General features: G+C 60.8%; 103 protein-coding genes, 3 tRNA genes and 1 pseudogene. 71 read left to right on the top strand and 36 right to left on the bottom strand.

The window, feature by feature from the left end; genetic code table 11:
- Positions 1-91: 91 nt before the first annotated feature.
- The 12 genes from ACFQND_RS15125 (at position 92) to ACFQND_RS15070 (ending at position 12,268) form a co-directional block, all read left to right on the top strand.
- Entirely contained in the window at positions 92-769 is a 678-nt protein-coding gene (locus ACFQND_RS15125; protein WP_377414041.1) for a tripartite tricarboxylate transporter substrate-binding protein, read from the top strand.
- Positions 766-1,611, top strand: coding sequence for an isocitrate lyase/PEP mutase family protein (locus ACFQND_RS15120; protein WP_371436727.1), 846 nt, complete (start codon positions 766-768; stop codon positions 1,609-1,611). Before ACFQND_RS15125 ends, ACFQND_RS15120 begins: the two co-directional genes overlap by 4 nt.
- 169 nt (positions 1,612-1,780) lie before the next feature.
- Complete coding sequence (locus ACFQND_RS15115) at positions 1,781-2,704, top strand: NAD(P)-dependent oxidoreductase (protein WP_371436726.1); 924 nt, start codon at positions 1,781-1,783, stop codon at positions 2,702-2,704.
- 116 nt (positions 2,705-2,820) lie between these two features.
- A complete protein-coding gene (locus ACFQND_RS15110; protein WP_371436725.1) occupies positions 2,821-4,164 on the top strand; it encodes an amidohydrolase family protein in 1,344 nt (447 codons plus the stop codon).
- A gap of 65 nt (positions 4,165-4,229) precedes the next feature.
- Positions 4,230-5,195: a tripartite tricarboxylate transporter substrate binding protein gene (locus tag ACFQND_RS15105; RefSeq protein WP_371436724.1), complete on the top strand. Its 966-nt coding sequence runs from the start codon at positions 4,230-4,232 to the stop codon at positions 5,193-5,195.
- Between the two features lie 229 nt (positions 5,196-5,424).
- Positions 5,425-5,904, top strand: a complete 480-nt coding sequence (locus ACFQND_RS15100; protein WP_371436723.1) for a (2Fe-2S)-binding protein — start codon at positions 5,425-5,427, stop codon at positions 5,902-5,904.
- Positions 5,901-8,051 carry a xanthine dehydrogenase family protein molybdopterin-binding subunit gene (locus ACFQND_RS15095; protein WP_371436722.1) on the top strand — a complete coding sequence of 717 codons (2,151 nt, stop codon included), beginning with the start codon at positions 5,901-5,903 and terminating at the stop codon, positions 8,049-8,051. The genes ACFQND_RS15100 and ACFQND_RS15095 overlap by 4 nt, the downstream gene beginning before the upstream one ends.
- Positions 8,052-8,078: 27 nt before the next feature.
- Positions 8,079-8,993, top strand: coding sequence for an ABC transporter substrate-binding protein (locus ACFQND_RS15090; RefSeq protein WP_371436721.1), 915 nt, complete (start codon positions 8,079-8,081; stop codon positions 8,991-8,993).
- A gap of 20 nt (positions 8,994-9,013) precedes the next feature.
- Positions 9,014-9,607, top strand: a complete 594-nt coding sequence (locus tag ACFQND_RS15085; RefSeq protein ID WP_371436720.1) for a carboxymuconolactone decarboxylase family protein — start codon at positions 9,014-9,016, stop codon at positions 9,605-9,607.
- The gene (locus ACFQND_RS15080; protein ID WP_371436719.1) at positions 9,604-10,488 is read left to right on the top strand and encodes an NAD(P)-dependent oxidoreductase; all 885 of its coding nucleotides are present in this window, start codon (positions 9,604-9,606) and stop codon (positions 10,486-10,488) included. Before ACFQND_RS15085 ends, ACFQND_RS15080 begins: the two co-directional genes overlap by 4 nt.
- Before the next feature lie 4 nt (positions 10,489-10,492).
- A complete protein-coding gene (locus ACFQND_RS15075) occupies positions 10,493-11,554 on the top strand; it encodes a maleylacetate reductase (RefSeq protein WP_371436718.1) in 1,062 nt (353 codons plus the stop codon).
- Between the two features lie 108 nt (positions 11,555-11,662).
- Complete coding sequence (locus tag ACFQND_RS15070) at positions 11,663-12,268, top strand: hypothetical protein (protein WP_371436717.1); 606 nt, start codon at positions 11,663-11,665, stop codon at positions 12,266-12,268.
- A gap of 142 nt (positions 12,269-12,410) precedes the next feature.
- On the opposite strand, the gene ACFQND_RS15065 is transcribed toward ACFQND_RS15070, so the two are convergent.
- Positions 12,411-13,439: an AraC family transcriptional regulator gene (locus tag ACFQND_RS15065; RefSeq protein WP_371436716.1), complete on the bottom strand. Its 1,029-nt coding sequence runs from the start codon at positions 13,437-13,439 to the stop codon at positions 12,411-12,413.
- Between the two features lie 133 nt (positions 13,440-13,572).
- On the opposite strand from ACFQND_RS15065, the gene ACFQND_RS15060 reads away from it, so the two are divergent.
- The 4 genes from ACFQND_RS15060 (at position 13,573) to ACFQND_RS15045 (ending at position 17,585) form a co-directional block, all read left to right on the top strand.
- Complete coding sequence (locus ACFQND_RS15060) at positions 13,573-14,550, top strand: Bug family tripartite tricarboxylate transporter substrate binding protein (protein WP_371436715.1); 978 nt, start codon at positions 13,573-13,575, stop codon at positions 14,548-14,550.
- Positions 14,551-14,606: 56 nt separating this feature from the next.
- Positions 14,607-15,455 (top strand): TauD/TfdA dioxygenase family protein, encoded by an 849-nt coding sequence (locus ACFQND_RS15055; RefSeq protein WP_371436740.1) that lies wholly within the window; start codon positions 14,607-14,609, stop codon positions 15,453-15,455.
- A gap of 96 nt (positions 15,456-15,551) precedes the next feature.
- A complete protein-coding gene (locus ACFQND_RS15050; RefSeq protein ID WP_371436714.1) occupies positions 15,552-16,610 on the top strand; it encodes a BKACE family enzyme in 1,059 nt (352 codons plus the stop codon).
- A 3-nt stretch (positions 16,611-16,613) separates the two neighbouring features.
- Positions 16,614-17,585, top strand: coding sequence for a quinone oxidoreductase family protein (locus ACFQND_RS15045; protein WP_371436713.1), 972 nt, complete (start codon positions 16,614-16,616; stop codon positions 17,583-17,585).
- 28 nt (positions 17,586-17,613) lie between these two features.
- Here ACFQND_RS15045 and ACFQND_RS15040 read toward each other — a convergent pair whose 3' ends face one another.
- From ACFQND_RS15040 to ACFQND_RS15030, 3 genes are read right to left on the bottom strand one after another with little or no spacing between them, the layout of a single operon-like run.
- Complete coding sequence (locus ACFQND_RS15040; protein WP_371436712.1) at positions 17,614-18,795, bottom strand: ABC transporter substrate-binding protein; 1,182 nt, start codon at positions 18,793-18,795, stop codon at positions 17,614-17,616.
- A gap of 37 nt (positions 18,796-18,832) precedes the next feature.
- Complete coding sequence (locus ACFQND_RS15035; RefSeq protein ID WP_371436711.1) at positions 18,833-19,945, bottom strand: Rieske 2Fe-2S domain-containing protein; 1,113 nt, start codon at positions 19,943-19,945, stop codon at positions 18,833-18,835.
- A 30-nt stretch (positions 19,946-19,975) separates the two neighbouring features.
- The gene (locus tag ACFQND_RS15030) at positions 19,976-20,956 is read right to left on the bottom strand and encodes a PDR/VanB family oxidoreductase (RefSeq protein WP_371436710.1); all 981 of its coding nucleotides are present in this window, start codon (positions 20,954-20,956) and stop codon (positions 19,976-19,978) included.
- Positions 20,957-21,112: 156 nt separating this feature from the next.
- Between ACFQND_RS15030 and ACFQND_RS15025 the strand changes: the two genes are divergently transcribed.
- The gene (locus tag ACFQND_RS15025) at positions 21,113-22,042 is read left to right on the top strand and encodes a LysR family transcriptional regulator (protein WP_371436709.1); all 930 of its coding nucleotides are present in this window, start codon (positions 21,113-21,115) and stop codon (positions 22,040-22,042) included.
- 34 nt (positions 22,043-22,076) lie between these two features.
- Here the strand turns inward: ACFQND_RS15025 and ACFQND_RS15020 are convergent, their stop codons facing one another.
- The 6 genes from ACFQND_RS15020 to ACFQND_RS14995 form a co-directional block, all read right to left on the bottom strand.
- On the bottom strand, positions 22,077-23,060 hold the full coding sequence (locus ACFQND_RS15020) for an ABC transporter substrate-binding protein (protein ID WP_371436708.1): 984 nt from the start codon (positions 23,058-23,060) through the stop codon (positions 22,077-22,079).
- A gap of 44 nt (positions 23,061-23,104) precedes the next feature.
- Positions 23,105-24,124: an aromatic ring-hydroxylating dioxygenase subunit alpha gene (locus ACFQND_RS15015; RefSeq protein ID WP_371436707.1), complete on the bottom strand. Its 1,020-nt coding sequence runs from the start codon at positions 24,122-24,124 to the stop codon at positions 23,105-23,107.
- Positions 24,125-24,278: 154 nt separating this feature from the next.
- Positions 24,279-24,869 carry a TetR family transcriptional regulator gene (locus ACFQND_RS15010; RefSeq protein WP_377414030.1) on the bottom strand — a complete coding sequence of 197 codons (591 nt, stop codon included), beginning with the start codon at positions 24,867-24,869 and terminating at the stop codon, positions 24,279-24,281.
- Positions 24,870-25,092: 223 nt separating this feature from the next.
- Positions 25,093-27,867: a magnesium-translocating P-type ATPase gene (gene mgtA, locus ACFQND_RS15005; RefSeq protein WP_371436705.1), complete on the bottom strand. Its 2,775-nt coding sequence runs from the start codon at positions 27,865-27,867 to the stop codon at positions 25,093-25,095.
- Positions 27,868-28,219: 352 nt separating this feature from the next.
- Positions 28,220-28,444: a hypothetical protein gene (locus ACFQND_RS15000; protein ID WP_371436704.1), complete on the bottom strand. Its 225-nt coding sequence runs from the start codon at positions 28,442-28,444 to the stop codon at positions 28,220-28,222.
- Between the two features lie 411 nt (positions 28,445-28,855).
- The gene (locus ACFQND_RS14995) at positions 28,856-29,785 is read right to left on the bottom strand and encodes a LysR family transcriptional regulator (protein ID WP_371436703.1); all 930 of its coding nucleotides are present in this window, start codon (positions 29,783-29,785) and stop codon (positions 28,856-28,858) included.
- A gap of 202 nt (positions 29,786-29,987) precedes the next feature.
- On the opposite strand from ACFQND_RS14995, the gene ACFQND_RS14990 reads away from it, so the two are divergent.
- Genes ACFQND_RS14990 through ACFQND_RS14980 form a run of 3 tightly spaced genes read left to right on the top strand, consistent with a single transcriptional unit; the run spans position 29,988 to position 31,451 of the window.
- The gene (locus ACFQND_RS14990; protein WP_371436702.1) at positions 29,988-30,824 is read left to right on the top strand and encodes an intradiol ring-cleavage dioxygenase; all 837 of its coding nucleotides are present in this window, start codon (positions 29,988-29,990) and stop codon (positions 30,822-30,824) included.
- On the top strand, positions 30,821-31,126 hold the full coding sequence (locus ACFQND_RS14985) for a YciI family protein (RefSeq protein ID WP_371436701.1): 306 nt from the start codon (positions 30,821-30,823) through the stop codon (positions 31,124-31,126). Before ACFQND_RS14990 ends, ACFQND_RS14985 begins: the two co-directional genes overlap by 4 nt.
- A gap of 19 nt (positions 31,127-31,145) precedes the next feature.
- The gene (locus ACFQND_RS14980) at positions 31,146-31,451 is read left to right on the top strand and encodes a Dabb family protein (protein WP_371436700.1); all 306 of its coding nucleotides are present in this window, start codon (positions 31,146-31,148) and stop codon (positions 31,449-31,451) included.
- A 100-nt stretch (positions 31,452-31,551) separates the two neighbouring features.
- Here ACFQND_RS14980 and ACFQND_RS14975 read toward each other — a convergent pair whose 3' ends face one another.
- Complete coding sequence (locus ACFQND_RS14975) at positions 31,552-32,331, bottom strand: IclR family transcriptional regulator (RefSeq protein WP_371436699.1); 780 nt, start codon at positions 32,329-32,331, stop codon at positions 31,552-31,554.
- Between the two features lie 167 nt (positions 32,332-32,498).
- Between ACFQND_RS14975 and ACFQND_RS14970 the strand changes: the two genes are divergently transcribed.
- The 5 genes from ACFQND_RS14970 to ACFQND_RS14950 are packed head-to-tail and all read left to right on the top strand — an operon-like array spanning position 32,499 to position 36,541.
- Positions 32,499-33,515, top strand: a complete 1,017-nt coding sequence (locus ACFQND_RS14970) for a TRAP transporter substrate-binding protein (RefSeq protein WP_371436698.1) — start codon at positions 32,499-32,501, stop codon at positions 33,513-33,515.
- Between the two features lie 18 nt (positions 33,516-33,533).
- Positions 33,534-33,992, top strand: coding sequence for a type II 3-dehydroquinate dehydratase (locus ACFQND_RS14965; protein WP_371436697.1), 459 nt, complete (start codon positions 33,534-33,536; stop codon positions 33,990-33,992).
- 1 nt (position 33,993) lies between these two features.
- A complete protein-coding gene (locus ACFQND_RS14960; RefSeq protein ID WP_371436696.1) occupies positions 33,994-34,566 on the top strand; it encodes a TRAP transporter small permease in 573 nt (190 codons plus the stop codon).
- Complete coding sequence (locus ACFQND_RS14955; RefSeq protein ID WP_371436695.1) at positions 34,563-35,840, top strand: TRAP transporter large permease; 1,278 nt, start codon at positions 34,563-34,565, stop codon at positions 35,838-35,840. Before ACFQND_RS14960 ends, ACFQND_RS14955 begins: the two co-directional genes overlap by 4 nt.
- Before the next feature lie 11 nt (positions 35,841-35,851).
- Positions 35,852-36,541, top strand: a complete 690-nt coding sequence (locus ACFQND_RS14950; RefSeq protein WP_371436694.1) for a hypothetical protein — start codon at positions 35,852-35,854, stop codon at positions 36,539-36,541.
- A 131-nt stretch (positions 36,542-36,672) separates the two neighbouring features.
- Here the strand turns inward: ACFQND_RS14950 and ACFQND_RS14945 are convergent, their stop codons facing one another.
- The gene (locus tag ACFQND_RS14945) at positions 36,673-37,449 is read right to left on the bottom strand and encodes an IclR family transcriptional regulator (RefSeq protein ID WP_371436693.1); all 777 of its coding nucleotides are present in this window, start codon (positions 37,447-37,449) and stop codon (positions 36,673-36,675) included.
- A gap of 233 nt (positions 37,450-37,682) precedes the next feature.
- Between ACFQND_RS14945 and ACFQND_RS14940 the strand changes: the two genes are divergently transcribed.
- The 4 genes from ACFQND_RS14940 (at position 37,683) to ACFQND_RS14925 (ending at position 40,789) form a co-directional block, all read left to right on the top strand.
- Positions 37,683-38,300 carry a nuclear transport factor 2 family protein gene (locus tag ACFQND_RS14940; protein WP_371436692.1) on the top strand — a complete coding sequence of 206 codons (618 nt, stop codon included), beginning with the start codon at positions 37,683-37,685 and terminating at the stop codon, positions 38,298-38,300.
- A 40-nt stretch (positions 38,301-38,340) separates the two neighbouring features.
- On the top strand, positions 38,341-39,318 hold the full coding sequence (locus ACFQND_RS14935; protein ID WP_371436691.1) for a Bug family tripartite tricarboxylate transporter substrate binding protein: 978 nt from the start codon (positions 38,341-38,343) through the stop codon (positions 39,316-39,318).
- 48 nt (positions 39,319-39,366) lie between these two features.
- Positions 39,367-39,951, top strand: coding sequence for a malonic semialdehyde reductase (locus ACFQND_RS14930; RefSeq protein WP_371436690.1), 585 nt, complete (start codon positions 39,367-39,369; stop codon positions 39,949-39,951).
- Between the two features lie 82 nt (positions 39,952-40,033).
- Positions 40,034-40,789 carry a sulfite exporter TauE/SafE family protein gene (locus tag ACFQND_RS14925; protein ID WP_371436689.1) on the top strand — a complete coding sequence of 252 codons (756 nt, stop codon included), beginning with the start codon at positions 40,034-40,036 and terminating at the stop codon, positions 40,787-40,789.
- A 122-nt stretch (positions 40,790-40,911) separates the two neighbouring features.
- Here the strand turns inward: ACFQND_RS14925 and ACFQND_RS14920 are convergent, their stop codons facing one another.
- Positions 40,912-41,361 carry a MarR family winged helix-turn-helix transcriptional regulator gene (locus ACFQND_RS14920; RefSeq protein ID WP_371436688.1) on the bottom strand — a complete coding sequence of 150 codons (450 nt, stop codon included), beginning with the start codon at positions 41,359-41,361 and terminating at the stop codon, positions 40,912-40,914.
- Between the two features lie 131 nt (positions 41,362-41,492).
- Between ACFQND_RS14920 and ACFQND_RS14915 the strand changes: the two genes are divergently transcribed.
- Genes ACFQND_RS14915 through ACFQND_RS14905 form a run of 3 tightly spaced genes read left to right on the top strand, consistent with a single transcriptional unit; the run spans position 41,493 to position 44,699 of the window.
- The gene (locus ACFQND_RS14915) at positions 41,493-42,494 is read left to right on the top strand and encodes a Bug family tripartite tricarboxylate transporter substrate binding protein (protein ID WP_371436687.1); all 1,002 of its coding nucleotides are present in this window, start codon (positions 41,493-41,495) and stop codon (positions 42,492-42,494) included.
- Between the two features lie 2 nt (positions 42,495-42,496).
- A complete protein-coding gene (locus tag ACFQND_RS14910) occupies positions 42,497-43,468 on the top strand; it encodes an amidohydrolase family protein (protein ID WP_371436686.1) in 972 nt (323 codons plus the stop codon).
- Between the two features lie 22 nt (positions 43,469-43,490).
- Positions 43,491-44,699, top strand: a complete 1,209-nt coding sequence (locus ACFQND_RS14905; RefSeq protein ID WP_371436685.1) for a 3-hydroxybenzoate 6-monooxygenase — start codon at positions 43,491-43,493, stop codon at positions 44,697-44,699.
- Between the two features lie 81 nt (positions 44,700-44,780).
- Here the strand turns inward: ACFQND_RS14905 and ACFQND_RS14900 are convergent, their stop codons facing one another.
- Together ACFQND_RS14900 and ACFQND_RS14895 are read right to left on the bottom strand one after the other, a co-directional pair.
- Entirely contained in the window at positions 44,781-48,077 is a 3,297-nt protein-coding gene (locus ACFQND_RS14900; protein WP_371436684.1) for a PAS domain-containing hybrid sensor histidine kinase/response regulator, read from the bottom strand.
- Entirely contained in the window at positions 48,049-49,296 is a 1,248-nt protein-coding gene (locus ACFQND_RS14895; protein WP_371436683.1) for an adenylate/guanylate cyclase domain-containing protein, read from the bottom strand. The genes ACFQND_RS14900 and ACFQND_RS14895 overlap by 29 nt, the downstream gene beginning before the upstream one ends.
- 341 nt (positions 49,297-49,637) lie before the next feature.
- On the opposite strand from ACFQND_RS14895, the gene ACFQND_RS14890 reads away from it, so the two are divergent.
- Positions 49,638-50,528: an adenylate/guanylate cyclase domain-containing protein gene (locus ACFQND_RS14890; protein WP_371436682.1), complete on the top strand. Its 891-nt coding sequence runs from the start codon at positions 49,638-49,640 to the stop codon at positions 50,526-50,528.
- Positions 50,529-50,707: 179 nt separating this feature from the next.
- Entirely contained in the window at positions 50,708-52,636 is a 1,929-nt protein-coding gene (locus ACFQND_RS14885) for a serine/threonine-protein kinase (RefSeq protein ID WP_371436681.1), read from the top strand.
- Positions 52,637-52,681: 45 nt separating this feature from the next.
- Here the strand turns inward: ACFQND_RS14885 and kefC are convergent, their stop codons facing one another.
- Positions 52,682-54,532, bottom strand: a complete 1,851-nt coding sequence (gene kefC / locus ACFQND_RS14880; protein WP_371436680.1) for a glutathione-regulated potassium-efflux system protein KefC — start codon at positions 54,530-54,532, stop codon at positions 52,682-52,684.
- A complete protein-coding gene (kefF, locus tag ACFQND_RS14875) occupies positions 54,529-55,287 on the bottom strand; it encodes a glutathione-regulated potassium-efflux system oxidoreductase KefF (RefSeq protein WP_371436679.1) in 759 nt (252 codons plus the stop codon). Before kefF ends, kefC begins: the two co-directional genes overlap by 4 nt.
- Before the next feature lie 49 nt (positions 55,288-55,336).
- On the opposite strand from kefF, the gene ACFQND_RS14870 reads away from it, so the two are divergent.
- Both ACFQND_RS14870 and ACFQND_RS14865 read left to right on the top strand, forming a co-directional pair.
- Complete coding sequence (locus tag ACFQND_RS14870) at positions 55,337-55,954, top strand: ParA family protein (protein WP_371436678.1); 618 nt, start codon at positions 55,337-55,339, stop codon at positions 55,952-55,954.
- A 72-nt stretch (positions 55,955-56,026) separates the two neighbouring features.
- The gene (locus ACFQND_RS14865) at positions 56,027-56,482 is read left to right on the top strand and encodes a MaoC family dehydratase (protein WP_371436677.1); all 456 of its coding nucleotides are present in this window, start codon (positions 56,027-56,029) and stop codon (positions 56,480-56,482) included.
- A 25-nt stretch (positions 56,483-56,507) separates the two neighbouring features.
- On the opposite strand, the gene ACFQND_RS14860 is transcribed toward ACFQND_RS14865, so the two are convergent.
- The 3 genes from ACFQND_RS14860 to ACFQND_RS14850 all read right to left on the bottom strand — a co-directional run bounded on the left by ACFQND_RS14860 (position 56,508) and on the right by ACFQND_RS14850 (position 58,316).
- Positions 56,508-56,825 (bottom strand): hypothetical protein, encoded by a 318-nt coding sequence (locus tag ACFQND_RS14860; RefSeq protein ID WP_371436676.1) that lies wholly within the window; start codon positions 56,823-56,825, stop codon positions 56,508-56,510.
- Between the two features lie 193 nt (positions 56,826-57,018).
- A complete protein-coding gene (locus ACFQND_RS14855) occupies positions 57,019-57,504 on the bottom strand; it encodes a tRNA (cytidine(34)-2'-O)-methyltransferase (RefSeq protein ID WP_371436675.1) in 486 nt (161 codons plus the stop codon).
- Between the two features lie 44 nt (positions 57,505-57,548).
- Positions 57,549-58,316: a ComF family protein gene (locus ACFQND_RS14850; RefSeq protein WP_371436674.1), complete on the bottom strand. Its 768-nt coding sequence runs from the start codon at positions 58,314-58,316 to the stop codon at positions 57,549-57,551.
- A 74-nt stretch (positions 58,317-58,390) separates the two neighbouring features.
- On the opposite strand from ACFQND_RS14850, the gene ACFQND_RS14845 reads away from it, so the two are divergent.
- The 15 genes from ACFQND_RS14845 (at position 58,391) to ACFQND_RS14775 (ending at position 70,854) form a co-directional block, all read left to right on the top strand.
- Entirely contained in the window at positions 58,391-59,293 is a 903-nt protein-coding gene (locus ACFQND_RS14845; RefSeq protein WP_371436673.1) for a biotin synthase, read from the top strand.
- Between the two features lie 130 nt (positions 59,294-59,423).
- A complete protein-coding gene (locus tag ACFQND_RS14840; RefSeq protein ID WP_371436672.1) occupies positions 59,424-59,939 on the top strand; it encodes a DUF1269 domain-containing protein in 516 nt (171 codons plus the stop codon).
- A gap of 74 nt (positions 59,940-60,013) precedes the next feature.
- Complete coding sequence (locus ACFQND_RS14835) at positions 60,014-60,520, top strand: hypothetical protein (protein WP_371436671.1); 507 nt, start codon at positions 60,014-60,016, stop codon at positions 60,518-60,520.
- Positions 60,521-60,535: 15 nt separating this feature from the next.
- Positions 60,536-61,693, top strand: a complete 1,158-nt coding sequence (locus ACFQND_RS14830) for a c-type cytochrome (protein ID WP_371436670.1) — start codon at positions 60,536-60,538, stop codon at positions 61,691-61,693.
- Positions 61,694-61,717: 24 nt separating this feature from the next.
- Positions 61,718-63,484, top strand: a complete 1,767-nt coding sequence (gene ctaD, locus ACFQND_RS14825; RefSeq protein WP_371436669.1) for a cytochrome c oxidase subunit I — start codon at positions 61,718-61,720, stop codon at positions 63,482-63,484.
- Positions 63,481-64,095 carry a bb3-type cytochrome oxidase subunit III gene (locus ACFQND_RS14820; protein WP_371436668.1) on the top strand — a complete coding sequence of 205 codons (615 nt, stop codon included), beginning with the start codon at positions 63,481-63,483 and terminating at the stop codon, positions 64,093-64,095. The genes ctaD (ACFQND_RS14825) and ACFQND_RS14820 overlap by 4 nt, the downstream gene beginning before the upstream one ends.
- Before the next feature lie 27 nt (positions 64,096-64,122).
- Positions 64,123-64,824, top strand: coding sequence for a heme-copper oxidase subunit III family protein (locus ACFQND_RS14815; protein WP_371436667.1), 702 nt, complete (start codon positions 64,123-64,125; stop codon positions 64,822-64,824).
- 9 nt (positions 64,825-64,833) lie between these two features.
- The gene (locus ACFQND_RS14810; RefSeq protein ID WP_371436666.1) at positions 64,834-65,145 is read left to right on the top strand and encodes a cytochrome C oxidase subunit IV family protein; all 312 of its coding nucleotides are present in this window, start codon (positions 64,834-64,836) and stop codon (positions 65,143-65,145) included.
- A gap of 173 nt (positions 65,146-65,318) precedes the next feature.
- Entirely contained in the window at positions 65,319-65,819 is a 501-nt protein-coding gene (locus ACFQND_RS14805; protein WP_371436665.1) for a DUF2244 domain-containing protein, read from the top strand.
- Between the two features lie 145 nt (positions 65,820-65,964).
- Positions 65,965-67,140, top strand: a complete 1,176-nt coding sequence (gene coxB, locus ACFQND_RS14800; protein WP_371436739.1) for a cytochrome c oxidase subunit II — start codon at positions 65,965-65,967, stop codon at positions 67,138-67,140.
- 112 nt (positions 67,141-67,252) lie between these two features.
- The gene (gene ctaD / locus ACFQND_RS14795; protein ID WP_377414017.1) at positions 67,253-68,887 is read left to right on the top strand and encodes a cytochrome c oxidase subunit I; all 1,635 of its coding nucleotides are present in this window, start codon (positions 67,253-67,255) and stop codon (positions 68,885-68,887) included.
- Positions 68,888-68,919: 32 nt separating this feature from the next.
- The gene (locus ACFQND_RS14790) at positions 68,920-69,033 is read left to right on the top strand and encodes a cytochrome oxidase small assembly protein (protein ID WP_371438382.1); all 114 of its coding nucleotides are present in this window, start codon (positions 68,920-68,922) and stop codon (positions 69,031-69,033) included.
- A gap of 16 nt (positions 69,034-69,049) precedes the next feature.
- Positions 69,050-69,670, top strand: a complete 621-nt coding sequence (locus ACFQND_RS14785; RefSeq protein ID WP_371438381.1) for a cytochrome c oxidase assembly protein — start codon at positions 69,050-69,052, stop codon at positions 69,668-69,670.
- A 2-nt stretch (positions 69,671-69,672) separates the two neighbouring features.
- The gene (locus ACFQND_RS14780) at positions 69,673-69,891 is read left to right on the top strand and encodes a DUF2970 domain-containing protein (protein WP_371438380.1); all 219 of its coding nucleotides are present in this window, start codon (positions 69,673-69,675) and stop codon (positions 69,889-69,891) included.
- Positions 69,892-69,960: 69 nt separating this feature from the next.
- Positions 69,961-70,854, top strand: coding sequence for a cytochrome c oxidase subunit 3 (locus ACFQND_RS14775; RefSeq protein ID WP_371438379.1), 894 nt, complete (start codon positions 69,961-69,963; stop codon positions 70,852-70,854).
- A 100-nt stretch (positions 70,855-70,954) separates the two neighbouring features.
- Here ACFQND_RS14775 and ACFQND_RS14770 read toward each other — a convergent pair whose 3' ends face one another.
- Entirely contained in the window at positions 70,955-71,176 is a 222-nt protein-coding gene (locus tag ACFQND_RS14770) for a twin transmembrane helix small protein (protein ID WP_371438378.1), read from the bottom strand.
- A gap of 18 nt (positions 71,177-71,194) precedes the next feature.
- On the opposite strand from ACFQND_RS14770, the gene ACFQND_RS14765 reads away from it, so the two are divergent.
- The 6 genes from ACFQND_RS14765 (at position 71,195) to ACFQND_RS14740 (ending at position 76,294) form a co-directional block, all read left to right on the top strand.
- Complete coding sequence (locus ACFQND_RS14765) at positions 71,195-71,950, top strand: SURF1 family protein (RefSeq protein WP_371438377.1); 756 nt, start codon at positions 71,195-71,197, stop codon at positions 71,948-71,950.
- Positions 71,951-71,973: 23 nt separating this feature from the next.
- Complete coding sequence (locus ACFQND_RS14760; RefSeq protein WP_371438376.1) at positions 71,974-72,648, top strand: hypothetical protein; 675 nt, start codon at positions 71,974-71,976, stop codon at positions 72,646-72,648.
- A 136-nt stretch (positions 72,649-72,784) separates the two neighbouring features.
- The gene (locus ACFQND_RS14755) at positions 72,785-73,945 is read left to right on the top strand and encodes a COX15/CtaA family protein (protein ID WP_371438375.1); all 1,161 of its coding nucleotides are present in this window, start codon (positions 72,785-72,787) and stop codon (positions 73,943-73,945) included.
- Positions 73,942-74,865 (top strand): heme o synthase, encoded by a 924-nt coding sequence (gene cyoE, locus ACFQND_RS14750; protein WP_371438374.1) that lies wholly within the window; start codon positions 73,942-73,944, stop codon positions 74,863-74,865. The genes ACFQND_RS14755 and cyoE overlap by 4 nt, the downstream gene beginning before the upstream one ends.
- Positions 74,866-74,882: 17 nt before the next feature.
- Complete coding sequence (locus ACFQND_RS14745) at positions 74,883-75,527, top strand: SCO family protein (RefSeq protein WP_371438373.1); 645 nt, start codon at positions 74,883-74,885, stop codon at positions 75,525-75,527.
- A 29-nt stretch (positions 75,528-75,556) separates the two neighbouring features.
- Positions 75,557-76,294, top strand: coding sequence for a phytanoyl-CoA dioxygenase family protein (locus tag ACFQND_RS14740; protein WP_371438372.1), 738 nt, complete (start codon positions 75,557-75,559; stop codon positions 76,292-76,294).
- Positions 76,295-76,348: 54 nt separating this feature from the next.
- Here the strand turns inward: ACFQND_RS14740 and rpoH are convergent, their stop codons facing one another.
- The 4 genes from rpoH to ftsY all read right to left on the bottom strand — a co-directional run bounded on the left by rpoH (position 76,349) and on the right by ftsY (position 79,858).
- Complete coding sequence (gene rpoH / locus ACFQND_RS14735; RefSeq protein ID WP_371438385.1) at positions 76,349-77,290, bottom strand: RNA polymerase sigma factor RpoH; 942 nt, start codon at positions 77,288-77,290, stop codon at positions 76,349-76,351.
- Positions 77,291-77,764: 474 nt separating this feature from the next.
- Positions 77,765-78,064 (bottom strand): hypothetical protein, encoded by a 300-nt coding sequence (locus ACFQND_RS14730; RefSeq protein ID WP_371438371.1) that lies wholly within the window; start codon positions 78,062-78,064, stop codon positions 77,765-77,767.
- A gap of 64 nt (positions 78,065-78,128) precedes the next feature.
- On the bottom strand, positions 78,129-78,596 hold the full coding sequence (locus ACFQND_RS14725) for an Mpo1 family 2-hydroxy fatty acid dioxygenase (RefSeq protein WP_371438370.1): 468 nt from the start codon (positions 78,594-78,596) through the stop codon (positions 78,129-78,131).
- Between the two features lie 101 nt (positions 78,597-78,697).
- Positions 78,698-79,858: a signal recognition particle-docking protein FtsY gene (gene ftsY, locus ACFQND_RS14720; RefSeq protein WP_371438369.1), complete on the bottom strand. Its 1,161-nt coding sequence runs from the start codon at positions 79,856-79,858 to the stop codon at positions 78,698-78,700.
- A gap of 28 nt (positions 79,859-79,886) precedes the next feature.
- Between ftsY and ACFQND_RS14715 the strand changes: the two genes are divergently transcribed.
- Genes ACFQND_RS14715 through ACFQND_RS14695 form a run of 5 tightly spaced genes read left to right on the top strand, consistent with a single transcriptional unit; the run spans position 79,887 to position 84,216 of the window.
- Complete coding sequence (locus tag ACFQND_RS14715; RefSeq protein WP_371438368.1) at positions 79,887-81,350, top strand: M16 family metallopeptidase; 1,464 nt, start codon at positions 79,887-79,889, stop codon at positions 81,348-81,350.
- 20 nt (positions 81,351-81,370) lie between these two features.
- Positions 81,371-82,732: a M16 family metallopeptidase gene (locus ACFQND_RS14710; protein WP_371438367.1), complete on the top strand. Its 1,362-nt coding sequence runs from the start codon at positions 81,371-81,373 to the stop codon at positions 82,730-82,732.
- Positions 82,729-83,394: a 16S rRNA (guanine(966)-N(2))-methyltransferase RsmD gene (gene rsmD, locus ACFQND_RS14705; protein ID WP_371438366.1), complete on the top strand. Its 666-nt coding sequence runs from the start codon at positions 82,729-82,731 to the stop codon at positions 83,392-83,394. The genes ACFQND_RS14710 and rsmD overlap by 4 nt, the downstream gene beginning before the upstream one ends.
- Positions 83,395-83,401: 7 nt before the next feature.
- Positions 83,402-83,932: a pantetheine-phosphate adenylyltransferase gene (gene coaD / locus ACFQND_RS14700; RefSeq protein WP_371438365.1), complete on the top strand. Its 531-nt coding sequence runs from the start codon at positions 83,402-83,404 to the stop codon at positions 83,930-83,932.
- A gap of 2 nt (positions 83,933-83,934) precedes the next feature.
- The gene (locus ACFQND_RS14695) at positions 83,935-84,216 is read left to right on the top strand and encodes a YfhL family 4Fe-4S dicluster ferredoxin (RefSeq protein WP_371438364.1); all 282 of its coding nucleotides are present in this window, start codon (positions 83,935-83,937) and stop codon (positions 84,214-84,216) included.
- Between the two features lie 81 nt (positions 84,217-84,297).
- On the opposite strand, the gene pth is transcribed toward ACFQND_RS14695, so the two are convergent.
- The 7 genes from pth to ACFQND_RS14660 all read right to left on the bottom strand — a co-directional run bounded on the left by pth (position 84,298) and on the right by ACFQND_RS14660 (position 90,536).
- Positions 84,298-84,936, bottom strand: coding sequence for an aminoacyl-tRNA hydrolase (gene pth, locus ACFQND_RS14690; protein ID WP_371438363.1), 639 nt, complete (start codon positions 84,934-84,936; stop codon positions 84,298-84,300).
- Positions 84,937-85,160: 224 nt separating this feature from the next.
- Complete coding sequence (locus tag ACFQND_RS14685) at positions 85,161-85,856, bottom strand: 50S ribosomal protein L25/general stress protein Ctc (protein WP_371438362.1); 696 nt, start codon at positions 85,854-85,856, stop codon at positions 85,161-85,163.
- A 95-nt stretch (positions 85,857-85,951) separates the two neighbouring features.
- Positions 85,952-86,932, bottom strand: coding sequence for a ribose-phosphate pyrophosphokinase (locus tag ACFQND_RS14680; RefSeq protein WP_371438361.1), 981 nt, complete (start codon positions 86,930-86,932; stop codon positions 85,952-85,954).
- 200 nt (positions 86,933-87,132) lie between these two features.
- Positions 87,133-87,209 (bottom strand) — tRNA-Gln (locus ACFQND_RS14675).
- Between the two features lie 86 nt (positions 87,210-87,295).
- Entirely contained in the window at positions 87,296-88,189 is an 894-nt protein-coding gene (gene ispE / locus ACFQND_RS14670; RefSeq protein WP_371438360.1) for a 4-(cytidine 5'-diphospho)-2-C-methyl-D-erythritol kinase, read from the bottom strand.
- Between the two features lie 36 nt (positions 88,190-88,225).
- Complete coding sequence (locus ACFQND_RS14665; RefSeq protein ID WP_371438359.1) at positions 88,226-88,735, bottom strand: lipoprotein insertase outer membrane protein LolB; 510 nt, start codon at positions 88,733-88,735, stop codon at positions 88,226-88,228.
- A 22-nt stretch (positions 88,736-88,757) separates the two neighbouring features.
- Positions 88,758-90,536 (bottom strand): tetratricopeptide repeat protein, encoded by a 1,779-nt coding sequence (locus ACFQND_RS14660; RefSeq protein ID WP_371438358.1) that lies wholly within the window; start codon positions 90,534-90,536, stop codon positions 88,758-88,760.
- Between the two features lie 113 nt (positions 90,537-90,649).
- Here ACFQND_RS14660 and mutM point away from each other — a divergent pair, with 113 nt between their 5' ends.
- From mutM to mutY, 3 genes are all read left to right on the top strand, one after another.
- The gene (mutM, locus tag ACFQND_RS14655; protein WP_371438357.1) at positions 90,650-91,465 is read left to right on the top strand and encodes a bifunctional DNA-formamidopyrimidine glycosylase/DNA-(apurinic or apyrimidinic site) lyase; all 816 of its coding nucleotides are present in this window, start codon (positions 90,650-90,652) and stop codon (positions 91,463-91,465) included.
- 98 nt (positions 91,466-91,563) lie between these two features.
- Entirely contained in the window at positions 91,564-93,543 is a 1,980-nt protein-coding gene (locus ACFQND_RS14650) for a dynamin family protein (RefSeq protein ID WP_371438356.1), read from the top strand.
- Positions 93,544-93,568: 25 nt separating this feature from the next.
- The gene (mutY, locus tag ACFQND_RS14645; RefSeq protein WP_371438384.1) at positions 93,569-94,660 is read left to right on the top strand and encodes an A/G-specific adenine glycosylase; all 1,092 of its coding nucleotides are present in this window, start codon (positions 93,569-93,571) and stop codon (positions 94,658-94,660) included.
- A gap of 272 nt (positions 94,661-94,932) precedes the next feature.
- Here mutY and rapZ read toward each other — a convergent pair whose 3' ends face one another.
- The 3 genes from rapZ to ACFQND_RS14630 are packed head-to-tail and all read right to left on the bottom strand — an operon-like array spanning position 94,933 to position 98,327.
- On the bottom strand, positions 94,933-95,808 hold the full coding sequence (rapZ, locus tag ACFQND_RS14640) for an RNase adapter RapZ (RefSeq protein WP_371438355.1): 876 nt from the start codon (positions 95,806-95,808) through the stop codon (positions 94,933-94,935).
- Positions 95,805-97,448 (bottom strand): DNA repair protein RecN, encoded by a 1,644-nt coding sequence (gene recN / locus ACFQND_RS14635; RefSeq protein WP_371438354.1) that lies wholly within the window; start codon positions 97,446-97,448, stop codon positions 95,805-95,807. Before recN ends, rapZ begins: the two co-directional genes overlap by 4 nt.
- Before the next feature lie 3 nt (positions 97,449-97,451).
- Positions 97,452-98,327 carry an NAD kinase gene (locus ACFQND_RS14630; protein ID WP_371438353.1) on the bottom strand — a complete coding sequence of 292 codons (876 nt, stop codon included), beginning with the start codon at positions 98,325-98,327 and terminating at the stop codon, positions 97,452-97,454.
- 48 nt (positions 98,328-98,375) lie between these two features.
- On the opposite strand from ACFQND_RS14630, the gene hrcA reads away from it, so the two are divergent.
- From hrcA to ACFQND_RS14605, 5 genes and pseudogenes are all read left to right on the top strand, one after another.
- Positions 98,376-99,395 (top strand): heat-inducible transcriptional repressor HrcA, encoded by a 1,020-nt coding sequence (gene hrcA / locus ACFQND_RS14625; RefSeq protein ID WP_371438352.1) that lies wholly within the window; start codon positions 98,376-98,378, stop codon positions 99,393-99,395.
- Positions 99,396-99,427: 32 nt separating this feature from the next.
- Positions 99,428-99,504: transfer RNA gene (locus ACFQND_RS14620), tRNA-Ile, on the top strand.
- A gap of 26 nt (positions 99,505-99,530) precedes the next feature.
- A tRNA-Arg gene (locus tag ACFQND_RS14615) sits at positions 99,531-99,607 on the top strand.
- Positions 99,608-99,707: 100 nt separating this feature from the next.
- A pseudogene (locus ACFQND_RS14610) lies at positions 99,708-99,875 on the top strand (DUF6538 domain-containing protein); the annotation flags it as partial.
- Between the two features lie 36 nt (positions 99,876-99,911).
- Positions 99,912-101,681, top strand: a complete 1,770-nt coding sequence (locus ACFQND_RS14605; protein ID WP_371438386.1) for a site-specific integrase — start codon at positions 99,912-99,914, stop codon at positions 101,679-101,681.
- A gap of 35 nt (positions 101,682-101,716) precedes the next feature.
- Here the strand turns inward: ACFQND_RS14605 and ACFQND_RS14600 are convergent, their stop codons facing one another.
- Entirely contained in the window at positions 101,717-102,187 is a 471-nt protein-coding gene (locus ACFQND_RS14600; protein ID WP_371438351.1) for a helix-turn-helix domain-containing protein, read from the bottom strand.
- A 139-nt stretch (positions 102,188-102,326) separates the two neighbouring features.
- Here ACFQND_RS14600 and ACFQND_RS14595 point away from each other — a divergent pair, with 139 nt between their 5' ends.
- Positions 102,327-102,728 carry a hypothetical protein gene (locus ACFQND_RS14595; protein ID WP_371438350.1) on the top strand — a complete coding sequence of 134 codons (402 nt, stop codon included), beginning with the start codon at positions 102,327-102,329 and terminating at the stop codon, positions 102,726-102,728.
- Positions 102,729-102,789: the final 61 nt, after the last annotated feature.

Here is a 102,789-nt window from a genome sequence, read left to right as displayed (position 1 = left end):
GTAAAACCTAGGCTCTACAGAGGTAAATGCAACTCCTGGCTTACTGAAATGAAGCTAACTACAGGCGACTTCGAATCGCACCACGCATGCAATCCTGCCCGTGGCAAACCCGAAGCTGCCCTATGACCCGGTCAGGGACTTTGCGTCCATAGGCCTGGTGGCGCGTGCGCCCAATGTGCTGGTGGTCAGCCCGGCCCTGCAGGTCAACACGGTGAAGGAACTGGTTGCGCTGGCCAAAAGCAGGCCCGGGCAGCTGAGCTTTGCCTCAAGCGGCAACGGAACCATCACCCACCTGGTAGCTGAACTGTTCAACAGCAGCGCCGGTGTGCAGGCCGTGCACGTGCCCTACAAGACAGGCGTGCAGGCGTTGACGGACGTGGTGTCGGGGCAGGTGGCATTCCAGTTCGACTCCATCGTCTGGACCTTGCCGCAGGTGCGTGCCGGCAAGCTCAAGGGCCTTGCCGTGACCGGCCTCACGCGTTCTGCGCTGGCACCCGACCTGCCCACCATGGCCGAGTCGGGCTTGCCTGGTTTTGAGGGCGTGACCTGGTTCGGCTTTGCCGTGCCCGCCGCCACGCCGAAGAACGTGGTGGCCAGGCTCAATGCCGAACTGAACCGGGCCTTGCAGTCCAGGGATGTACAGGACAGGATGGCCGCACAGGGTGCCGAGGCAGCGCCTGGAAGGCCGGAGGACATGACAAAACTGGTGCGGGAAGACACCGCCAAATGGGGGAAAGTGATTCGTGATGCAGGAGTCAAATTCGAATGAAAACATTTCGTGAACTGGTTGCAGGCGAGCGGCCACTGGTCTTGCCGGGCGCGCATGACGCGCTGTCGGCGCTGTTGATCAAACAGGCCGGTTTCAAGGCCTATTTCATAGGGGGTTTCCCGGTTGCCGGTGTGCGCTACGGCCTGCCCGACATCGGCCTGCTGGGCCTGCGCGAATTTGCGGATGCCTACCGCGACATCCTCAATGTGAGCGACCTGCCGGTACTGGTTGACGCCGACAACGGCTACGGAGACCACAAGAATGTGGTGCATGTGGTGCATTCGCTGGAACGCCTTGGCGCGCAGGCCCTGTTTTTTGAAGACCAGGTCAGTCCCAAACGCTGCGGTCATATTGCTGGCAAAACACTGGTGTCCACCGAAGAAATGGAAACCAAGCTGCGTGCGGCGGCCGGCGAGCGTTTGAACCGGGACACCTTCATCATTGCACGCACGGATGCCCGCGAGGTGGTGGGCATGGATGAAGCCCTGAGGCGCGGCGAGCGTTACCTGCGCGCGGGGGCCGACGGCCTGTTTATAGAAGCGCCGGTGTCCGTGGAGGAAATGGAACGGATTGGCCGGGCCTTCGACGTGCCCTTGCTGGCCAATATGCTGGAAGGCGGGCGTACGCCCATCCTCAAGCCTGCCGAACTGGAACAACTGGGCTTTCGCATCGTGATATATGGAACCTCGCTGTTGATGCGGATTGCCCGCAACATGCAGGAAACGCTGGAGGACATCCGCAGCGGGGAGATACGCCTGTCCGGGACGGGGGTGTCGTTTGAGGCATACAAAACCATCGTCGGAATGCCGGAGTGGTCGCGTATCGAAGACCAGTACCGCTAAATCGCTGCTTCTGCCATGGTTCGCGGCGTGGAACTGGCAGCCGCTGGCGCGCCGGCAGGCGGCGTGCCGGGTTTTTGCGCCAGCGGAAAAACTGATTTCCCCTGTCGAACTTGCTAGCCGGGGTCAAGGTGCGCACACTTGCGTCACCGAGACTTTACGGAAGAAACAAATGGCAAGCACGATTGGATGGATTGGCCTGGGTCGCATGGGCGAGGCAATGGTGAAACGGCTGCTCAAGGCCGGCCACAAGGTAAGCGTCTGGAACCGCACGGCCGCCAAGGCCGCGCCGCTGCTGGAATACGGCGCGACGATTGCGGGCAGCAAGCAGGAACTGGCGGCTTGCGATGTGGTTTTCACCATGGTCTCCACCACGGATGACCTTAAAGAGGTTCTGTTCGGCGAAGGCGGTCTGGTGGCCGGCAATACGCGGCCCAAGGTTGTGGTGGACAGTTCGTCGATTTCGCAGGAAGGTTCAGCAGAAATCCGTGCCCGCCTGGAGTCGCTGGGTGTGGACTACCTCTGCACGCCGGTGTCGGGCAATGCCAAGGTCGCCAAGGCCGGCAAGCTGCTGACGGTATCGTCCGGCCCGCGCGCCCTGTACGACAAGGTCGAGCCTTACCTGCAGGCCATGGCCCGCAAGGTCATGTGGGTGGGCGAGGGTGAACTGGCGCGTGTCTGGAAGATTGCGCACAACACCATGTTCGGCGTGATCATCCAGAACCTGTGCGAGATCACCGTGCTGGCTGAAAAAGCCGGTATCCCGCGCCATGTGTTCCTGGAAAGCATCAACGATTCGGTGCTGGGTTCCATGTACACAAAATACAAGACGCCCATGCTGACCAACCTGAGCTTTGACCAGGTCACCTTCACGCCCAAGCTCCTGCTCAAGGACATGGACCTTGGCATGGCGGCGGCCAAGGCTTACGGTGTGGCCATGCCATCGGCAGCGGCGACCCGTGAATCGGTTTCTCGCCTGGTGGGGCGCGGCCATGACAACATTGACTTTGCCGTGCTGCTGACGGAAACCGCCAAAGACGCGGGCCTTGAGATGAAGCCCGAGAACGTCAAGATGAGCGACGGACTGGAGAGCTAGGATATGGCCCCCACGTTCCCCACTGCGTGTGGTTCGCTGCCCCCCGGGGGGGCTGGCCTTGCTTGGGGCGGCCCGGCGCTGCGGCCGCATGCCGCGCATTTTTCGTAGCGATGAATATGCCACGCACCCTGATCAAAGGCGCGACCATCATCACGATGGACGCGCAGGGCGACTTGCCGCAAGGCGATATCCTGGTGACGGGCGACACGCTCACCGACATCGCGCCGTCCATCCATGCCGATGACGCGCAGGTGGTGGATGCCCGCGGCTGCATCATCATTCCGGGCCTCATCAATGCCCACATGCATACCTGGCAAACCGCCTTGCGCGGCCTGGCTGCCAACTGGACGCTGCTGGAGTATTTCCAGAAAATGCATGCGGGGCTGGCCACGGTGTTCGAGCCGCAGGACCTGCATGTCGCCACCCTGGTTGGCGCGCTGAACCAGCTCAATTGCGGCACAACCACGCTGGCCGACTGGTGCCACAACAACCCGACACCTGAACACAACGACGCGGCCATCAGCGGACTGCTGGAGTCGGGCATACGCGCAGCGTTTTTTCACGGTACGGCCAAGCCTGACCCGAAGCCAGGGCAGACGCCTTTCTGGGAAGTCCCGCATCCGCGCGCCGAAATTGAACGCCTGCTCAGGGCCTATCAGGGGCAGCCGCTGCTCAGCGTGCAGGCCGCCGTGCTGGGCCCGCACTACTCGACACTCGATGTGGCGCTGCACGACTTCGCCATGGCCAAAGACCTGGGGCTGATCGCCTCCCTGCACCAGGGTGGCGGGCCGGCCCGCACGCCTGACGGCTGGGAACAGCTTGAAGCCGCGGGCCTGCTGGGCGAACACATCAACATTGTTCATGGCCACGCACTGAGCGATGCGCAGCTCAAGCGCTTTTGCGACCTGGGCATGAGCTTTTCGGCTGCGGCTGAAAACGAAATGACCCAGGGCCATGGCCACCCGATTACCGGCCGCCTGCGGGCTTTTGGCAAGGCGCCTTCGCTGGGCGTGGACCTGGAAAGTGTCATCAGCGGCGACATGCTGACCCAGGCGCGTGTGGCGCTTGGCATGCAGCGCAGCCTGGACAACTTTGCCTTTCGCGAGGCGCACGGCGGCATCCCGCCCACATCGACCATCACGACGCGTGAAGCGCTCTCATGGGTGACGGTGGAGGGCGCGCGCATGCTCAAGCAGTCGCACCGCATAGGCTCGCTGGCGGCCGGCAAACAGGCCGACCTGGTTTTGATCCGTGCGACCGATCTCAACATGCAGCCGGTACACGATCCCATCAACAGCGTGGTCATGCAGACCTCGCTGGCCAACATCGACAGTGTGATGGTGGCGGGTCAGTGGAAAAAACGCCAGGGCCAACTGCTGGGCGTGGACCTGAAGCCTCATCTGGACGCGCTGCAGGCTTCGGGGAGAAAAATTACGAAAGCGATGATGCTATCAAAATAATAGCTGACTGCGCGCGTATTCAGGCGGCCAAGACCGGTTTTTATATTAAATACAGGAGACAAACCATGAAGCGCTTTCTTTTTGTTGCAGTCACCGCACTTGTTGCGGCCACAGCGTGGGCGCAGGCGCCTGCCGCCGGTCAGGACTACCCGAACAAGATCATCAAGATCATCGTGCCGTTTACGGCCGGCAGTGCCACCGACATCATGGCGCGCATCGTGGGCGAGCGGCTGGGCGCCAGCATGGGGCAGTCCATCGTTGTTGAAAATCGCCCGGGCGCAGGCGGCACTTTGGGCGCAGCGCAGGTTGCCAAGAGCGACCCCGATGGTTACACGCTGCTGGTGGTGTCCACCGGGCACGTGGTCAATCCCGCCTTGTACGGCAGCCTGCCTTACGACACCGTGGGCGACTTCGCCGGCATTTCCCCGCTGGCAGCCCTGCCGAGCGTGCTGGTGGTGGGCGCCGGCAGCCCGATCAAGTCGGTCAACGAGCTGATAGCTGCGGCCAAGGCCAAGCCGTCGCAACTGAACTATGCCTCGGCGGGTGTCGGCAGCGCGACCCATGTCAATGCCGAGAAGTTCCGTGCGGTGTCCGGCATACAGGTGACGCACATACCGTTCAAGGGCACGCCAGAGACAATTGTTGAAGTCAGCTCGGGCCGGGTGGACTTCATGTTCACCCCGGTGCTGGCCTCGATTCCCTCGATTCGCGACAACCGCATGCGCGCGCTTGCCGTCAGCACTGCCAAACGCTCCACGGCCCTGCCTGATGTGCCCACGGTAGCCGAGGCTGGTGTCCCGGGTTTTGTGTTTGATTTCTGGATAGGCCTGCTGGCACCTGCCAAAACACCGCGTCCCATCATCAACAAGCTGAACGCCGAAGTGCGCAAGGTCATGGCCCAGCCCGAAGTGATTGAAAGAATGGTCAAGCTGGGCGCCGAGCCCATGCCCATGACGCCTGAACGCTTTGATGCCTACATCAAGGAGGAATACACCACACTGGGCGCCATCATGAAGGCTGCACCGAAGTAATGGCCCCCACGCTCGTCACTTCGTGTACTTCGCTGCCCCCCGAGGGGGCTGGCCTTGCTTGGGGCGGCCCGGCGCTGCGGCCGATGACCCCCACGCTTGTCACTTCGTATACTGCGCTGCCCTCCGAGGGGGCCGCTGCGCCTGCGGCCTGGCAAAGCAAGTTCCGCGGCCCCGGCTTGAAGGGGTACAAGCTGCTCCACAGTCTTTTTACGATGGCTAAGGTGACTTGATGGCGGCTCGCAGAATTGACCTGAACTTGAATGGCCGTGCTTGTACCGTGCACGCCGAAGAAAACACGCCATTGCTTTATGTGCTGCGCAATGACTGCGACCTGAAAGGCACGCGCTTTGGCTGCGGTGCCAGCCAGTGCGGTTCTTGTCATGTGCTGCTCGATGGCGCATCTGTTCCTGCCTGCGACACGCCCTTGTGGGCGGCGGAAGGCAAGGTCGTGTGCACGGTGGAAGGCCTGGGCGATGGTGGTGCACTGCATCCCTTGCAGCAAGCCTTTATTGACGAGCAGGCCGCGCAGTGTGGTTATTGCCTGTCGGGCATCCTCATCAGCGCGGCTGCGCTATTGCAGCAGAACCCCAACCCCTCGGAAACCGAAGTGCGCCAGGCGCTGGACAAACACCTGTGCCGCTGCGGCTCGCATAACCGCATCGTGCGCGCCGTGCTGCGTGCTGCCGCCGTGATGGGAGTTGCCGCATGAGCCATGCGCCCGTCCTTCCAATGCCGCCAGTGCTGCCGGGCAGCCTGAACGCCAACCGCCGCCTGTCGCAATGGCTATCCATCCATGCCGACGGCACAGTGTCCGTGCGCACCGGCAAGGTCGAACTGGGCCAGGGCATCATCACTGCGCTGGCGCAAATTGTTTCCAGCGAGCTGGATGTTCCCGTGGCTCGCATACGCATGCAGGCGGCCAGTACCGCCGCCGGCCCGAACGAGGGCGTGACGGCGGGCAGCCTGTCGGTGCAGGATTCCGGCAGTGCCTTGCGTCAGGTCTGTGCCGAAGCGCGTGCGATTTACCTGCAGGCTGCGGCGGCGCGGCTGCAGCTTGCGTCTCGTGATCTGTCTGTTCTTGATGTGGTGGACGGCAGCATCCGTATCGCCGGCAAGGGTGAAGAAATTGCAAGTTACTGGGCTTTGGCGGACGATGCGTTGCTTGAGCGCGAAGCGACGGGGCTGGTAGCGCCAAAGGCCGCTGCCGGCCAGGTGCAGGCTGTGTTGCGGCTTGACATTCCCGACAAGGTCAGCGGTCGTCCACGTTTTATCCATGACATGACGCTGCCCGGCATGGTGTACGGCCGCGCCGTGCACCCGCCTTCACCCGGCGCGGTGCTGGTGGGTGTCGACCTGGCCGCCGTGCAGGCGCTTCCGGGTGTGCTTGCCGTGCTGCGTGACGGAAGTTTTCTGGGGGTGGTTGCCGATGACGAGTATCTTGTCGTGCGCGCCATGAACAAGCTGGCTGCAGTGGCGCAGTGGCGTGAAGCCGAGGCGTTGCCTGACATGAACGACATGCCGGCCTTTTTGTGCGCACAGCCGGTGGAGACCAGCGTGGTGGGTGAAAAACCGCCCGCTGCTGAAGCTGCAGTAGCGGCGCACAGTTTTCAGGCGGCCTACTCGCGCCCCTTCCTGGCCCATGCATCCATCGCGCCGTCCTGCGCCCTTGCGCTCTATGAACCGGCATCGCTTGAGGTCTGGACACACAGCCAGGGCATTTACAACCTGCGCGCCGACCTGGCACTGGTGCTTGACATGCCGGCGGACGGCATCACCATACGGCACGTTGAAGGCGCGGGCTCCTACGGCCACAACGGCGCCGACGATGTGGCCTGCGATGCCGCATTGTTGGCCCGGGCTGTGCCGGGCCGGCCGGTGAAACTGCAGTGGACACGTGAAGACGAGCTGGGCTGTTCACCTTTTGGCGCCGCAATGGCTGTGCAGCTGAAGGCAGGTGTGGATGCCGATGGCCGCATCACGAACTGGCAGCACGATGTCTGGTCCACCGGTCACAGCATGCGGCCGGGCCGCAGCAAGATACCGGTGCTACTGGCGGCCACCTCGCTTGAAAAACCGTTTGAAAAGCAGATCGCCATCAATATGCCGCTGGCCAACGGCGGCGGCGCCGAGCGCAATGCGGTGCCACTGTATGACTTTGCACAGTGGCGGGCGGTGAGCCACCGCACGCTGACGATGCCTATCCGCACATCCTCGCTGCGTTCCCTGGGCGCGCATTGCAATGTCTTTGCGATTGAATCCTTTCTGGATGAAATTGCTGCCAGCCTGGGCATTGACCCGCTGGAGTTTCGGTTGCGTCACCTGAGTGATTCAAGGGGACGGGCAGTACTTGAAGCCGCAGCGCAGATGGCTAACTGGTCCATACGCCAGACGACCGAGGGGCAGGGCATGGGCATTGCCTTTGCCAGGTACAAAAACACCGGTGCCTGGTGCGCCGTCGTGGCCTTGATTGATGCCGGTCATGAAATATGCGTCAAAAAACTGTGGATTGCGGTGGACGTTGGCCGTGTCGTCAATACCGATGGGGTGGTCAACCAGATCGAGGGCGGTGCCATCCAGACCGTCAGCTGGGTGCTCAAGGAACAGGTGCAGTTCGACCGTACCCGCATCCTCAGCAACAGCTGGGAAAGCTATCCCATCCTGCGGTTCTCGGAAGTACCTGCGGTTGAAGTGCAGGTCCTTGATCGCCCGGACCAGAAATCAATTGGCGCCGGCGAAGCCACACACGGCCCCGTGGCGGCAGCGATTGCCAATGCCGTGTTTGATGCGCTGGGTGTTCGTGTGCGCAACCTGCCTTTGAGCACAGGCAACATCACACAGGCCGCGCTGGCCGAATAGAAGCAACAATATTCCCGGAGCCGTTTCATGAAGCTGCGTGTCAATATATTCAACACCTCCAGCAACCTGCCGCTGCTGGCAGGTGTTGCCAAAGGTTTTTTTGCACAACGCGAGCTGACGATAGAAATACAAAACACGCCCAACTCGGACGAACAGCGCGCCGGGTTGGCCGATGGCAGTTTCGAGATTGCGCATGCCGCCGTGGACAACGCCGTCGCCATGATAGAAAGCGGCAAGGATGCGCTTATCGTCTCTGGCGGCGACGCCGGCATGAATGACTTCATGGTGCGGGCAGAGATCCATACCATGGCCGATCTGCGCGGTAAGCTGCTTGCCGTCGACGCGCCAAATACGGCGTATGCGCTGGCCGCAAAAAAAATCCTCAAGCTCAATGGCCTGCTGGAGAACCGCGATTACAAGGTCAAGCTGGCCGGTGGCACCGGGCCGCGATCGGCAGCGATGGTGGCCGACCCGCAACTGGCAGCCGGCATGGTCAACCCGCCGTTTTCCTTTTCAGTCCGCGAGAAAGGCCTGAAAAGCCTGGGTACCCAGTTCGACCTGCTTGGCCCCTACCAGGCGACCGGTGCATTTGTCATGCGCCAGTGGGCAAAAGCCAACGCCGGAGCCCTGGAAGGCTACCTGGCCGCCTATATCGAAGGGCAGCGCCACGTTATGAATCCAGCCAATCGCGGCGAGATGATCGCATTGCTGACCAGCAGCTTCAAACTTTCGCCGCAGGCGGCAGAGGGCACTTATGAGGCGCTGGTCAAGCCGGGTTCAGGCCTGGCCGTCGATGCACGTTTTAGCGATGAGGGCTTCAAAACCGCGCTTGCCATACGCGCCGAAATGGAAGGCATGTGGGGCGGCACGCCACCGGCGCCTGACAAGTACATAGACCTGTCGTATTACGGGCGCGCCATCAAGGCAGCCCACGCGCACTAGATTTACCCAAGGAGCTTTTTATGGACCAGCCCCAGCGCATTCCCTACATAGACCCGGCTTCCATCACCGACCCGGCGATGATGGCCGAGTTCCAGCGTGCCGCGCGTGAAGGCGCGCCGCGCCCCGAAAGCCACGCCATGCGGGCCCATGTGCCGGCCGTGTTCTGGTCCTTCACCAATGCATGGAACGACACCTTTGTCAACGGTGTCTGCGACCACGCCATCAAGGAGTTGTGCCGCCTGTATGTGTCGCAGGCGGTCAACTGCAACTACTGCGGTAACCAGCGCTCCGTCAAGGCGCAGGAGCAGGGCCTGCTTGAAGCCGATGTCAAGGACTTGCTGGACTTTGACAAATCGGCACGCTTCACGCTGCGCCAGAAAGCCGCGCTGCAACTTGCCGAGGCGATTACCTGGGGCCTGGAGCCCACCGATGAATTGTGGAATCGCCTGTACGAGAATTTTGAAACCGGCCAGATCGTGGAACTCGGCTTCTTTATCGGCCTGACCATGGGCCAGCAGCGCTGGAACCGCCTGATAGGCATGAAACACAGCCAGTTCATGGCCGGCACCTCGGGCGGGTTGGCCCCGGCTGCGGCATCCCTGAACGTCGCATGAAACACAAAATCCATTTCATGGGCGTAGGCAAGATGGGCCTGCCCATGGCCGGGCATTTTCTGGCAGCGGGGCATGCTGTCAGTGTCAGCGACCCGAGCCGGGAGCGTTTGCAGCTTGCCCGCGCGCAGGGGCTGGCCGTTGCTGAAGATGCCGCAACGGCCATAGGCGCCGCCGATGTGGTCTTCTCATCGTTGCCGAATGATGCCGCCTTGCGTGCGGTGTCTGGACAGGTGGCTGCATCGGCGCGCCATGGCGTGACTTTTGTGGACACCAGTACGGTGTCGCTACAGGCCTCCAGCCACGCCGCAGCGCAGTGTGCGGCTGCCGGCGTGGCATACCTGCGCACCACCGTGTCGGGCAACAACAAGATGGCAGAGGCCGCCCAGCTGACCGTGATGGCATCGGGCCCGCGTGCAAGTTATGACGCCTTGATGCCCTTGTTAGAACTGCTGGGCCCCAAGCAGTTTTACCTGGGTGAGGCAGAGCAGGCGCGGCTGATGAAGCTGGTCGTCAACCTGTTGATCGCCCAGACCAGCGCCATGCTGGCCGAGGGCCTGGCGCTGGGCCGCAAGGGCGGGCTGGACTGGCACGACATGTGGCAGGTGCTTGGTGCCAGTGCGGTTGGCTCGCCCATACTCAAAGCCAAATCGGTACAGCTCAGTGAGCGTGATTTCACGCCGACCTTTACCGTCGAGCAGATGATCAAGGACCTGGACCTGATCCTGGGTGCAGGCGAAACCAGCCACGTGCCCTTGCCGCAGACCGCCATGACACTGCAGCTCATGCATGCCGCCATAGCGCAGGGCGATGCGCTGGACGACTACGCGGCCATTATCAAGACGGTGGAGCGCAGCGCCGGTCTCAATACAGATCTACAGTAGAACCATGAAAAACTTTGTCTACAACGGCCAGCCCTCAAGAGTGGTGTTTGGTGCAGGCAGCCTGCAATACCTGGGCCGCGAAATTGAAGCCCTGGGCGCGAACAAGGCGTTGGTGCTCTCCACACCCGAACAGCGCGCGTCCGCGGAGATGATTGCAGATCTGCTGGGTTCGCGCGCCGCTGGTGTGTTTGACCGTGCCGTGATGCATGTGCCGATTGAAACCGCGCGTGAAGCCCGGGAGATAGCGCGCAAGCTGGGCGCCGACTGCGCGGTGGCGATTGGCGGCGGATCAACAACCGGACTGGGCAAGGCCATTGCACTGGACTCGGGCCTGCCGATACTGGCGATTCCCACCACCTACGCCGGGTCCGAGATGACGCCCATTTATGGCATCACCGAAGCCGGCATCAAAAAAACCGGCAAGGATGCCCGCGTCCTGCCGCGCACGGTGATTTACGACCCGGAACTGAGCCTCAGCCTGCCGGTCGGCATGAGCATCACCAGCGGCATCAATGCGATCGCCCATGCGGCCGAGGGTTTGTACGCCGTGGACGGTAATCCCATCATGGATCTGATGGCAAAAGAGGGCATGGCCGCCTTGGGACGCGCGCTGCCAGCTATCAAAAAAGTAGCAAACGACATGACGGCCAGAAGCGATGCGCTGTACGGCGCGTGGCTGTGCGGCACGGTGCTGGGCAATGTCGGCATGGCCCTGCACCACAAGCTGTGCCACACGCTGGGCGGCAGTTTTAATTTGCCGCACGCGGAAACCCACACCATCGTCCTGCCGCATGCACTGGCCTACAACGCGGCCGCCGCGCCTGAGGCCATGCTGGCCATTGCCGGGGCGCTTAATGCAAAGAGTGCCGCGCAGGCCGTGTTTGGCCTGGCGAAAGACAACGGCGCGCCGGTAGCGCTGCGTGACATAGGCATGAAGGAGTCCGACCTGGACAAGGCCTGCGATATTGCCATGCAAAACCAGTACCCGAATCCGCGTCCGCTGGAGCGTGCTGCGATACGGCAATTGCTGCAGGATGCGTTTGAAGGTGCACGCCCCGGGTCCTGAGAGGGCAGGGATGGCGGTCGCGATCCAGGGCGCTTAAATCCTGATCGGTTCAGGGGTATGCGGTGGACACTACACTCAAACCCTCCCTAATTGCCCCTGTATATCGTGATGGACCTGCTTATTCTGCTGATGCTGCTCGCCTTTGGCGTTTTTACGCTTAAAACGAGAGACCAGAACCGGCGCATCGCCTTGCTGGGAAGCCATCTAGGGCGCTACCAGATTGAAAAACTGATGGAAAGCCTGACCGAGGGTTACCTGCGGGCGCTGGGCGAGAGTGATGCAGAGCGCAGGGCACAGATATGGAACCTGCTGGGCACGACAGAGCTGGAGTTGTGCGCGCAGTTCAATCGCTTTGCTGCCGGGATTTCAGGTGTGGATGCAGCGGACGCGCGCGTGAGCAGGCTGCCTGTGTTTATCCCTTTTGTCGACAGGCTTTTCCCCGGTGCCACGTTTGACCTGCGCCAGGCCCTGGCCATCCACGCGCAGGGAATCGACCGGGCCGCGAAAAATGAGCTGAACCAGCCGCTCAAAAACAAGGCCTTCACGCTGTCGGCCGAGATGTTTTTGATGCAGCACACCTGCCACTGGTACTGCAGGTCCAAAACTGTCGCCTCTGCACGCATGCTGGCCAGGCACAAGACTTCGTATGAGCAGGTGCTGGCCTCCGTCAGCCCGGAGACGCGCCAGGCTTATTGCGCCCTGATCGGCCGTTGATCGGTCTTTGCACCTTTGGTGCGACGCGGCCCGTATCGGCCGTCTGTTTTTTTACCGGGGGTCTTCCCGGACTCCATGCCTGCAGCCTTGCCGGTTACAGGGCAAGGCCATAGGGGTGTCTGGTGGGTATTCAGCTTTCTCTTTAAGTGGTCTCTGGTTTTAACTGGCTTTTTCGCCATTCCGATACGGTGCAGCCGAACCTGCGCCTGAACCAGAAGGCAAATGCACTGGGGGAGGAAAAGCCCAGCAGCTCGGCCAACTCGGCCATGGAGCGATCACTGTCGCGAATTTGCCGCAAGGCAAACTCCGAACGGACCGCCTGCATCATCGAAGAAAACGTTTCCCCTTCAGCCTGCAGGTGACGGTGCAGGGTGCGCCTGTCCATGGACAGATGCTGCGCGACCTGGTCAGCTGTGCAGCGACTTCCCGGAAGCAGCGCAGCAACAAGCTGGCGTGCTGCGTCGGTAGTGTTGTTACGGCTGCGGGAAAGGGCCTGGTCCAGAAACCGGCGCGCATACGGGGCCATGCCGGTATTCAGCACCGGCAGGGGGGTGGCGAGATCCCGCGCCGCGCACACGATTCCATTAAAACTGCTGTTGAATTCCAGCTTCGGGCCAAAAAAAGCGAGATGGCTGCTTTTGTCCCGGGGCGGCCGGTGCGAGAAACAGACCCGTCTCGGCGTCCATGCCGGCCCAAGCAGCTCCTGCAATATGCGGTGCATCACCCCGACAGCCAGTTCCATCGATTGCCGGACCGAAGCTGAGGCTGCGCCTTCGATCAGGAAGTCCTCGCGGATGATCACCACGTCATCGTGGTCCTCGATGTGCGTCAGCAGTGATGCATTCAGCAGGCGTAAATAACGGAACATTGTGTCCAGCGCCTGTCGCGCCGTGGGCTCCTCGCGCAACACGATGCTGATCGGCCCCAGGTTGGCCAAACGCCTGCCGTGCGCAAGCTGCAAGCCGAAGTCCTCCACGTTGGCGGCTTTGGCGCTGGATTCGAGGAGTTCCCGCACGGCGATCACGCTGATCGGCATTTCCGGGTCATCCAGGCAGCGCGAACTCAGTCCAGCCCTGCGCATCATGGCCTCGGGATTGAGCTTCAGCGAACGTGCCAGCTCCATGTAACCGCTAAGACTGGCGCTTCGAATAACGGGTATCGCGTGTGGCACGGATATGTCCCAAATAAGACAAACAATGTCCCAAAATATAAATCAAAACCCAGGTGCCGTATATATAGTCAATTTCCAGAGCGGCATCAAAAAAGCATTTCGCCGCCATAAACCGAGACAACAGGAGCCCCTGATGAAAAAGCAAACCCGCATACTGCCGCAACTGCTGCTGGCAATCCTGAGCATGATGGCCACTCCGGTGGTTATGGCCTGGACAGACAAACCCGTGAAGATGATCGTGCCTGCCCCACCTGGCGGCACCATGGACGTCGTCGCCCGCATCCTTGCCGAGCAAATTTCGGCCGACATCGGCCAACCCGTGATCATTGACAACAAACCGGGGGCAGGCGGTGGGATTGCGGTGCATGCCCTGATGGCCGCACCCGCCGACGGCCAGACCATCATGGTCACCGCTAGCAATGTCCTGACCGAAATCCCGCTGGTGATGAAAGCCGGTTTCGACCCGCTCAAGGACGTGAAGCCCGTGGCAAGCGTGACACGCTCAACCATGGTGTTGGTGGGCAGTCCTTCCGTTCCCGCGCAGGACCTCAAGGGCCTGATTGCTTATGTCAAGGCAAACCCGGGCAAGCTGAGTTTTGCGTCTTACAGCACAGGCACCAGTTCCCAGTACGCCGGCATGATCTTCAACCAGAAAGCCGGTCTGGACCTGCAGCATGTGCCCTTTCCCGGCTCTCCGCCCGCACTGGTCCAGGTCATGGCTGGCCAGATCCCCGTCATGTTTGACGGAATCGCGACCTCACTGCCCCAGATCAAGGGTGGCAAGCTAAAGATCTTTGGTGTGGCCAGCAAGACCCGCCTGGCCCAGTTGCCCGATGTGCCAACCATGGCCGAACAGGGCTTTCCCGACATTGATTTCAACAACTGGGTGGGCACCGTCGTTGCGTCTGGCGTTCCGGCCGCGATGGTGGACAAGATCAATGCCGCCACGCTCAAGGCAGCCTCCGCGCCAAAGGTGAAAGAGCGCCTGGCAGCGGTCGGCTTTGAGCCCGACACCAGCCTCACGGCGGGTCAACTCGCACAGTCGGTCAAGGCCGAGTACGACCGCAACGCGGCCATCGTGAAAACCTTCAACATCAAGCTGAACCAGTAAGCATCCAACCGATCCATAGCGAGGAGACATTTATGGCTTCGACAACTGCTACCCGTATCAAGGTAGAACCGCTGACCTGCGCTATTGGTGCCGAGCTGATTGGCGCGAACCTCGGTGATGCATCCCGGGACGACAGCCTGTTCGCCGAGATCAAGGCGCTGTTCCTGAAACACAAGGTGCTTTTCCTGCGGGACCAGGACATCACGCGGGCCGAACATGTGGCTTTCGCCCGGCGTTTTGGTGAACTGGAAACCCACCCGGTGCTGGGCAGCGACCCCGATAACCCGGGGCTGGTGCAGATATATAAATCGCCTGACGCCCCCGTGGACCGCTACGAAAACGCCTGGCACTCGGATGGCACATGGCGTGAAAAGCCGTCCATGGGTTGTGTACTGCGCTGTGTGGAATGCCCGCCCGTGGGTGGCGACACGATGTGGGCCAATATGGTGCTCGCCTACGAGAACCTGCCGGCGCACATAAAAACGCAGATCGCCTCGCTGCGGGCCCGGCACAGCATCGAAGCCAGCTTTGGTGCTGTCATGCCCCTGGAAAAGCGCCTGGCACTGAAGGCACAGTTTCCGGACGCCGAGCACCCGGTGGTGCGCACACACCCCGAAACCGGGGAAAAAGCACTGTTTGTGAACGGGTTCACCACCCATTTCACGAACTTCCATACACCTGCCAATGTGCGTTTTGGACAGGACGCAGTACCCGGAGCTGCCGACCTGCTGCGCTACCTTATCACGCAGGCCTACATTCCCGAGTACCAGGTTCGCTGGCGCTGGAAACCCAATACCGTGGCGATCTGGGATAACCGCGTTACCCAGCACTATGCGGTGATGGACTACCCGCCCTGCCACCGCAAGATGGAACGCGCCGGCATCATGGGCGATACGCCTTTCTAGATTTCCTCAACCGGACAGCAGCCTGTCAATGCATGCATGGGCATGCATCTCCACACGCCTCTCCACGACTTCAGTCACCCAATTAAAGGACATACCATGAACTTTCTCGACGGCTCCCTCATTCCCGAAAACCAGGACAAGCTGGTCATCACGGCCGCGCCTTACGGACCCGAGTGGATTCCCTCGGACTTCCCTTCAGACATTGCCGTCACCATGGAAGAGCAGATCCAGAAAGCGGTGGACTGCTACAACGCCGGCGCTTCCGTTCTGCACCTGCATGTGCGTGAACTCGACGGCAAGGGCAGCAAGCGCCTGTCCAAGTTCAATGAGCTGATTGCCGGTGTCCGCAAGGCCGTGCCCGACATGGTGATACAGGTCGGCGGCTCCATATCGTTCGCGCCGGAAAGCGACGGTGCCGCCGCAAAATGGCTGTCGGACGACACACGCCACATGCTGGCCGAACTCGACCCCAAGCCAGACCAGGTGACGGTGACGGTGAACACCACGCAGATGAACATCTTCGAGCACATGGATACAGGGGATTACGCAGGCACCTCGCTGGCCGACCCCGCGACGCATGAGGCCTACCGCGAGATGATTGTGCCTTCCGGCCCCGGCTGGGTTGAAGAGCACATCCGCCGTTTGAGTGCCGCAGGCATACAGAGCGCCTTCCAGTTCTACAACATCAACAGCTTTGAAACCGTGGAGCGCATGCTCCGGCGGGGCGTGTACAAGGGCCCGCTGGTCATGAACTGGGTCGCGATCAGCGGCGGCATGGATGCGCCCAACATCTACAACATGGCCAACTTCCTGCGCGCCATTCCCGACGGCTCCATGCTGACGGTGGAAAGCTCCATGCGCAATGTACTGCCTATCAACCTGATGGGCATGGCCCTGGGCCAGCATGTGCGCTGCGGCATTGAAGACAACCTGTGGACGCAGGACCGCAAGGCCAAGATGAGCACCGTGCAGCAGATCGAACAGCTGGTGCGCATCGCCCGCGAAATCGGGCGCGAGGTGGCGGATGGCAAGGAGGCACGGCGCATCTGCAAGATCGGCGTGTTCTACGACACCGTCGAAGAGACACTGGCCAAAAACGGCTTTGCGCCCAACCCCAAGGCAGGGCACCAGGGTTATCTGCGCAAGGCGGCATGACCCATGGCCAAGGCAATACGTTTTTACGAAACCGGCGGACCGGAAGTCCTCAAGCTTGAAACCGTAGCGGTTGGCGAGCCGGGACCCGGCCAGGCGCGCGTACGCCACACCGGGATTGCGGTCAATTTCATTGACATCTACTTTCGCACCGGACGCTACCCTGCGCAATTGCCCAGCGGCCTGGGCTCGGACGCGGTAGGCGTGGTCGAGGCAGTAGGCCCCGGCGTGACAGATATTGCAGCAGGCGACCGTGTCGGCTACCTGATCGGCCCGCAGGGTGCGTATTCGGATGTGCGTGTCATGCCGGCGGAAGTGCTCATCAAGCTGCCAGACGGTGTGTCCGACAGCACCGCCGCAACGCTCATGATGAAGGGCATGACGGCGCAGTACCTGTTTCGCCAGGTGTTCCCGCTCAAGGGCGGGGAAACCATCCTCTATCACGCAGCGGCGGGCGGCGTGGGCTTGATCGCCTGCCAGTGGGCAAAGGCCATCGGTGTGACCATGATAGGAACCGTCAGCACGGATGAAAAGGCCGCCATTGCCAAAGCCAACGGCTGTACCCACACCATCGTCACCTCGCGCGAGAACATCGCGGAGCGCGTCAGGGAGATCACCGGCGGCAAGGGCGTGCCCGTGGTGTTTGACTCGGTGGGCAAGGACACGCTGGAAGCGTCCCTGAACTGCCTGCAACCGCGGGGTGCACTGGTGAGCAACGGCACCTCGTCCGGCCCTGTGGTGATAGACACCATGCTGCTCGCGGCCAAGGGTTCGCTGTGGGTGACGCGCCCGGCCATGATGCACTACATCATGCCGCGCGCCCACATGCTGGAGATGGCTGACGAGGTGTTCGGCATGGTGCTGGAGGGCAAGATCAAAAGCGAGGCTTCACAGACCTTCCCGCTCGAAGCCGCGGCCGACGCGCACCGTGCGCTCGAGTCGCGCAAGACGGTGGGCGCTACGGTCCTGCTGCCCTGAGCCAGGCCTTGAGGTATTCGGCCCGTGGCTACTTCGCCTTGCCCGGGTCCTTCACTCCTTTTTGAACGTCGAATTCAACGTTGTAATACTTGCCGTTGATTTTCTCGACCTTGCGGATGTACACATCCTGCACGATGTCGCGGGTTTGCACGTCGATGTACATCTGGCCGCGCGGGCTTTCAAAAATCTGGCCCTTCATGCCCGCCATCAGTGCATCACCGCCGCCTGCGCCCTTGGTGGACTTGAGCGCTTCATAAATCACGCGCATGCCGTCGTAGCCGCCCACGGCCATGAAGTTGGGGCGCATGCCCTTGTTGGCGCTCTCGAAGGCCTCGACGAACTTTTTATTCATGGCCGAAGGGTGTGCGGCGGAGTACTGGTGTGAGGTCACCACGCCCAGGGCCGCATCGCCCATGTCATTGATGATGTCGTCTTCCGTGATGCCGCCATCGCCGATCAGGCGTATGCCGGCCTTGTCCAGTCCGCGTTCAAGGAATTGCTTGAGCAACTGGGACCCTGCGCCGGAAGGCAGGAACACAAACAGCGCATCAGGTTTCAAATCACGCACCTTTTGTAGGAAGGGCGCGAAGTCGGGATTGCGCAGCGGCACGCGCAGCTCCGCCAGCATCTGGCCGCCGTTGGCGCTAAAACGTTCCTTGAAGGTTTTTTCAGAATCTATGCCGGGGCCGTAGTCGGTCACCAGGCTGACCACCTTTTTGATACCGTTTTTTGGTGCCCAGTCGGCCAGCGGTGCGGTGGTTTGCGGCAGCGTGTTGCTGGTGCGGACGACGTAGGGCGAAGCTTCGGTGATGCTGGAGGTGCCGGCGGCCATCACGACCATGGGTGTTTTTGACTGGGTTGCGAGCGGCGCGGTGGCAAAGGCCAGCGGTGTCAGGCCAAAGCCGGCCAGAACTTCGACCTTCTCGGTTGAAATCAACTCCTGTGCCAGGCGCTTGTGGACGTCCGGTGCGCCTGTGTCGTCCCTGAGTATGAGCTCTATCTTTCTGCCGGCGACCATGCTGCCGTTCTGCGCCATATAGAGGCGCACCCCGGCTTCAACCTGGCGCCCGGTGGAAGCAAACGGCCCGGTCAGGGGCAGCAGCAGTCCTACCTTGAAAGGTTTGTTTTGCGCCAGGGCAGGGCCGCTTTTTAATGCCAGGGCTGAAAGGCCGGCGAGCGCGGCGAAAGAGGTGAATTGACGGCGTTGCATGTTGTCTCCTTGGTTTTTGATGAAATGGCTGAATGCTTCAGAACGTGTAGCCGGCCTCGGCGGCCGCGCGTTCATGGATGACCCTGCGCATCAGCAAGCCGGGTTTGTCCGGTGCGAAGTTGAGGTCGAACTGCGGCTGTGCATCGTTCTTCACGACCTCGAGAATCCATTCCAGCGCATCGACGTCTTCGAGATAGGCCTTGGCCGATGCGGTGTGCAGGTACTCGTCGGCTTCCTTGTCGTCCAGCTTGAAATCACGCGAGTTGAACCACCAGTAGTGGATGCTTCCCCTGCTCTCCGGCGTGAAGATGTGGGTGATGTTGAAACGGTAGTCGCTTTGCGCACCCTCTGGCGGTGTCGGGTCCACGATTTTTGCGAACGCCACGTGCAGTGCCGGTGATGCAAAGCGCGCCTCGGAGTAGCGGTGCACCGGCTTGCCGGTCAGCCCAGTCGGCACGCCGTACACGCCTGGCGGCGGAGAGTTTTTCAGCTGGCGGTCAATGATGATGACCTCGCCTTCCTGGCGCACATCCAGTTTGGATCGCGCGTATTCCGGTGTGCCTATGGCGCCCGGATGCAGGAAGGGAAAGTGTGTCTGGTCCAGCAGGTTCTCGTGCATGGAGATGTAGTCGGACTTCATGTAATAGCTGCCGGACACGCTTTTCCATTCCGGGTCTGCCAGCCAGTGGGTGTCCGGGATCAGGGCTTCATCGGCCATGTCGGATTCGCCCATCCAGATCCAGATCAGCGGGCCGCATTCGACTACCGGAAAGCTGCGCACACTGGCGTTGCTGGGCGTGATCGGCAAGGAAGGCATGTTCAGGCAGCGCCCCGAAGGGTCAAACTGCATGCCGTGGTAACCGCAGATCAGGGTGTCGCCGTCAAGCTTGCCCTTGGCCAGCGGAAACGAACGGTGCGGGCAGCGGTTGCGCACCGCGACCGGCTCGCCGGCCAGTGTGCGGTACATCGCCACGTCGGTTCCCAGCAGGCGGCGGCTGATGATGTCGCGTGAGACTTCCGCACCCAGCGCGGCGACATACCAGCAGTTGAGGATCAGCGGTGTGTTGTGGTCGGCAAAACCGCCTGCTTCAAAGGCGAAGGTTTCTGCGGCAGGGGTCGCGGCAGCCGCGTGGACAGGAATGGTTTTCATGGGCATGTCACCTTGGATGAGTGGTTGGCGTCAGGCGTCGAGCACAAGGCGTGAGCCCTGCAGACGCGAGACACAGATGCACAGCGTGCTGCCCGACGCTTTTTCTTCGTCGGACAGATAGCGGTCGCGGTGAGCGATGGGGCCGTCCGCCTCAAGTACAGGCAGAGGGCACAAGCCGCATTCGCCGCGCCGGCAATCAAACAGCGGATGCATGCCGGCAGATTTCAGTGCATCAAGAATGCTGGTGTGCTGCCCGACCTGAACCGTGCGGCCCGACTGTGCCAGCACCACTTCAAATGCGACCTCATGGCCGGTTGGCGGGGGGGTGAACAACTCGCTGCGCACCCGCTGAGGCTCCCATCCCAGGGCGGCGGCTGTTGCTCGGGCCGCCTCAATCAGGCCCGCAGGGCCGCAGATATAGGCCTTGGTGTTCGCGGGCTGCGCAGCAAACAAAGCCTTCAGGTCAAGCATGCCGCCTGCAGCGTCATTGCAATGGATATGGGCACGATCTCCCGCCAGGCGCTCCACCGCATCGACATAAGCCATCTCGCTGCGGCTTCTGCCTGTGTAGGCGATTTCAAAGTTGCGCTTGCGGCGCAGCAGGCTGCGCAACATCGCAAACACCGGTGTGATGCCTATGCCGCCGGCAATCAGCAGGCTTTTGCCGTCGCGGTGGTCCAGCCTGAATTCGTTTTTGGGCGGTGAAATGGCCAGCTGCGTACCCACTGCAAAAGTGTCGTGGATGAAGGCAGAGCCGCGTGGCCGGTCTTCGCGCTGTACGGCGATGCGGTAGGCCATGCGGCTGTCGTCAACAGAACCAGTTCCGCCTGTGAGCGAGTAGTGCCGCACGGTCCGGCCAATCGCCTGCGGAGCGATCAGCAGTTCAATATGCGCGCCGGCTTCGCAGGCCGGCAGGGGGCTGCCGTCAGTTGAAACAAGCAGGTATTCGCGCACGCGCGGCGTCAGCTGCGTGACCTCGCGTACCAACACGTCCAGATACTCTTTCGGCAAACCCTGTCTCCTGCTTTGGCCGCATGCAGCCGCGGCATGTGCGCTGCATTCGCTTCGAATAACTTGAGCTGGTAGTTTATTGATTCATGTAAGAGAATGGTGATGGTTTATTGAGTTATCACTTGTCTAAATTTGGAATCAATTGGGTGGGGCAATATGGATGTTTTAGGAAACCTGAAAACCTTTCTTGCCGTTGCCAGTTATGGCAGTTTTTCGGAGGCCGCCAGAAAGCTGCATGTCGTGCCTTCTGTCGTCGCCAAGCGTATAGGGCAGCTTGAAAAAACCATGGGCTCGCGCCTGTTTGAACGATCGACGCGCAGCGTGGTGCTGACGGAGGCCGGCCAGCAACTGCAAACACGGGCAGCCGGACTGATGGCTGATTTCGACGATCTTGTGAACAGCGTCAAGCGCGACGACAGCAAGCTGGAAGGCCATATCCGCATCATGGCGCCGACCACACTCACCATGGTTTATCTGGGACAGGTGCTGAATGCTTTTCTGGAGAAGCATGAACGCATCACCATGGAAGTAGCCCTGGTTGATCTGTCCAGCAATCCGCAGGAGCAGGGTTTTGACATGGCGATCAGCGGCCGCACGGCCAGCTACGAGGGGGTGATTGATGTGCCCTTGTGCCCCGTCAGGCCCATGCTGTTTGCGGCGCCGGCCTATGTGGCTCTGAAAGGCGAGCCGGCGCATCCGAGGGAACTGGTTGACCATTCCTGCCTCGTGTTTGCACCCACAGGCGTCAACTGGCAGTTCCAGAGTGCGCGCGGCGCGATCAGCGTGGAGGTCAAGTCCCGGCTGCTGGCCGATGACAACCGTACGCTGCTCGATGCCGCGACCCGGGGCATGGGCGTGGTGGCGCTCCCGCTATATGTCGCGCGTGACGCCCTGGCTGCCGGCGCCCTGCAGCCGCTGCTGGCCAGATTTCCTTTACAGGAAACCTGGTTCCGCGCCTATATGCCGCGCAGAAGCCACAAGCTGGTGCGCGTGCAGGCGCTGGTGGACTGGCTGGGCAGCCACCTGGAAAAGTTCATGGCAGCGCAAGGGGAGTCGCAAACCAGAAGCCGCCCAAAAAGCAGGTGAGCGCTACCGGCTATTCTTTCTATGGTTTCTTGCCTTACTTTGCCGGCGCGTCCACAAACTGGTTGGTGAAGAGTTCGTCAAGAGGAAGTTTCCGGGCCACGATGCCTTCGCTGACATACAGGTTCTGGACTTCCTCCATGCGCTTGGCGTCGATGCGGCCCAAGGGCGACTGACCGGCATAGGTGTATTTTTGCAGCATGCCGAAGAAGTTCTCGATGGAGGCTTCCTTGCCGGTGTACGAAGGCACTGCCAGTGCGAAGGCGCGTGCTGCTTCCTTGGGGTTGGTCATGATGTCGTTCATGCCGCGCAGGGTGGCGCGTACCAGTTTGCGCAGCAGCTCGGGGTGCGTGCGGATGGCGTCATCCGATGCAAGAATGGCCTGCGCCATGCTGCGAAAACCTTCTTCCGGCGGCAGGATGTTGATCTTTGCGCCCGCGTCAATCGCGTAGTTGATGAAATCCGCCCCGCCTGTCATGGCCTGCGATTTGCCGGCTGCAAAGAGCTGCCAGACACCCGCCGGGCCGGCGGCCTGGATCGACAAATCGTCCTTGGTCAGGCCGGCTTTTTTCAGCCCGCCCAGAAGCGAGTAATAGGTTCCGTCGGCATAACTCATCACGGTGAGCGTTTTGCCGCGCAGGCCTTTCATGTTCTGTATGCCGCTGTCCTGATGCACGGCAGTCAGGGTCAGGGTGCCCGCCCCCAGGAGTGCAATCCCCTTGATCGGCACGCCGTTGGCGCGCAGGATGATGGGTGTGTCGCCTATGGATCCGCCTATCAGCGCATTGCCGGCCCCAATCTGCTTGGCCACGTCGACACCGCCCTTGGCCGCGACAAAAGTGACCTTCAGGTTTTCCTGGGCGTAATACCCTTTGTACTGGGCCAGCATCCAGGGCGCCATGGCCAGCGAGGTTGCGGGGACCGGTAACAGGTAGTTGACCTCTTCCGGTGCTGCATGGGCAACTCCGGCAGTCGAGCAGGCGACAAACAGGCTGGCGATCAGGGTAAAAATCTTGTTCATGTGAATCTCTTTACAGGTGGGCTCAGGTTAGAGAAGAAGGCTTGTCATGCTGAAACGGTAATGCGGGGTTGCTCCTTGGCGATCAGTTCATCAAGAATGCGTTTTGCAGCCCTGACGCCCTTGTCCGCCATCAAGCCCATTTCCGGCACATCGGGAAAGAGGCCGCGCATGCGCTGCTGCGCTTCGGCGATTTCGACATCTTCCATGTGCACTGCCCGGGTGTCCCTGTCGAGCTGGGCAGACAAGGCCGCGTCGCCGATCCGGAAATTGCGCGAGATCACGACAAAATAGTGGTGTGTCCCTTCTGTCTCCGGCGTGATGAAGTGGTCTGCGCGCAAATCGACCTGTTTTGACGCGTCCTCATTCCGCACAAGCACAGTCACATTGGCGGGAGGTGTCCAGCGGCTTTGCTGCACGCGCGTGATCTCGCCGGGGAACTCATGCCAGGCCTTGTGCGCCGGGGCCTGTGTGGTTCCTACGAATATGCGTTCGTTGGAGACGGCGCCTTCATCAACACGGGTTTGCAGCGGGTCTTTTTCCAGCAGCTTGGGATTGAAACCAATGGACGTGTGGTGCAAAAAGGCCACGTGGGACAGGTCCAGCAGGTTGTCACCCATCAACGTGTACGCAGCCTTGACGTTGAAGTACTGCACGACATCCCTGTCCCATGCCTCGTCTTCAAGCCATGGCCGCTCCGGCAGCAGGCCGATGTCGGCCAGGGCCGGGTCGCCGGGCCATACCCATATCAGGCCGTACTGCTCCCTTACGGGAAAAGACCGGACACAGGCGCGAGGCGGAATGGCGTCCTGAGAAGGAATGTGCGTGCATTGACCCGCGCCGTTGAAAGCCAGTCCATGGTAGATACAGCGCAATGTTTCCCCGGAAACACGGCCCATGGACAAGGGCGCCTTGCGATGCGGGCACAAATCGCGCAGGGCATGCGCCTGGCCTGATTCCGTGCGAAACAGTGCCATGGGTTCGTTGCAGATATTTCTGCCCAGGGGGCGTTCCTGCAGGTCCTTGGCGGTACAGGCGACATACCAGGCGTTCTTCACAATGGTCATTGGCGAGCCTTGATTTTTGGCTGGGTTCAAGTTAATTACTGTTAATGGTATTTTATGCAGAAGCCAGGGAAACCGTCAACCGCCGGGGCGGTGGTCGGCTGGAAACGCTGTTTGAAGGGGCCCGGGCGGGCGTGGCCAGTCGGGCAGGGGCTGCTCAGGCGGGCCTGGCAAGCCCGTGCAGGAGAAGATCGACCAGGAAATCGACATAGCGCTGGCGCAATGCTTCCGGATCTTCGTCCTTGCCAAAAAGCTGCTGAAGGAAAACTTCGGACGATCCGAAAAATTCGGTCATGCCGATCATGGCGATGTGCAGAAAGCGCGGGTCTACCTTGCGCAGGGGTTCGTCGGTTCCATGCAGGAGGGACAAGGTCAGCATCAGGCCGCGCGATGCGGCCTGGCTTGTCAGTGTCTCCGATTCCTTTGTTGATCCGCTGTAGACGGCGTCCATGATCAGCTTGTGGAAGTGGGGGTTTTCCTGCACCTGCCCGACCATGCCAAGCAGCCGTTCAGCCAGCCGACTTTTCAGCGACCCGCCTTTGTCTACCGCAGCCTGGCCCTTCTGCTGAAGCGCATCAAGCTGCGCAGATGCCGCAGCCATGAACAAGCCCTCTTTTCCGCCAAAGTAATAGCGGATCAGGGCCGGCGTGACGTTGGCTGCAGCGGAAATTTCCGCCATCGTGAGACGGTCCGGCGGGGTCTTGCGCAGCAATTCCTGGGTAACCTCAATCAGGGTTTCGCGGCCCACAGTGGCGTGTTCTGTGGGGCGGCCTTTCCTTCTGGGGGTGTTGACAGGTCTGGAAACAGAAGGGTTTTTTACGGGGCGGGCCATGGTGTCGCAAGCATTTTTTTCCAAGTATCACATGTCCGGTGAGGCATCAAACCGCGAATCCTGTTTTATTAACTTAAACAGTAATTACGGTTTGCACTCCACATTGAATAAACCTGGCCCCGGGGTTGTTGCAGCCATGTCACTGCCAGCCAAACTTGCGGATATAGATGCGCTTCATGACCGTCGTCAGCACGGTATAGCCGGCCAGAATGGCAATCAGGTACGGAAAGTAGGACAGCGGCAGGGCCTGCAGCTTGAAGTACTCGGCCAGCGGCCCCATGGGCAGGAAGATGCCGGCAGCCATGATGAGCAGTGTCATGATCATCAGCGGTGCGGCGGCCCGGCTCTCTATGAAAGGCAGCTTGGGCGTGCGGATCATGTGCACGATCAGGGTTTGCGTGAGCAGGCCCACTACAAACCAGCCGGACTGGAAGAGGGATTGCGCGGCTTCGGTATTGGCCTTGAAAACCCACCACATCAGGGCAAAGGTCGTGATGTCGAACACCGAACTGAGGGGGCCAAAAAAGACCATGAAGCGGCCTATGTCGGCAGGGTTCCACTTGAGCGGCTTCTTCACCAGTTCCTCATCGACATTGTCGAAAGGAATCGCGATCTGCGAAATATCGTAGAGCAGGTTCTGCACCAGCAGTTGCAAGGGCAGCATAGGCAGGAAGGGCAGGAAGGCGCTTGCAATCAGCACGGAAAACACATTGCCGAAGTTGGAGCTGGCCGTCATGCGTATGTACTTCAGCATGTTGCTGAAGGTCTTGCGCCCTTCAATCACGCCTTCCTCAAGCACCATCAGGCTTTTTTCCAGCAGGATGATGTCGGCGGCTTCCTTCGCAATGTCCACGGCACTGTCCACGCTGACGCCGATGTCGGCTGCACGCAGCGCTGGCGCGTCGTTGATACCGTCCCCCATGAAGCCGACGATGTGGCCGTTGGCGCGCAGCGAACGTACGATGCGTTCCTTGTGCAAAGGCGTGAGCTTGGCGAATACCTGGTGCACTTCCACCGCATGTGCCAGTGCCGCATCGTTCATGCGTTCCACCTGTGGGCCGAGCAGCACGGTGTCTGCGGCCAGGCCGACCTGGGCGCAAACGCGGGCGGTCACGAGTTCGTTGTCGCCCGTCAGCACCTTGACGGCAACGCCGTGTTCTGCGAGCGCCTTCAGCGCCGGGGCGGCGGATTCCTTGGGGGGGTCGAGGAAGGCCACATAACCAATCAAGGTCAAACCGGCTTCATCGGCGACCGAATAGGTGTTCTGGCTGGCGGGGAGCTCTTTCATGGCGACGGCAACTACGCGCAGCCCGTCTTCGTTGAGCGCGTGTGTCACTTCCTTCACCCGGGCCAGCATGGCCGCGTCCATGGGGACTTCCTGCGAGCCGCTGTCGCTTTCCATGCGGACACGGGTACACACCGCCAGCATCTCCTCGACCGCGCCCTTGCAGATCAGCTCGTGGTGGTCGTCACGCTCCGACACAACGACCGACATGCGCCTGCGCTCGAAATCAAAGGGGATTTCGTCGATTTTGCGGTAGTCCTGCTCCAGCTTCAGCTCGGTCTGCAGTTCCACGTGTTCCAGCACCGCGCGATCAAGCAGGTTTTTCAGCCCGGTCTGGTAGTGGCTGTTCAGGAAAGCAAACTTCAGCACCTCGTCGGAGGGGGCGCCGAACACATCGGTGTGGCGCTCCAGCGCGATCTTGTCCTGTGTCAGGGTGCCGGTCTTGTCGGTGCAAAGCACATCCATCGCGCCGAAGTTCTGGATGGCATCCAGCCTTTTGACAATCACTTTCTTGCGTGACAACAGCACAGCTCCCTTGGCCAGGGTGGAGGTCACGATCATCGGCAACATCTCGGGCGTCAGGCCCACGGCGACCGCGAGGGCAAACAGGAAGGCCTCCGTCCAGTTCCCCTTGGTAAAACCGTTGACAAGCAGCACGATGGGCACCATGACCAGTGCGAAACGGATCAGCAGCCAGCTGACGCTGTTCACGCCTGCCTGGAATGCGGTGGGCGCGCGGTCACTGGACGTCACACGCACGGCCAGCGTGCCGAAATAGGTCTGGTTACCTGTGGCTACCACCAGCGCGGTGGCCGAGCCGGAAACCACATTGGTGCCCATGAAGAGCAGGTTGCTCTGTTCCAGTGGTCCCTCTGCACTACCGCGGCGGTCGGCGAACTTCTCGACCGGCAGGGATTCGCCAGTCATGGCCGCCTGCGCGACGAAAAGATCCCTGGCCGTGATCACGCGGCAATCGGCGGGAATCATGTCGCCGGCCGAGAGCACGACGTGATCGCCCGGCACCAGTTCGCGGATAGGCGTCTCAAAGCGTTTTGGCGGCCGGCGGGTATGCAGGTGGGCGTCGAAATATTTCTCGGCAACCTCGGCTGCTTCGGTGCCGATGTCGCGGCGAATGACGGTGGCGGTATTGCTCACCATGGCTTTCAGCCGTTCGGCGGCCCGGTTTGAGCGGCCTTCCTGCACAAAACGGATGATGGTGCTCAGCGCCACCATGGTGCCGATAACGATGGTCGCCTTGATGTCCTCTGTGAGGTAGGACACGACGGCGAGAACTGTCAGCAGCAGGTTGAACGGGTTTTTGTAGCAATGCCAGAGGTGCAGCCACCACGGAAGCGGTTTTTCATGCTCAACTTCATTCGGGCCAAAGCGCTGCAGCCGGTCGGCGGCTTCCGGTGCGCTCAAGCCGTCATCATGCGAATCGAACCTGAGCAGTGCGGCAGCCATGTCGTCGCTGGCGGCCTTCAGCAGGTCGCGGCTCAGGTGATCCGGTATGGCTTCGCCACGGCCCTGCCCGGCTACGGTCTCCAGCAGTGCGCGACGCCCAAACAGCAATGTGGCCCGCCGGCCGCGCAGAAAGCCGCTGAACCAGTTTGTGAAGATGTTGTTCATGCTGAAACTCCTGTGCTCTGGGTTGTGATGCCCATTGGTTTCGCTGGCAGGGATTTTGCGTCCTGGGCGGACAGGTCGATTGTGCGTCGGGTGGGCGGCAGGACGTTCTGCGCGGGATGCCCGGTGCAGTGGGAATGAAAAGTCATCAAGACCTCCTTGCGGCTACGCGTCGGAGGTCCGCTCGCGCTTATGCGAAAGAGGGCTGCCGAGGCTGTGCCGGATGTTTAAAACGGGCTGGACGGGAAGAATTTGCGGGCGGCGCCGTTTGGCGCCAACTGGGGTCGGGGTCCATCAGGGTCTCCTCTTCAGGTTTGGGATTGAATTGGTCTGCAAGTCCGTTACGGGTAGGGGCTCAAGACGCCGAGGATGACTGCGTGGCCTTGGCTCCGACCGGCAGAAAGCAGCGAATACGGTGGGTCGGCCACGGCGAACTGAGGTCCGCCTGTGCAGCAAATGCCAGGGCTTGTTGCTCCGTAGGCGTAGCGGGTACGGATGCGCGGGCCGAAGAGGCGATGGACGGGCGTACAGCCACCGTGCTGCTGTGGCAGGTGGTGATTTCGACAGGTGCAAGACGCATGGCAGGACTCCCGGTTGCGGAAGAACCACGCTCACGGATGGCGCGAGAAGCCCCTGATTTGGATGAGGGCGCAGGTCTGCACGATCAGACGCCACTCAAATACAAACAAGCGGGGTCAGCGACAGAAAGAACGGTATTGGCGGGTTTGGCTGGACGCTACCGGCTCATGGAGCGGTTTTGTACAGGCCGGAATGGGCTGCGGTCGACAGGCGACCCCAGCCCGGGAGGGGCGTCAGGGTGCCGAGTGCGCAGCGGCCACCAGGGCGCGCTTCTTGTCACTGCATAAACTGGCACTGTCCACGAACGCGGCTCCAAAGTTGAGAAGCCGCGATTATTGCACTGCAGCACAAAGGCGGTCAACCACTTTTTTGCCCTGGAACAGGGCCTGTGCCCGACTTCAGGCCCTGCCCGTCAATACACCCCGAAACGCCCGGTCCATTTCTTCTCGTAGTTCATCTTTACAAAGTGCTCAGCCATGAAGTCGATAAAAGTGCGCACCTTGGCAGAGAGGTGTTTGCGGCTGGGATAGGCAAGGTTGACGGTCAGGCGCGGCAGGTCCCATTCATCGAGAACGGGCACCAGCCGGCCGGCCACGATGTCCTCGTAGACGATGTAGGACGGCTGTACCAGGATGCCCATGCCGTCCAGCGCTGCGACGCGCAGGATTTGCCCGTCGCTGGCATCGAGTACACCCTTGACCGTCACGGTCGTGGTCTGGCCGTCCTTGGTGAAGCGCAGCTCGTTCGGGTTGTTGGCATGGGTATAGATCAGCAGCTTGTGGCGCTGCAGGTCTTCCAGTGTTTTGGGGATGCCGTGCTGCGCAAAATAGCGCGGTGAGGCCGTCAGGATGCGCCGTGTTTCGGCCAGGCGGCGGATGGTGATGTTGGAATCAGGCTCGACCTCACGCGTGCGTATCGCCACATCGATGTTGTTGTCGATGATGTCCATGTAGCGGTTGGCGGCCTCGACGTGCACAGTGATATTGGGATAGCGCTGGGTGTACTCGCGCAGCAGCGGAGCCACGTGGTGAAGCGCAAACGACAGAGAGGCCGTGATGCGCAGCACGCCGGTCGGGTTCAGGGCGGTGGCGTTGACTGCAGATTCGGCATCTTTCAGGTCCACCAGGATGGCTTTGGCCCGGCTGAAAAACTCCTGGCCGGTGTCGGTCAGGTAAAGCCTGCGGGTGTTGCGTTCCACCAGTCGCGCGCCCAGCCGTGCTTCCAGCGCCGACAGATGGCGGCTGGCGGCGGCATTGGACAGGTCCAGAGCCTCGGCGGCACGGCTCATGCTGCCGGTTTCGGCCACCTGCACGAATAGTTCGATTTCTGTCCAGCGGTCCAAGCCTTGTCTCCTGCTATTCCTGAAATTCCTGTGATTGCCCGGCTGAATTTGCCGCGCCTTGTTGCCGGCCGCATGCATTGTGGTGCACGGCGGCGGCGCTTTCTTCCACCGCGTGAAAAAGTCATTTGCGCCAGCCAACTTTCATAAATTGTCGCCGCCGTCTATATTCGTCGCAAAGAGAGCTAACCCGAAGGAGAACAGCGTGCGCAACCTGAACCAGGACACCATTACACAAGCCGTGATTGCGCGCTTTGCCGATACACCAGACCCGCGCCTCAAGGAAATCATGACCAGCCTGGTGCAGCACCTGCATGCGTTTGCGCGCGAGGTCAAGCTGACCGAGAACGAATGGTTCAAGGGCATACAGTTTCTGACCGCCACCGGCCAGAAGTGCGATGACAAGCGGCAGGAGTTCATCCTGCTCAGCGATACGCTGGGCCTGTCCATGCTGACGGTGGCCATGAACAACGACAAGCCCTATGGCTGCACCGAAGCCACGGTGTTTGGCCCTTTCCACGTGGAAGGCGCACCGCAGTACGGGCACGGCGATGACGTCGCCAATGGCGCCAGGGGTGAGCCTTGCGTGGTGCGGGCAAATGTCAGGGGCATGGACGGCAAACCGGTTGCCGGCGCGGTGATCGATGTCTGGCAATCGGACGCGGACGGCAATTACGACGTGCAGTACGCCGGTCTCGACCACCCCCAGGCGCGGGGCATCCTGCATTCCGATGCCGAGGGCAAATTCCATTTCCGGACCATCGTGGCCGAGGCCTACCAGATACCGACCGACGGCCCGGTCGGCGACATGCTGAATGCGACCAGACGCCATGCCTGGCGGCCGGCACACCTGCATTTCATGATCAAGGCAGACGGCTACGAAACCCTGGTCACGCATGTGTTCCGCAACGGCGACCAATGGCTGGATTCCGATGCCGTGTTCGGCGTGCGCCAGTCGCTGGTGGCTGATTGGGTCAAGCAGGCAGACGGCAGCTACACGCTTGACTTTGATTTTGTGCTTAACCCCGTCGGCGGTGCATGATTTACGTCTTCACCTTGATCGACAAGCCCGATGGCTTGCCGCTGCGCCTGCGCGTGCGGCCCGAGCATAAAGCCTATCTGGCGGCCATGGCTGACAGCATCGCTTTTGCGGGGCCGCTGGTTGCCGACGACGGCCAGACCATGACCGGCAGCCTGCTGGCGATTGATTTTGAATCCCGTGATGCAGCGCATGCCTGGCTGGCGAACGAGCCATTTACGCAAGCAGGCCTGTACGCCAGCACCAGCATTCATGCCTTTGTGAACCTGTGGCCGCAGAAAACCGGATTTCCCGCGGTAGCCTGAAAAAAGAAAAAGGTTCAGCATGATCAAGCACATCGTCATGTGGAATATCCGGGGGGACACGGCAGTCGAAAAGGCCCATGGGATCGCCCGGCTTCAACACAGCTTTGCCAGCTTGCTCGGAAAGATCCCGGGACTTCTGTATCTGGAAATAGGGGTTGATTCAAGCCGTATCGACTACGCATGCGACGTTGTGCTTTATTCGGAGTTCGAATCACAGGCTGCGCTGGACGCATATGGCTCGCACCCCGAGCATCTGCGCGTCAAGAATGAACTCGGCGACCTGCGCATTGCGCGGCACCAGGTCGATTATTCCAATCCCCATTAAAAACAATAACTGCGTTGCTTCGTCTTGCCGTGGCGTAGCACTGTCTGCGACTTCGCGCCTTGTTCTCGCCTCTCATGAGAACTGGAATTACGCGGTCTGATCAGGCCCGTTTTTTGAACATCGCCGACGCGCCGCTGGCTGCCCGTATGTCTTCGGCAGTGCCGATCAGCGCATTGGAGAGTTCCTCCATGCGCGCTTCGGTTAGGCGTATCAGCGGGCCGGCAATCGTCACTACACCAATCGTGCCCGACGGCGAGCGGATAGGCGCAGCCATCGCGCTCATGGCAGGCGAGAACACCTCGCTGATGGTGGCAAAGCCGCGTTTGCGCGCCGTGTGGATGTAGCCGAGCAGGGCGTTGACGGTGGTCGGTGCATTCGGGCCAAAGTCCTTGGGCTGGCCGAACCCTTGTTTTGCGACCAGTTGCAGGGCTTCTTCATCACTCATTGTTGACAGCCAGGCATGGCCGGCAGAGCTGCAGGACAAACTCACAGACAGACCCATGTCCGGGTCATAACGCAGGCCGCGGCGTGCGCCCTGCGCCTTGGCCACAAAGGTGAGGTCGTCGCCATCGACCACGGCCAGCCGCACCAGCTCGCCCGATTCTTCGGCCAAATGGTCCAGCAGGGGCTGGGCGACATCGACCACACCCGAGGCACTGAGGAAGCTCAAGCCGAGTGACACCAGCTTGATGGTGAGCACATACTCACCCTGCTCCTTGACCTGGCGTACATAACCGCAGCGGCACAGCTCGGCCAGCAGGCGGTGGGTGGCACTCAGCGGCATGTCGAGCGTGGCGGCAATCATGGACACGGTCTGTCCCTCGGGATGGACCGCGAGTTGCTCCAGGGTTTTAAAGCTTCTTTCCAGCAGATTGCTCATGTCTTGCGTGTGTTCTTGCGTATGTTTTTCACTGATCTGGCGTGTATTGGGCCATGACCAACGCAGGGCCGCAATTGAATAATGGTAATGGTTTTCCATAATGGAAAGACTTTCCATTTTTACGGAGAATCCCGCCACATCTTCAAAACTTAAACAGGAGACCTTTCATGAAACCCGCTCGCCGCCCACTCGCCCTTGCCCTTGTGGCCGCCCTGTCATTTGCTTTTGCCCTGCCCGCCATGGCCCAGATCCAGGAGCGCACCATCAAGTTCGGCCACCTGAACAACCCTGACCACCCGACCAGTCTCGGCGTGCGCAAGTTCGCCGAGATCGTCGCGGCCAAGAGCGGCGGCAAGATCAAGGTGCAGGAATTCGCAGCCTCCCAGCTCGGCAACGAGCTGCAGCAGCAGTCCGCAGTGCAGGGCGGTGTGCAGGAAATGCTGGTTGCGTCGACCACGTCGTTGAACGGCATCGTCAAGGAATTCGGCTTGCTCGACTTTCCCTTCCTCTTCGCCAATGCCAAGCAGGCCGATGCGCTGGTCGATGGCCCGCTGGGCAAGCTGCTCGCCTCCAAGCTGCCTGAAAAGGGCGTGATCGTGCTGGGCTTCTTCGACCTGGGCTTCCGCAACGTCACCAACAGCAAGCGTCCCATCATGAAGGGCGCGGACCTGGAAGGCCTGAAACTGCGCGTGATCCCGAACCCGGTGTTCCTGGAAACCTTCAAGGCGTTCAAGGCCAACCCGGTGCCGATGCCCTTTGCCGAGCTGTACGGCGCGCTCGAAAGCAAGGCTGTGGATGGCGAGGAAAACCCCTTTGCGGTCATCGCGTCGAGCAAGTTCTATGAAGTGCAGAAATACGTGAGCGGCACCAACCACGTCTACGCGACCAACCCTATCCAGATCAGCAAGCGCTTCTGGGACAGGCTCTCGCCCGTCGAACACAAGATCCTGCAGGACGCCGCCATCGAAGCCCAGAACTGGCAGCGCGTGGTGAGCCGTGAAGTCTCAGCCAAGGCCCTGGGCGAACTCACAGCCAAGGGTATGCTCTACAACGACGTTCCGCCCGCCGAGCTGGCGAAGATGCGCGCCGAAGTGCGTCCCGTCTACGACAAGTTCTCCGCCGCCTATGACCCGGCCATCGTGACCCTCTTCAAGTCTGAACTGGAACGCGTGTCGAAGTTCTAAGTTCCAGGTTCTGATCCCATGAAAATACTTGTCCTCCATGGGCCGAACCTGAACCTGTTCGGCCGCCGCGAACCCCACATCTACGGCACCACAACGCTCGCACAGATCGACGACATGCTGGCAAAACTGGCCGGGGAGCTGGGCGTCACGCTGGCAACCCTGCAGTCGAACCACGAAGGGGCGCTGATTGATTTCCTGCACGAGCACATCGACTCGGCGCAGGGCGCGCTGGTCAACCCCGCTGGCCTGACGCAGCATGGCGTGCCGCTGCATGACGCGATCAAGGCCATGCCCTTCCCGGTGGTCGAGGTGCACATGTCGAACCTCGCGACACGTGAGCCCTGGCGCCACCACTCGATCATCTCGCCGGCCGTGAAAGGAACGATCCAGGGCTTCGGTCCGCGTTCCTACCTGCAAGGCCTTCGGGTCGTGACCGACATCGCGCTCGAGGCGCAGGCGCTTGCCGCGCAGAACTGACATGGACAAGTTTGTCGACAAGGCCTGCAAAGGCATTGAATTCCTGATCGCGCTCGGCCTGGCCATCATGGTCGTGCTGGTGTTCGGCAACGTCGTTTTGCGCTACGGATTCAACTCGGGCATCACGGTGTCTGAAGAGGTGTCGCGCTGGCTCTTCATCTGGGGCACCTTCCTGGGCGCTCTCGTGGCGCTGCGTGAACACGGTCACCTCGGCATCGATATGGTGGTCGGGCAGTTGCCGGTCATCGGCAAGAAAATCTGCCTCATCATCGGCCACGCGCTGATGATCTTCATCGTGGTGCTGCTTGCCATGGGCAGTTGGGAACAGGTCAAGATCAACTGGGATGTCACGGCGCCGACGACCGGCTGGACGATGTCCATCGTTTACCTCTCGGGCCTCGTGTTCGGTGTGCTTGCATGCGCTCTGCTGCTGCTGGATTTGTGGAAGGTCGTCACCGGCCAGCTGTCGGACGACCAGCTTGTCATGGTGCAGGAGTCGGAAGAGGCTGTGCAGCTCAAGCAGGTGCTGGACGATGCGCGAAAGTCAGACAAAATTGCCGGAGCGCGCTCATGACCATCCTCATTTTCATCGGCTCGCTGCTGGCCGCCATGGCGCTGGGTATTCCTATCGCGTTTGCGCTGCTGGCCAGCGGTGTTGCCCTGATGTGGCACCTGCAACTCTTCGATGCGCAGATCCTGGCGCAGAACCTGGTCGGAGGCGCCGACAGCTTCCCGCTGCTGGCCGTACCCTTCTTCATGCTGGCTGGCGAGATCATGAATGTCGGCGGCCTGTCGCGCCGCATCGTCAACCTGGCGCTGGCGCTGGTCGGCCACGTCAAGGGCGGGCTGGGCTACGTGACCATCATGGCCGGCTGCCTGCTGTCGGCGCTGTCGGGCTCGGCCGTGGCCGACGCCGCCGCGCTTACTGCGCTGCTGCTGCCGATGATGGTCAAGGCCGGGCACGAGAAGGCGCGCGCTGGCGGCCTGATCGCCGCCGTCGGGGTGATCGGTCCCGTGATACCGCCCAGCATCGGGCTGGTGATCTTCGGCGTGGCGGCCAACGTGTCGATCTCCAAGCTCTTCTTCGCGGCCGTTGTGCCGGGCCTGCTGATTGGCGGCGCACTGTGGATTACCTGGGCCTGGCTGGTGCGGCGGGAGGACATCGTGCCGCCGCCGCGCAAGTCGGCCACCGAGATCATGAAAGCCTTTCGCGAAGCCACCTGGGCGCTGATCCTTCCGGTCATCATCCTGGTCGGATTGCGTATGGGCGTGTTCACGCCCACCGAGGCAGCCGTGGTAGCCGCCGTTTATGCACTTTTTGTTTCCATCTTTATCTATCGCGAACTCAAGCCTGCGCAGCTCTACGATGTGTTCGTGGCGTCGGCCAAGACAAGCGCCATCGTGATGTTCCTGATCGCCGCGGCGATGGTCAGTGCCTGGCTGATCACTGTTGCCAACCTGCCGGCCATGGTAGTAGACCTTCTCAAGCCTTTCATGGGCAGTCCGATTTTGCTGATGTTCGCCATCATGGTGCTGGTCATGGCGGTCGGCACCGCGATGGACATGACACCGACCATCCTGATACTCACGCCGGTGTTGATGCCCGTAGTCAAGGCTGCGGGGATCGATCCGGTCTACTTCGGCGTGCTGTTCATCATCAACAACTCGATCGGGCTGGTGACGCCGCCGGTGGGCACGGTCCTTAATGTGGTGGCGGGTGTCGGCAAGATCAGTATGGACGATGTCACCAAGGGCGTCATCCCCTTCATGATCGCCGAGTTTGCGGTGATGTTCCTGATGGTGCTTTTTCCCAAGCTGGTCACGGTTCCGGCAAGCTGGTTCTACTGAGGTTCGACGACATGGCACTATTAGGTAATGCGGCAGTCGCCATGTGGTGGGACATACTGCCCCCGCAACGCGATGAGTTCCAGGAGTGGCACTCCCGCGAACACTTCCCGGAACGCATGGGGATTGATGGCTTCCTGCGTGGCTCACGGTGGACCAATATTGACGGAGGGCCGGGGTTTTTTGTGATGTATGAGTTGGCATCGTATGAAACCCTCACCTCTGCTGGATATCTGCAAAGTCTGAACAACCCCACGCCATGGTCGGCCAAGATGATGCCGCATCACCTGCATATGGTGCGCAGCCAGTGCAGGTTGCTGGCGAGTTATGGCGCGGGCCTGGGTAAGGCCATGCTGACGATTCGGCTATCTCCACTCGAAGGCATGGCCGGAAATTTCCAGTGTTATCTGGAAGAACTCCTGCAGAACCTTGCGGGCCGCAGGGCGATAGTCGGGGCGCATCTTTTACAGACAAAAACGCCAGGCGTGCCTTTGACGGAGGAACAAAAAATCCGCGGCGGGCGCGATGCGGTTGCGGACTGGATCATCCTTCTGTCCTCCTATGAGACTGAAGCTTTGCAAAAGATCGTGGATGAGGCGTTGTCACCTTCGAGCCTTCAAAAGGCGGGAGCGCAAGAAGCCATGACAAGCGCGATCTACGCGCTGTCTTATTCGATGGGGGCGCACGACTTGAAAGTGCCATGACTGAGACAGTATCGCGCCTTCAGTCTGTCCGAACTGTTGACTGACCCCAAGGGACGACGATCCTGGGCAACTGTCGCTGCAATGCGATTGACGACCTAGCTGGTGCACAGGGTTCCATTGATCTCCGGAACTTAGCCAGCCTGCGCGGCCAGGCTGCGCTGTATGCCGATCAGCGCCTTGTTCAGGGCCTTCAAAATCCGCTCGCGTGCCACGTCGTCAAAGCGCACCGCAGGCACCGCGACATTGATGGCGCCGAGCGCCATGCCTGCACTGGACAGCACCGGCATGGCGACGCCGCAAATGCCGGGCGTGAATTCTTCACTCACATAAGCCACGCCGGTTTCGCGCACGGCCTTGATTTGGCGGCGCAGTTCTTTCTCGCTGCGAATGGTGTTGGGCGTCACGGCCTCGAATTTGACGCTACGCAAATAGGCTTCGCGTTCGCCTTCCGGCATGAAGGCCAGCAAGGCCTTGCCGCCTGAAGTTGCATAGAGCGGTGCCAGGTCGCCCTTGCGCATGTGCGAGACCAGTCTCTGTGAGCTGCTGACAGACGCCACCACTTCCGACTGCATGCCCGAAAGCTGGTTGAAAGCGCTGGACTCGTGGCAGGCCTCGGTGATCTCAAGCAGCACGGGTTCAACAAGCCCAAGAATGCTGCGGCCCTGCATGGCGCGGCCGGCTAGACGCGAGACCGCTTCCCCCAGCCGGTAGCCGCGTGAGACCGCCGAGTAGTCGAGGTAGCCGCGCGACGTCAGGTTGCGCAGCAACTGGCTCAGGCTGCTTTTGGGAATACCCAGCGTCTCCGACATGTCGGTGTGCGACATGTCCTGGCCGCGCTGTGCCAGCAGTTCAAGCACATCGAGCACGCGGTCCGCGGATTTGACGGCGCCTGCCTCGGGTTCTGTCATGGTGGTTGCTTTGAGTATTTGTTTATATATGTGAACAGACAAGGCCGATGGTAACCGCAGTCGGGTGATGGCCGCCAGAGGCATCGTTCCAGATTTCACAAATGAATTTTTCAGCTGGAGCGCGAAAAATAAGTACAAACCCTTGGCGTTGGGCCATGGGTGATTGACTAAAGTTCATATACAAGAACTTGTTTCTTTGTGTGAACTACTCAAATCCTGTCCAGAAAGACTTCATGACCGATACCCTGAATGACGAACTCCGCATACGCCAGACCATAGAACGCTGGGCTGTCTGGCGCGATGCTGGCGACTGGGAGCGTTTTGCCACCGTCTGGCACCCCGAGGGCGTGATGATGGCGACCTGGTTCCAGGGGCCGTTTGCAGATTTCATACGCGTGACAAAAGAAGGCTGGGCCAAGGGCGTGAGCATTTTGCATTTCCTTGGAGGCTCGGCCATCGAGGTGGCAGGCGACCGCGCCATTGCGCAGACCAAGATGACCATCTCGCAACGCGGCATGGTCGAAGGCGAGGACGGCCCGGTGCGGTGCGACGTGGTCTGCACAGGCCGTTTCTACGACTTTTGGGTGCGCGAGCAGGGCCAGTGGAAACTGCTGCACCGCCAGCCGATCTATGAAAAAGACCGGATTGATCCGCTCGACTCCACCGCGCAGCTCAGGCTCGACAACAAGGCGCTGGCAGCCATGCCCGAGGGTTACCGGCACCTGGCCTATATCCAGACTCGCATCGGCTACACCGTGAAGATGGACATGCCCATGCTGCAGGGGCCGGTGGTGGACGAGCTTTACCGCCGTGGCGCGCGCTGGCTGGCCGGTGGCGCACTGGAACGCTGAGCCGGCCCGCATCTGAAAAATAATTATCAAGGAGACATTCATGATGCATTCACTGAATCGCAGGATGGCACTTGCCGCCCTCGCGGCATGCAGCACCGGCCCTGTTTTTGCACAGGGCGCTTTCCCCAACAAACCGCTGCGCGTGATCGTGCCGCAACCGCCCGGCGGCGGCTTTGACTTTGTGGGCCGCATATTGGCCGACCGGCTCGCAAAAGCGCTGAACCAGCCCGTGGTGGTAGAAAACCGCGTCGGCTCCGGCACGCTGATCGGCACCGACCTGGCGGCCAAGGCCGACCCCGATGGCTACACCCTGGTGGTGGGCTCCATTTCCAACCTGGCGCTAAATATGGGCCTGTACCGCAAGCCGCCGTACAACAGCCTGCGCGACTTCGAACCCCTGGGCCTTGCAGTGGCTTATGGCTATACCCTGATGGCCCGCAAGGACCTGCCTTACAAATCGCTGAAGGACGTCATCGCTTACGCCAAAGCCAATCCCGGCAGGCTCACTTATGCGTCGGCCGGTGTCGGGTCCGGCCAGCACGTGATTGCCGCAGCCCTCTGGCAACAGGCCGGCGTGGACATCACGCATGTTCCGTATCGTGGGGCGCAGACGGCTTACCAGGACCTGGTGGGTGGCCGGGTGGACCTGTTTTTTGATTTGTCGCCCACCGCACGCGCCCAGATAGACGGTGGCAACGCACGCGCCCTGGCGGTGTCTGGCAATACGCGGCAGCCAACCTTGCCCGATGTGCCCACCATACGGGAAAGCGGGGTTGCAAAACTTGAACTCGAATCATGGTTCGGCCTTTTCGCGCCGGCAAAAACACCGCCCAGGGTGCTGGAAAAGCTGCGCACTGAACTGGACACCATCATCGCGTCCAAGGACGTCAGCGACACCTTCCGCAAGGCCGGTGGCCGTTCGCTGAGCCTGTCCCTGGCTGAGACCCGCGCGCTGGTCAAACGTGACGTGGAGTACTGGTCTAAACTGATACGCGAGCTGGATATCAAGCCTGATTAATCCATCTTCAAAACACCGCTTTCCATTTACAGAAACCTGAACATACCAATGAAAATTTCCCAAGCATGCCTGGACCAGCTGTTCTTCAATGCCCGCACCGCCAACGGTTTTCTCGACAAACCTGTGCCGCTTTCCCTGCTGCAGGAGGTGTACGACATCGCAAAATTCGGCGCAACCTCCATGAACACGCAGCCTGCGCGCTATGTGTTCCTGAACAGCGCCGAGTCGCGTGCCCGCCTGCTTCCGGCGCTGTCGCCGGGCAATCTTGAAAAAACAAAACTCGCACCCGTGACCGTCATCGTGGCGACCGACACGCGGTTCTTCGAGCACATGCCGCAGGTCTGGCACAACCCTGGTGCCAAGGAAATGTTTGAAGGCAATGCAGCGCTGGCGCAGGGCACCGCCACGCGCAACAGCACCCTGGGCGGCGCTTATTTCATGATCGCTGCGCGTTCCGTGGGCCTGGACTGCGGGCCCATGAGCGGCGTGGACATGGCCAAGGTCAATGCCGAGTTTTTCCCCGACGGGCGCCTGCAGGGCAACTTCCTGATCAACCTCGGTTACGGCGACAATAGCAAGCTGTTTAACCGCAATCCACGCCTCTCCTTCGATCAGGCTTGCTCCGTGCTGTAGCACTGAACAAGGTGACGGCTTTATTGCGGCGCTCACCCCACCCACCCCCCATCGAAGGGGTGGGCCATAGGTATGTACCGCTTTGAGTTTTCCGTTAATCACCGATCCGTTTTTTTATGCCGTAGCGATTCCCGCCGTGTTGCTGATGGGTATCAGCAAAAGCGGCTTTGGTGCCGGTCTGGGTTCGCTGGCGGTTCCGGTGATGGCGCTGGCCGTGACAGTGCCGCAGGCGGCAGCCATCCTGATGCCGGTGTTGCTGCTGATGGACCTGCTGGGGCTGGCGGCATTTCGCAAGAGTTTTGATGCGAAGCTGCTGAAGTTCCTGCTGCCGTTCGGCATTGTGGGAACGGTGATCGGCACCCTGCTGTTCAAGGTACTGGAGGTCAAGATTGTGGCGGGCCTGGTTGGCGTGCTGATCCTGCTTTTCCTGGTACAGCGCCTGCTGTTCCCCCCGCGGCCCGATAGCCCGCCGTTGCCGAAGTGGGTGGGGGCGATCCTGACTTCCCTGTCCGGCTTCACCAGCTTTGTTGCCCATGCCGGCGGTCCGCCGGTGGCTTTTTATGTGATTCCGCTGCGCCTGTCGCCGCTGGTGTTCGCCTCCACCATGGCGTACTTCTTCTTTTTCATCAACCTCGCCAAGTGGATTCCCTACGCCTGGCTGGGCCTGATTGACGTCCGCAACATGGCCACCTCGCTGGTACTGCTGCCGCTGGCACCCATTGGTGTCTGGATAGGCGTGCGCATGGCCAAAAGCATCAGTCCTGTGCTTTTTTACCGGCTCCTGTACGGCGGCATGTTCCTGACCGGCTGCAAGCTGGTGTGGGACGGCTTGCGCTGAGCGTGCCTGCCAGTTTTTGCTATAAAAATAGTAGCTTCCTGCGCGCATAAACAGGCGGCCTTGGCCCTGTTTTTCTGCTAATTCTCGTTTCCACCGGCCTGCGCAGCCGTTTCCGGCAAGGATCAGGCCAGCGGCGTTGCATTCCTGTAAAGGCGCAGCAGCATGCTGCGCAGCACCTTGACTTCTGCCGCGCTGAAGTCCGACAGGGCGACCGCTTCGTAGTGCTGCGCCAGGGGCACAATCTCGCGCGCCAGCGCCTGGCCGGCAGGACTCAGCGCAATACGCACGGAGCGGCCGTCGGTGTCGCATTTTTCGCGCACCACCAGGCCGAGCACCACCAGCCGGTCAACGATGCGGGACAGCGCCGACAAATCGGTTGCGATGTGCGCGGCCAGCTCGGACAGCGCCTGGTTCGGTGAATGCCGCAGCGATGCACAAACCCGCCACTCGCTCAGGCTGATGCCGAACGGTTTGAGTGCCTTGGCAAACGCATTGCCCATGCGTGCTCCGGCGCGGGCCAGCAGGAAGGGGATGGCCTTTTCAAGGTCGTGCTCGGTGTCTAGGGTTTTCATGGATTTTTGCTTGATTAATCAAGTATATAGTCGCCTTCAATTTACTTGATTAATCAAGTAAATGGCTGGTCCGGAAGAAAACATTCCGGCGTCGTTCTTTCATTGAAATCCAACATGACGGAGACAAACCCATGACATCCCCGATTGCAAGCGTTTTGACAAGGCGCACGGCCCTGGGCCTGGCGGTGGCGGCAATGAGCATGCTGCCGGTCGCGCAGGCGCAAACCCCGGCCGCCAAATGGCCGGCACAGCCTATCCGCTTTGTGGTGCCTTTCCCGGCCGGATCTGCTCCCGACGTGCTGATCCGTTTTGTCGGCATCAAGCTCACCGACAAATGGGGCCAGGCAGTGATTGTTGACAACAAGCCCGGCGGCAGCGGCGTGATCGGCATGAACGGCATCCTCAACTCGCCCGCCGACGGCAGCACGTTTGGCTTTGTACAGGGCTCGGCCATTTCAGTGGCGCCCAGCACCATCAAGGGTGTGAGTTATGACTTCAACCGCGACTTTGTGCCCGTCACCCTGGCCGCTGTCGCGCCTTTCATCCTGGCCGTGCCGGCCGACTCGCCTTACAAGACGCTTGCCGACTTTGTAGGCGCTGCCAAGGCCAAACCGAAGGGCATAGAAGTCGCCGACAACGGCCGCGGCACCGCGCCGCACCTGGCGTCGGCGTTGCTCGGGCTGCAGTCGGGCGCGCAATTCCTCGAGGTGCACTACCCTGGCGGCGCGCAGGCCATGCAGGCCACGCTGGGCGGGCAGACCAAGATGATGGTCGAGACCTACAACGTGGTGGCGGGCAATGTGCAGGGCGGCAAGATGCGCGTCCTGGCATCGATGGGCGATCGCGTCGAACCTGGCCTGGAGGCTTTCCCGCTGGCCAGCAAAACCGTGCCCGGTGCCGTCGCGCACGGCTGGTTTGCCGTGATTGCAAAAAAGGGCGTGGACCAGGCCGTACTCGCCAAACTCAACAAGGACATGGGCGACGCGCTGATGCTGCCCGACGTTGTGGCCAAGTCGCGCGAGCTGGGTGTTTATCCGCGGCCGGGCACGCCGGAGCAACTCGTGCAGTACATCAACGAGGACCGCAAGACCTGGCAGGGCGTTCTCGACAAACTCAACATCAAACCTGAATGAACATGAAAAACAAGATAGCGCTCGAAGAACATTTTGCGATTGACCTGACGATTGGTGATTCGCAGGTTTATGCCAGGCCTGAAGTCTGGGCCGGCCTTAAAAGCAATCTGCTTGATTTTGAGCAGCAGCGGCTGGACCAGATGAACGCGTGGGGCACTGAGTTTTCGATTCTGTCGCTCAATTCGCCGGCGGTGCAGGCCATTCCCGATACGCGCAGGGCCATTGAGGTTGCCATGCGGGCCAACGATGTGCTGGCCGAGCAGGTCAGGCGGCATCCGGCGCGTTTCGGCGGCTTTGCGGCGCTGCCCATGCAGAACCCCGATGCGGCCGCGCGCGAGCTTGAGCGCTGTGTCAAGGAACTGGGTTTCCACGGCTTTCTGGTGAACGGTTTTTCGCAGGTGGGTAATGCCGACACGGTTGTCTATTACGACGCACCGCAGTTTGCCGGTTTCTGGCAGGCGGCAGCCGCGCTGGGCAAGCCGTTTTACATGCATCCGCGCGACCCGCTGGCCAGCCGCGAGCCGATTTATGACGGCGCGCACTGGCTCACCGGGCCGACCTGGGCTTTTGCGATGGAAACCAGCATTCACACGCTGCGCCTGTTGTCCAGCGGCCTGTTTGACCGGCATCCCGAACTGCAGATGATCCTGGGCCACTTCGGAGAGGGGATTCCGTTCAATATCTGGCGGGTGGACCACATCCTGCGCAAGGGGCGACGCGGCATGCCGTGCGAAAAGGAAATCGGCGACTACCTGCGCAGCAATGTCCACCTCACCACCAGCGGCAACTTTCGCACGCCAACACTGCTGTCCAGCATGCTGGAGGTCGGCAGCGACCGCATCATGTACTCGGTGGACTATCCGTTCGAGAAACACGAGGACGCGGCACGCTGGTTCGACCGCTGCGAGATCAGCGAAAACGACCGCCAGAAGATTGGCCGCGACAACGCTCGCAAGCTGTTCGGCCTGGCCTGAGCGGGCTGGAGTGGGGTTCAGCATGCATACAGCTCAAAAAGACACACGCCCGGTGCTGGTGGCGGGCGGCGGCATTGGTGGCCTGGCAGCGGCGCTTGCATTGGTGCGCGAGGGTTATCGCGTCAAGGTCATCGAGCAATCAGCGCAGATCAGTGAAATCGGTGCAGGCATACAGCTAAGCCCGAATGCATTTGCCGCCTGCGATGCGCTGGGTGTGGGCGCCAACCTGCGCGCAAAGGCGGTTTACACCGAAGAGATGGTGATGTTTGACGCCATGGATGCCAGGCGTGTTGCGGGCATCTCGCTGGGTGAGGGCTTTCGCGGGCGCTTTGGCAATCCCTACGCGGTGATACATCGCGCAGACATACACGGCGCCTTGCTGGAGGGTGTGAATGCGGCAACGCAGGACATTGAATTCCTGACATCCACACGAATAGTCCGTGTTGACCAGACTGCGGAGGGCGTGCTGCTGACCGATGCCAAGGGCGGCCAGCATGAAGGCCAAGCCGTGATCGCCTGCGACGGCGTGCGCTCGGCCGTGCGCCAGCAGTACGTAGCAGACAACATACGGGTGTCCGGGCATGTGGTTTTCCGTGCCGTGATCGACACCGAAGACTTCCCCGCGGCGCTGCGCCGGACCGCGCCCTGCATCTGGGTGGGCCCCAACTGCCACCTGGTTCACTACCCGCTCAAGGATGGCGACAAGTACAACCTGGCCGTGACCTTTCACAGCGACAAGGCGGAGGCCTGGGGTGTCATGGATGGCGATGCCGCCGAAGTGCTGCGCTACTTCGCGGCAACCTGCGAGCAGCTGCAGCAGATATTGCGCATTCCCAAATCATGGAAACGCTGGTCCACCGCAGACCGCGACCCGATAGAGACCTGGGTATTTGGCCGTGCGGCATTGCTGGGTGATGCCGCGCACCCGATGGTGCAATACCTCGCGCAGGGTGCCTGCACGGCATGCGAGGACGCAGTGACCCTGGGCCGCGCGCTGCGTCATGCGGACGGTGACTGGGGCGAGGCACTGGCGTTGTATGAGCGCTCACGGGTTGCGCGAATGGCCCGTGTGGTGTTGTCGGCGCGCGAGATGGGCCGGATTTACCACGCCAAAGGCGTTGAGCGGCTGGTGCGCAACGACTTGTGGAAGGGCCGCACGCAGGCGCAGTTCTACGATGCGCTGGAATGGCTTTACGGCTGGAATGCCGACAACTGCCTGGCTACCGCCTGAACCTTTTTGCTATATAAATAATAGCTGCCTGCGCGCACAGGACGGCGGCCACAGGCAGGTTTAATGAAAATTTTGTGCCGGTTAACCGGCTGGAGCCGGCAGCGGCGGCAACCAGGCTTCGAGTTCACCTGTCAGCACTGCCAGGGGTTGCTCAAGCCTGTCCAGTGCCATGTCGATTTCGGCGCGAGGGCGTTGCTCCCGGATGGCGTGCTCGACAGCATCGGCGTGCGCCGGGATACCGGTTGCGCCTATGGTGCCCGACACACCTTTGAGGGTGTGGGCTATCCGCTGCGCCGTTGTCTGGTCCTGGGCATCCAGGGCGTCCCTGATGCTCTGGACGCAGTTCTTTTGCCCGGCCACGTACTTTCGCAGCATGGCGATGTACAGCGGCTTCTTGCCCATCATGCGGCCAAGGCCGGTGCGCACGTCAAGGCCGGCGATGGCTTCCGGCAGCTCGGTGCTGCCGGCGGGCGTTGTTTTGGCCTGTAGTGCATGCGGCGCTTCGCGCGGACGTATCCATTTCAGCAGCATGCGCCACAGGTCGTCGGGGTCCAGCGGTTTGGACAGGAAGTCGTTCATGCCCACGTCCATGCATTTGCGGCGGTCCTCGGCCATGGCATTGGCGGTCATGGCCACGATGGGCACGGTTTGCAGCCCGGGAAGGCGGCGGATGGCCGCAGTGGCGTCCAGGCCGTCCATGACGGGCATCTGCATGTCCATGAAGACCAGCTCATAGTCCTTGCGCTGCATCATGTCGAGTGCGATCTGGCCGTTTTCGGCGACCTCGACGACAAAACCCGCGTCGCCCAGCAGCTCGCTGGCGATCTGCTGGTTGATGTCGTTGTCTTCGGCCAGCAGGATGCGCGCGCCGCGCACCGGTGCAAGCTGTTGCAGGCTGTCCGTCGCGGCGGGGCCGCTGGTGCGGGCTTCCGGGCGGTGCCCGCCCAGCGCCTGCATGGTGGTGTCAAAGAGCATGGAAGGGTTGACCGGCTTGACCAGCACGTTGCTGATGCCGAGTGACTCGGCTTCCCTGATCATTTCCTCGCGTCCGTAGGCGCTCACCATCATCAGTATGGGTTCGGAGGCGAGACCCAGGGCGCGAATCTGCCGCGCAGCCTCCATCCCGTCCATGTGCGGCATGCGCCAGTCCAGGTAGACCACACGAAACGGCCGCCCGGCGGATTCCGCGGCACGCACCGCCGCCACGGCCGCCGCGCCCGACGATGCATCGGCAACCTCGAAGGTCATGCCCTCGAGCATGTCGCGCAGCACGCTGCGGGCATGGTCGTTGTCGTCCACCACCAATGCGCGGCACCCGCGCAGGTCCGGGTTGGGCAGCAGGACGCGTTTGGCCCGCTGGCTGATGCCCAGCCGCACCGTGAACCAGAAGTCGCTGCCCGAGCCGTAGTCGCTGCTGACACCGACCTCGCCGCCCATCAGGTTGGCGAGCTTTTTGGAGATGGCCAGGCCCAGGCCGGTGCCGCCGAACTTGCGTGTAGTGGAACTGTCGGCCTGGGAGAAGCTCTGGAAAAGCCTGGCTATCTGCTCTGCGGTCAGGCCTATGCCGGTGTCGCGCACCGAAAAGCGCAGCAACACGTCTTCGGCTGTGCGTTCGCAGACACTCGCCGAGATGATGACTTCGCCGCTGTCGGTGTACTTGACGGCGTTGTTGGCGTAATTGATCAGGATCTGGCCGACCCGCAGGGAATCACCGACCAGCATCTGCGGAACGTCGGGCGCAATGTCGAACACCAGTTCCAGTCCCTTGGCGCTGACTTTTTCGGTGATCAGGCTGGCGACGTTGTCCAGCACGCTGTCCATCTCGAAGTCAATCTGCTCGATCGTGAGTTTGCCCGCTTCCACTTTCGAGAAGTCGAGGATGTCGTTGATGATGCCCAGCAGGTGCTGGCCCGAGCTTTGCACCTTGCTGATGTAGTCGCGCTGGCGCGCCGTCAGGTCGGTCTTGAGCGCCAGGTGCGACATGCCGATGATGGCGTTCATGGGCGTGCGGATTTCGTGGCTCATGTTGGCCAGGAAATCGGACTTCATCTGCGTGGTTTCCTCGGCGATCTCCTTTGCCTGGCGGATCTCGTCTTCGGCCTTCTTGCGCTGCGTGATGCTGCGGCCTATGCCCATGATGCCGAGCAGGCGGCCATCCCGGTCCCGGAAGGGGGCCTTGACGGTCTCGAACAGTTCGCGCCGCCCGTCCTTGTAATCCACCCAGTGTTCACGCGCGCTTGTTTCCATGGTCGCCAGGATATGCCGGTCCAGCGCGGCCACCGTGTCGGCCCAGTCCCTGTCCAGCAGTTCGTGGTCGGTGCGGCCGACGATCGCACCGACCGGGTGGCCCACGAGCTCGGCAAAGGCCTCATTGCAGCCGAGGTAGACACCCTGCGGGTCTTTATAAAAAACCGGATCGGGGATGGCGTTGACCAGCGAGCGCATGGTGGCCTGCTCCCGCTGGGCCTGTTCGGTGGCTTTTTTCTGTTCGGTGATGTCCTTGAAGGTCGCCACGTGTACGGAGCGTTCCGCGTCCTTCGCCAGGAAAACACTGATTTCCACATCGATCAGCCGGCCGTCGCCGCAACGAAAGCGGCTTTCGAAGTTTTCAGGCCTTCCGGTCCGCTCCAGGTCGACCTTGAGCTGGCCCACTTTCTCGGAGGAGACATCGACGTCGAGCACGGATATGTCCATGCCGATGAATTCCTCGATACCGTAGCCGAGCTGGTCGCAGGCGGCCTTGTTGGCATAAACCACCAGTCGCCGCTCCGGGTCGAGCCAGAACAGCGGGCCTGAATTTTCCACCACAAGGCGGTTGAACAGGATTTTCCGCTCGGCATGGCTGCGCTCGGTGATGTCGCGGTAGTTGATGACCACGCCGGCCAGCTTGCCGTTGACCATGTGCGGGGCGATATAGCGCTCCACCAGCCGGCCATCCTTCATTTCTATCTCGTCGAAGACCTCGCTGTCGGGCGCCGCCTGCAATTCGGCCGCGCGCGCCAGGAACTGGGCCGGGTCTTTCACCAGGGATGCATGCAGGGCCAGCAGCGCCGGCTCCTGCCCCCGCGCCATCATCGCGGGCGACACCTCGCCCCACATTTCGGTGTACCTGGGGTTGTAGTACTTGGCGCCGCTGCGGAAATCGATGGCCAGCACGCCATCGGCGGCGAAATTGAGGGTGTTGTTCAGGAAGGCAAGCGAGGCATTCAGTTCCGTTATGCGCTGCTCCAGGGCCTGGTTGGCGGCGGCCAGGTCTTTTTCTGCATGCGAGGGACGCCCCAGCATTCGCTGCAGCGCGGGAAATCGGTCGAGGTGTTTTTTCACGGTGGCCTGGATGGGCTGGACGCGCTCAGGAGGCGAGCCGGTCTGCCATTTCACGCAGCTCCAGGGCCGCCGCAGCGCGGTCCGAACTGCTCATGTTGTCCAGATCCAGCCGCCGGCTGATGCCATCCAGTTCGCGCTGGAAGGCCTTGCGCATGTCGCCGGCGACCGCGGTGGCACGCACGGCATGCGCCGTGATCGGCTCTGAAAAACCCTTGGCATCAATCGACACGCACTGGTCGGCTTCTATCTCGTCGCGCACCAGCGCGTAGGTCTCGCCCGAAATCAGGATGCCGCCGGGCTCGGCAGCCTGTTCCAGCCGGGCCGCGAGGTTGACCTCGGGCCCGATGATGGTGTAGTCCATGCGCAGGTCGCTGCCGAAGTTGCCGACGTCGCAGAAGCCGGTGTTGATGCCTATGCGTATGCGAAAGGTCTTGCTGGGCCCCATGTCGCGCCACAGGTCCTGCAAACCCGCCATGCTGCGCTGCATGGCGATCGCCATCTTCACGCATTGCAGCGCGTCCTCCCGCACGCCGCGGCTGTGCGGGTCGCCGAAAAAAATCACCATCGCGTCGCCAATGAACTTGTCGACCGTGCCGCCGTACTCGGCCGCGATTCGCGACATCTCGGAGAAGTAGCTGTTCAGCAGGCGGGTGATGTCCTCGGGCTGCCACTTGGCGGTGGAGCCGGTGAAATCCTTGATGTCGGAGAAAAAGACCGTGAGTTTCTTGCGTTCGGTGTGGATTTCGGCCTGGTGCAGGCCATCGAACAGGGACTGGTAAACCTGCGGCGCAAGGTAGCGCGACAGTTTTTCGGACAGGGCCTGCAGGCGCCGGGCGTTGCCGCTGCGCTCCAGGTGCGACTGCACCCGGGCCAGCAGCAGCGGAGGGCTGATCGGCTTGGTGATGTAGTCGACGGCGCCGAGATCAAGGCCCAGCTGTTCTTCCTCTATGGTGCTCAGCGCCGTGAGGAAGATCACGGGGATGGTGGCGGTGGGCGGGTGCTGGCGGATGCGGCGCAGCACTTCGTAGCCGTCCATCTCCGGCATCATGATGTCCAGCAGGATCAGGTCGGGCTGTGCCTGCGACATGATGATGGCCAGAGCCTCCTTGCCCGACGAGGCCAGCAGCAGCTCGTACTTGTCTTCCAGCAGGCCCGTCATCAGGAACAGGTTGTCTTCGGTGTCGTCAACAACCAGCACGCGTAACAGTGGAGTGGTTGATGCGGCATCTGTCCGCTGGGGCCCTGCGGATGTCGGTGGTTGGCCTTGATTCATGGTGAGGACTCGAAAGGTGCGGGCAGCTATGGCGGTGTGCCCATGAAACCATTGATTCGGTTCAATCGGATTGGAGGGACTTTATCATTTAAATTAACAAAATTGATTGAATTAATCTCGCTTGCGCGTGCCGGTTAAATTCTCCAAATATTGTCATCATTTGCTGATAAGGACGTCGATGCCCGGCCTGTGTGTTGCGCCCGCTCACCAGTACGTTGCGCGGCTTTGAGCCGCTGCATGGATGCATGTTGTCAAGCGCTTGCAAACTGGTGTACTGCTATATTTGCGCGAGGGGCTGCCGGATGGCCTCCCGCCCGTTTTCCTTTCCTCCATGGCCCTTCATGACTACCGTCGTTTTTGCTGATCTCGTTGGCAGCACCAGCATGTTTGAGCGCCTGGGGGATGAGGCAGCGTCGCGATTCGTCACCCAACTGATTGGCGTGCTGAGCCAGGTGTTCGAACAGCAGCAGGGCCGGGTGGTCAAGGTGCTGGGTGACGGCCTCTTTGTGGTGTTCCCCAACGAGGGGGATGCGTTGGTGGCCTGCATCAATATCCAGAAGCGGCTTCTTGAGAACCCCATTCACCCGGGCGGCACTGGTGCGCCTGTGCAGATGCAGATAGGCATTGATTCGGGTGAGGTGGTGGAAATCAATGGCGACTGCTTTGGCGACACTGTCAATTCCGCTGCGCGCCTGGCCGACCTTGCGGGTGCGGCGCAAATCCTCACCACCGAAAATGTCTGGGCGGCCCTGCTGCCGGTTCAACGTACGTCATTGCGCAGCATGGGGCCCATGTACCTGCGCGGCAGGGCACAGGCCAGCCATGTCTACCGGGTGGAATGGCAAACCGGGCGCGATGAAGATGCGACCATGGCCGGGCGTTCCATGTTCTCCGTGCAGCGGCCGGTTTTCCTTGAACTGGTGTTTGGCGGCAAGGCCGTCAGGCTGGACTCAAAAAGCGGCCGCTTGTCCCTTGGCCGGGCGGCCGATGCCGCGCTGTCGGTCAACGATCCGCGTGTCTCCAGGGTGCATGCCACGCTGGAGTGGCGCGGCGGGCAATTTGTGCTGACGGATGCCTCCAGCTTTGGCACATGGGTCTACCTGGGCAACCAGAGTGAGGCCGTGGTGCTGCGCCGCACCGAGTGTTACCTGGTGGGCAGCGGCCAGATTGTGCCGGGCTGCGAGCAGGGGGATGACCAGGCGCCGCTGATTGCGTTTTCCATCAAAAACTGAAAGCTGCAGGCCTCAGGCGGCCGGCCCCCCTGGGGGAGGGGGATATGTCTGGGCCGCTGCCCCAATCAGGGTTGACCAGCCCGCCGCAGCCATGCTGTGCACGCTAAAATTGCCGGTCTCAAGATGTTCCCCCGACCGGCCTGACGCCCCGGTCTCACCCCGGCTATCCCCTATCCCTCATGAGTCTCAAGAAGCTTGGCCGATACGATCTCATCCGCGTGCTGGGCAAGGGCGCCATGGGGCTGGTGTATGAGGGGCGCGATCCCAACCTTGACCGCCGCGTGGCGATCAAGACCATCAAGGTTGAAAACCTGTCGGACGAGTCAGCCGCCGAATACGAGGTGCGGTTTCGCACCGAGGCCCGCTCTGCCGCGCGCCTGCAGCACCCGAATATTGTCAGTGTGTACGACTCGGACCGCGATGGCGACATCGCCTTCCTGGTCATGGAATTCATCCAGGGCGACGACCTCAAGCACCACCTGGACAAGGGTGAGCTGTACACGCTGGAGCAGACCCTGGGCATCATGGGCGACCTGCTGTCGGCGCTGGACTATGCGCATCGGCAAAACATCGTTCACCGCGATATCAAGCCCGCCAACCTGTTGATGGAGTCCGATGGACGCGTGAAGCTGACGGACTTTGGCGTGGCCCGCATCCAGGACTCGGGCGAAGCCACCCGGACGCAGGGCTCCATTGTGGGGACGCTCAAGTACATGTCGCCGGAGCAGTTGCAGGGCCGGCCCATCGACGCGCGGGCCGACCTGTTTGCGGCCGGTGTTGTGCTGTACCAGTTGCTCACCGGCAAGCGGCCCTTTGATGGCGACACCGACTTTGCCGTCATCCAGAAAATCGTCGCCCACAACCCGGAGGCGGCCACCTCGTACAACCCCAAATTGCCACCCGCAATTGATGCCGTGGTGGCACGGGCCCTGGCCAAGGCGCGTGACCAGCGCTTTGCGACGGCGCAGGAATTCTCCGCAGCATTGCAGGCGGCATGCCGGGAAGCGGCCGATGCCACGGTGGTACCGCCGGCCAGCTCAAACGGGCAGGGCGGCAATGCCACCTGGACCGCCACCCTGATGGCCGGGGAGTCACTGGTGAGTTCGCAATCGGGAACCAGCAGCAGTGCATCCACCGTGACACAGGAAGTGGAACTGGTCTACTGGAAAGACATCAAGGATTCGGACGACGTTGAAGACATCCAGGGTTTCCTGGCCAAGTTCCCGTCGGGTATTTATGCCGACCTGGCGCGTCGCCGCCTGAAGAAACTGGGAGTGTTGCCCGATGGCGATGATTCCGGTGTGGGTTCGCGGCCCGGTACTGTCACCCAGCTCAATCCCGGCCTGGCCGCCCAAATGGAAGAAACCGTGCTTATGCCGAAAGCGGATGCGGCGGACCGGCAGGCGCTTGAGGCGACTGTGGCGCAATTCGCTGCTGCAGCAAGCCTTGCGGACGATGCGGAGGCGACGCGGCTGGGTGTGCTCCCACCTGCAGCCGGCGTTCCAGCACCGCCACAACAAGCTTCTCCGGCAACGGCAACGTCAAGACCAGCCAGGCCGAAGGCCATGGTTTTTGCAATCGCAGGTGCTGTGGTCCTCGCTGTGGCCGGTATTGCCTTCAAGCTGTTCCCGGGGCCGGGTCCGGCCGGTCCGGTTTCAGCAACCGGGGGGCCGGCATCGGCTGTTGCTGGCGATGCATCCCTTGCTGCACCTGGCGCCATGGCGGCTGAACCCGTGAAAGAGGCCGCCATGGTCCCGGCCGTGGCGATTGCCGCATCCGCACCGGCGCTGGCGGCGTCCAGAACGGCCGCTGCGGCGAGTGCAGCCGCCGCCAAAAAAGCAGCAAGCGACAAGGACAAGCTGGCCAAACAGGCGCCGGCAAAAGCTGTACCCGTGACAGCGGCAGCGGCAGCGGCCACAACCGCCGCCGAGCACGCCGCGCCAGCGGCTCCTGCCAGCCCGCGGCAGGCCTGCGAAGACCGCATGCTTCTGGGCTTTCAGATCTGCATGGCCGAGCAATGTGCCAAACCGGCGTTTGTCAATCACGCGATCTGTGTGGAGCGCCGCGCCATGGAGCAGCAGCGCCGCGAGGCCGACCGCATACGTTGATTATTGCTATGAAAAAGATAGCTGGTTGCGCTTGATATAAGCCGGCTACAGGCCTTTTTCCTTGATATTTTCATCATTCCAGCGGGTCGGCCGGCGCTGCGCCAGCTGTTCGCGCTCCTGCGCCATCTGCTCTTCCAGTTGCAGCCGCCCCTGCGTGGCCACCGCTATGAGTTTGCTGCGGTCCTTGCGGTGCGGGTACATGCGCTCGAACAGCTCGATATTGTGCTGGCGAAAACGCATGGCGGTCTGCCTCGCCTCGTGCGGAGGCTGGCCCAGCAGCTCAAGCACGGTGCGGGCGCTGCGCAGGCTGGACTCGAAGACCTCGCGTTCGACATGCGTCACGCCGCGGTCGCGCAGGGCATTCCAGTGTGTCACGTCGCGTGCCCTGGCGACGATCTGCAACTGCGGGAAGTTCTCCCTGACCAGGTCCACAATTTTTATGGACTGCTCCACGTCATCCACTGCCAGCACCAGTATTTTTGCCGTGGCGGCACCGGCGGTGCGCAGCAGGTCCAGCCGCGTGGCGTCGCCGTAAAACACGCGGTAGCCGAAGCTGCGCACGGTTTCAATCATGTCGGCATCGTGGTCCAGCACGGTGGCCGACATGCCCTGCGCCGACAGCATGCGGCCTATGATCTGGCCGTAGCGGCCGAAGCCGGCAATGATGATCGGCTCCTGCTGCTGCTCTGAAATTTCTTCCAGTTGCGGTCCGCGGTGTTTTGCATAACGCGGCAACAGCAGCTTGTCGACGGCGATCAGCAGCAGCGGACTGAGCAGCATGGACAGCGCCACGGCGCCTATCAGCAGCGAGGCCGTGTCGTTGGAGAACACATTGGCCCCGGCTGCCGCCTGGAACACCACAAAGGCAAACTCACCGCCCTGCGCCAGCAGCACGGCAAACACCGGGCGCTCCTGGTAGGGCAGCTTCATGAGGCGGGCCAGGCCGTAAATCACGACCAGCTTCAGGCCCAGAAAACCCAGCAGTATGGCCAGCATCAGTCCCGGGGACTTCATGAGCACGCCGAAATCAATGCTCATGCCCACGGCAATGAAAAACAGGCCCAGCAGCAGGCCCTTGAAGGGCTCGATATCGGTTTCCAGTTCGCGCCGGTATTCGCTTTCCGCCAGCAGCACACCGGCAAGAAAGGCCCCCAGCGCCATCGACAGGCCGACGAACTGCATCAGCGCGGCGATGCCGACGACCAGCAGCAGCGAGGCGGCGGTGAAGATTTCGGGCGTGCCGCTGTTGGCAATCCAGCGCAGCAGCGGACGCAGCAGCAGCCTGCCGCCGAGGATGATGGCGCCTATGACTGCTACGGTTTTTATAGCTTCCAGCGCGCGGTGTGTATGGGTTACAGCTTCATTGTCGCCAGCCATCATGCCCAGGAGCGGCAGCAGCGCCAGAATCGGGATCGCGGCCACGTCCTGGAACAGCAGGATGGAAAACCCGGCCTGCCCGCTGGACGTGGGCATCAGGTTGCGCTCGCCAATCGCCTGCAGGGCAATCGCGGTGGACGACAGGGCCAGGCCCAGGCCGGCCACCAGCGAGGTTTGCCAGCTCACGCCAAAAGCCATGGCGACACCCGTGAGGATGGCGGCGCAAGCCATCATCTGGGCGCTGCCCCAGCCGAAAATGGGCCGGCGCAGGTTCCACAGGCGTTTGGGTTCCAGCTCCAGGCCCACGAGGAACAGCATCAGCACCACGCCGAATTCGGCGAAGTGAAGGATGTCCTGCACATTGGTGACCAGGCCCAGGCCCCAGGGGCCTATGCCAATGCCCGCCGCCAGGTAACCAATGATGGAGCCCAGGCCGAGCTTTTTGGCCAGGGGTACGGCAATCACTGCCGCGGAAAGATAGATAAAGCTGTTGATCAGCCAGGCCGGCGCATGGGTCATATGGCCCCCACGCTTTTCACTTCGTGTAATGCGCTGCCCCCCGAGGGGGCTGTGCTTGCTTGGGGCGGCCCGTCGCTGCGCACGGCCGTCCCGGTATTTGTCTTGTCGTTTTCAACAGGCCGGTCATTGATGGGCACCACACAAGCCGTGCATTGTTCGATTTCATCCATCTCGGGCCAGTCGGGGTAGCTTTGCAGGCGCTGGCGGAAGGTCTCCAGGTGCCGGGCAATCACGTCCGGCCCTACGCTGTGCGCACCATGAAGGATCAGCGGCGGCAAAAAACGCATGCCGCACAAGGCGGCGGTTTGCTCGTACGGCGGCAGGAACGCGTCAAAGAAATAGTGGTTGTAGCCCTGCGGGTGGTAAGAAGCCTCGGGCCCGCCGGTGGTGGCGACCAGCCACAAATCCTTGCCTTGCAGCATGTCGCCGCCTTTGCCGTAGGCCCAGCCGTAGGTCAGCACGTCGTCCAGCCAGAGCTTTTGCAGGGCGGGCATGGAGTACCACTGTATCGGGTGCAGCAGTACCACCAGGCTGGCCCTGGCCAGTGCAGCCTGCTCCTTGGCCACGTCAATGGCGTAGTCGGGATAGCTTGAATACAGGTCCTGCACCTGCACGCGCGGCAGGGCCTGCGCGGCCGCCATCAGGGGGCGGTTGACCCGTGACTCGCGCCAGGCCGGGTGGGCCGCGATGACATAGATGTCGGTTTCTGCAGGGAGGCCGGGGGCTGTTGTGTCGTTTGTGGGAAAGCTTGCCATGCCGTTACCATAGCGGAAAAGTCGACTTTAAACACCAGAGGAGATTCGTATGCCCGTGGTTGTGATCGCCAATCCCAAGGGAGGTGTCGGCAAATCGACGCTGGCCACCAATGTTGCCGGCTACTTTGCCAGCCAGGGCCATGCCGTCATGCTGGGGGATGCGGACAGGCAACAGTCTTCCAGGCTTTGGCTGGGCCTGCGCCCGCCGGCCGCCAGGCCGGTCTCCACCTGGGATGTGAATGCCGACCTGATCGTCAAGCCGCCCAAGGGCACAACCCATGTGGTGCTGGACACCCCCGGCGGCCTGCATGGCTGGCGTTTCAATGACGTGATCAAGCTGGCCGACAAGGTGATCGTGCCCCTGCAGCCCAGCGTATTCGATATTTTCCCGACGCGGGCATTCCTTGACCAACTGGCCGAGCATCGCCATGCAGGCAAGATGCAGGTCGGCATTGTGGGCATGCGTGTCGATTCACGCACGATTGCGGCTGAAAAATTGCGCGCATTTGTGGAAGGTCTTGGCCTGCCGGTGCTGGGTTATGTGCGGGACACGCAGAACTACATCCACCTTGCGGCGCGGGGCCTGAGCCTTTTCGACGTCGCGCCCAGCCGGGTCGAGAAGGACCTGGAGCAGTGGCAGGGTATCTGCAAATGGCTTGATGAGTAGGCCGGTTGTGCCGGGGCCAGGCTTGTCGCTGATCCGACAAGAGCGTGCCGCAGATGCCGCTAAAGTCAGGGCATGAAAACCTTTCAAACCATCGCCGAGCTGGCCGCATGCACCGGCCAGGAAGTAGCTGTCAGTGACTGGACCACGGTGACGCAGCAGCAGGTCAACCTGTTCGCCGATGCCACGGATGACCACCAGTGGATTCACGTAGACCCTGAAAGAGCCGCTGCCGGGCCCTTCGGTGCGCCGATTGCGCATGGGTTTTTGACCCTGTCGCTGATCCCGAAGTTTTTCGAATCCTCGTTTGAGGTGATCGGCTCGCGCATGGGCGTGAACTACGGCCTGAACAAGGTGCGATTTACCGCGCCCGTGCCGGTAGGCAGCCGTTTGCGGGCCCGCATGAAGTTGCTGGCGGCCGAGCCGGTTGACAACGAAGGTGTCCAGATGACCTGGGCCGTGACGGTGGAGCGGGAGGGCTCGGCCAGGCCGGTGTGCGTCGCTGAATCGCTGGTGCGGCACTATCCCTGAAGGGGGTAAATAGGGTTAACAGTCCCTATATCTTTGCCAGCTGGCTGGCCGGCAACCAGCCTTCAAACACATGGACCAGGCTGTTGATGCGTTCGGCAGCGACGCTCTGGCTGTGCGTCTGCGCAATGCACTGGTGCAGATCGCTGCGCAGCAACCACAGGTCGACCGGGGTTTGCGCCGTGTTGATTTTGTAGATCATCCGCTGTGCACGCATGTCCTTGCAGTCGTGCAAAGTCCCGTGAAGGCAGCGCCGGATTTCATCTATGGGGAGTTGTTTGCCGGCTCCCGATTCGGATGCGGCGGGCACAGGCGTGCCAAAAATACGCTGGATGACCATATTCACAGAGGGCTCCCGCAGTCTTGTGAACCGAGAGGATTTTTTAAGGTTGCGCAGAACTGGCCGGGTGTCGGCCGTTCGCGCGGCGAAAGATGGATTCTAGGGTTTTCCCTAGGTTTGGACAAGCCGTGATTCGGGTTGCACCCTTCCCGGCTGTCGCCTTGGCGACGCATGTGGTTGGCGGCAGGCCGGTGCCTGTTCAGCTTCCCGAGAGATTGCCGGCCCCGCCAAAGCCGTTTTGCCGCCAGGCCTCAAACACCGTCACGGCCACGGTGTTGGACAGGTTCAGGCTGCGCTGGCCGGGCTGCATGGGCGCCTTGAGGCGTTGCGCTGCCGCAAACGATTCCCGCACCTCAGGTGCCAGCCCCCGGGTTTCGGCACCAAACACCAGCCAGTCGCCGGGCAGGAAAACCGCGTTGTACAAATTGCGCGAGCCCTGCGTGGTCATGGCAAACCTGCGCCCGGGCGGGGGCTGCTCGCTGTCCAGCAGGGCCTGCCAGCTGGCGTGGCGCAGCACCTGGGCGTACTCGTGGTAGTCCAGTCCGGCACGCCGCATGTGCTTGTCGTCCATTGAAAACCCCAGCGGCTCCACCAGGTGCAGGCGGCAACCGGTGTTGGCGGCCAGGCGAATCACGTTGCCGGTGTTGGGCGGGATTTCGGGTTCGACCAGGACAATATTGAACATCAGGAAAAAGGTGAGGTGAGGAACAAGCGCAAAGAGCACGGATTCTAGGTTGCTGCCGTGCGTGCGATGGCCAGGCCTGTGACGTGGGCCGCGCCCGCCGTTCGCAGGATCTGCGCAGCAGTGAACAGCGAGGCGCCGCTGGTGATCACGTCGTCGACCAGCATGACACGCCGTCCGGCCAGGACCGGCACGCGCAGCGGGTCCACCTGGAACGCCCCCCTGACGTTGGCGAGCCGGGCGTCGCGCTGCAATTCGGTTTGCGGCCGGGTGTGTTTTACCCGCAGCAGCAGGCAGGCATCGGCCTTTGCTGCGCTGCCGGACTGCCGGGCCAGCGCGCGGGCCAGTTCCCAGGCCTGGTTGAATCCGCGTGACTGCAAACGCTGGTCCGACAAAGGCATGGGAAGAATGAGGTCACCGGCCTGCAAGGCATCGAATGCCTGTTGCACACCGGGGGCCTGCAGCAACAGCTCCGCAAAAAAAGGCGCCCAACCCGGGCGCTCGCCGAATTTGTAGCGGGTGATCAGCTCTGACCACGGGTATGAATAGGGCACTGCCACCAGCGTGGCATCCAGTGGCGGGTGCTGCTTGATGCAGCCAGCGCACAGGCCGGGTGGGCTTCTCAAACCCATGGACAAATCTGCCGGCAGGGCGAGCGCACAGGCCCGGCAGCGCAGGACCGGGGCTGCAAAGCGGGCAATGCAGGGGGCGCAAACCTGGCGCGCGGGCCAGCTGCGGCACACCGCGCATTGGCTGATGCGCAGGGGCAGCGTGAAATCAGGTTTTATGGCGGCGTTGAGCAGGCGTTGGAGCACGGTGTCAATATACTCGTGTGGCTTTTGAGGGCGAACGCCCACGGATGCCACTGTTTCACTTCCCTACACTTTTCATGACAACAACACAGCGCCCCCCGACACTGGACCCGCTTGCCGTGGCCCGCTGGCAGCGCGTGGCACCGCTGGCCTCGCCATGGCTGCATGAGGAGGTGGCCAGCCGCATGCAGGACAGGCTGCAGTGGATCAAGCTCCAGCCTCAGTCGTGGGCCCATTGGGGAGCCGTGCGCGGTGGCCTGAAGGCCCATGCGCAACTGGCCCTGAAATACCCGAAATCCGAGTGTTTTGTGGCTGAGGTCGGCGCAATGCGCGCGCAGTCAGCTATTAAAAATATAGCAAGCCCATGGTGGAAACCGGCCGGCTGGGGCCGGCAGGCGGTGCGCTTTGAGGCGCCGCCGCCTGCCGGCGTCGACATGCTGTGGGCGAACATGGCGCTGCATGAAGCCGCCGATCCGCAAGCCCTGCTGGCCGAGTGGCACCAGGCTCTCAGGGTCAACGGCTTCCTGATGTTTTCATGCCTGGGGCCCGACACCGCCATTGAGCTGCGCGAAGTCTACAAACAACTGGGCTGGCCGCCTGCAGGGCACGAGCTGACCGACATGCATGACTGGGGCGACATGCTGGTGCAGGCAGGTTTTGCCGAACCGGTGATGGACATGGAGCGCATCACGCTGACCTATGAAACCCCGGCGCGGCTGTTGCAGGAACTGGCCGAACTGGGGCGTAATTTTCATCCGGCCCGCTTTCCCGCCCTGCGTGGCCGGCACTGGAAAGCCCGGCTTGAAGAAGTACTTGCAACGCATCTGGTCAAGGGCGCAGATGGCCGGCTGTCGCTGACTTTCGAAGTCATTTACGGCCATGCCCTGAAAGCCCAGCCCAAAATAAAGGTCAGTGCGCTGAGCGCCGTCTCCGTCCAGGACATGCGCGCCATGCTGCATGACAAACGGACAAAACCCTGAGTTTTACGGGTCTCCGGAGGCCCACTGTTAATCCGGTTTTCAAGACTTGCACACGCGTTTGCGCAGGTGTATAACTTGACCGTGCATGTTCTATTTCCTATGACCACATGGTGTGGTGAGAGGAGGCCATATGAGCAGACGCATTTACTGGCTGATACCGGATGCCGCGAGTGCCAGGCAAACGGTCAGCGACCTCCTGATGGCGCGTGTGCCCGTAGGGCATATCCACTGCGCCGGGCGTGAAGGCATGAACCTGTCCGGGTTGCATCCTGCCAATGTCCTGCAGACCACCGACGTGATTTACGCGGCCGAAGCGGGGCTCCTGATAGGCGGCACGATTGGCATTGCGGCAGGCGTGCTGGTGGCCATGTATTACCCGCTCGGGATCGAGTCATTGCAGTGGGGCATGGTGGCCGTGCTGGGTGGGCTGGGCGCCCTGATAGGCGCCTGGTCGTCGAGCATGATCGGCATTTCCGTGCCCAGCCACCGCCTCAAACGTTTCCAGGCTGCCATCGAGGAAGGGCAAATCCTGCTGATGGTGGATGTGCCGCGTCCGCAGGTCAAGGCCATCGAGGACCTGCTGCGGTCATCGCATCCCGAAGCCCGTTTTGAGGGCGAGGACGCGAACACGCCTGTGTTTCCCTGATCGGTGCCGGCACGCGCCGGCCAGTCAGCACGGGAGAGAAGGGAGAGCATTTTCCACAATCGATGGAGGTGATCATGGACCTTCGCATGCATTTGTACCATTGGCAGCACGCGCCGGACTGGCCCGCTGCCGCGGTCGCCGGGCTCGCCGGGGGCGCCATCCTGATGGTGCTTGAACTGTTTTGGTCCTTCCTGGTCAGCGGCGGCAGTCCCTGGGCGGCTTCGCACATGATCGCCGCCATCGTGATGGGGCCGGGCACGCTGCAATCGTCGGAGTTCAGCCTGGGCGTTGTGGCCGTGGCGCTGGTCGCGCACTACCTGCTTGGCACCGTGTTTGGCCTGGTGCTCGGTGCCATCATCACGCCGATTTGCAGGGCCTCGGGACCGGGCCTGGTATTGCCGGCCGGGGCCCTGTTTGGCGCTGTACTGTACCTGCTGAACTTTTATGGCATGGTCCACTTCTTTCCGTGGTTCGCCGAATGGCGCGGCGCGGCGACATTTGTCATCCACCTGATTTTCGGGATGGCAGCCGCACTTCTGTACTGGAAGCTGGATCGATATGAAGCGAGCCATCCGCGATGAACCGGAAGGACGCACATGCTTTTTGCCTTTGTGCTCATCGCCATCGTCTTCGCGTCGGTGCTGTTCCACCTTGTCAGTCCCTGGTGGGCGACATCGCTGGCTTCGAACTGGCACTCGATGGACGATACGCTGACCATCACGCTGGCGGTTACAGGCCTTTTTTTTGTCGTCATCAATCTTTTCCTGGCCTACACATTGCTGCGTTACCGTCATCGCGACGGTGGGCATGCAGCCTATGAGCCTGAGAACAAAAAGCTGGAGCGCTGGCTGATCGGGATCACCGCGGTGGGCATTTCGTCACTGCTGGCGCCCGGGCTGTTTGTCTATGCAAAATACATTCACGCGCCGCGCGAGGCCATCGTGCTGGAGGTGCTGGGCCAGCAATGGCAGTGGCATTACCGCTTTCCCGGTGCAGACGGCCAGCTGGGCCTGACCGACGCACGTTTCGTCAGCACAGCCAATCCGTTCGGGCTCAATCCCGGCGATCCGGCGGGGCAGGATGATGTCCTTGTCTCCGGCGCCGAGGTGCATCTGCCGCTGGGCAAGCCGGTCAAGGTGCTTCTGCGATCACATGACGTGCTGCACGACTTCTTCGTGCCGCCGTTTCGCGCCCGCATGAACATCGTGCCGGGCCAGGTAAGCACCTTCTGGTTCACACCAACCGTGACCGGCCGCTACGAGGCGATGTGTGCCCAGCTTTGCGGCATCGGCCATCCAAACATGCGCGGCTACGTTGTGGTGGAGGGCGAGGCCGCTTTTCAGGCCTGGCTGAAAGCGCAGCCTACCTTTGCGATGGCCATGGCCGACGCCAGCCGTGCCAGTGCTGCAACGCCGGCTGCGGGCGTCGATATCCAGGTGGCCCAGGGGCAGGCGCTGGCCCAGTCCAAGGGTTGCGTGGGCTGCCACACCGTGGATGGCAGCCCGAGGGTGGGGCCGACCTGGAAGGGCCTGTACGGCAAAACCGAAACCATGCAGGACGGCTCGACCGCGCTGGTCGATGAACCCTACCTGCAGGGTTTCATACGCAACCCGCAAGCCCGTGGCGTGAAAGGCTTTGCGCCTGTCATGCCCCAAATTGAACTGAGCGATACAGAGCTGGCTGCGCTGGTAGCCTATATCCAGTCGCTGGGCAGCCCGGCTCCAGCCGCACCCGAACAGAGGGCGCAACGCTGAGAGCCCGCAAGGAACAGGAACATCATGGCCTACGCTGCACACAGCACGAGTCATTCGCAGAGCTTCTGGACCCGCTATGTCTGGAGCCAGGACCACAAGGTGATTGCCGTCCAGTACGCCTGCACCGCCATCGCCGTGGGGCTGGTCGGCCTGGTGTTGTCCAACCTGATGCGGCTGCAGCTGGGTTTTCCGGGCCGGTTCGAGTTCATCAACGTTGAGCGCTACTACCAGTTCGTCACCATGCACGGCATGATCATGGTGATCTACCTGCTCACCGCCCTGTTTCTTGGCGGTTTCGGCAACTACCTGATCCCGCTGATGGTGGGCGCGCGTGACATGGTGTTCCCCTACCTCAACATGCTGAGTTTCTGGGTTTACCTGCTGTCGGTGCTGGTGCTGATGAGCAGTTTTTTTGTGCCGGGCGGACCCACCGGCGCGGGCTGGACGCTGTACCCGCCGCAGGCCATCCTGCCGGGCACGCCGGGGCATGACTGGGGCATCATCACCATGCTGGTGTCGCTGCTGATCTTCATTGTCGCCACCACCATGGGCGGCCTCAACTATGTCACCACGGTGCTGCAGGCACGCTGCGAGGGCATGACGCTGCTGCGCATGCCGCTGTCGGTCTGGGGTATTTTTGTGGCCACCATTCTTGCGCTGCTGGCCTTCCCTGCGCTGTTCGTCAGCGGCGTGATGATGCTGCTCGACAAGACGCTGGGCACCAGCTTTTTCATGCCGGCACTGGTGTCGATGGGGCAGGTGAGCAATTACAAGGGTGGCAGCCCGCTGCTGTTCCAGCACCTGTTCTGGTTCTTCGGCCACCCCGAGGTCTACATCGTGGCGCTGCCGGCTTTCGGCATCGTTTCCGACCTGATCAGCGTGCATGCGCGCAAGGCCATTTTCGGCTACCGCACCATGGTGTGGGCCATCGTCATCATCGGGGGCTTGAGCTTTGTCGTGTGGGCGCACCACATGTTCGTCAGCGGCATGAATCCCTGGTTCGGTTTTTTCTTTGCCACCAGCACGCTGATCATCGCGGTGCCGACCGCCATAAAGGTCTACAACTGGGTGCTGACGCTCTGGCGCGGTGATATTCACCTGACGGTGCCCATGCTGTTCACACTGGCCTTCATCCTGACCTTCCTGGCCGGCGGGTTGACCGGGCTGTTCCTGGGCAATGTCAGCGTGGACATCCCGCTGTCGGGAACCTACTTCGTGGTGGCGCACTTCCATATGGTGATGGGCGTGGCGCCCTTGCTGGTGGTGTTTGGTGGCATTTACCACTGGTTCCCCAAGGTGACCGGGCGCATGCTGGACGACCGGATTGGCAGGCTGCACTTCTGGATTACCTTCCTGGGCACTTACCTGATCTACTTTCCCATGCATTACCTCGGCGTGCTTGGCATGCCGCGGCGCTACTACAACTACGAGAACTACCAGTTCATCCCTGCATCGGCCTACTCGCTGAATACCTTCATCACGGTGGTGGCCCTGGTTGTTGGCGCGGCGCAGCTGTTGTATGTCTTTAACCTGGTCTGGAGTACTTTCCGCGGCCGGCGGGCCGACGCCAACCCGTGGCGCGCTGCCTCGCTGGAGTGGCAGACACCCGCGACACCACCGCAGCACGGCAACTGGGGGCCGCATTTGCCGGTGGTCTATCGATGGGCTTACGCCTACAGCGTTCCCGGTGCACCGCAGGACTTCATTGCGCAAAATGCACCGCCCGAGGCCGGTGGACAGGAGCCCGGCCCGCACACCGGTTTGCACCGGGCAGAAGGAGCGGTCGCATGAGTGCTCTTGTGTCACATGTACCGACGGCCTGGCCGCCGGACCGCCGCGCAGCCAGCACGGCCATCGGCCTGTGGGTGTTCATGGGTGTGGCCACCGCCTTGTTCTCGTTGTTCACGCTGGCCTATGCGATGCGCATGGACAGCGGTGACTGGTCACCGATTGCCATGCCCTGGCAGCTGTGGCTCAGTACGGCATTGCTGGTGGCCGGCAGCGCATTGCTGCAGCGGGCCGGCGCGGCGGCGCGGGGCAACCACTGGGCCGCGACCCGCGCGCAACTGTGGGTTGGTGGCGTCTGTGCGCTGGCCTTCCTGGGTGTGCAACTCTGGGCCTGGCAAGCGCTGCTGGCCGCCCAGGTCATGCCGGCCGGCAATCCGGCAGCCAGCTTTTTCTACCTGCTGACAGCCATGCACGGGCTTCACGTGGCCGGCGGCCTTGTCGGGTGGGGGTTGACGATGCACGGCGCAGGTCGTGCGGCCGATGCGGCGTTCGCCTGGCGCATCACGTTGTGCGCGCGTTACTGGCACTTCCTGCTGGCGGTGTGGCTGGTGCTGTTTGCCGCGCTGGTCTGGCTGACGCCCGAGGCCGTGCGCTGGATCTGCGGCAGGGGCTGAACGCCGGCACGAACTTCTGGAGGCATCATGAATACCACGGCATCAATGGCTTCACCTCCCGGCACCGCCATCGGCGCGGTGGCCGGCTGGCGCGGGCTGGTGGCCGACTGGTCGTCCGACCGCGAAGCCTTCCACGTCTCGTGGGGCAAGGCGATGATGTGGATATTCCTGCTGAGCGACACCTTCATCTTCAGCTGTTTCCTCACCGGCTACATGACGGTGCGCGTCTCGACCACCGTGCCCTGGCCCAACCCCAGCCAGGTTTTCGCCTTGAACGTGGGTGGTGCCGATGTGCCTTTGCTGTTGATCGCGATCATGACCTTCGTACTCATCAGCAGCAGCGGCACCATGGCCATGGCGGTGAACTGCGCCTTCCGGCGCGACCGCATCAACGCGGCCACGCTGATGATCGTGACTGCCGCGCTGGGTGAGACCTTCGTCACCATGCAGGCGTTTGAGTGGTCCAAGCTGATCCTGCACGAGGGCATCCGGCCATGGGGTAACCCTATGGGGGCCGCCCAGTTCGGCTCGGCCTTTTTCATGATCACCGGTTTTCACGGCCTGCACGTGACCGCTGGCGTGATCTACCTGCTGGTGGTGGCCACGCGCCTGCTGCGCGGGCGCTATGAGCAGGCAGGGAGCTACCAGATCGTCGAAATCGCCGGGCTGTACTGGCATTTCGTCGACCTGGTCTGGGTTTTCATCTTTGCGCTCTTTTATCTCTGGTGAGGCTTTGCCATGTCTCCTGCCGGCCAGCAACATCCGATCAGCCTTTACCTCAAGGTATGGGGCCTGCTGTTCGTGCTCAGCACGATGTCATACCTGGTGGATTACTTCCACTTCCAGGGTTATTTGCGCTGGGGCCTGATCCTGTTCTTCATGCTGCTGAAGGCCGGGCTCATTGTCGGGGTGTTCATGCACATGGCCTGGGAGCGGCTGGCGCTGGTCTGTGCCGTCCTGCTGCCGCCGCTGGCCGTGCTGGTACTGGTCGGCCTGATGGCAGCCGAGGCCGACCATACTTTCCTCACCCGCCTGTTCTTTTTCCGTTAGGGACTGGCTTCCTGGCCGGGTAAAACGCATCCCTGCAGCCCTTCATGCCGGCCACTTGGGCGCGGGTTGGCGCCGGTAAACAGGGCTACAATTACCTGTTGAATTTTGGGTGTATTCTCCAGCGTCATACGGCCAAGACGGACTATTGGCTGAAGTTTTTTGAGGGTTGCAACGTGCCGCAGCCAGCATCAGCGTTGCGTTTTGCCGCTTTGCCCGCGCAGGGCAGCCATGACCATGAGGTTGTGCAGTGGCTTCTCAAACGTCAATGTTCACTCACGCCCACCCAGCTCGGGTGGCTGTACGTGTCGCTGTGCTGCATGTCTTTGGGTATCGCAGCATTTTTCTGGGCCAGGGGCGCCACGCTGGTGATGCCTTTTGCCTGGGCCGAACTGCTGGCTGTGGGGGCGGCGTTTCTGGTGTACGCCCGGCATGCGGGTGACAGGGAAAAAATTGTCCTTCAGGGCGGGCAGCTGGTTGTTGAGCTGGAGACGGCGGGGCGCACGCAGCGGTCCGAGTTCAACCGGGAGTGGGTGAGGGTTGAGCCGAGGGATGGGGACGGTTCGCTGATCGAGGTGTCGGGGCAAGGCCGGTCGGTACAGGTAGGGCGGCACCTGCGGCCTGAGCTTCGGCCGGCGCTGGCGCGAGAGATACGCTTTGCCTTGCGGACCTGCTGACAGGCCCTGGAAATTTTGAGTCGGTCGGGGCCTGCCGGTAGGGTCTGCGGCTAACTTTATAATCAGCAGGTTAATTTGGCTGGCAATTGAAAATATAGAAGCAGATTGAGTGATCACGATGAACGTAGGTAACACCATGAGAAAAATGACACGGCTTGGCATTCAGCCTGTAGCCGCAATTCTGGGATTTGCGGCCGCGTGGGTCAGCACCGCTGCTTATGCCGTCAATGATTTACCTGGTGGCCCTGCTGTCCGACAGCTCAACCTGCACCCCGCAGTCACCAAGATTGCCGAAGAGCAGCACTGGCTGCACTGGTTCATGATGATCATCAGTCTCGTGATCTTCGTGGCCGTATTCGCCGTGATGTTCTATTCGATCTGGAAGCACCGCAAGTCGCAAGGCCACAAGGCCGCCAACTTCCACGAGTCCACCACCGTTGAAATCGCCTGGACCATTGTTCCTTTCCTCATCGTGATCGGCATGGCGCTGCCGGCCACCAAAGTGCTGGTGGCCCAAAAAGACACCACCAGTGCCGACCTGACCATCAAGACCACCGGAATGCAGTGGAAATGGGGTTATGACTACATCAAGGGCGAGGGTGAGGGCATCGGTTTTATCTCCACGCTCGACAGCACCCAGCGCGAAATGTCCAACAACGGCGGCCCCAAGGGCGCTGATGTGCCTGACGACTACCTGCTCAAGGTGGACAACCCCATGGTTGTGCCTGTCAACAAGAAGATCCGCATCATCACCACGGCCAATGACGTGATTCATGCTTTTGCGGTCAACTCGCTGGGCATCAAGCAGGATGCGATTCCCGGTTTTGTCCGTGACACATGGTTCCGCGCAGAAAAAATCGGCAGCTACTACGGCCAGTGCCAGGAACTCTGCGGCAAGGAACACGCCTACATGCCCATCCACGTGAAAGTGGTTTCGGCAGAGGATTACACCGCCTGGGTGGCAGCAAAAAACAAGGAAGCCGCGGCCAAGGCGGATGATCCGTCCAAGGTCTGGACGCTGGCAGACATCAAGGTTCGTGGCGAGAAGGTTTACGCGGCGAACTGCGCGGCCTGCCACCAGGCCAACGGCAAGGGCGCTGGCCCGATCAAGCCGCTGGACGGTTCGGCCATCGTGCTGGATACCGACCACAACAAGCAGCTCCAGGTTCTGCTGCACGGTGCCAACAATGGCGCCATGCCTTCCTGGAAGGCACTCAGCGATACAGACCTGGCTGCAGTTGCGAGCTACACCAAGAACAACTGGTCCAACCAGACCGGCCAACTGGTCCAGCCTTCTGAAGTACTGGCCGCGCGCAAATAAGCCGCACCGTGACGCAGAGCCCATCCGGTACGCAATCAATACCTGAAGCGCCAGACCATACTGTCGGCCGCAAAGACAAAGTTACAGGCACAAGCCACCAAAGGAAGCCAAGATGAGTGCAGTTCTAGACCATCACGATCACGCTGAGCATGATCACCACGACCACGCGCCCACGGGCTGGCGCCGGTGGGTGTTCGCGACCAACCACAAAGACATTGGCACGCTGTACCTGTTGTTCAGTTTTTTCATGTTGATGTTTGGCGGCGTGCTGGCCCTGCTGATCCGCGCCGAGCTGTTCCAGCCCGGCCTGCAACTGGTCAACCCCGAGCTGTTTAACCAGCTCACCACCATGCACGGCCTGATCATGGTGTTCGGCGCCATCATGCCGGCCTTCGTGGGTTTCGCCAACTGGATGATTCCCTTGCAGATCGGCGCGGCCGACATGGCTTTTGCCCGCATGAACAACTTCAGCTTCTGGCTGCTGATTCCTGCCGGCCTGATGCTGGTGGGCTCCTTCTTCATGCCAGGCGGCGCACCCGCTGCCGGCTGGACGCTGTATGCACCGCTGACGCTGCAAATGGGTCCATCCATGGATGCCGGTATTTTTGCCATGCACATCCTGGGTGCCTCGTCCATCATGGGTTCGATCAACATCATCGTGACCATCCTGAACATGCGCGCCCCCGGCATGACCTTGATGAAGATGCCAATGTTCTGCTGGACCTGGCTGATCACCGCCTACCTGCTGATCGCCGTGATGCCGGTGCTGGCCGGTGCCATCACCATGACGCTGACGGATCGCCACTTCGGCACCAGCTTCTTCAACCCCGCCGGCGGCGGCGACCCGGTGATGTACCAGCACATCTTCTGGTTCTTCGGCCACCCTGAGGTGTACATCATGATCTTGCCGGCTTTCGGCATCATCAGCCAGATCATTCCGGCTTTTGCACGCAAGCGCCTCTTCGGCTACGCCTCCATGGTGTACGCCACCGGCTCCATCGCCATCCTGAGCTTTGTCGTCTGGGCGCACCACATGTTCACCACCGGCATGCCGGTGACGGGCCAGCTGTTCTTCATGTACTCGACCATGCTGATTGCCGTGCCTACTGGCGTGAAGGTGTTCAACTGGATCGCCACGATGTGGCGGGGCTCGATGACTTTCGAAACCCCCATGCTGTTTGCGGTGGGCTTCATTTTCGTGTTCACCATCGGTGGCCTGACGGGCGTGATCCTGGCCATTTCGCCGATTGACACCCAGCTGCAGGACACCTATTACGTGGTGGCGCATTTCCACTACGTGCTGGTTGCCGGTTCCCTGTACGCCATGTTTGCCGGTTTCTACTACTGGAGCCCGAAGTGGACCGGCGTGATGTACAACGAAACCCGCGGCAAGATCCACTTCTGGTGGTCGCTGATTTCCTTTAACGTGACGTTCTTCCCCATGCACTTCCTGGGCCTGGCCGGTATGCCGCGTCGTTATGCCGACTACCCGATGCAGTTTGCGGATTTCAACGCCATCGCCAGCGTGGGCGGCTTCTTCTTCGGTTTTGCACAGCTGTATTTCTTCCTGTTCATCGTGGTGCCCACGATGCGCGGCAAGGGTGCCCCGGCCCCGCAAAACCCATGGATGGACGAAGGCGGCAAAGGTGCAGAAGGCCTGGAGTGGGAAGTCCCGTCGCCTGCGCCTTTCCATACCTTTGAAACCCCGCCCAAGCTCGACATCACCGCAACCCGCGTGATCGGCTGAGCCGCCAGCTGGCAAGGGTCCCGGTCTGCATCATGACAACACCTGAACAAAAGAAGAGCAACCTGCGCCTGGCATGGATACTGGCGTCGATTGCGCTTGTCTTTTTTGCCGGGTTCATGGCCAAGATGATTTTCCTGAGCCATTGAACCCGCAAGGCATGTGATGCAGATCAAGCGCGAAAACTTCAGGATGGTGGGCAAGCTGGGCGTGATCGTGCTCGGCATGTTCTGCTTTGGTTATGCGCTGGTGCCGATTTACAAAGCCATTTGCGAAATGACCGGCATCAACGTGCTTGCGCTCGGCGACCGGCAAATCCCTGGTGCGACGCCCAAGCTGCCGGCCAACACGCAGGTGGATTTGACGCGCACCATCACGGTTGAGTTTGATGCCAATTCGCGCGGCCCCTGGCATTTCAAGCCGGCGCAAAGCAGCCTGCAAGTGCATCCCGGTGAACTGACCACGGTGATGTACGAGTTCCAGAACGTGCAGAACCGCACCATGTCCGCCCAGGCGATTCCCAGCTATGCACCGGCCCAGGCCGGGGCCCATTTCAACAAGCTGGAGTGTTTTTGCTTCAGCCAGTACACGCTGGCGCCCGGCGAGAAAAAGCAGTGGCCGGTGGCTTTTGTGATCGACCCGAAACTCTCGAAGGACGTGAGCACCATCACGCTGTCTTACACATTTTTTGAAGTCGGCGGGAAAACACCTGCCGCACCGCAGGCCTCCAACGGGGTCGTCCTGAATGTCGCCACGATTGCGCCGCAACAGGCTGCGGGGATATGAACATGGCAACGCCAACACCACCCGTGCACAAACGCAAGGGTTCGATTTTCCGGACCATCAAGGCCGTGTTGTGGTCTTTTGTCGGCCTGCGTGCCCGTGGTGATTATGAAAAGGATGTGGATCAGCTGAATCCTGTCCATATCGTGATCATCGGCTTGATCGGTGCCGCGATTTTTGTTGGTGGCCTGATTCTTCTGGCTACCTGGGTTGTCAGCAAATAGGCCGCATTTGCGTGCCGCTCTGCCCCTTGTGAATTGAATTTTGGAATTTAGCGAAAACAGGAGTTGGGAATGTCTTCAATATCGTCTTCAGTAGCCCCCGGGGCAGCACCCTATTACTATGTGCCCGCGCCGTCGCGCCATCCCGTGATGGCATCGATAGGCCTGTTTTTTGTCATTTTGGGCGGTGCGGAATGGATCAATGGTGCCGGCTGGGGTGCTTACGCGCTGGCATTCGGCATGGTCTGGTGGCTGGTGACCTTGTTCATGTGGTTCAGCGAATCCGTGCGCGAGAGTGAAGGCGGTTTGTACGGTTACAAGATTGACCTGTCCTACCGCTGGAGCATGAGCTGGTTTATTTTTTCCGAAGTCATGTTCTTCGGCGCATTTTTCACCGCCCTGTGGTGGGCCCGCGCGCATTCGGTGCCGGCATTGGGCGACCTCGAAAACGCCTTGCTCTGGCCTGATTTCAAGGCTGTCTGGCCCAGCATGGCTGCCGGCGTGACGGCATCGCCAGCTGACATCATTGAGCCCTTCCAGACGGTTGGACCTTTCTGGCTGCCAACCATCAATACCGCGCTGCTGCTGAGCTCTGGCGTGACCCTGACGATTGCCCACCACGCGTTGCGTGAAGGCCACCGCGCAAAAACCATCGGTTTCATGTGGGTCACGGTACTGCTTGGCATCATCTTCCTGCTTGTCCAGGGTTATGAATACCACCATGCCTATTCGGACCTGAACCTCAAGCTCACTTCCGGAGTGTACGGTTCGACCTTTTATCTGCTGACCGGTTTCCACGGTTTCCACGTGTTTGTTGGCATGTTGATGCTGCTGTTCATCACGCTGCGCCTGCAAAAAGGCCACTTCACCGCCGACAAGCATTTCGGTTTTGAAGGTGCTGCCTGGTACTGGCACTTTGTGGACGTGGTGTGGCTGGGCCTTTACATCCTTGTTTACTGGCTGTAGGCAATCCGCATTGCCATGACCACCGGGCGTTTTGTCCGGTGTGTCGTCCGTTAAAAAGGCCGCATTGTGCGGCCTTTGTTTTTTTGAGGTTTTTTCTTTTTTATCGCCCTACGGGAATTCCTGTCGGCTGGATGTATCCCAGCTTCCAGGCCACCAAGATGCAGACAAACAGCAATACCGAAAACCCGATGCGGAACGCCAGCGCGCGTGCCATGTTGCTTGTTTTTGCCTTGCCGTTGGTGCCGTCTTTCATCATGAAAAACAGCGCCGAAGCCAGGCTGCCCAGGATGGCCAGAAAAGCGAGTGCTACAAGATACTTCATGGGCAGGATTATCCGCCCATGACACCGACCCTGTATGGACCGCGGTTTTGGTTTGTAACGGCGGCGGCCCTGTTGGTTGCTGCGGTTACGTTTTCCCTGGGCCAGTGGCAACTGAGCCGCGCAGCCCAGAAAGAAGCCCTGCAGTCCGCGATTGAGTCGCAGGGGCGCCTGGCTGCGCTGGACAACCCGGCACTGCTGGCGATGCAGAACATCACCGATGCCGTTCACCGTCCAGCCACGCTCAGCGGTGTCTGGCAATCCGGGCACACGGTGTTCCTGGACAACCGGCCCATGGACGGGAAAACCGGTTTTGTAGTCGTGACACCGCTGGCGCTGGCGGGCAGCCCGCAGGTCATCCTGGTGCAACGCGGCTGGGTGCCGCGCAACTTCACCGACCGCACGCGCCTTCCCGATATTCCAACGCCGCCGGGGCTTGTGACCGTGAGCGGCCGTATTGCCCCGCCGCCGTCCAAGCTATACGAGTTCAAGGGGGCCGAGAGCGGCCGTATCCGGCAAAATATGGACCTGCCTGCGTTTGCCGGCGAAATTGCCTTGCCCTTGCTGCCGGTTTCCATGCTGCAAACGGGTGCAGCCAGCGAAGGCCTGCTGCGTGACTGGGCGGCGCCCAACCTGGGTGTGGAAAAACATTACGGTTATGCCTTCCAGTGGTTCGGCCTTTGCGCGCTGGTTGTCTTTCTCTATTTCTGGTTCCAGATCATTTCGCCCCTGCGCCTCAAACGCCTTAAACAAACCCAAGAGCGCCCAACGCCGTGACCCAAAGCAATTCTGAACAAGCCATGCAAACCAGCCAAGACCAGCCCCTGGGCCTGACCGTGCACACCCTGCCGGTGCCGGGCCAGGATACGTCCCGCAATACAACTTCTGGCCGCTGGAAGATGCTGGCCGTGTTGCTGGCGTGTGCCGCGCCCGTGCTCGCCTCGTATTTCACCTATTACGTGATCCGGCCGGAAGGCCGCCGCAATTATGGTGAGCTGGTTGAGCCCCAGCGGCCCTTGCCCGCCATGACAACGCAATCGCTTGAAGGCAAACCCGGCGAGTTGACAGCGCTCAAGGGCCAATGGCTTCTGATGAGCGTCGCCGGCGCCGCATGCGACGAGGCTTGCCAGCAGCGCCTGTATTTCCAGCGGCAGCTGCGTGAAGCGCTGGGCAAGGAAAAAGACCGCCTCGACTGGATCTGGCTGGTTACGGACCAGGCCGCGGTTGACAATCGTCTGCTCCCGGCGTTGGCCTCGTCCACCGTATTGCGTGTGCCTGCGGATGCGCTGGCGCAGTGGCTGCCGCCCGCTGCCGGCCAGCGCCTCGAAGACCATCTTTACCTGGTAGACCCGCTGGGTAATTTGATGATGCGTTTCCCGGCCAATATGGATGCGGCCAGCGCAGCCAAGGCCAAGCGTGACCTGGACCGCCTCTTGCGTGCGTCCGCCGGTTGGGACAAAGAGGGCCGAGGATGACCCCCACGCTCCCCACTTCGTGTGGTTCGCTGCCCCCCGAGGGGGCCGCTGCGCCTGCGGCCCGGCAAAGCCGGTTCCGCGGCCCCTGCTTGCACGGAGCTCCATCACGCATAAAACCGTACTGCTTGTTTTAGCCATGGCAGCGCAAGATTTATATAACCTCAGTCCGGCGATTCGCCTGATGATCATGGGATTGGTCGTGGCCATGGGGCCGCTGGCCTGGGTCTGGCTGCACAACCGCAACGCCACCGTGGCGCAGCGTTTGCGTGTGCTTACGCTGGTGACCCTGTTCCTGACGTTTGACCTGGTGATTTTCGGCGCCTTCACGCGCCTGACGGATTCCGGCCTGGGTTGCCCGGACTGGCCCGGCTGTTACGGCCATGCCAGCCCGGTGGGGGCACAAATGCATATCGAGGCCGCGCAGACTGCGATGCCTTCAGGGCCGGTCACGCATTCAAAAGCGTGGATAGAGATGGTTCACCGCTATCTGGCGACGGGTGTGGGCGTCCTGATCTTGACCTTGACCGTCGCCAGCTGGGTGGAACGCAAGCGCGTAAAAATCTCACCCTGGTGGCCGACTGCTACGCTGGTGTGGGTGTGTTTGCAGGGCGCTTTTGGCGCGTTGACCGTCACCATGAAGCTGTTCCCGGCCATCGTCACCATGCACCTGCTGGGCGGCCTGGTGCTGCTGCTTTTGCTGAAGGCACAGGCCGTGCGTTATGCGCAGGCCCAGGGCAGCCAGTTGCCCGTGGCCCTGCCCAACGGCACCCGCCTTCTGGTACTGGCAACGTTTGCCCTGCTCTGGCTGCAGATTGCGCTGGGCGGCTGGGTCAGCACCAATTACGCCGTGCTGGCGTGCACCGATTTCCCGAGTTGCCAGGGCTCGTTGTGGCCGGCCATGGATTTCAGCCAGGGGTTCACGCTCTGGCGCGAACTGGGCGCCGGCCATGATGGCGCCAACATCAGCTTCCAGGCGCTGACGGCCATCCATTACGTCCATCGCCTGAGCGCCTATGTGGTGTTTGCCGCCATGCTGGCGCTGGCCTTCAGGCTTTACCGCGTGCCGGCCTTGCGTGGCCAGGGCCAATGGCTGGCCGGCCTGGCTTTGCTGCAGGTGGCGACCGGGCTGGGCAATGTATTGCTGGGCTGGCCTTTGCTTGCTGCCGTGATGCATACCGGCGGTGCCGCGGCGCTGGTCATCGTGCTCACAGGCATAGTTTTTTGCAGCCGCGCACATGCGCCGGCGGTCGATGTGCCGAGTGCGTCAAAATTGAGTGCTTCGAGATTGTCTGCATGAACCCTTCCAATACTTCCGCTCCCGCTGATCTGGCCACCCGGCCCGTGCCCTCCAAGTTTGCGCAGTTCTATTCGCTGACCAAACCGCGGGTGGTGCAGCTCATCGTGTTTTGCGCGCTGATAGGCATGGTGCTGGCCGTGCCCGGCGTACCGGCATGGTCCGAAGTGAAACTGGCCTTGATCGCCTGCCTCGGCATCTGGCTGGTGGCGGGTGCTGCCGCGGCGTTCAACTGCCTGGTGGAGCAGGGCATCGATGCGCGCATGAAGCGCACCTCGTGGCGCGCTACCGCCCAGGGCCAGATCAGCAACCCGCTGACGCTGGCGTTTTCTGCGGGGCTGTGTGCCGTCGGCTCGGCCATCCTGTATTTCTGGGTGAACCCGTTGACCATGTGGCTGACCTTTGCCACCTTTGTCGGTTATGCGGTGATCTACACCGTGGTGCTCAAACCCCTGACACCGCAGAACATCGTCATCGGCGGTGCGTCCGGCGCCATGCCGCCCGTGCTGGGCTGGGCCGCCATGACGGGCTCGGTCGGCCCGGAAGCGCTGATCCTGTTCCTCATCATCTTTTTGTGGACGCCGCCGCACTTCTGGGCGCTGGCCCTGTACCGCGTGGAGGACTACCGCAAGGCCGGCCTGCCCATGCTGCCCGTGACCCACGGCAACGAGTTCACACGCCTGCAGGTGTTTTTGTACACGCTGGTGCTGTTCCCTGCCTGTCTGATGCCTTTTGTTTTCAAGATGAGCGGCTGGCTTTACCTTGCGGTGGCCGTGGCCCTGAGTTTTGGCTTTAGCTGGTACGGCTGGCGCCTGTGGCGCAATTATTCGGATGCGTTGGCGCGCAAGACCTTCCGTTTTTCGCTGATCCATCTGTCGGTGCTGTTTGCGGCGCTGCTGATTGATCACTACCTTGTTTATTAGCCCGTTCAGGTGTATTAATGACCACTTCCTTCCGTTCTTCAGGCGTCAACCCGGGCAAGCGAAATGCTATTAAATTAATAGCTGGCGGCGCGCTGTTGACGGCGGCAACAGGCCTTTTGAGTGCCTGTTCTCCGGAAGAAAAGCCGCAATTCAAAAGCATAGACCTGACCGGCGCCGATTACGCCAGGGACTTCTCGCTGACCGACCAGAACGGCCAGCTGCGCAGCGTCAAGGACTTTGCGGGCAAGGTGGTGGTGGTATTTTTCGGCTTCACGCAATGCCCTGACGTGTGCCCGACCTCCATGGCCGAACTGGCGAGCATCAAGAAGGAGCTGGGCGCGGATGGCGACAAGCTGCAGGCCATCTTCATCACGGTAGACCCGGAGCGCGACACACCCGAGCTGCTGAAGGCCTACATGGGCAATTTTGACCCGACCTTTCTTGCGCTGCGCCCGACCATGGAGCAACTGCCCCAGGTCGCCAAGGACTTCAAGATTTACTACAAAAAAGTCGAAGGCAAAACGCCAGGCAGCTACAGCATGGACCACTCGGCCGGCAGTTATGTCTATGACACCAAGGGCCGTGTGCGCCTGTACAGCCGCTACGGCAACGGCACCGAGGGCCTGACCTCGGACATTCGCCTGCTGCTGAAAAGCGCCTGAGCCTGCCGGCCGCGGCCAGCCAGACCATCATGCCGGCGACAGCAGCGCCACCCCGCAGTTTCTGTATTGCGGACATCTTCCGCGCGGAAGAGATTGCGGCCATGGGCGCTGCCATCCACGAGACGGTAGACCGGGTTGCAAGGGCCTTGCGTACGCCTTATGAAGAAAGCGCGCCGCAGCAAGACGTCTTTCACAGGCTGCAGGCCGTGGCCCTGCGCAACCCGGTGTACGCATCTGCGCTGGTCGCAGCGGTTTTTGCCGATGCACACCTGGACCCACGCATCGCCGGGCTGAAGGATGACCGCCGCCTGCAGGATGCAGTGGCCGGCCTGTGCGGGGATTTTGAACCCGGCGGGGTGACAGTGCGGATACGCCTGAACATCCCGGCCATGACCCAAAAACGCCACGGCTGGCATTCGGATGTGGCGATCACCACCGCAGTGCGGCCCGATTCCACCTGCCACACGGTGCTGGCCGCCTGCTGGATTCCGCTGTCGGATGTTGACGAAAACAAGGGCGGGCTGGAACTGGTGACAGTGCCCCTGAGCCAGCCGCTGACACACCAGCGTACCGAAGACGGCCGTTATGTGATTCCCGATGCGTCGCTGGAAGGCCTGCCGCGCCAGGCGATTGCAGTGCGTGCCGGCCAGGCCGCCATCATTGACCGCTTTACGCCGCACCGCTCGCTGCCCAATACCAGCGAGTGCGTGCGCTGGAGCGTGGTCGCCTGGGTCAAGGGTACGCGGCCGGGCACGCAGCGGGCATAAAAAAACCTGCGACGGTTGCCCGTTGCAGGTTTTTTTGTGAGGCGCAGTGGGTGATCAGGCGAAAGCCGCGAGCACCTTTTTCATCTTTTTCATCGCCGCGACTTCAATCTGGCGAATCCGTTCGGCACTCACCTTGTACTCGGCGGCCAGGTCATGCAGCGTCATGCCGCCTGAGCCGTCGTCGTTGACCTTGAGCCAGCGTTCTTCCACGATCCGGCGTGAGCGCGGGTCCAGGTCCTGCAGGGCTGCGGTGATGCCGTCGCTGGCCAGGTTGTCGCGGGCACGCGACTCCAGCAGCGCCGTCGGCTCGTGCGTGGCATCGGCCAGGTAGGCGATTGGGCCAAAAGCGTCTTCGCCGTCATCGCTGGGGCTGGGGTCCAGCAGCACGTCGCCGCCCGACATGCGCTGCTCCATTTCTATGACTTCCTCGCGCTTGACGTTGAGCGTCCTGGCCATCGAGTCAATCTGGCCTTCGCTCAGGGTGTCGCGGTGCGTTGCCGCATCGGCGTCGTCCTTGAAGCCCTGTTTCATGGAGCGCAGGTTGAAAAACAGCTTGCGCTGGGCCTTGGTGGTCGCCACCTTGACCATGCGCCAGTTTTTCAGGATGTACTCGTGCATCTCGGCCTTGATCCAGTGCAGGGCGTAGCTCACCAGCCGCACACCCTGGTCCGGGTCAAAACGGCGCACAGCCTTCATCAGGCCGATATTGCCCTCCTGGATCAGGTCGCCGTGCGGCAGGCCATAACCCAGGTATTTGCGGGAGGTGGAAACGACCAGCCGCAAGTGAGAGAGCACTAACTTCTCGGCAGACTCGATATCGTTGTTTTCCTTGAGCTTGCGGGCAAACTCCTGCTCCTGCTCCAGGGTGAGCATGGGCAGGCGGTTAACCGCCGAAATATAGGCGTCCAGGTTGCCCAGCGGGGGCAACAGCGACCAGGGGTTGACGGCGGCCAGGGCGCTGGCAGTTCCAGCGGGGGCGGCGATCACACCTTTCATGGTCAGGTTCTGGGGGGCAAGAGCATAAGACACAGCAAAACTCCTTCTATTGGTTCCAAATATTAGCACTCTGTTGGAGAGAGTGCTAAGCAATAGGTTCAATGCTTGGGATAGCGTAAGGCTAATTAGTAAAAACCCTTATTTGAACTATATCCCGGGCCTAAGTTCCTTCAGAAGTAGCCGTTTACGATGATGGCTGTAGGTTATGGCCTGCTCCGGATTGGAGGTGGGTGGCATCCGGAATGGACTGCTATCTAATTTATAGCTGCCTGCGCTTGCTGGCATTGCGCTCTGGCTTGATTGGATGCCTGGGAAAGGGTTTTTCAGGCAACAAATCCCGTGCGCCGGCTCCAAAATGGCCCGAGACGCCGTTTTGTAGGTGTTTTTTGGATAAAAAATGCCTCGGACGCAATCTAATCAAGCGCAGCAAGCTATGGAAATAATAGCAAATGGCTTGTTTTGAAGTCGCCGGGCTTATTCCTGCAGGCGTTTGTCATCCCTGACTTCGCGTACTTCAACGTCCACCACCTCGCCGGGTTTGGCGCCCCGGGCGCCACCAGCGCTTGCAGCCCAGAGGTCTTGCGGTGAAAAGCGCTGGAATTTGCCAAAAGCCATGATGGGCGCCGGCTTTTTACCGGTGAACAGGCCAACAAGCTGGCGCCAGACCAGAAAAATCAGGGTTGCCGCCAGCAGGCTGAGCGCAAAAATGATGCCGAATACTGCCAAAACCAGTTTCAGGGCAAAACGCAGGAGCTGGCTGATAAAGCTGGGCACGTGTTGGTATCCTTTAAAACCTGTAAATCTGGCCGGCCGGCCGGATTTCAAGGCCTGATGCTGATTACCAGCGCAGGCCCAGCTTGCCGAAAAGCTTGCTCAGCACAAACAGCGGGCCGACCCAGAGGTATTGGAGGTCTTCAAAAAACGAGGGTTTTTTACCTTCCATGTGGTGGCCTATGAACTGCAGGACCCAGGCGCCTGCAAAAATCGCGATGGAGATGGGCAACACGCGCGAGCCCATCGCAAACACCAGCGCAATCGCCAGCGCCGACAGTACGGCCATGGTGAGCAAAAACACTGCTGACAAGCGGGCGTAATAGACCATGCTGGCCGCGATAAAAGCATAGGCCACATAAGGGTGCAGCGCAAACAGCATGCCGACCAGGCTCAGCATGATGAGCGGGATGGCGATGAAATGGATCAGCTCGTTGCCCGGGTTCTGGTGGCTTTCACCGTAGTGGGCAAGCAACTGGTCAACACGCCGCGTGCTGGCGGGGGATTCGGTTTCGGTATGGGTGGTTGTAGTCATGCGGGCGTCTCCTTGGGTCGGGTCAGTCCCGACTCTACTAGCCATGGCGCCCTTTGTGCAAGTGTGGAAACACCAGCCCACAGGCCAGGGGATAACCGGGTCTAGCTGAGCAGCGCCTGCGCAAACTCGCGGGCGTTAAAGGTTTCCAGGTCTTCCAGCTTTTCGCCGACGCCTATGAAATAAACCGGCACCGGGCGCAGGTTTGGCGAGGCTTCCTGCCGCTCGCGAGCCCAGAGTGCAATGGCGGCCAGCACGCCGCCCTTGGCGGTGCCGTCCAGCTTGGTCACGATCAGGCCGGTGAGTTGCAGGGCCTCGTCAAAGGCCTTGACCTGCGAGAGTGCGTTCTGGCCGGTATTGCCGTCTATCACCAGCAAAATCTCATGTGGCGCCGTTGCGTCGGCCTTTTGCACCACACGTTTGATTTTTTTCAGCTCTTCCATCAGATGGAGTTGCGTCGGCAAACGGCCTGCGGTATCGACCAGCACCACGTCCTTGCCGCGTGCCTTGCCGGCGCTGACCGCGTCAAAACTCACGGCCGCCGGGTCGCCGCCTTCCTGGCTGATGATCTCTACGGTGTTGCGGTCGGCCCAGATACTGAGTTGCTCGCGCGCCGCCGCGCGAAAGGTGTCGGCGGCTGCCAGCAGCACCGATGCGCCTTCGGTGGCCAGGTGTTTGGTCAGCTTGCCAATGGACGTGGTTTTGCCCGCGCCGTTGACACCCGCCACCATGATGACGGTGGGTTGCTGCTGGCCTATCACCAGGGGCTGCTCAAGCGGCTTGAGCAGCTTTGCCAGTGCTTCCTGCAGGATGTTGCGCACGGCCACAGGGTGCGTCACGCCGCTGTCCTTGACGCGGCGCTTGACGTCGTCCAGCAGGTAGGTGGTAGCCTTGACGCCGGTGTCGGCCATCAGCAGGGCGGACTCCAGGTCTTCATACAGCGCATCGTCGACCTGTGTGCCGCCAAAAACAGCAGAGATACTTGAGCCGGTCTTGCGCAAACCCGAGGTAAGCTTGGCAAGCCAGCGCTCGCGCTCAGGCGCCACCACAACGGTTGCGATATCTATGGGGGTGACCAGCGCGCTGCCGATCAGGCTGCTGGCTGGAGCCCCCACGCTCCCCACTGCGTGTGGCTTGCTGCCCCCCGAGGGGGCTGTTTCACCTTGGGGCGGCCCGGCGGTGAAACGCCCGCTGGTGACTGCGCTGTCTGGCGGAGCGGCGGGTAATACTGGCGGGGGGGATTTTTTCTTGAAGAAACTGAACATTGGATCTGCTTTGGAGTCGCACTATTCTATGAAACACCTGATTTGCCCGTTTCCGCGCCTTTATTCAACCTTGCTGCCTGCTGCCCTGGCCTTTATTTCGCTGTCCTGCCTGGCGCCTGCAGCGCTGGCGCAGAAGGCCCCCCCGGTGGAGCAGTTCACCCTGGCCAACGGCATGACGGTCATCGTCAAACCCGACCACCGCGCACCCACGGCCGCACACATGCTGTGGGTCCGCGTCGGCTCCATGGATGAGGTTGATGGCACTTCGGGCGTGGCGCATGCGCTGGAGCACATGATGTTCAAGGGCACACCGCAGGTCAAGGCCGGCGAATTTTCAAGGCGTGTGGCCGCACTGGGCGGGCGCGAGAACGCCTTTACCGGCAAGGATGCCACCGGCTACCACCAGCAGATCCCGGCAGACAAGCTGGAAGACATGATGCGCCTGGAGTCCGACCGTTTTGCGCACAACCAGTGGCCAGACGACGAGTTCAAGCGTGAGATCGAAGTCGTGAAGGAAGAGCGCCGCATGCGCACCGAAGACTCGCCGCGCGCCATGATGTACGAGGCCGCCGGCGCCACGACCTTTGCCGCCTCGCCCTATCGCCGCCCCGTGGTGGGCTGGATGAGCGACCTTGATGCAATGACTCCCGACGATGTACGCGATTTTTACCGCCGCTGGTACGTGCCCGCCAATGCCGCCGTGGTGGTGACTGGCGATGTCGATGTGGCGCAGGTGCGGCGCCTGGCTGAAAAATACTACGGCAGCATCCCGGCGCGCCCTGTCCCGGTGCGCAAGCCGCGGCTGGAGCCCGTGCAAAGCGGCTTGAAAACCCTGGATTTCAAGGCCCCGGCCAGCCAGGCTTATGTGGGCATGGCCTTCAAGGTGCCGAAACTGGAAGCCGGCGATTTGCTTGACAGCGCAACGCCTGCAGCAGCCACGTCGCCGGGCCGTGACGCCCTGGCCCTGACCGTGCTGGCCGCGGTGCTGGACGGTTACAGCGGCGCACGCCTGGAGCGCGCGATGACGCAGGGTGAAGGTGCGAACCGCATTGCGGACAGCGCCGGTGCTTCCAACGGCCTGCTGGGGCGTGGCCCGCAGCTGTTCATGCTCGACGGTGTGCCGGCTGCCGGTAAAACCACCGCACAGGTCGCTGCGGCCTTGCGCCAGCAGGTTGCCGTCGTGGCCCGTGATGGCGTGAGCGAGGCTGAACTCAACCGCGTCAAGACTCAGTGGGCGGCGAGCGAAACCTACAAACTTGACGGTGTATTCAACCAGGCCCGCGAGCTGGGCTCCAACTGGGTCAACGGCCTGCCGCTGGATGCCAGCGCGCGCCTGATCGCCAAACTGCGCGGTATCACCAGCGCCGAAGTCCAGTCGGTCGCGGCCCGGTATTTTGGCGACGACCAGATGACCATGGCCACCTTGCTGCCTCAACCCATTGACCCCAACCGCAAGCCCCGCACACCCGCTGCCGAAGTGTCCAGGCACTGAGGCGAACACACATGCACTTTATGAACTCCTATAAGAATGCTATTAAAAAAGTAGCTGGTTGCGCAGCATTGACGGTGGCTACGGGCATTTTTTGCCAGTATTCCATGGCCGCGATACCGATACAGCAATGGACGCAGGCCAGCGGCGCAAAGGTTTACCTGGTGGAAAGCCCGGCCATTCCGATGCTGGACGTGCAGATCGACTTTGACGCCGGCAGCCGGCGCGACCCGGCGGACAAGGCCGGGCTGGCGAGTGTTACGGCGACCCTGCTGGCCCAGGGCGTTGCGGCCAGGAATGGCCAGCCTGCAATGGATGAAAATGCGCTGGGCGAGGCCTGGGCTGACCTGGGCGCCAGCTTTGACAGCGGTGCAGGCGCTGACCGCATGAGTTTTTCATTGCGCACGCTGACCGACCCGGACCTGCTGGAAAAAGCCGTTGCGCTGGCTGCCCGGCAAATCGGCGAGCCGTCTTTCCCGGACAACATCTGGCAACGCGGCCGGCAGAAAATAATCGCCAGCCTCAAGGAGTCCTATACCCGGCCGGGCAGCGTGGCGGGCCGGGCCTATTCCAAAGCGGTGTACGGCAACCACCCTTACGGTTATGAAACCACCGAAGCCAGCGTAGGCCGTATCAGCGTGGCCGACATGCGGGCTTTTTATGCCGCCAATGTGGTCGCCTGCCGCGCCCGCGTCAGCATGGTCGGCGCGGTGACACGCGCGCAGGCCGATGCCATCGCCCAGCGCCTGCTGTCGCGCCTGCCGCAGACGCCGTGCGCCAGCCTGCCGGCGCAGCCCGCCGTGCCGGAAGTCGCCGCGTTGACGCAGGCCGAGCAGAAGGTGATCCCGTTTGATTCCGCACAGGCTCAGGTGCTGATGGGCCAGCCCGGCTACAAACGCTCGGACCCGCAGTTTTTCCCCTTGCTGGTCGGCAACTACATCCTGGGCGGCGGCGGTTTTGTGTCGCGCCTGACCAATGAAGTGCGTGAAAAGCGCGGCCTGACCTACGGCGTGTCCAGCGGCTTTTCGCCCGGCCTGCATGCGGGGGCTTTCACGATCGGGTTGCAGACACGTCCGGACCAGGTTGGCCAGGCGCTGGAAGTCACACGCAAGGTGCTGCGCGACTTTGTCGCGGACGGGCCGACCGAAGCCGAACTCAAGGCTGCCAAGGACAACCTGATTGGCGGCTTTGCGCTGCTGATAGACAGCAACCGCAAATTGCTGGGCAATATTTCCAACATCGCCTGGAACGACCTGCCGCTGGACTACCTGGACACCTGGACAGAGAAGGTCAACAAGGTCAGCGTGGCCGATATCAAGGCCGCATTCGCGCAGAAGCTGCAACCTGAGAAAATGGTGACCATTATTTTGGGTGGAGCTCCATGAAGTACACAGCCGCAGTGCCTAAACAGGCGCCGCAAACGCAAACCGCTAAAAAACCAAAGTCGGGCAAGGTGGTCGCCCGCAAAACCGTGCCGCCGGGCGAGGTGCGCATCATTGGCGGCCTGTACAAACGCAGCAAGCTGCCGGTCGCCGACAGGCCGGGCCTGCGGCCCACGCCCGACCGCGTGCGCGAAACCCTGTTTAACTGGCTGGGCCAGGACCTGACGGGCTGGCGCTGCGCCGACGTATTTGCAGGCACCGGCGTGCTGGGTTTTGAGGCCGCCTCGCGTGGCGCAGCCGAAGTGTTGGTCTGCGAGCAGGACCCGGGGCTGGTTGAAAAACTCAAGGCCTTGCAGCTCAAGCTGAAGGCCGACATGGTCAGGGTCGAACGCGGTGACGGCGTGAGCCTGCTCAGGCGTTTGAGCCCGGGCAGCATGCAACTGGTGTTCCTGGACCCACCGTTTGAGTCGCCGCTGTTCGAGCCGGCCCTGAAAGCCGCAGCGCAGGCGCTGCACGAGACCGGCTTCGTCTACCTCGAAGCGCCCAAGGCCTGGACCGACGAGGAACTGGCCGCCGCCGGCCTGCAGGTGCATCGTTTTGGCAAGGCCGGGGCCGTGCATTTCCATTTGCTGGTGAAAATAAAGGAAAAGTCCGAGGGGGCATAATTTCGCCATGCCAAGCACCCCTTCCGCACCTTCACGCATTGCCGTTTATTCAGGCACTTTCGACCCGGTCACGCTGGGCCATGTGGATGTCGTGCGCCGGGCTGCCGGCCTGTTTGACCGGCTCATCATTGCGGTGGCCGTTGCGCACCACAAAAAAACGCTTTTCAGCCTGGACCAGCGGGTGGGGCTTGTGCAGGCCGCGACCAAAACGATGGCCAATGTCACGGCCTTGCCGTTTGACGGGCTGATCATGGATTTTTGCGCGCAGCAAAATGCCTGCGCCGTGGTGCGGGGCATACGCAACATCACCGACTTTGACTACGAAGCCCAGATGGCCGCCATGAACCGCAAGCTGCGGCCGCAGGTGGAGACCGTGTTTCTGCTGCCCGATGCGCCACTGCAGTGCATCAGCAGCACGCTGGTGCGCGAGATCAGCAAGCTGGGCGGTGATGTCAGCCAGATGGTTGAGCCCGCTGTGCTGGCTGCCCTGAAGGCGACACAAACTGCCGCATCCAGCGCCGCATCAAAAGGAGCCTGAACATGGCCCTGATGATCACCGACGAATGCATCAACTGCGATGTGTGCGAACCGGAATGCCCGAACCAGGCGATTTACATGGGCGCCGAGATCTACGAGATAGACCACAATAAATGCACCGAGTGCGTCGGGCATTTTGATGAACCGCAGTGTGTGCAGGTCTGCCCCGTGGCCTGCATCCCCATCAATCCGCAGCATGTCGAGACCCGGGAAACACTCTGGCAGAAGTACTACAGGCTGACCGGCGTTGTGCCTGTTGCAGTGGCTTCTACAGCTTCAAAATAGCCGTTTTACAAGCCTTTCAGGCCTGTGGCCTCCTGAATACGCGCGCAACCAGCTATCAAAATGATAGTCGACTGGTGGTCGTCAGGCTGCTTCTGTAGTTGCAGCGCCGCCTTCCGCATCCGGCTTGCGCGGCGGTTTTGGCCTTGGTGGTGTGCTGGTATGTATCAGCATGGTGGCTTTTTCCATCTCGCCGGCTATCAGGGCCGGCACGGCCTTGAGCGATCTGGTGATGCAGTCTTCAATCGCCACGCGGTGTTCCTGCGACGGCTTTTTCAGCACCCAGTTGATGACCTCGGATTTCACGCCGGGATGGCCCACGCCCAGGCGTAGCCGCCAGTAGTCGCCGGTGCCCAACTGCGCGTGGATGTCGCGCAGGCCGTTGTGGCCGGCATGGCTGCCGCCGAACTTCAGCTTGACCTGGCCGGGCACGATGTCGAGCTCATCGTGGGCGACCAGGATTTCTTCGGGTTTGATCTTGAAGAACCGGACCAGTGCGGCAACCGACTTGCCCGAGAGGTTCATGAATGTTTGCGGCTCCAGCAGCCAGACGGTCTGGCCGCCTGCCGTTGTCCTGGCGACCTGGCCGAAATAGCCCTTGTCAAAGCCCAGGGGCGCCTTTAGTTCGCGCGACAGGGCATCGACCCACCAGAAGCCGGCATTGTGGCGTGTGGCTTCGTATTCAGCGCCCGGGTTGCCGAGCCCCACAAAAAGTTTAATCATCTGGAAGCTTCCATAAATCCAATTTTAGGGCGCATGGCTGCGTTGCGCGGTGCTCGGAATCCTCATGCACCCGAGTGCATTCCGGTGTCCTGCGCTCCGGGCGCCTTGCCCTGCATCCCCAGAATTGAATTTCTGGAGGCTTCCAGCAAGAGCCGACGCCAAACTAAAACGGCCCATACCCGTTAAAGGTATGGGCCGCTGGCTGCAAAGCCTGTGCCTGCGAATTACTTCTTGGCGACAGGTTTTGCGGCGTCCTTGGCTGCATTGGCCTTGGCATCCTTGGCAGCGGCTGCCTTGGCTGCTTTCGGGTCCACAGGCGCTGCGGCGGCTGCAGCTGCAGCGGCATCGGCCTCGGCTTCTGCCGAGACGGAAGACACAGACACCAGAACCGGGTTTTCCTGGCCCTTGGCAATGAACTTCACACCCTTTGGCAGGGTGACGTCCTTGACGTGCAGGGACTTGCCCTTGCTCAGGCCGGAGAGGTCAACGGCGATGAATTCAGGAATGTCCGAAGGGAAGCAGGAGACGGTCAGCTCGGTCAGCACGTGGTTGGCGATGCAACCGTCGGCCTTGACGGCTGGGGACTCTTCTTCGCCGCTGTAGTGCAGTGGCACTTTCACGGTCATGCGGGTCTTGGCTTCCACGCGCTGGAAGTCAATGTGCAGGATCTGCTGTTTGTACGGGTGCATTTGCAGGTCGCGCAGCAGGACTTTTTGTTCCTTGCCGCCCAGTTCCATCTCGAGGACGGAAGCGTGGAATGCTTCTTTCTTGATGGCGTGGAACAACGCGTTGTGATCGATTTCGATCAGCGTGGGTTCAGCGGTGCCACCGTAAACAATACCGGGCGTGCGACCGGTGATGCGGAGACGGCGGCTCGCACCCGTGCCCTGCTTGGCGCGCTCAAAAGCGACGAATTTCATAAACTACTCCTTAAAAGGGCGGACCGCGACCAGTCTCACCCCAACATAAAAGGCTGCTGACTTTTACAAAAAGTCGTGCAGCCACCTTTTTTGCTTCAGATCAGGGCCGGCTGGTCCTGGTCGGAGAACAAACTCATGACCGACTCCCCCTTGGCGATGCGCTGAATGGTTTCAGCGATCAGCGGCGCTACGGAGAGCTGGCGTATTTTCTTGCAGGCGAGCGCGTTGTCGCTCAGCGGAATGGTGTTGGTGACCACGACTTCATCGAGCGCTTCACCCTGGGCAATGCGGTCAATCGCCGGGCCCGAAAAGATCGGGTGTGTGCAATAGGCGTAAACCTTTTTGGCGCCGCGCTCTTTCAGCACTTCAGCGGCCTTGACCAGCGTGCCTGCGGTGTCGATCATGTCGTCCATGACGACGCAGTTGCGGCCTTCGATGTCGCCGATCACGTGCATGACTTCCGACACATTGGCCTTGGGGCGGCGCTTGTCGATGATGGCCATGTCGCAGCCGAGCTGCTTGGCCAGGGCGCGTGCGCGCACCACGCCGCCGACGTCGGGCGAGACCACCATCAGGTCGGAATAATTCTTCTGGCGCAAATCGCCCAGCAACACCGGCGAGGCGTAAATATTGTCGACAGGGATGTCAAAAAAGCCCTGGATCTGGTCGGCGTGCAGGTCCATGGTCAGCACGCGCGAGACACCCACGGCCTGCAGCATGTTGGCCACGACCTTGGCGCTGATCGGCACACGTGCCGAACGCGGGCGGCGGTCCTGCCGGGCGTAACCGAAGTAGGGGATGACGGCGGCAATGCTCTGGGCCGACGCGCGCTTGAGCGCGTCCACCATGATGAGCAGTTCCATCAGGTTTTCATTGGTCGGTGCGCAGGTGGACTGCACCACGAACACATCGCGCGCACGCACGTTCTGCTGGATTTCCACCGTGACTTCACCGTCGGAGAAGCGGCCCACATGGGCCGCGCCCAAGGGAATGCCCATGTTCTGGGCAATCTCGGCGGCCATGCTCGGGTTGGCATTGCCGGTGAAAAGCATGAAGTCAGGGTGGTGCGTCTGCATGTGGGGCCCAGCTTGTATCGTGAGTCGTGGCTGAAATTTATGGAGGCATTATCGACGCGATATCGCGTTTCAAAACACGCAGACCCGCCACGTGCGGGTCTGTTATGCGGGCCTGGCCCAACTTGAGGGCAGATCATCATTCAACCCGCCCCTTGGCGGGTTTTGTGAATATCGCCCCTTGGGGCGATATTCTCTATATTTGGCAGGGGTGGAAGGAGTCGAACCTGCGAATGCCGGAATCAAAATCCGGTGCCTTAACCAACTTGGCGACACCCCTACACAGGTCTGTTGTCAATTTCAAAACTGAGCCTGACAACCAACCTATAAACCGTTTTCTGAAAACAATATCAACAGCCGAATATTCTACCAACCGGCCAGAGGATGTGCCTCCAGATTGCTGCATTTCCGGATTTTCCAGTCGCCGGGGGCGCTTGGAATTTCCATCCTGTGCGGCAAATACGCAAATACAGCGCTTCCGGAACCAGTCATGCGCCCTTCAAGTTTTTGTGCGGCAAGCCAATCAAGCGATTGGCCCAACTGCGGACATAAATCCTGGGCAACTGGCTGCAGATCGTTACGGCCAAACCCGAAAATCAGGCCGTAGTTACTGTTTGCAGTAAAGCCTTCGATTGTAGCAGTTTCTGAATCCCTTTTTAGCGAAGGCGCGCTGAAAATCGACTGTGTTGACAATCCGGCTGCAGGTTTTACGACCAGAAACTCGGCGGCAGGCACATCAATGGGCGTCATGCGCTCGCCAACGCCCTCAACCCAGGCGTGGCCGCCCGAAAGAAAAAACGGAACGTCGGCCCCCAGCGACAGCGCGATGGCCAGCAGTTCGCTGCGCGGCAGGGTGATGCCCCAGAGCCGCTGCAGCGCCAGCAGGCAACTGGCGGCGTCAGACGAGCCGCCGCCCATGCCGGCTTGCGCGGGGATGCGTTTTTCGAGGCTGATATGCACACCCAGCGGGGTGCCGCAGGCCTTTTGCAATGCGCGTGCGGCGCGCAGCGTGAGGTCTTCGGCAGGCAGGGGCTCGGCGCCGTCGCTGCTGCCCAGGTCGCTGCGGCTGATCTGCCCGTCCGTGCGCAACTCGAAGTGCAATGTGTCACACCAGTCGATCAGCATGAACACCGACTGGATCAGGTGGTAGCCATCGGCCCGGCGGCCCGTAATGTGTAAAAACAGGTTCAGTTTGGCCGGTGCAGCAACGTCGTAAATCGCCTTGAGGGGAGGTGATGAAGGAGGGATGGGCTGGGTCATGAAAGCAGGGCCGCGGGGCTTGTGCCGGTGCCGGTTTTATTGGTCAAGAACAAGGCGAAGATCGACCTGCGGCGCCGGATTTGTCCTGCGGGCCGAGATTTTTCCGGCGGCCTGCTGGGCAAGGTCTGCCGCCCAGCCGTTGAGGCTTGTGTTTTTGCCCGCAAGCCAGTCAAACAATGCCGTGACGGGGATGGCGGCGCCGGTGGTTTGTTCCAGGAGCGCATCCACGGACTCAAAGCGCCTGGTTTCGCGGCCCGACTCCAGCACGGCCTCGGTGGGTGACCAGCGCATGACGCCCAGGACGCTGCCAATCGGGCTGGTAAGTGTGAGTTCCCCCTGTTCGGCCTGGCCCTTCAGCTCGAAAGCGGCAAAAAAGGCCTGGGGCGGCTCACTCTGGATTTGCAGGCTGATGCGGCCTGTCCAGAGCCTGTTTTCTGCATCATTTATGCCCTTGGCCGGCGTCTGGTGCGCGCAACCAGCTATTAAAAATGTAGCAAAAAAGAGACCGGACAGCAGCGCGGTACGTAAAGGGAAGCGGGCTAACAAGGTCGGTTCCAGGGGCCGGGGCTCAAGGTTTCACGCGAAGGCGCTTGAATGTTTCAAGCAGCGTTTCATTTTCAGGGTTGAGCAACTGGCCTTCGCGCCAGATAAGCAGGGCCTTGTCGCGCTGGCCCATGCTCCACAGGACTTCGCCATAGTGCGCTGCTATTTCGGCGTCAGGCCTGGTTTTGTAGGCATCTGCAAAGATTTTGGCGGCCTCTGCGTGGTTGCCCATGCGGAATTCAACCCAGCCCAGGCTGTCGCGGATGAAGGGGTCGCCCGGAGCGTACTCCAGCGCCTTCAGGATCAGTTGCCTGGCCTCGGGAAGGTGCACGTTGCGGTCTGCAAACGAATAGCCCAGGGCGTTGTAGGCGCTGTAGTAATCGGGCTTGATCTGTATGACACGCCTGAGCAGGCGTTCCATGGCGGGCAACTGCACGATCTTTTCGGCCATCATGGCCTGGTCGTAGGTCAGGTCCGCATCGTCGGGAAATTTTGCAGTTGCCTCGCCCAGCAGCTCGTAGGCCATGCGGTACTGCTTGAGGTCCCGAAGCAGGCTGACCTCAGCCATCAATTTGAGGCGTGCATCACCGGGCTGGCGCTCCGGCAGGCTGCGGATCAGTTGCCGGCCTTCGGCCAGCTTGCCCTGGCTGGCGAGGATGGATGCGCGGCGGGTTTGCGCCAGCATCATGCTTTCGGAGTTGCTGATTTTTCCGAGCCAGGCTTCGGCAGCTGCAAAGTCCTTGCGTTTTTCCGCAATTTGCGCGAGTTGCAGGTAAGCCTGTGTCAGGCCGCGGTTGGCTTCTTCCCCGGCAGGCCGCTGTTGCTGCTGCCCTGCAAGTTCGACATAACGCTCCAGCGAGCTTTGCGCCTGGGCAAGCTGGTTGTCCTGCAACTGCAGGGACCCGAGCACCAGCCAGGCGGGGGCAAAGCCGGGCTTGTCGCGTATGACCGCCTGCAATTGCGTTGAGGCCTCTGCATAGCGTTGCGCATCCAGCAAGCCGCGTGCATAACCCATGCGGATTTCCGGCAGGGCCCGGGGGTTGTCGGTCAGGTAGTTTTTAATCAGGACTTCAGTTTCCGGAAGTTTGGGCTCCATCAGCTCGAGTGCCAGCAGGGCCGGCCCTTCATAGCGGACATCAGCGGCCTGCGCTTTTTTGGCGGCTTCCAGCGCGCCTGCCGTATCGCCTGCAGCCAGGCGCATGCGGCCTACCGTGGTCCAGGCAGCACCGGCTGTCGCCGGGTTGGTCAGGTAGCTTGCCAGGGCCTGCTCAACGACCGCGCTGGCCAGCTTCTTGTCGGTAGCCCTCGCATAGGCCCTGGGGATGGCAGAGATGGCCAGGCCGCGGTCTGCGGGTGAGGCCAGCTCGATGCCGGTTTTCAGGGGTTCCACCGTGTCGCCGATACGGTTCAGCGCAATCAGGATTTGCAGGACATAACGGTTGGGGTCGCGGGATGCAGGCTGGGCCTGTTTCCAGGCCTGGGCGGCCTGCAGCGCGGCGTCCCCCGAACGGGACTGCAGCGCAATCTCTGTTGCACGCTGGTAAAGCTGGGCGTCGTTGGTTTTTCTTGCCGCGTCGAGGATCAGTGCGTAACCCGCGCCTGGGTCGCCCTCCTGGGCCGTGATTTCGCCGACCAGCAACTGGTAAAAAAGCTCACTGTCCAGGGAGGAAATGGTGGGCGCTTCCACCGTCTCTGAAGCCTGAGGATCGGGTCCGGGTGCCTGTTCGGGTGCCTTTGTCTGGGCCAGCAGCAGCGGCGCCGCAAGCCACAAGCCACTGAAAGTCCAGATAAGTTTTTTCTTCATTGGGCCATGATAATTGAACCCTTGGCGCTGCGTTGCTGCGTCCATGGCCTGCCAGGTGAAGATGGTGTAAATGTTTTTACCGGCAGCTGCTTTTCATACCTTTTTGATCACCTATGCCCGAACTCCCCGAAGTCGAAGTCACCCGCATGAGCTTTGCGGACCGCATTGTGAATGCCCGCATTGAGGCGGTCTTCATGGGCAAGCCGCTGCGATGGCCGCTTGGCTGCGAGCCGGGGGATCTCCATGGCCTGCAGGTACTGGGGGTTCGCAGGCGGGGCAAATACCTCCTGGTGGATCTGAGCGAGGGCTTGCTGCTCATTCACCTGGGCATGTCCGGCAGCGTCAGTTTCAGCTCCGATTTGCCCCCGCCCGGCAAACACGACCATTTCGACATGGTGACAAACCTCGGGACTTTGCGCCTGCATGATCCGCGGCGTTTTGGCGCCGTGGTGTACGCCCCGGGTGAAAACCATGCGGTGGCGCGCAAACTGCTGGGCCGGCTGGGGGTGGAGCCTTTGGGCGACACGTTTGATGCAGTGGCATTTCACCAGGCCCTGAAACTCCGGCAAACGGCCATCAAGCAGGTCTTGCTGGCCGGTGAGATCGTCGTGGGCGTAGGGAATATTTATGCCTCGGAGACCCTGTTCCTGGCGGGCATCCGTCCCACAACCCGGGCGGCCCGCCTGAGCAAGCCGCGTGCGGCCCTGCTTCATGGCGCGATCCGGGAGGTGCTGGCGCGCGCCGTCAAAAAAGGCGGCAGCACCCTGAAAGACTTCTCCAATGCGAACGGCGAGTCCGGCTACTTCCAGCTGGAGGCCATGGTTTATGACCGCGCCGGCGAACCGTGCAGGGTGTGCGGCAGCATTATCAAGAGCCTGCGCCAGGGGCAGCGTTCGACGTTTTACTGCGCCACCTGCCAGAAACCCTGAGGCACCGCCGCGGACGGGCTGCTAGTGCTACGTAACGCAGCGGATGGCTCTTTCGGGGTGGCGATGCTATATTGACCAACCACTATTGACGAGTAACCATGTCTTTTAACGAACAATTCGACCAGCACGGCACATGGCGGCGTGAGTTTGCCCTGCGGCTGAAGTTGCTGGCCGAGTGGATGAAAGACCATGACGTGCTGGATGCGGCTGTCGAAGAACGTCTGCGCAGGCTTGAGTCGCAGGTGCGTTCAGACAAGGTCATGGTGGCCTTTGTCGCCGAGTTCTCGCGCGGCAAATCCGAGCTGATCAACGCTATCTTTTTTGCCGGTTACGGACGGCGCATCATGCCTGCGAGCGCCGGGCGCACCACCATGTGCCCGACCGAGCTTGGTTATGACGCCGACGTGCCCCCATGCCTGAGGCTGCTGCCGATTGAAACCCGCCTGCAGACGCAGGCGCTGATGGAGTGGCGCGCGGTGCCGGAAAAATGGACGCGCGTGGACCTTGACGTCAACGACCCGTCCCAGCTTGCACTGGCCCTGGAAAAAGTCGCTGAGGTTCGCCATGTGACCAAGGATGAAGCCCGGGCGCTGGGCTTCTGGAACGATGAAAACATAAACGACAACCCGCTGGTAGGGAGTGACGGCCTGGTTGAAGTGCCGAAATGGCGTCACGCGCTGATCAATATCGCGCACCCCCTGCTCAGGCAGGGCCTGGTGATTCTCGACACGCCGGGCCTGAACGCCATAGGCGCAGAGCCCGAGTTGACGGTCAGCCTGATTCCACAGGCGCATGCGGTGGTGTTTATCCTGGCAGCCGATACCGGGGTGACCAAATCCGACCTGGCCATCTGGCGCGAACACCTGGTGACCGCGGACGATGAAAGCATCTCGCGCCTGGTTGTGCTGAACAAGATCGATACCCTGTGGGATGCCTTGAACTCGCCCGAGCAGGTGCAGGCCCAGATTGACCGCCAGCGTGCGACATCTGCGGAGATCCTCGGCCTGCCCGAGTCGCAGGTGATTCCCGTGTCGGCGCAAAAAGGACTGGTTGCCAAGGTCACCCGCGACCGCGACCTGTTGCAAGCCAGCCGCTTGCCCATGCTGGAACTCGCCCTGGCCGAGGGCGTGATGGGACAGCGCCAAATGATATTGCGCTCTGCCGTAGCTGGAGGCATTGCCGAGCTGCGTGTGGAGGCGGGACGCGCAATCCATATCCGCCGGCGCGACCTGGCGGAGCAGATGGACGAGCTGCGTGGCCTGAGGGGCAAAAATGCGTCCGTGATCAAGCACATGCGCTCCCGAATCGAGCAGGAGCAGGCTGAGTTCGACACCAGCGGTGCCAAGATACATGCGGTGCGCTCCGTGCACCTGAAGCTGTTGCGCGAAGTTTTTAACCTCCTCAGTACGCCCACACTCAAAGGCGAACTGGCGGAGTTGACCCATGCGCTCAAACAGCCGGGCATCAAGCTGGGCGTCAAGAAAGCCTATGGACAGGCTTTCTCCCGTCTGCGCGAAGGGCTGCAAAAATCCCAGGTCATCAGCGGAGAGATTCACTCCATGCTGGTGGGCTCCTTCAAGCAGCTCAATGCCGAATTCGGCTTTTCATTGCAGGCCCCCAAGGAGCCTGAGTTGGTCCGGTTCGGGCATGACCTCGATTTGATCGAGCGCAGTCATCTGCAGTACCTTGGCGTGGGCAATATCCTGAAACTGTCCCAGCCCGACTTTTCCGAGCGGCTTGTGCGTGCGCTTTCAACGCGCCTGCGCGTGGTGTTTGAGTCTGCGCTGGGAGAGGTTGAACTCTGGAACAAGTCAGCGGCTTCGCAGCTTGATGCGCAACTGCGTGAGCGCCGGCGCAATTTCGGGCGACGCCTGGAAGCCATTGAGCGCATACAGAGTGCGGCTTCGGGTCTGGATGAACGAATCGCCGAGATCGATGTCCAGGAAGTTGCGCTCAATGAACTGGACAACAAGCTGACGGAGCTGACCTCGCATCTGGCCGGTGCGCCGCTGGTGCCGCAACAGCGACCGGACGCACCGGTTGCGGTGCATGGCAGCCTTATGGGCGAGCCGGCTTGAGATTTTTGTGACTCCCGACAGCCTGATGCAGGCTATTTCACGGCACTTTGCAGAAGATGTCGTGAAATGGCAAAAAACACATGGCCGCAACAGCCTGCCATGGCAGAACACGCGCGACCCTTACCGGGTCTGGCTGTCTGAAATCATGCTGCAGCAGACACAGGTCAGTACGGTGCTGGAGTACTACGCCAGGTTTTTGCAACGATTTCCCGCGGTGGGTGACCTGGCAGCGGCCCAGACCGATGACGTGCTCGCCATGTGGAGCGGGCTTGGTTACTACAGCCGGGCCCGCAACATGCATCGCTGCGCACAGCAGGTCATGGAACTTCATGCCGGGCAATTTCCATCTACTGCCGAGCAACTGCAGACATTGCCCGGTATTGGACCTTCGACAGCTGCTGCGATTGCCTCGTTCTGCTTTGCCGAGAGGGTGGCGATTCTGGACGGCAACGTCAAGCGTGTATTGACGCGTGTGCTTGCCTTCTCCGGCGACCTGTCGCAAGGCGCCCAGGAGCGCCAGCTATGGGGCATTGCCAACAGCCTGCTGCCGCAGCGCAAGCTCAAGGAGTCCATGCCGCGTTATACCCAGGGCCTGATGGATTTGGGTGCAACGGTTTGTACGCTTCGAAAGCCTGCTTGCCTGGTGTGCCCGGTCCAGGGCCTGTGCCGGGGTTTTGCCGATGGCGAGCCGGAGAAATACCCGGTCAAAACCAGAAAGCTAAAGCGCAGTTCACAAAAGCTGAGTTTATTGTGGGCACAAAGACCGGACGGTTCGGTGTGGCTGGAGCGCAGGCCAGCTTCCGGGATATGGGGCGGGCTTTATTGCCTGCCGGTGTTTGATAGCGAAGACGAACTCAGGGAGTTTCTGCCAAAACAACTGCACGACCGGATGGAGCCACTCCCGTCGTTTAAACATGTGCTGACCCACAAGGATCTGCACTTGCACCCGGTGATCGCGGGGTTTTCTGCGAGGCAGAACCTGCCTGCAAGGAATACGGAAAGTGTTTTGAGTGTCCAGGAGCCGGGACCTTCGGGTGCATGGTTTGCACCGGACGAGTGGCCTGTTCTGGGGTTGCCGGCGCCGATTCGAAAACTGCTTGAAAACGAGTCGGTCTAAGAGACTGTTTATAAGCTGTACGGGGCCGCGCAAGCACCTTGTCGGGATGGGCTGCAAGGCGTGGTGCGCCGCCAATAGCTGGCTATTGGCAAGCATCGCAACGCCGCAGACCGCCCGAGAAGGCGCTTGCCCTTCGGGTTGGGGTGAAATCGGGCGATTGCGCCGCCCAGGCCCTTGCATGGGCATGAGCCCATACTGCGTGCCCGGACAGCACACTCATCCCGATTGCACCCCAACGCGGCCCCGTACAGCTTATAAACAGTCTCTAATGTTCAGGCCCGCGGCATGGCGTCAAGCTCGCGATGGCGCTTCAGCGTTTTCCATTGCCCGCCAAAGGCCTGTGCCAATGCTTCCACCAGGTACACGGAGCGATGCTGCCCGCCGGTGCAGCCGATAGCCACTGTCACATAACTGCGGTGATCCCTGGCCAGTGCCGGCAACCAGTGGCTGATGAATTTTTCGATGTCCTTAAACATGTCGCCGACTTCCGCGTGCGCGCGCAGGTAGCCGGCAACGGCTTCGTCCTGCCCGGTCAGGTCGCGCAGCCCTGATTCATAGTGCGGGTTGGGCAACATGCGTACGTCAAAAACATAGTCCGCATCCAGCGGTACGCCGCGCTTGAAGGCAAAAGACTCAAAAACCAGGGTCAATTGCGTGGCGGGTGCGGAAATCAGGGATTTCACATAACCCTGAAGCTGCGAAGAGCGGATCATGCTGGTATCCAGTACGTGCGCCTGATCCCGCATTTCACCGAGCAATTCGCGTTCCAGTTCGATGGCGTCTACCAGTGCCCGGTGCTGGTCCGATGTATCCGTGCGCGACAGGGGGTGCAGGCGGCGCGTTTCTGAAAAACGCCGCACCAGTGTCTCGGTATTGGCGTCCAGGAAGATCGTCTGCAAAACCACACCCTGCGCGCGCAATTGCTGCAACTGTTTTGGGACGAGTGGCAGGGAGGCCGCACTGCGTACATCCATGGCAATGGCCACCTTGCCAGCGCGCCGCTCTTCCAGTGCAGCGAAATGGGCCAGCAACTCCGGCGGAAGGTTGTCGACGCAGTAGTAGCCTGCATCTTCCAGCGCATGGAGGGCCACCGACTTGCCTGAACCGGACATGCCGGTGATCAGCACCATTTCCAGTGCGGTTTTCATTGCCCGAGCATCTCCTTGGCATGCGCCAGCGTCGTGCCTGACAGGCGTTCGCCGCCCAGCATGCGGGCAATCTCGGCCACGCGCTCCTCGCCATTGGCTGGTTCCACCGTGCTGAGTGTCCTGCCTTTTTCGGTTTGCTTGGCAACCACAAGGTGCTGGTCGGAGCAGGCGGCAACCTGAGGCAAATGGGTGACGGCCATGACCTGGCGATCCTTGCCCAGCTGTTTCATGAGCCGGCCCACGGTCTCCGCCACGGCGCCGCCCACGCCTGAGTCGACCTCGTCAAATATCAGGGTTTGCGCCTGGCCCAACTGGCTGGTTGTGACGGCGATGGCCAGTGCAATGCGGGACAGCTCGCCACCGGAGGCCACTTTGCCCACCGGGCGCGGAGTGGTGCCGCTGTGGCCGGCGACCAGAAATTCTGCCTGCTCCAGCCCGTACTGGGCGGGCTGCTCCAGTGTATTCAGGGCGACATCAAACTTGCCGCCCTGCATGCCCAGGCCCTGCATGGCCTGGGTGATGGCTTTGGCGAGCGCAGGTGCAGCTGTGGCCCGCAGCCTGGAAACCTTTGCCGCTTCCTCAAGGTAAGTGCCGTGCGCAAGTTTTTCTGTGCGTTCAAGATTTGCCAGATCGGTGGCGGCATCGAGCTTCTGCAATTCTGTGCGCCATGCTGCCAGCAGTTCGGGCAGCTCGGCGGGCTGGCGTTTGTAGCGCCTTGCGAGGCTGACCCAGAGCGAAAGCCGTTCATCGAGTTCGCCGAGCCGCTGGGGCTCCAGGTCCGCGTGCCTGGCATAACCATGCAGCGAATGCACAACATCTTCCGCCTGCGCGAGCGCGCTGCCCAGCACCTCGACCAGCGGCTTGAACTGCGGCTCGATATGTTCCTGGCTTTGGAGCAGTGCAAGGGCCTGTCCCAGCAGGCTGCAGGCATTCTGCTCTGACTCCTGGAGCGCGTCCAGGGCAGATTGAGCAGCGCCCGTGAGTGCCTGTGCATTGGAAAGCCGGCTGTGCTGCGCGTTGAGGTCTTCCCATTCGCCATCGCCAGGCGACAGCTTGTCGAGTTCACCGATCTGCCAGGCCAGGCGCTCCTGCTCACGTTGCAGGCTGTCCTGTGCGCTGCGTGCATCCAGCAATGTCTTTTGTGCCAGCCGCCATTGCTGCCAGTGCTGGGCGAGTAACTGTGTCGACACACTGCCATAGGCATCGAGCAGGCCACGCACCGCATCCGGCCGCGTCAGGCTTTGCCAGGCGTGCTGTCCGTGGATATCCACCAGGCTGTCTGCGATATCCCTGAGCTGGGTGGCCGTTGCCGCGCTGCCATTGATCCACGCGCGGCTTTTGCCTTGCGTGTCGATAGTGCGCCTGAGCAGCAGCGTATCGCTTGCGGCAAAACCGGCTTGTTCCAGCCATTCGAGCAGGGTGGGGGGGCTGTCAAACTCCGCACTGATCTCGCAGCGCTGTGCACCCTCGCGGACCACACCGGCATCGGCGCGCGCACCCAGCGCCAGTTGCAGTGCGTCAATCAATATGGATTTGCCGGCGCCTGTTTCGCCGGTAAGTACAGTGAATCCGCCATCCAGGTCCAGGTCCAGTGTCTGGACAATGACAAAGTCGCGCAGGGATATGCTTTTAAGGCTCATAACTCAGGCCACGCCTTCATTCCAGTGGAGTTTTTTGCGCAGCGTATCAAAGTAGCTCCAGCCTTTTGGGTGGAGAAAACGCATCTGGTGCTCCGACCGCCTCACGGTGATGCGGTCGCCATGCAACAGGGTGGCAAGGGATTGCATGTCAAAGTTGGCGCTGGCGTCCCTTCCGGCGACTATCTCCACCGTTATTTCCCCGCTGTCTGCCAGCACGATGGGCCTGTTCGAAAGGGTGTGCGGTGCAATGGGCACCAGCACCCAGCCCGCAATCGACGGGTGCAGCAAGGGTCCGCCTGCAGAAAGCGCGTAAGCGGTCGAGCCGGTCGGCGTGGCAATGATCAGGCCGTCGGCGCGCTGGTTGGCCAGAAAACGGCCGTCCACCTCAACGCGAAGCTCGACCATGCCTGCGGTCGCTCCACGGTTAACCACAACATCGTTCATGGCCGTTGCATTGAATACGCAGCGTCCGTCGCGCACGACCTCAGCCTGCATCATCCATCGGCGGTCTTCCTCAAACTCTCCGCGCAATATCGGCCCAAGAACGGCCTGGTAGTCTTCTAGTGCGATGTCTGTGATGAAGCCAAGCCGCCCCTGGTTAATGCCTATGAGCGGAACCCCGAACTGCGCCAGCAGCCGGCCTATGCCCAGCATGGTGCCGTCGCCTCCGACGACCAGGCCCAGATCGCAGCTGGCGCCAATGTTCGCAACATCGAGGATGGGGTATTGCGTCAAACCTGTGTTGCTGGCGGTGTCCTGCTCAATTGAGACATCACATCCCTGCGTGCCCAAAAAGTGCGCAATGCTCTCCAGCGCGGAACGCGAACCATGGGCTTGGTACTTGCCGATGAGTGCTACATGGCGGAATTGCGACTTCATCGGCAAATTACATCACAAGATCCGCTCCAGGCTTCGTAGAATGTCCCCATGCTTGATGATCGTGCCCGGTTGTTGTTGAAAGCGCTGGTTGAGCGCTACATTGCTGATGGTCAGCCGGTGGGCTCGCGCACCTTGTCCAAGGCATCGGGACTGGAGCTTTCCCCCGCCACCATTCGCAATGTGATGAGTGACCTGGAGGAGCTGGGACTGATCGTCAGCCCGCACACTTCTGCCGGACGTATCCCGACAGCGCGCGGCTACAGGCTTTTTGTGGACACCATGCTGACCACGCAGCGCGACCAGTTCTCTGCAGGCAGCGGCATGAGTGCGCCGCGGCTGGCGCCGGATCAGCCGCAGAAGGTGTTGAGCAACGCCGCGCACATGCTTTCCAACCTGTCGCAATTTGTCGGTGTCGTCATGGCACCGCGCAGGAGCTCGGTGTTTCGGCACATAGAGTTTTTGCGCCTGTCCGAGAAACGTTTTCTGGTGATCATTGTTTCACCCGATGGCGACGTGCAGAACCGCGTCATCTTCACTGAGGCCGATTACACCCAGAGTCAGCTGGTAGAAGCAGCGAACTTTCTCAACTCGCATTACGCCGGCATGGCCATTGAAGAGGTCAGGGAACGACTGCAGCATGAGGTGGAAGCCTTGCGCGGCGAGATTGCAACCTTGATGCAGGCAGCGGTCAACGTCAGTTCCGAGGCCATCGAGTCGCGTGACGAGGTTGTGATTTCGGGCGAGCGCAACCTTTTGGCTGTCAGTGACTTTTCCGGTGACATGGGCAGCCTGCGCAAATTGTTTGACCTGTTCGAACAAAAGGCGCAGCTCATGCGCCTGCTCGATGTCTCCAGCCGCGCGGAAGGCGTGCGTATTTATATTGGCGGTGAAAGCCAGGTGATTCCGTACCAGGAGTTGTCCGTGGTAACCGCTCCGTACGAAGTGGATGGCCAGGTAGTGGGCACGCTTGGTGTGATCGGGCCTATGCGCATGCCCTACGAAAAAATGATCCAGATTGTCGATATAACCTCCAAGCTGGTCAGTACTGCATTGAGTCACAGCAAGTAGCCATTTACGCCCTTACAATCACGGGTTGGTTCGGGGCGTTAGCTCAGTTGGTTAGAGCAGAGGACTCATAATCCTTTGGTCGTAGGTTCAAGTCCTACACGCCCTACCATTTAATAGGTTATAATTTGAGGCTTAGCGGCTGTAGCTCAGTTGGATAGAGTACTTGGCTACGAACCAAGGGGTCGTGGGTTCAATTCCTGCCAGCCGCACCATACCGAAGCCCTAATTGACGTTTGTCAGTTAGGGCTTCACCTTTTCCGGTATGCCTTTTGCCAAGATGACACGCAACCGTACTACGAAAGCGGTTCGGTCATGGCTAAAAATGCGTACCTATATAGACGCAGCAGCGGCATTTACGTCGTTAGAATCTGCGTTCCCTGCCGACTTCAACAACGGTACGGGAAAAAAGAAATCCACATTTCCACCCGAAGTAGGCGACTTGCGGACGCGAAGGAACTGTCCTTCCGAATCTTGACCCAATGGCAACATCAGCTAAGTCAGGGAGGTCAAGGCGAAATGGATTTAATCAAAGTATCTCAGGGGTCCCCCCTTCTATCCGGCAAGGGAGTGATTCCCGTGGTTGCGGCCGCTTCCGAATTGGGGATGACAGCAGACGAATTGCTTCTCGAAATGTGGAACACCAACACTGAGGTCTTTTTTGAGGCTCACGGGTGGGAAGGCAAATCAATCCACATCGATGAGGTTGAGCGGGAGTATTCCGCCGATAGGTCGTCTTTCACGTACCTGATTGATGATGCTCTCGAAAAGGGTGAATCGATAGTGGCTAGCGGCATGCTGTACGCTTCGAAGTCCAGGTTCGCCATCGAGTCACTGAGAGACTCAGCGGTGCACAACGACTGGCTGTTTTTTGCCGACTCACAACGAAAGAAGGCAATCTTCTTTGATGCTCCCGGCCAATACGTGAAACTGGATGATGTGCTTGTCCAAAAAGGGGCGATTGACGCCATTCGAGTGAGACTGGCGGCCAAGATCACACCCGGAATGCTGGAAGAACACAAAGCTTCTCGCATTTCAGCACCTGTCATGGCAAGCAAGACCATCCTGAAAGGGCCATTGAAGTACGAGGAGCAGCCAGTTTCTGTGCTGATTGCCGAGTTCTGTGAAACCAAAAAGGTCAATTGGGGGCTACCTCGCCAACAGAAGATGGCCCAGTCTTTCTCCTTGTTTATCGAGGCGATGGGTGACCCGGTTTTGGGAACTATAGACCGTGGAATGATGAAGGCTTACCGAGATGCATTAAAGCTGCAGCCTCATCATCCCGAACGTGTGAGAAACAGCCATGCTGTATCTACGTTCAAGGAGTTGCAAGCTGTCGCTAAAGCCAATAGTCTGCCGTTGATGACAACGAACACCCTGAATACCCACTGCGAACATATGTCGGAGTTATTCACTTGGGCAGTTCGCGAAGAAATGATGGAGAGGAATCCCGCAGAAGCGCTAGTGACGGCCAAGCGTGACAAACGTGACCAGGATTCCCGAGCCCCTTTCTCGGATGCTGACCTTCAGCTCATCTTTGGCGCCGAATGGTTTCAGAACGGGAAGGGTACCCCGACTTCCAAGGGTAAATACTTTGATTTCAGACCGCACTACTATTGGCTTCCGCTTCTGGGGCTTTTCACTGGTGCGCGTCTAAACGAACTCTGTCAATTGCATTTGACCGACATTAAACGGAGTGCAGCGGCTACGGATTACTTCGACTTCAATCTTGATGATGAAGATAAAACAGACGAAGGTTCGGGTAGGGAGGCGGAAAAGGACAAGTCATTGAAAAACGTCAACTCAAGACGAATCGTTCCTGTCCACCAAATCCTGATTGACCTTGGGTTCATCGAATATGTTGAAGCCTTGCGGAAGGCTGGGCATAAACGTCTATTCCCGGAAATTAGCCGGGACAGGGTGAAAGGCTACTCCAAGGACCCGGGGAAATGGCATAACCAACGCTATCTTTGGGAGCGTCTTCACATCCCTCGGGATAACAAGAAGACTTTCCACTCGTACAGGCATATGTTTTCAACGGCACTTCACAATTTGGCTGTACAGGATCTGCTTGTCAACCAACTCATGGGCCACGAGCGAGGCACTAACGAAAACCAAAATCGCTACCGTCACGATATGGCAGCGGATGGTTTGGTGGGTGAAGTTAACAAGCTCAACTTCGCACTGCCAACGATTGCAAAGTTCGATGTGGCGTGCGGTATTGCAGCACTCGACTGGGCTCTTGAAAACAAGAGAACTCGCAAGGTGAAGGGCAAACCGGCGCTCTAAGCGTAGGCCGTTCTATCAGTGGCGCAAGAAATTACCTAAGGTTTAGGCTTCTCACGCCAGCTGGTTGCAGCTACGGGTGCCCAATTTCCTCTGGCATTGGGTCGCATCCACCTAGCGGTGCCCATGCGTCGGAGATAGTCCAAAGCTTCATCGTAGTTAGAGAAGCTTTCTAGCTCGTCGGTGTCACCGACCTTGTAAAAGCCTTCAGGAGACCGGCAAGACACAGCGTCAAAATGCGTTCCGTCTCCCGCATACGGGATCAGCGTCGTCTGCTTTACTACCTTTGACACTTTGTCGGCTCGAAAAAGCTCTTCGACACGCACACCGAACGCATCGGCTAGTTGCTGTATGGCATCCAGTGAGGGATTGGCCTCGCCCACTTCTAGCTTGCTCATATACGACCGCGCAATACCTGTTTGATTGGCAAACGCCTCCTGCGATATGCCCATCTCTTGGCGGAGTGCCCGTAGGCGCTCGCCGAATGCTTGTCGAATGTTCTTTTTCACCCGACAAACTCTGCCGGGAATGCTACTATTTCACCACGCTTTAATATTGGACCCTCTAATCGAGTCATTAAAACTATTTCTGGCTGAGTGTTTAGCCATGCTTGTGAAACCGGGAAGTGAACTGGGAGGAGATGGGTGTATGGGAAAGATGAAAATTGGCTCTGCTCTGGCTGCTTTGTGCTTGCTTGCGGTCACTCAGATGGCAGAAGCTAAATGCAAGGTTTGGCTGGAAGACCCTTCCTCGTCGAAGAGTTGGAAAGAACTTCAGCATTCACTGCTTAAGAATCGCATCGAGATTGATCTTGGACGCATTACAGGGGATCGGCGCCCCAGCTTCCTAAGCAGCATGGAACTCCAGTCCGTGCTGATAAGGGACTTGATCTGGCAGTTCGAAAAAACCACTCCGTGCTTTAGAGCACAGAGAAATAACAATGCACTTGATGCAGCAAATGCATACGCTCGCTATCGAGCAGACGCAATTGAGGGCGCTGTAAAAGCAGCAGAAAGAGCGAGTGACTATGGACTTGACCCGTTTTCGTAGACACATTTCAGCTTCCAGTACGAAGCTGCTCGAATGCCAGCGGGCTCAGAAGGTCAAGATG

The sequence above is a fragment of the Polaromonas aquatica genome (assembly GCF_042659145.1).
Taxonomy (GTDB): Bacteria; Pseudomonadota; Gammaproteobacteria; order Burkholderiales; family Burkholderiaceae_C; genus Polaromonas; species Polaromonas aquatica.
Note: the sequence above shows the minus strand (reverse complement) of the source record. Positions and strands in the feature narration are given on the sequence as shown.

What these genes read in the sequence shown, in the direction of transcription:
- ctaD (WP_377414017.1), top strand. Translation starts at nt 67,253, where the DNA reads ATGAGTGCAGTTCTAGACCATCACGATCACGCTGAGCATGATCACCAC.
- ftsY (WP_371438369.1), bottom strand. Translation starts at nt 79,858, where the DNA reads ATGTTCAGTTTCTTCAAGAAAAAATCCCCCCCGCCAGTATTACCCGCC.
- ACFQND_RS14595 (WP_371438350.1), top strand. Translation starts at nt 102,327, where the DNA reads ATGGGAAAGATGAAAATTGGCTCTGCTCTGGCTGCTTTGTGCTTGCTT.
- ACFQND_RS15110 (WP_371436725.1), top strand. Translation starts at nt 2,821, where the DNA reads ATGCCACGCACCCTGATCAAAGGCGCGACCATCATCACGATGGACGCG.
- recN (WP_371438354.1), bottom strand. Translation starts at nt 97,448, where the DNA reads ATGAGCCTTAAAAGCATATCCCTGCGCGACTTTGTCATTGTCCAGACA.
- ACFQND_RS15025 (WP_371436709.1), top strand. Translation starts at nt 21,113, where the DNA reads ATGGATGTTTTAGGAAACCTGAAAACCTTTCTTGCCGTTGCCAGTTAT.
- rpoH (WP_371438385.1), bottom strand. Translation starts at nt 77,290, where the DNA reads ATGAAAGGTGTGATCGCCGCCCCCGCTGGAACTGCCAGCGCCCTGGCC.
- ACFQND_RS15045 (WP_371436713.1), top strand. Translation starts at nt 16,614, where the DNA reads ATGGCCAAGGCAATACGTTTTTACGAAACCGGCGGACCGGAAGTCCTC.
- ACFQND_RS14605 (WP_371438386.1), top strand. Translation starts at nt 99,912, where the DNA reads ATGGATTTAATCAAAGTATCTCAGGGGTCCCCCCTTCTATCCGGCAAG.
- ACFQND_RS14910 (WP_371436686.1), top strand. Translation starts at nt 42,497, where the DNA reads ATGAAAAACAAGATAGCGCTCGAAGAACATTTTGCGATTGACCTGACG.
- ACFQND_RS15015 (WP_371436707.1), bottom strand. Translation starts at nt 24,124, where the DNA reads ATGACCATTGTGAAGAACGCCTGGTATGTCGCCTGTACCGCCAAGGAC.
- ctaD (WP_371436669.1), top strand. Translation starts at nt 61,718, where the DNA reads ATGGCCTACGCTGCACACAGCACGAGTCATTCGCAGAGCTTCTGGACC.
- ACFQND_RS14840 (WP_371436672.1), top strand. Translation starts at nt 59,424, where the DNA reads ATGAGCAGACGCATTTACTGGCTGATACCGGATGCCGCGAGTGCCAGG.
- ACFQND_RS15085 (WP_371436720.1), top strand. Translation starts at nt 9,014, where the DNA reads ATGGACCAGCCCCAGCGCATTCCCTACATAGACCCGGCTTCCATCACC.
- ACFQND_RS15120 (WP_371436727.1), top strand. Translation starts at nt 766, where the DNA reads ATGAAAACATTTCGTGAACTGGTTGCAGGCGAGCGGCCACTGGTCTTG.
- ACFQND_RS14775 (WP_371438379.1), top strand. Translation starts at nt 69,961, where the DNA reads ATGTCTTCAATATCGTCTTCAGTAGCCCCCGGGGCAGCACCCTATTAC.
- ACFQND_RS14940 (WP_371436692.1), top strand. Translation starts at nt 37,683, where the DNA reads ATGACCGATACCCTGAATGACGAACTCCGCATACGCCAGACCATAGAA.
- ACFQND_RS14855 (WP_371436675.1), bottom strand. Translation starts at nt 57,504, where the DNA reads ATGTTCAATATTGTCCTGGTCGAACCCGAAATCCCGCCCAACACCGGC.
- ACFQND_RS15090 (WP_371436721.1), top strand. Translation starts at nt 8,079, where the DNA reads ATGAAGCTGCGTGTCAATATATTCAACACCTCCAGCAACCTGCCGCTG.
- ACFQND_RS15075 (WP_371436718.1), top strand. Translation starts at nt 10,493, where the DNA reads ATGAAAAACTTTGTCTACAACGGCCAGCCCTCAAGAGTGGTGTTTGGT.
- kefC (WP_371436680.1), bottom strand. Translation starts at nt 54,532, where the DNA reads ATGACCCATGCGCCGGCCTGGCTGATCAACAGCTTTATCTATCTTTCC.
- ACFQND_RS14895 (WP_371436683.1), bottom strand. Translation starts at nt 49,296, where the DNA reads ATGAATCAAGGCCAACCACCGACATCCGCAGGGCCCCAGCGGACAGAT.
- pth (WP_371438363.1), bottom strand. Translation starts at nt 84,936, where the DNA reads ATGATTAAACTTTTTGTGGGGCTCGGCAACCCGGGCGCTGAATACGAA.
- ACFQND_RS14865 (WP_371436677.1), top strand. Translation starts at nt 56,027, where the DNA reads ATGAAAACCTTTCAAACCATCGCCGAGCTGGCCGCATGCACCGGCCAG.
- ACFQND_RS14845 (WP_371436673.1), top strand. Translation starts at nt 58,391, where the DNA reads ATGACAACAACACAGCGCCCCCCGACACTGGACCCGCTTGCCGTGGCC.
- ACFQND_RS15070 (WP_371436717.1), top strand. Translation starts at nt 11,663, where the DNA reads ATGGACCTGCTTATTCTGCTGATGCTGCTCGCCTTTGGCGTTTTTACG.
- ACFQND_RS14790 (WP_371438382.1), top strand. Translation starts at nt 68,920, where the DNA reads ATGACAACACCTGAACAAAAGAAGAGCAACCTGCGCCTGGCATGGATA.
- ACFQND_RS14780 (WP_371438380.1), top strand. Translation starts at nt 69,673, where the DNA reads ATGGCAACGCCAACACCACCCGTGCACAAACGCAAGGGTTCGATTTTC.
- ACFQND_RS14660 (WP_371438358.1), bottom strand. Translation starts at nt 90,536, where the DNA reads ATGAAGAAAAAACTTATCTGGACTTTCAGTGGCTTGTGGCTTGCGGCG.
- rsmD (WP_371438366.1), top strand. Translation starts at nt 82,729, where the DNA reads ATGAAGTACACAGCCGCAGTGCCTAAACAGGCGCCGCAAACGCAAACC.
- ACFQND_RS14685 (WP_371438362.1), bottom strand. Translation starts at nt 85,856, where the DNA reads ATGAAATTCGTCGCTTTTGAGCGCGCCAAGCAGGGCACGGGTGCGAGC.
- ACFQND_RS14680 (WP_371438361.1), bottom strand. Translation starts at nt 86,932, where the DNA reads ATGCAGACGCACCACCCTGACTTCATGCTTTTCACCGGCAATGCCAAC.
- ACFQND_RS14835 (WP_371436671.1), top strand. Translation starts at nt 60,014, where the DNA reads ATGGACCTTCGCATGCATTTGTACCATTGGCAGCACGCGCCGGACTGG.
- ACFQND_RS15040 (WP_371436712.1), bottom strand. Translation starts at nt 18,795, where the DNA reads ATGCAACGCCGTCAATTCACCTCTTTCGCCGCGCTCGCCGGCCTTTCA.
- ACFQND_RS14715 (WP_371438368.1), top strand. Translation starts at nt 79,887, where the DNA reads ATGAAACACCTGATTTGCCCGTTTCCGCGCCTTTATTCAACCTTGCTG.
- ACFQND_RS14710 (WP_371438367.1), top strand. Translation starts at nt 81,371, where the DNA reads ATGAACTCCTATAAGAATGCTATTAAAAAAGTAGCTGGTTGCGCAGCA.
- ACFQND_RS14975 (WP_371436699.1), bottom strand. Translation starts at nt 32,331, where the DNA reads ATGAGCAATCTGCTGGAAAGAAGCTTTAAAACCCTGGAGCAACTCGCG.
- ACFQND_RS14695 (WP_371438364.1), top strand. Translation starts at nt 83,935, where the DNA reads ATGGCCCTGATGATCACCGACGAATGCATCAACTGCGATGTGTGCGAA.
- ACFQND_RS14915 (WP_371436687.1), top strand. Translation starts at nt 41,493, where the DNA reads ATGACATCCCCGATTGCAAGCGTTTTGACAAGGCGCACGGCCCTGGGC.
- ACFQND_RS14785 (WP_371438381.1), top strand. Translation starts at nt 69,050, where the DNA reads ATGCAGATCAAGCGCGAAAACTTCAGGATGGTGGGCAAGCTGGGCGTG.
- ACFQND_RS15105 (WP_371436724.1), top strand. Translation starts at nt 4,230, where the DNA reads ATGAAGCGCTTTCTTTTTGTTGCAGTCACCGCACTTGTTGCGGCCACA.
- ACFQND_RS14870 (WP_371436678.1), top strand. Translation starts at nt 55,337, where the DNA reads ATGCCCGTGGTTGTGATCGCCAATCCCAAGGGAGGTGTCGGCAAATCG.
- ACFQND_RS14815 (WP_371436667.1), top strand. Translation starts at nt 64,123, where the DNA reads ATGAATACCACGGCATCAATGGCTTCACCTCCCGGCACCGCCATCGGC.
- ACFQND_RS15020 (WP_371436708.1), bottom strand. Translation starts at nt 23,060, where the DNA reads ATGAACAAGATTTTTACCCTGATCGCCAGCCTGTTTGTCGCCTGCTCG.
- coxB (WP_371436739.1), top strand. Translation starts at nt 65,965, where the DNA reads ATGACACGGCTTGGCATTCAGCCTGTAGCCGCAATTCTGGGATTTGCG.
- ACFQND_RS14755 (WP_371438375.1), top strand. Translation starts at nt 72,785, where the DNA reads ATGGCAGCGCAAGATTTATATAACCTCAGTCCGGCGATTCGCCTGATG.
- mutM (WP_371438357.1), top strand. Translation starts at nt 90,650, where the DNA reads ATGCCCGAACTCCCCGAAGTCGAAGTCACCCGCATGAGCTTTGCGGAC.
- ACFQND_RS14935 (WP_371436691.1), top strand. Translation starts at nt 38,341, where the DNA reads ATGATGCATTCACTGAATCGCAGGATGGCACTTGCCGCCCTCGCGGCA.
- ACFQND_RS15060 (WP_371436715.1), top strand. Translation starts at nt 13,573, where the DNA reads ATGAAAAAGCAAACCCGCATACTGCCGCAACTGCTGCTGGCAATCCTG.
- ACFQND_RS14980 (WP_371436700.1), top strand. Translation starts at nt 31,146, where the DNA reads ATGATCAAGCACATCGTCATGTGGAATATCCGGGGGGACACGGCAGTC.
- ACFQND_RS14885 (WP_371436681.1), top strand. Translation starts at nt 50,708, where the DNA reads ATGAGTCTCAAGAAGCTTGGCCGATACGATCTCATCCGCGTGCTGGGC.
- rapZ (WP_371438355.1), bottom strand. Translation starts at nt 95,808, where the DNA reads ATGAAAACCGCACTGGAAATGGTGCTGATCACCGGCATGTCCGGTTCA.
- ACFQND_RS14965 (WP_371436697.1), top strand. Translation starts at nt 33,534, where the DNA reads ATGAAAATACTTGTCCTCCATGGGCCGAACCTGAACCTGTTCGGCCGC.
- ACFQND_RS14890 (WP_371436682.1), top strand. Translation starts at nt 49,638, where the DNA reads ATGACTACCGTCGTTTTTGCTGATCTCGTTGGCAGCACCAGCATGTTT.
- ACFQND_RS15080 (WP_371436719.1), top strand. Translation starts at nt 9,604, where the DNA reads ATGAAACACAAAATCCATTTCATGGGCGTAGGCAAGATGGGCCTGCCC.
- ACFQND_RS14770 (WP_371438378.1), bottom strand. Translation starts at nt 71,176, where the DNA reads ATGAAGTATCTTGTAGCACTCGCTTTTCTGGCCATCCTGGGCAGCCTG.
- ACFQND_RS14725 (WP_371438370.1), bottom strand. Translation starts at nt 78,596, where the DNA reads ATGACTACAACCACCCATACCGAAACCGAATCCCCCGCCAGCACGCGG.
- ACFQND_RS15100 (WP_371436723.1), top strand. Translation starts at nt 5,425, where the DNA reads ATGGCGGCTCGCAGAATTGACCTGAACTTGAATGGCCGTGCTTGTACC.
- ACFQND_RS14985 (WP_371436701.1), top strand. Translation starts at nt 30,821, where the DNA reads ATGATTTACGTCTTCACCTTGATCGACAAGCCCGATGGCTTGCCGCTG.
- ACFQND_RS14765 (WP_371438377.1), top strand. Translation starts at nt 71,195, where the DNA reads ATGACACCGACCCTGTATGGACCGCGGTTTTGGTTTGTAACGGCGGCG.
- ACFQND_RS15000 (WP_371436704.1), bottom strand. Translation starts at nt 28,444, where the DNA reads ATGCGTCTTGCACCTGTCGAAATCACCACCTGCCACAGCAGCACGGTG.
- cyoE (WP_371438374.1), top strand. Translation starts at nt 73,942, where the DNA reads ATGAACCCTTCCAATACTTCCGCTCCCGCTGATCTGGCCACCCGGCCC.
- kefF (WP_371436679.1), bottom strand. Translation starts at nt 55,287, where the DNA reads ATGGCAAGCTTTCCCACAAACGACACAACAGCCCCCGGCCTCCCTGCA.
- ACFQND_RS14830 (WP_371436670.1), top strand. Translation starts at nt 60,536, where the DNA reads ATGCTTTTTGCCTTTGTGCTCATCGCCATCGTCTTCGCGTCGGTGCTG.
- ACFQND_RS14630 (WP_371438353.1), bottom strand. Translation starts at nt 98,327, where the DNA reads ATGAAGTCGCAATTCCGCCATGTAGCACTCATCGGCAAGTACCAAGCC.
- mutY (WP_371438384.1), top strand. Translation starts at nt 93,569, where the DNA reads ATGCAGGCTATTTCACGGCACTTTGCAGAAGATGTCGTGAAATGGCAA.
- ACFQND_RS14960 (WP_371436696.1), top strand. Translation starts at nt 33,994, where the DNA reads ATGGACAAGTTTGTCGACAAGGCCTGCAAAGGCATTGAATTCCTGATC.
- ACFQND_RS15050 (WP_371436714.1), top strand. Translation starts at nt 15,552, where the DNA reads ATGAACTTTCTCGACGGCTCCCTCATTCCCGAAAACCAGGACAAGCTG.
- ACFQND_RS14810 (WP_371436666.1), top strand. Translation starts at nt 64,834, where the DNA reads ATGTCTCCTGCCGGCCAGCAACATCCGATCAGCCTTTACCTCAAGGTA.
- ACFQND_RS14905 (WP_371436685.1), top strand. Translation starts at nt 43,491, where the DNA reads ATGCATACAGCTCAAAAAGACACACGCCCGGTGCTGGTGGCGGGCGGC.
- ACFQND_RS14970 (WP_371436698.1), top strand. Translation starts at nt 32,499, where the DNA reads ATGAAACCCGCTCGCCGCCCACTCGCCCTTGCCCTTGTGGCCGCCCTG.
- ACFQND_RS14650 (WP_371438356.1), top strand. Translation starts at nt 91,564, where the DNA reads ATGTCTTTTAACGAACAATTCGACCAGCACGGCACATGGCGGCGTGAG.
- ACFQND_RS14740 (WP_371438372.1), top strand. Translation starts at nt 75,557, where the DNA reads ATGCCGGCGACAGCAGCGCCACCCCGCAGTTTCTGTATTGCGGACATC.
- ACFQND_RS15115 (WP_371436726.1), top strand. Translation starts at nt 1,781, where the DNA reads ATGGCAAGCACGATTGGATGGATTGGCCTGGGTCGCATGGGCGAGGCA.
- ACFQND_RS14950 (WP_371436694.1), top strand. Translation starts at nt 35,852, where the DNA reads ATGGCACTATTAGGTAATGCGGCAGTCGCCATGTGGTGGGACATACTG.
- mgtA (WP_371436705.1), bottom strand. Translation starts at nt 27,867, where the DNA reads ATGAACAACATCTTCACAAACTGGTTCAGCGGCTTTCTGCGCGGCCGG.
- ACFQND_RS14945 (WP_371436693.1), bottom strand. Translation starts at nt 37,449, where the DNA reads ATGACAGAACCCGAGGCAGGCGCCGTCAAATCCGCGGACCGCGTGCTC.
- coaD (WP_371438365.1), top strand. Translation starts at nt 83,402, where the DNA reads ATGCCAAGCACCCCTTCCGCACCTTCACGCATTGCCGTTTATTCAGGC.
- ACFQND_RS14820 (WP_371436668.1), top strand. Translation starts at nt 63,481, where the DNA reads ATGAGTGCTCTTGTGTCACATGTACCGACGGCCTGGCCGCCGGACCGC.
- ACFQND_RS14760 (WP_371438376.1), top strand. Translation starts at nt 71,974, where the DNA reads ATGCAAACCAGCCAAGACCAGCCCCTGGGCCTGACCGTGCACACCCTG.
- ACFQND_RS14955 (WP_371436695.1), top strand. Translation starts at nt 34,563, where the DNA reads ATGACCATCCTCATTTTCATCGGCTCGCTGCTGGCCGCCATGGCGCTG.
- ACFQND_RS15095 (WP_371436722.1), top strand. Translation starts at nt 5,901, where the DNA reads ATGAGCCATGCGCCCGTCCTTCCAATGCCGCCAGTGCTGCCGGGCAGC.
- ACFQND_RS15035 (WP_371436711.1), bottom strand. Translation starts at nt 19,945, where the DNA reads ATGAAAACCATTCCTGTCCACGCGGCTGCCGCGACCCCTGCCGCAGAA.
- ispE (WP_371438360.1), bottom strand. Translation starts at nt 88,189, where the DNA reads ATGACCCAGCCCATCCCTCCTTCATCACCTCCCCTCAAGGCGATTTAC.
- ACFQND_RS14745 (WP_371438373.1), top strand. Translation starts at nt 74,883, where the DNA reads ATGACCACTTCCTTCCGTTCTTCAGGCGTCAACCCGGGCAAGCGAAAT.
- hrcA (WP_371438352.1), top strand. Translation starts at nt 98,376, where the DNA reads ATGCTTGATGATCGTGCCCGGTTGTTGTTGAAAGCGCTGGTTGAGCGC.
- ACFQND_RS14930 (WP_371436690.1), top strand. Translation starts at nt 39,367, where the DNA reads ATGAAAATTTCCCAAGCATGCCTGGACCAGCTGTTCTTCAATGCCCGC.
- ACFQND_RS14920 (WP_371436688.1), bottom strand. Translation starts at nt 41,361, where the DNA reads ATGAAAACCCTAGACACCGAGCACGACCTTGAAAAGGCCATCCCCTTC.